Annotated in this window: 87 protein-coding genes and 1 tRNA gene (1 of these 88 running past the window's edge); 66 read left to right on the top strand and 22 right to left on the bottom strand. The window is 63.5% G+C overall.

Translation table 11 applies throughout. The annotated features are described in order from the left end of the window. Positions 1-1,387, top strand: the 3' portion of a protein-coding gene (locus tag KHO33_RS23380; RefSeq protein WP_200565504.1) for a lactate utilization protein B. 29 nt of this gene lie to the left of the window's left edge; 1,387 of the gene's 1,416 nt are visible here — the last part of the coding sequence; the start codon falls outside the window, past its left edge; the stop codon is at positions 1,385-1,387. Positions 1,388-1,444: 57 nt separating this feature from the next. Here KHO33_RS23380 and KHO33_RS23375 read toward each other — a convergent pair whose 3' ends face one another. After that, positions 1,445-2,008 carry a hypothetical protein gene (locus KHO33_RS23375; protein WP_200565505.1) on the bottom strand — a complete coding sequence of 188 codons (564 nt, stop codon included), beginning with the start codon at positions 2,006-2,008 and terminating at the stop codon, positions 1,445-1,447. Positions 2,009-2,277: 269 nt separating this feature from the next. Here KHO33_RS23375 and KHO33_RS23370 point away from each other — a divergent pair, with 269 nt between their 5' ends. From KHO33_RS23370 to iscX, 10 genes are all read left to right on the top strand, one after another. Next, positions 2,278-2,517 (top strand): hypothetical protein, encoded by a 240-nt coding sequence (locus KHO33_RS23370; RefSeq protein WP_093633558.1) that lies wholly within the window; start codon positions 2,278-2,280, stop codon positions 2,515-2,517. A gap of 112 nt (positions 2,518-2,629) precedes the next feature. Beyond that, positions 2,630-3,127, top strand: a complete 498-nt coding sequence (locus KHO33_RS23365; protein WP_200565506.1) for a low molecular weight protein-tyrosine-phosphatase — start codon at positions 2,630-2,632, stop codon at positions 3,125-3,127. Positions 3,128-3,268: 141 nt separating this feature from the next. Then, entirely contained in the window at positions 3,269-3,799 is a 531-nt protein-coding gene (gene iscR / locus KHO33_RS23360) for a Fe-S cluster assembly transcriptional regulator IscR (protein ID WP_028199491.1), read from the top strand. Between the two features lie 74 nt (positions 3,800-3,873). Beyond that, the gene (locus KHO33_RS23355; RefSeq protein ID WP_200565507.1) at positions 3,874-5,097 is read left to right on the top strand and encodes an IscS subfamily cysteine desulfurase; all 1,224 of its coding nucleotides are present in this window, start codon (positions 3,874-3,876) and stop codon (positions 5,095-5,097) included. A gap of 72 nt (positions 5,098-5,169) precedes the next feature. Beyond that, positions 5,170-5,583: a Fe-S cluster assembly scaffold IscU gene (gene iscU, locus KHO33_RS23350; RefSeq protein ID WP_028199493.1), complete on the top strand. Its 414-nt coding sequence runs from the start codon at positions 5,170-5,172 to the stop codon at positions 5,581-5,583. A 161-nt stretch (positions 5,584-5,744) separates the two neighbouring features. Further along, complete coding sequence (gene iscA / locus KHO33_RS23345; protein ID WP_028199494.1) at positions 5,745-6,068, top strand: iron-sulfur cluster assembly protein IscA; 324 nt, start codon at positions 5,745-5,747, stop codon at positions 6,066-6,068. Between the two features lie 189 nt (positions 6,069-6,257). Beyond that, positions 6,258-6,785 carry a Fe-S protein assembly co-chaperone HscB gene (gene hscB, locus KHO33_RS23340; RefSeq protein ID WP_200565508.1) on the top strand — a complete coding sequence of 176 codons (528 nt, stop codon included), beginning with the start codon at positions 6,258-6,260 and terminating at the stop codon, positions 6,783-6,785. Positions 6,786-6,897: 112 nt separating this feature from the next. After that, complete coding sequence (gene hscA, locus KHO33_RS23335) at positions 6,898-8,769, top strand: Fe-S protein assembly chaperone HscA (protein ID WP_200565509.1); 1,872 nt, start codon at positions 6,898-6,900, stop codon at positions 8,767-8,769. A 140-nt stretch (positions 8,770-8,909) separates the two neighbouring features. Next, positions 8,910-9,251 (top strand): ISC system 2Fe-2S type ferredoxin, encoded by a 342-nt coding sequence (gene fdx / locus KHO33_RS23330; RefSeq protein ID WP_012433562.1) that lies wholly within the window; start codon positions 8,910-8,912, stop codon positions 9,249-9,251. A gap of 15 nt (positions 9,252-9,266) precedes the next feature. Next, positions 9,267-9,464, top strand: a complete 198-nt coding sequence (iscX, locus tag KHO33_RS23325) for a Fe-S cluster assembly protein IscX (protein ID WP_007181290.1) — start codon at positions 9,267-9,269, stop codon at positions 9,462-9,464. Between the two features lie 123 nt (positions 9,465-9,587). Here the strand turns inward: iscX and KHO33_RS23320 are convergent, their stop codons facing one another. The 5 genes from KHO33_RS23320 to KHO33_RS23300 form a co-directional block, all read right to left on the bottom strand. After that, the gene (locus KHO33_RS23320; RefSeq protein WP_200565510.1) at positions 9,588-10,310 is read right to left on the bottom strand and encodes a glycine zipper 2TM domain-containing protein; all 723 of its coding nucleotides are present in this window, start codon (positions 10,308-10,310) and stop codon (positions 9,588-9,590) included. A 318-nt stretch (positions 10,311-10,628) separates the two neighbouring features. Next, a complete protein-coding gene (gene lysS / locus KHO33_RS23315) occupies positions 10,629-12,155 on the bottom strand; it encodes a lysine--tRNA ligase (protein ID WP_200565550.1) in 1,527 nt (508 codons plus the stop codon). Between the two features lie 132 nt (positions 12,156-12,287). Continuing rightward, positions 12,288-13,392 (bottom strand): peptide chain release factor 2 gene (prfB, locus tag KHO33_RS23310; protein ID WP_200565511.1). Its coding sequence is split into 2 segments (ribosomal slippage): positions 12,288-13,310 and positions 13,312-13,392, totalling 1,104 coding nucleotides; the frame shifts between segments, so codons are not numbered across the junction. A gap of 151 nt (positions 13,393-13,543) precedes the next feature. Continuing rightward, positions 13,544-15,250 carry a single-stranded-DNA-specific exonuclease RecJ gene (gene recJ / locus KHO33_RS23305; RefSeq protein WP_054038030.1) on the bottom strand — a complete coding sequence of 569 codons (1,707 nt, stop codon included), beginning with the start codon at positions 15,248-15,250 and terminating at the stop codon, positions 13,544-13,546. 28 nt (positions 15,251-15,278) lie between these two features. Continuing rightward, entirely contained in the window at positions 15,279-16,436 is a 1,158-nt protein-coding gene (locus KHO33_RS23300) for a regulator (RefSeq protein ID WP_200565512.1), read from the bottom strand. Positions 16,437-16,555: 119 nt separating this feature from the next. Between KHO33_RS23300 and KHO33_RS23295 the strand changes: the two genes are divergently transcribed. The 10 genes from KHO33_RS23295 (at position 16,556) to ftsB (ending at position 28,619) form a co-directional block, all read left to right on the top strand. After that, entirely contained in the window at positions 16,556-16,801 is a 246-nt protein-coding gene (locus KHO33_RS23295; protein ID WP_093633549.1) for a hypothetical protein, read from the top strand. 371 nt (positions 16,802-17,172) lie between these two features. Next, positions 17,173-18,426: a lipoprotein-releasing ABC transporter permease subunit gene (locus KHO33_RS23290; protein ID WP_200565513.1), complete on the top strand. Its 1,254-nt coding sequence runs from the start codon at positions 17,173-17,175 to the stop codon at positions 18,424-18,426. Further along, the gene (lolD, locus tag KHO33_RS23285) at positions 18,419-19,162 is read left to right on the top strand and encodes a lipoprotein-releasing ABC transporter ATP-binding protein LolD (RefSeq protein ID WP_054038188.1); all 744 of its coding nucleotides are present in this window, start codon (positions 18,419-18,421) and stop codon (positions 19,160-19,162) included. Before KHO33_RS23290 ends, lolD begins: the two co-directional genes overlap by 8 nt. A gap of 55 nt (positions 19,163-19,217) precedes the next feature. Continuing rightward, positions 19,218-20,006, top strand: coding sequence for a TatD family hydrolase (locus tag KHO33_RS23280; RefSeq protein WP_200565514.1), 789 nt, complete (start codon positions 19,218-19,220; stop codon positions 20,004-20,006). Between the two features lie 121 nt (positions 20,007-20,127). Continuing rightward, positions 20,128-23,028 (top strand): DNA internalization-related competence protein ComEC/Rec2, encoded by a 2,901-nt coding sequence (locus tag KHO33_RS23275; protein ID WP_200565515.1) that lies wholly within the window; start codon positions 20,128-20,130, stop codon positions 23,026-23,028. Positions 23,029-23,144: 116 nt separating this feature from the next. Further along, on the top strand, positions 23,145-23,948 hold the full coding sequence (locus KHO33_RS23270) for an alpha/beta fold hydrolase (RefSeq protein WP_200565516.1): 804 nt from the start codon (positions 23,145-23,147) through the stop codon (positions 23,946-23,948). Between the two features lie 151 nt (positions 23,949-24,099). After that, entirely contained in the window at positions 24,100-25,773 is a 1,674-nt protein-coding gene (locus KHO33_RS23265) for a CTP synthase (RefSeq protein WP_200565517.1), read from the top strand. After that, the gene (gene kdsA / locus KHO33_RS23260) at positions 25,770-26,624 is read left to right on the top strand and encodes a 3-deoxy-8-phosphooctulonate synthase (RefSeq protein WP_054038194.1); all 855 of its coding nucleotides are present in this window, start codon (positions 25,770-25,772) and stop codon (positions 26,622-26,624) included. The genes KHO33_RS23265 and kdsA overlap by 4 nt, the downstream gene beginning before the upstream one ends. A 171-nt stretch (positions 26,625-26,795) precedes the next feature. Next, a complete protein-coding gene (gene eno, locus KHO33_RS23255; RefSeq protein WP_054038196.1) occupies positions 26,796-28,079 on the top strand; it encodes a phosphopyruvate hydratase in 1,284 nt (427 codons plus the stop codon). A gap of 108 nt (positions 28,080-28,187) precedes the next feature. Beyond that, on the top strand, positions 28,188-28,619 hold the full coding sequence (gene ftsB, locus KHO33_RS23250; protein WP_200565518.1) for a cell division protein FtsB: 432 nt from the start codon (positions 28,188-28,190) through the stop codon (positions 28,617-28,619). A 157-nt stretch (positions 28,620-28,776) separates the two neighbouring features. Here ftsB and KHO33_RS23245 read toward each other — a convergent pair whose 3' ends face one another. From KHO33_RS23245 to KHO33_RS23235, 3 genes are all read right to left on the bottom strand, one after another. Then, on the bottom strand, positions 28,777-29,157 hold the full coding sequence (locus tag KHO33_RS23245) for a hypothetical protein (protein WP_054038200.1): 381 nt from the start codon (positions 29,155-29,157) through the stop codon (positions 28,777-28,779). 168 nt (positions 29,158-29,325) lie between these two features. Further along, the gene (hslO, locus tag KHO33_RS23240) at positions 29,326-30,276 is read right to left on the bottom strand and encodes an Hsp33 family molecular chaperone HslO (protein WP_200565519.1); all 951 of its coding nucleotides are present in this window, start codon (positions 30,274-30,276) and stop codon (positions 29,326-29,328) included. A 63-nt stretch (positions 30,277-30,339) separates the two neighbouring features. Beyond that, positions 30,340-30,864 (bottom strand): gamma carbonic anhydrase family protein, encoded by a 525-nt coding sequence (locus KHO33_RS23235; RefSeq protein ID WP_200565520.1) that lies wholly within the window; start codon positions 30,862-30,864, stop codon positions 30,340-30,342. Positions 30,865-31,179: 315 nt separating this feature from the next. Between KHO33_RS23235 and KHO33_RS23230 the strand changes: the two genes are divergently transcribed. From KHO33_RS23230 to KHO33_RS23185, 10 genes are all read left to right on the top strand, one after another. Next, positions 31,180-32,103 carry a ferritin-like domain-containing protein gene (locus KHO33_RS23230; protein ID WP_200565521.1) on the top strand — a complete coding sequence of 308 codons (924 nt, stop codon included), beginning with the start codon at positions 31,180-31,182 and terminating at the stop codon, positions 32,101-32,103. Positions 32,104-32,188: 85 nt separating this feature from the next. Continuing rightward, on the top strand, positions 32,189-33,073 hold the full coding sequence (locus KHO33_RS23225; RefSeq protein WP_093633537.1) for an alpha/beta fold hydrolase: 885 nt from the start codon (positions 32,189-32,191) through the stop codon (positions 33,071-33,073). 103 nt (positions 33,074-33,176) lie between these two features. Next, positions 33,177-34,007: a 3',5'-nucleoside bisphosphate phosphatase gene (locus tag KHO33_RS23220; RefSeq protein ID WP_054038246.1), complete on the top strand. Its 831-nt coding sequence runs from the start codon at positions 33,177-33,179 to the stop codon at positions 34,005-34,007. Positions 34,008-34,146: 139 nt separating this feature from the next. Further along, complete coding sequence (locus KHO33_RS23215) at positions 34,147-34,782, top strand: L-threonylcarbamoyladenylate synthase (protein ID WP_054038207.1); 636 nt, start codon at positions 34,147-34,149, stop codon at positions 34,780-34,782. 47 nt (positions 34,783-34,829) lie between these two features. Continuing rightward, positions 34,830-35,492, top strand: coding sequence for a site-2 protease family protein (locus KHO33_RS23210; RefSeq protein WP_093633535.1), 663 nt, complete (start codon positions 34,830-34,832; stop codon positions 35,490-35,492). Positions 35,493-35,498: 6 nt separating this feature from the next. Next, positions 35,499-36,701, top strand: a complete 1,203-nt coding sequence (locus tag KHO33_RS23205) for a tryptophan--tRNA ligase (RefSeq protein ID WP_093633534.1) — start codon at positions 35,499-35,501, stop codon at positions 36,699-36,701. Between the two features lie 16 nt (positions 36,702-36,717). Further along, on the top strand, positions 36,718-37,329 hold the full coding sequence (locus KHO33_RS23200; protein ID WP_200565522.1) for a class I SAM-dependent methyltransferase: 612 nt from the start codon (positions 36,718-36,720) through the stop codon (positions 37,327-37,329). 43 nt (positions 37,330-37,372) lie between these two features. Then, positions 37,373-38,287 (top strand): 4-hydroxy-tetrahydrodipicolinate synthase, encoded by a 915-nt coding sequence (dapA, locus tag KHO33_RS23195; protein ID WP_054038211.1) that lies wholly within the window; start codon positions 37,373-37,375, stop codon positions 38,285-38,287. Between the two features lie 129 nt (positions 38,288-38,416). Continuing rightward, positions 38,417-39,556, top strand: coding sequence for an outer membrane protein assembly factor BamC (gene bamC / locus KHO33_RS23190; RefSeq protein ID WP_200565523.1), 1,140 nt, complete (start codon positions 38,417-38,419; stop codon positions 39,554-39,556). 9 nt (positions 39,557-39,565) lie between these two features. Beyond that, entirely contained in the window at positions 39,566-40,339 is a 774-nt protein-coding gene (locus KHO33_RS23185; RefSeq protein WP_054038213.1) for an MBL fold metallo-hydrolase, read from the top strand. A 150-nt stretch (positions 40,340-40,489) separates the two neighbouring features. On the opposite strand, the gene KHO33_RS23180 is transcribed toward KHO33_RS23185, so the two are convergent. Further along, positions 40,490-41,188 (bottom strand): Bax inhibitor-1/YccA family protein, encoded by a 699-nt coding sequence (locus KHO33_RS23180; protein WP_054038214.1) that lies wholly within the window; start codon positions 41,186-41,188, stop codon positions 40,490-40,492. Between the two features lie 308 nt (positions 41,189-41,496). Here KHO33_RS23180 and ndk point away from each other — a divergent pair, with 308 nt between their 5' ends. The 17 genes from ndk (at position 41,497) to KHO33_RS23095 (ending at position 61,021) form a co-directional block, all read left to right on the top strand. After that, complete coding sequence (gene ndk, locus KHO33_RS23175) at positions 41,497-41,922, top strand: nucleoside-diphosphate kinase (protein ID WP_012433533.1); 426 nt, start codon at positions 41,497-41,499, stop codon at positions 41,920-41,922. Positions 41,923-42,136: 214 nt separating this feature from the next. Beyond that, positions 42,137-43,288: a 23S rRNA (adenine(2503)-C(2))-methyltransferase RlmN gene (gene rlmN / locus KHO33_RS23170; RefSeq protein ID WP_054038219.1), complete on the top strand. Its 1,152-nt coding sequence runs from the start codon at positions 42,137-42,139 to the stop codon at positions 43,286-43,288. A gap of 217 nt (positions 43,289-43,505) precedes the next feature. Further along, positions 43,506-44,636 (top strand): helix-turn-helix domain-containing protein, encoded by a 1,131-nt coding sequence (locus tag KHO33_RS23165; RefSeq protein ID WP_200565524.1) that lies wholly within the window; start codon positions 43,506-43,508, stop codon positions 44,634-44,636. Positions 44,637-44,722: 86 nt separating this feature from the next. Beyond that, complete coding sequence (gene ispG / locus KHO33_RS23160) at positions 44,723-46,039, top strand: flavodoxin-dependent (E)-4-hydroxy-3-methylbut-2-enyl-diphosphate synthase (protein WP_200565525.1); 1,317 nt, start codon at positions 44,723-44,725, stop codon at positions 46,037-46,039. Positions 46,040-46,059: 20 nt separating this feature from the next. After that, entirely contained in the window at positions 46,060-47,400 is a 1,341-nt protein-coding gene (hisS, locus tag KHO33_RS23155; RefSeq protein ID WP_054038224.1) for a histidine--tRNA ligase, read from the top strand. Between the two features lie 66 nt (positions 47,401-47,466). Next, entirely contained in the window at positions 47,467-48,096 is a 630-nt protein-coding gene (locus tag KHO33_RS23150) for a YfgM family protein (RefSeq protein ID WP_054038226.1), read from the top strand. Between the two features lie 75 nt (positions 48,097-48,171). Continuing rightward, on the top strand, positions 48,172-49,317 hold the full coding sequence (bamB, locus tag KHO33_RS23145; protein WP_054038228.1) for an outer membrane protein assembly factor BamB: 1,146 nt from the start codon (positions 48,172-48,174) through the stop codon (positions 49,315-49,317). Between the two features lie 434 nt (positions 49,318-49,751). Beyond that, entirely contained in the window at positions 49,752-51,089 is a 1,338-nt protein-coding gene (gene der / locus KHO33_RS23140; RefSeq protein WP_200565526.1) for a ribosome biogenesis GTPase Der, read from the top strand. A gap of 153 nt (positions 51,090-51,242) precedes the next feature. Further along, entirely contained in the window at positions 51,243-51,479 is a 237-nt protein-coding gene (gene hfq, locus KHO33_RS23135) for an RNA chaperone Hfq (RefSeq protein ID WP_006051315.1), read from the top strand. Between the two features lie 58 nt (positions 51,480-51,537). After that, positions 51,538-52,725 (top strand): GTPase HflX, encoded by a 1,188-nt coding sequence (gene hflX, locus KHO33_RS23130; RefSeq protein WP_128576780.1) that lies wholly within the window; start codon positions 51,538-51,540, stop codon positions 52,723-52,725. Positions 52,726-52,774: 49 nt separating this feature from the next. Further along, entirely contained in the window at positions 52,775-54,154 is a 1,380-nt protein-coding gene (gene hflK, locus KHO33_RS23125; RefSeq protein WP_200565527.1) for an FtsH protease activity modulator HflK, read from the top strand. A 12-nt stretch (positions 54,155-54,166) separates the two neighbouring features. Continuing rightward, entirely contained in the window at positions 54,167-55,069 is a 903-nt protein-coding gene (gene hflC / locus KHO33_RS23120; RefSeq protein ID WP_200565528.1) for a protease modulator HflC, read from the top strand. 44 nt (positions 55,070-55,113) lie between these two features. Then, the gene (locus tag KHO33_RS23115) at positions 55,114-55,305 is read left to right on the top strand and encodes a DUF2065 domain-containing protein (protein WP_054041860.1); all 192 of its coding nucleotides are present in this window, start codon (positions 55,114-55,116) and stop codon (positions 55,303-55,305) included. 232 nt (positions 55,306-55,537) lie between these two features. Beyond that, positions 55,538-56,689 (top strand): ATP phosphoribosyltransferase regulatory subunit, encoded by a 1,152-nt coding sequence (locus tag KHO33_RS23110; RefSeq protein WP_097389667.1) that lies wholly within the window; start codon positions 55,538-55,540, stop codon positions 56,687-56,689. Positions 56,690-56,893: 204 nt separating this feature from the next. Continuing rightward, entirely contained in the window at positions 56,894-58,240 is a 1,347-nt protein-coding gene (locus tag KHO33_RS23105) for an adenylosuccinate synthase (protein WP_054041858.1), read from the top strand. A gap of 3 nt (positions 58,241-58,243) precedes the next feature. After that, complete coding sequence (locus tag KHO33_RS23100; protein ID WP_054041857.1) at positions 58,244-58,834, top strand: phosphoribosyltransferase; 591 nt, start codon at positions 58,244-58,246, stop codon at positions 58,832-58,834. A gap of 300 nt (positions 58,835-59,134) precedes the next feature. After that, positions 59,135-61,021, top strand: a complete 1,887-nt coding sequence (locus tag KHO33_RS23095; RefSeq protein ID WP_054041854.1) for a potassium transporter Kup — start codon at positions 59,135-59,137, stop codon at positions 61,019-61,021. A gap of 150 nt (positions 61,022-61,171) precedes the next feature. Here the strand turns inward: KHO33_RS23095 and KHO33_RS23090 are convergent, their stop codons facing one another. Then, positions 61,172-63,523 (bottom strand): Tex family protein, encoded by a 2,352-nt coding sequence (locus KHO33_RS23090; RefSeq protein ID WP_175053702.1) that lies wholly within the window; start codon positions 63,521-63,523, stop codon positions 61,172-61,174. A gap of 168 nt (positions 63,524-63,691) precedes the next feature. Next, positions 63,692-63,952 carry a hypothetical protein gene (locus tag KHO33_RS23085; RefSeq protein WP_200565551.1) on the bottom strand — a complete coding sequence of 87 codons (261 nt, stop codon included), beginning with the start codon at positions 63,950-63,952 and terminating at the stop codon, positions 63,692-63,694. Between KHO33_RS23085 and KHO33_RS23080 the strand changes: the two genes are divergently transcribed. The 3 genes from KHO33_RS23080 (at position 63,903) to KHO33_RS23070 (ending at position 67,490) form a co-directional block, all read left to right on the top strand. After that, positions 63,903-64,805: a hypothetical protein gene (locus KHO33_RS23080; RefSeq protein ID WP_200565529.1), complete on the top strand. Its 903-nt coding sequence runs from the start codon at positions 63,903-63,905 to the stop codon at positions 64,803-64,805. The genes KHO33_RS23085 and KHO33_RS23080 overlap by 50 nt on opposite strands. A gap of 132 nt (positions 64,806-64,937) precedes the next feature. Next, positions 64,938-65,156 (top strand): DUF465 domain-containing protein, encoded by a 219-nt coding sequence (locus tag KHO33_RS23075; protein WP_093633515.1) that lies wholly within the window; start codon positions 64,938-64,940, stop codon positions 65,154-65,156. A gap of 63 nt (positions 65,157-65,219) precedes the next feature. Then, a complete protein-coding gene (locus KHO33_RS23070) occupies positions 65,220-67,490 on the top strand; it encodes an ATP-dependent DNA helicase (protein ID WP_200565530.1) in 2,271 nt (756 codons plus the stop codon). A gap of 150 nt (positions 67,491-67,640) precedes the next feature. Here the strand turns inward: KHO33_RS23070 and KHO33_RS23065 are convergent, their stop codons facing one another. Together KHO33_RS23065 and KHO33_RS23060 are read right to left on the bottom strand one after the other, a co-directional pair. Continuing rightward, the gene (locus KHO33_RS23065; RefSeq protein ID WP_054041874.1) at positions 67,641-67,904 is read right to left on the bottom strand and encodes a hypothetical protein; all 264 of its coding nucleotides are present in this window, start codon (positions 67,902-67,904) and stop codon (positions 67,641-67,643) included. 231 nt (positions 67,905-68,135) lie between these two features. Continuing rightward, positions 68,136-69,386: a cupin domain-containing protein gene (locus tag KHO33_RS23060; RefSeq protein WP_054041849.1), complete on the bottom strand. Its 1,251-nt coding sequence runs from the start codon at positions 69,384-69,386 to the stop codon at positions 68,136-68,138. A gap of 32 nt (positions 69,387-69,418) precedes the next feature. Here KHO33_RS23060 and KHO33_RS23055 point away from each other — a divergent pair, with 32 nt between their 5' ends. Continuing rightward, positions 69,419-69,961, top strand: coding sequence for an FKBP-type peptidyl-prolyl cis-trans isomerase (locus tag KHO33_RS23055; protein WP_093633511.1), 543 nt, complete (start codon positions 69,419-69,421; stop codon positions 69,959-69,961). On the opposite strand, the gene KHO33_RS23050 is transcribed toward KHO33_RS23055, so the two are convergent. The 4 genes from KHO33_RS23050 to KHO33_RS23035 all read right to left on the bottom strand — a co-directional run bounded on the left by KHO33_RS23050 (position 69,941) and on the right by KHO33_RS23035 (position 76,438). Beyond that, positions 69,941-71,296, bottom strand: coding sequence for a hypothetical protein (locus KHO33_RS23050; RefSeq protein WP_200565531.1), 1,356 nt, complete (start codon positions 71,294-71,296; stop codon positions 69,941-69,943). The two genes, KHO33_RS23055 and KHO33_RS23050, sit on opposite strands and share 21 nt — an antisense overlap. Further along, positions 71,283-73,970, bottom strand: a complete 2,688-nt coding sequence (mutS, locus tag KHO33_RS23045; RefSeq protein WP_200565532.1) for a DNA mismatch repair protein MutS — start codon at positions 73,968-73,970, stop codon at positions 71,283-71,285. Before mutS ends, KHO33_RS23050 begins: the two co-directional genes overlap by 14 nt. Positions 73,971-74,117: 147 nt before the next feature. After that, on the bottom strand, positions 74,118-75,416 hold the full coding sequence (gene lplT, locus KHO33_RS23040) for a lysophospholipid transporter LplT (protein ID WP_200565533.1): 1,299 nt from the start codon (positions 75,414-75,416) through the stop codon (positions 74,118-74,120). A gap of 218 nt (positions 75,417-75,634) precedes the next feature. After that, positions 75,635-76,438 carry an inositol monophosphatase family protein gene (locus KHO33_RS23035; protein WP_200565534.1) on the bottom strand — a complete coding sequence of 268 codons (804 nt, stop codon included), beginning with the start codon at positions 76,436-76,438 and terminating at the stop codon, positions 75,635-75,637. Positions 76,439-76,803: 365 nt separating this feature from the next. On the opposite strand from KHO33_RS23035, the gene KHO33_RS23030 reads away from it, so the two are divergent. Both KHO33_RS23030 and cysE read left to right on the top strand, forming a co-directional pair. Then, positions 76,804-77,640 carry an RNA methyltransferase gene (locus KHO33_RS23030; protein WP_200565535.1) on the top strand — a complete coding sequence of 279 codons (837 nt, stop codon included), beginning with the start codon at positions 76,804-76,806 and terminating at the stop codon, positions 77,638-77,640. Between the two features lie 182 nt (positions 77,641-77,822). Beyond that, positions 77,823-78,656, top strand: a complete 834-nt coding sequence (gene cysE / locus KHO33_RS23025; RefSeq protein WP_200565536.1) for a serine O-acetyltransferase — start codon at positions 77,823-77,825, stop codon at positions 78,654-78,656. On the opposite strand, the gene KHO33_RS23020 is transcribed toward cysE, so the two are convergent. The 4 genes from KHO33_RS23020 to KHO33_RS23005 form a co-directional block, all read right to left on the bottom strand. Beyond that, on the bottom strand, positions 78,657-79,454 hold the full coding sequence (locus KHO33_RS23020) for a UDP-2,3-diacylglucosamine diphosphatase (RefSeq protein WP_200565537.1): 798 nt from the start codon (positions 79,452-79,454) through the stop codon (positions 78,657-78,659). A gap of 47 nt (positions 79,455-79,501) precedes the next feature. Next, positions 79,502-79,996, bottom strand: coding sequence for a peptidylprolyl isomerase (locus KHO33_RS23015; RefSeq protein WP_054041841.1), 495 nt, complete (start codon positions 79,994-79,996; stop codon positions 79,502-79,504). A gap of 142 nt (positions 79,997-80,138) precedes the next feature. Beyond that, complete coding sequence (locus tag KHO33_RS23010) at positions 80,139-80,720, bottom strand: peptidylprolyl isomerase (RefSeq protein ID WP_097389655.1); 582 nt, start codon at positions 80,718-80,720, stop codon at positions 80,139-80,141. 49 nt (positions 80,721-80,769) lie between these two features. Further along, positions 80,770-81,501 carry a tetratricopeptide repeat protein gene (locus KHO33_RS23005; protein ID WP_200565538.1) on the bottom strand — a complete coding sequence of 244 codons (732 nt, stop codon included), beginning with the start codon at positions 81,499-81,501 and terminating at the stop codon, positions 80,770-80,772. A gap of 291 nt (positions 81,502-81,792) precedes the next feature. Here KHO33_RS23005 and cysS point away from each other — a divergent pair, with 291 nt between their 5' ends. The 12 genes from cysS to KHO33_RS22945 all read left to right on the top strand — a co-directional run. Then, on the top strand, positions 81,793-83,190 hold the full coding sequence (cysS, locus tag KHO33_RS23000) for a cysteine--tRNA ligase (protein WP_200565539.1): 1,398 nt from the start codon (positions 81,793-81,795) through the stop codon (positions 83,188-83,190). 47 nt (positions 83,191-83,237) lie between these two features. Next, positions 83,238-84,305 (top strand): DNA-3-methyladenine glycosylase family protein, encoded by a 1,068-nt coding sequence (locus tag KHO33_RS22995; protein WP_200565540.1) that lies wholly within the window; start codon positions 83,238-83,240, stop codon positions 84,303-84,305. A gap of 125 nt (positions 84,306-84,430) precedes the next feature. Then, the gene (locus KHO33_RS22990) at positions 84,431-85,402 is read left to right on the top strand and encodes an acetyl-CoA carboxylase carboxyltransferase subunit alpha (protein ID WP_007181378.1); all 972 of its coding nucleotides are present in this window, start codon (positions 84,431-84,433) and stop codon (positions 85,400-85,402) included. Between the two features lie 48 nt (positions 85,403-85,450). After that, entirely contained in the window at positions 85,451-86,947 is a 1,497-nt protein-coding gene (tilS, locus tag KHO33_RS22985) for a tRNA lysidine(34) synthetase TilS (RefSeq protein ID WP_200565541.1), read from the top strand. A 388-nt stretch (positions 86,948-87,335) separates the two neighbouring features. Continuing rightward, entirely contained in the window at positions 87,336-88,586 is a 1,251-nt protein-coding gene (locus KHO33_RS22980) for an aspartate kinase (protein WP_200565542.1), read from the top strand. Positions 88,587-88,800: 214 nt separating this feature from the next. After that, positions 88,801-88,894, top strand: a tRNA-Ser gene (locus KHO33_RS22975). Positions 88,895-89,367: 473 nt separating this feature from the next. Then, complete coding sequence (locus KHO33_RS22970) at positions 89,368-89,610, top strand: MbtH family protein (protein ID WP_054041867.1); 243 nt, start codon at positions 89,368-89,370, stop codon at positions 89,608-89,610. 21 nt (positions 89,611-89,631) lie between these two features. Then, positions 89,632-90,390: a thioesterase II family protein gene (locus KHO33_RS22965; protein WP_200565543.1), complete on the top strand. Its 759-nt coding sequence runs from the start codon at positions 89,632-89,634 to the stop codon at positions 90,388-90,390. Then, positions 90,390-91,340 carry a TauD/TfdA family dioxygenase gene (locus KHO33_RS22960; protein WP_234480602.1) on the top strand — a complete coding sequence of 317 codons (951 nt, stop codon included), beginning with the start codon at positions 90,390-90,392 and terminating at the stop codon, positions 91,338-91,340. The genes KHO33_RS22965 and KHO33_RS22960 overlap by 1 nt, the downstream gene beginning before the upstream one ends. Positions 91,341-91,438: 98 nt before the next feature. Next, the gene (locus KHO33_RS22955) at positions 91,439-92,869 is read left to right on the top strand and encodes a cupin domain-containing protein (protein ID WP_200565545.1); all 1,431 of its coding nucleotides are present in this window, start codon (positions 91,439-91,441) and stop codon (positions 92,867-92,869) included. Between the two features lie 272 nt (positions 92,870-93,141). Further along, positions 93,142-103,995, top strand: a complete 10,854-nt coding sequence (locus KHO33_RS22950; RefSeq protein ID WP_200565546.1) for a non-ribosomal peptide synthetase — start codon at positions 93,142-93,144, stop codon at positions 103,993-103,995. Further along, positions 103,992-115,343 (top strand): non-ribosomal peptide synthetase (locus tag KHO33_RS22945; protein WP_211629228.1); only part of this gene is annotated, 11,352 nt, incomplete at its 3' end. The genes KHO33_RS22950 and KHO33_RS22945, both read left to right, overlap by 4 nt.

Below are 115,343 nucleotides of genomic sequence, written 5' to 3'. Positions count from 1 at the left end.
CCGTGCGGGCCAGAAACTCGCCGACCAGCGTCTGCAGCAGAACCTGACCAAGCTGTCGACCAAGTTCGTGTCGGCCCGCGCCGCGGCCATGACCGCGATCGATTTCCCCGCCACCCGCGCCGCGCTGAAGGAGCGCCGCAATCGCGCGCTGGAAAATCTCGACGTGTGGCTCGAAACCTTCGAACGTGAAGCGAGCCGGCGCGGCGTCACGGTCCTGTTCGCCGAGACGACGCAGGAGGCCGCGCGCCTCGTCGGCAATATTGCGCGCCGGCACGAGGTGAAGAAGGTGATCAAGACCAAGTCGATGGTCACCGAGGAAATGCGTCTGAACGAAGTGCTCGGGCAGATGGGCGTGCAATCGATCGAAACTGATCTGGGCGAATACATTCTCCAGATCAACGACAACGAGCCGCCCAGCCACATCATCGCGCCGGTCGTCCATAAGGATAAGGACGAGATCGCCGACCTGTTCGCGAAAACGCACGGCCGGCCGCGTCTGACCGAGATCACCGACATGACCCGAGAAGCGCGCGAAATGCTGCGTCCGCACTTCATGACTGCGGACATGGGCGTGACCGGCGGCAACTTCGTGGTGGCGGAGACGGGCTCGGTCGTGCTGGTCACGAACGAGGGCAACGAGGGCATGTGCACGGTGATGCCACGCGTGCATGTGGCGGTGACCGGCATCGAAAAGGTGTTGCCCACGCTGGAAGATCTCGCGACGGCTATGCGTCTGCTGCCGCGCTCGGCGACTGGTCAGGCGACGTCCAACTATTTTTCGGTGCTGACCGGGCCGCGCGGCGCGGGCGACCAGGATGGTCCCGAGCATATGTACGTGGTGTTGGTCGACGGCGGGCGCACGGGGCTGATCGGCGGCGACTTCCAGGACATGCTGCGCTGTATCCGTTGCGGCGCGTGCATGAATCACTGCCCGGTGTATCAGAAGGTGGGCGGTCACGCTTACGGTTGGGTTTATCCGGGGCCGATGGGGTCGGTGCTGACGCCAAGCTACGTCGGGATAGACAAAGCGCTGGATCTGCCTCAGGCGGCGACTTTGTGCGGCGAGTGCAACAGCGTGTGTCCGGTCGGCATTCCGTTGTCCGATCTGCTGCGCAAGTTGCGCGAGAAGCAGGTCGAGCGGCATCTGCGGCCGTGGCGCGAGCGGGCAGGGCTCGCCGTGTGGGGTTTCCTCGCGCTGCACCCGGATGCTTATGCGCTCTTCACCAAGCTGGCAGTTCGCGTGCTGGAAAGAATGGGCGGGCGAAATCGTTCGATTGCCAGGTTGCCGCTGGGTGGAGCGGGCTGGACCAATACGCGCGATATGCCGGCGCCGGTCGGCCGCACCTTCAGAGAGTTGTATGCCGCTCAACGCAGCCATATTGGCTGAGTGAGCGGCACTGTTGTTGTAGTTCGCGGGGCTGGTCCTGCCCCCGTCGTTGCCGGATCAATGGTTTGTCATGTCTGGCTGGCGGGTGTAACCGCCTCTGGGCTGTGGATTCCCTCCATTGCCGCGTCCCCCGTTATTGCCTGCCTGCTGTGGCGGAGGGGGCGGCGGGCTGGCGGCGCCCGGCCGTGGCGCACTAGACCCACTCGGGCCTCTCGGTCCACCAACCGCACCTTGAGGCGGCGGCCCCCCATGTTGGCCGCCTCCGTTCGGCTGACCGCGCCAGCCGCCGTTGTCGCCCCGGTTTCCGTTGTTTCCATCGTTGCCGTTATTCGGCCGCCCCCGGTCCGGATAACCTGGGTAGCCCCGATACCCGGGCCCCGGCCCGTAATAGCGGCTCGGCCCGTCGTAGTAGCCGGGCCCCCAGTAATTGCTGTAGCCCATGTACACGTTGGTTTGCGGCACAACCGGCACGCCGGTGGCATAGCCGTCGTAACCGTCATAGCCGCTGTAACCGCCGCCGTAGCCGTTGCCGGCCATCGGCGTGCCGTCCGGGTAGACCGCGCAGCCGCCAAGCAATGCAGCAGCGAGCGTGAGGCCGGCGAGTGGAGCAATACGTTTCATTGGAAGGACCAGTGCGAAGATTTCATGTTTGTAAGACAGCTATTATCGCCAACCGTCGCGCCAGCTTTGTATGTGTTTGTAAGGATTTCTTTTTCATGCCATGACACAGGTCAGCGTCGCGCGTGGCAGACCAGTTAATGGACTGTTCCATCCAGCGCAACGCTGTATCTCGCGCCAGTAGGTTTTTCTCGATTGTAAATTCCTATAGCATTTCGACTGGGCATAGTGCGTCACGAGCTCACGAGCCCCTAATCGGAAGAAACCACATCATGAAAAAGACAATATCGGTGTACTGGCCCCTCGCCATCGTTGTGCCGCTTGCTGCGGCAGCCTATCTGCACATTTGTGGCGACGCGGCTTCGCGCGCCTCGCAGGCCCCGCTCGCCGCTGACCAACTGACCGCGGAACTGGCGCGCGCCGTGTCGTACGGCATGGTCGATAACACGACGACGTTGCCGGCCAAACCGATGCACGCCGTCACGGCAATGCCGGCGGCCGAAGCGTCTTAAGCGGCGTCCTAAGCGCGCGTAGCCTCCGGCGCGATCTGGTCGACCTTTGTATAATCGCGCCACCGTTTCCTAACTGCCGATCCGCGGGCGTTTAAGCGTCCGAAAGCCTCTGATGAAAACCGTGTCCGTCTGCTTTGTCTGCCTGGGGAACATCTGCCGTTCGCCGACTGCGGAAGGTGTGATGCGTCGTCTGGTCGACGAGGCGAAACTGGCGGAGCGCATTCTGATCGATTCAGCGGGCACGGGCGACTGGCACATCGGCCAACCGCCTGACGACCGCGCACAGCATGCGGCCGGGCGGCGGGGTTATGAGTTGGCCGCCTTGCGCGGCCGCCAGATCGCGATAGCCGACTTCGAGCGTTTCGATCTGCTGATCGCAATGGACGACAAAAACGTCGCCGCGCTGCGCCAGATCTGTCCGGCGGAGCAGCGCGACAAAATCCGTCTGCTGATGGAGTTCGTGCCTGAGACGGACGGCCGCTGGGGCGGCGCCCGCGAAGTCGTCGACCCTTATTTCGGCGGCGCCGAAGGGTTCGAACAGGTATTGGATCAATGCGAAGCAGCCTGCCGCGGACTGATCGCAGCGTTGCGCCCCCAATTGATCACGTAAGACTGGCGGGTCATCGCCGAGGTCTGGACCGGCTTATCCAGCAATTAAGCAAATGACCCAAATCACGATAGGGATACTTGACTAATTCAGTCATGTATTTATACTTGACCAAACTTGTCGAGAATTGCGGTTCCCACACATATGAGACTCACCACGAAAGGCCGTTTCGCCGTCACGGCGATGATTGACCTGGCACTGCGCCAGGAGCAGGGCCCGGTGACGCTTGCGGGTATCAGCCAGCGCCAACATATCTCCCTGTCCTATCTCGAGCAGCTGTTTGGCAAGCTGCGTCGTCACGAAATCGTCGAGTCCGTGCGCGGACCGGGCGGCGGCTACAATCTGGCCCGCCGCGCTGAAGATGTGACCGTCGCCGACATCATCATCGCGGTCGACGAACCGCTCGACGCCACCCAATGCGGCGGCAAGGGCTCGTGCGAGGGCACCAAACAGCACGACGGCCACTGCATGACGCACGAATTGTGGTCCACGCTGAACCAGAAAATGGTCGAGTACCTCGATTCGGTGTCCCTGAAAGATCTGGTCGATCAGCAGCGTTCGCGCGAAGGCGCGCCGGCGGTGTTGCGCGACCGGCGCAACGAGGCGCCGGCGGTCGAACCCGCGCGCGTCGTGCCGAAAGGGCCTAATTCAGTTTTCAACATGGCCGGTTCCTAGGCGCGGCAATCTGAACGCACCGCAGCCTGATCAGGAAACCAGAAGCCAGAGCAATGACGTCCCCGGAGCAATTGATGAACAACGACACTCTCCACCTGCCCATTTACATGGACTACAGCGCGACGACGCCGATCGATCCGCGCGTGGTGGACAAGATGATTCCGTACCTGCGCGAGCAGTTCGGCAACCCCGCATCGCGCAGCCACTCGTATGGCTGGGCCGCGGAGCGTGCGGTCGAAGAAGCGCGCGAGAACGTCGCCGCGCTGGTGAATGCCGATCCGCGCGAGATCATCTGGACCTCGGGCGCCACGGAGTCGGACAACCTCGCGATCAAGGGTGCGGCGCACTTCTACAAGAGCAAGGGCAAGCACATCATCACGGTGAAGACCGAGCACAAGGCTGTGCTCGACACCTGCCGGGAACTCGAGCGCGAAGGCTTCGAAGTTACGTATCTGGACGTGAAGGACGACGGCCTGATCGACCTCGAAAAGTTCAAGGCAGCGCTGCGCCCGGACACGATTCTGGTGTCGGTCATGTCGGTGAACAATGAGATCGGCGTGGTCCAGGACATCGAGGCGATCGGCGAGATCACCCGTGAAAAGGGCATCATTTTCCACGTCGACGCGGCGCAAGCCACCGGCAAGATCGCGATCGATCTGCAGAAGCTGAAGGTCGACCTGATGTCGTTCTCGGCGCACAAGACGTATGGTCCGAAGGGCATCGGCGCGCTGTACGTGCGTCGCAAGCCGCGTATCCGCATCGAAGCGCAGATGCACGGCGGCGGTCACGAGCGCGGCATGCGCTCGGGCACGCTGGCTACGCACCAGATCGCCGGTATGGGCGAAGCGTTCCGTATCGCGCGTGAAGAAATGGCGACGGAGAACGAACGCATCCGCATGCTGCGCGACCGTCTGCTGGCTGGCCTGTCGGAGATGGAAGAAACGTATGTGAACGGCGACATGGAAAAGCGTGTGCCGCACAACCTGAACATCAGCTTCAATTTCGTCGAAGGCGAATCGCTGATCATGGCGGTGAAGGACGTGGCGGTGTCGTCGGGCTCGGCGTGCACGTCGGCTTCGCTGGAACCGTCGTATGTGCTGCGCGCACTGGGTCGTAACGACGAACTGGCGCATAGCTCGATCCGCTTCACGGTGGGCCGTTTCACGACGGAGCAGGATGTCGATTACGTGATCAACCTGCTGAAGACCAAGATTTCGAAGCTGCGCGACTTGTCGCCGCTGTGGGAAATGCACAAGGACGGGATCGATATTTCGACGATCCAGTGGGCAGCGCACTGACGCGCCAGTTTGGACGACGTCGAATTTATCGAATTGCAAATTGCAGGTTGAAACGGATCAAGGAGTGTCATCATGGCTTATAGCGACAAGGTTCTGGACCACTACGAAAACCCGCGCAACGTTGGTTCCTTCGCGAAGGACGACGATGCAGTCGGCACCGGCATGGTCGGCGCGCCGGCATGCGGCGACGTGATGAAGCTGCAGATCCGCGTGGGCGCGGACGGCATCATTGAAGACGCAAAGTTCAAGACGTACGGCTGCGGTTCGGCGATTGCGTCGAGCTCGCTGGTCACCGAATGGGTGAAGGGCAAGACGCTCGATCAGGCCATGTCGATCAAGAACACGCAGATCGCCGAAGAACTGGCGCTGCCGCCGGTGAAGATCCACTGCTCGATCCTCGCGGAAGACGCGATCAAGGCAGCGGTCGCCGACTACAAGCAACGCCACGGTGAAGCAGTCGTCGAAGGCGACAAGCAACACGCGTAAGCGGCTGGTTGGGCGCTCGTTTGAGTGCGCATTGGGGTGAATCGAAGCGGGCGGTGCGAGAAAAAACACCGTCCGGCATGAGCGATATTTGAAGCAGGCAGGGTAGCAGCGCGTCAGTAGGCACAGGAGTGACGAACACGCGCGGCGCAATGAGAAACGCTATGGCAATTACGTTGACCGAAAAGGCAGCACAGCACGTCCAGAAGTATCTGACTCGCCGCGGCAAGGGCGTCGGGCTGCGCGTAGGCGTGCGCACGACCGGTTGCTCGGGTTTGGCGTACAAGCTCGAGTACGTGGATGAACTCGCGCCCGAAGACGAAGTGTTCGACTGCAACGGCGTGAAGATCATTGTCGACCCGAAGAGTCTCGCCTATATCGACGGCACCGAACTCGACTTCGCACGCGAAGGGTTGAACGAAGGCTTCAAGTTCAACAACCCGAACGTGAAGGATGAGTGCGGTTGCGGCGAATCGTTCCGCGTGTAAATCGGCTCACTCCGCGTGCAGCGGATCAAAGGCGGCGCGTGCCGCCTTTTTAGTTTCATCCGCGCATCCGGGTCGGCGCTTTTCGGCTGGCTTTGCCGCTGAATACGCCGGTGAGTCTTCACAGCGCTTTCGATCCGCGTTTTTAGCCTGCACTCCGGTGCGCTTTCCTGAACGGACTCCTTTTATCCGATGGCCTCGCTGAACGACAGCCACTTCGACCTGTTCGATCTGCCGGCGCAATTCGCGCTCGACGCAGCGGCGCTCGATCACGCCTACCGCACGGTGCAGGCACAAGTGCATCCGGACCGCTTCGCGGCCGCCGGCGACGCGCAAAAGCGCATCGCGATGCAATGGGCGACGCGTACCAACGAGGCGTATCAGACGCTGCGCGATCCGTTGAAGCGCGCGACCTATCTGTTGCACCTGCGCGGCATCGACGTTGGCGCGCATAACAACACGGCGATGGAGCCGGCGTTCCTGATGCAGCAGATGGAGTGGCGCGAAGGCATTGAAGACGCGGCCGCGGCGAAGAACGTCGACGCGCTCGACGCCTTGCTGATCGAACTGCGCGACGAAGAGCGCATGCGTTTCGACAAGCTCGGCGCGCTGCTCGACAGCGGCGCGAATCAGGCGGCGGGCGAGGCAGTGCGGCAGTTGATGTTCATCGAGCGGGTGGCGTCGGAAATCGGCACGCAGATCGAGCGGCTCGAGAACTAGCGTCCCGGTGTGCGCCGCCGCCGTGCATGAATACGCAGCGATAGCAGCCGTAGCAATACATCCAGCAACGCAAAAATTCAGGACGGGGCCCAGCGGCTCCGAGAAGATCCAGATGGCCTTACTGCAAATCTCCGAACCCGGCATGGCGCCGGCGCCCCATCAGCGGCGTCTGGCGGTCGGTATCGATCTCGGCACCACCAATTCCCTCGTTGCCGCCGTGCGCAGCGGCGTGCCGGACGTGCTGCCCGACGAAGACGGCTATGCGCTGCTGCCGTCGGTGGTGCGTTACCTGGAAAAGGGCGGCCGCCGCATCGGCCGCACGGCCAAGGCCGAAGCCGCGACCGATCCGCGCAACACGATCGTGTCCGTCAAGCGCTTCATGGGCCGCGGCAAGGCGGAAGTAGAAGGCGCCGAGAACGCGCCGTATGACTTCATCGACGCGCCCGGCATGGTGCAGATCCGCACCATCGACGGCGTGAAAAGCCCGGTCGAGGTGTCGGCGGAAATTCTCGCGACGCTGCGCCAGCGTGCCGAAGATACGCTTGGTGACGAACTGGTCGGCGCAGTGATTACCGTGCCCGCCTATTTCGACGAAGCGCAGCGCCAGGCGACCAAAGACGCCGCGCGCCTCGCTGGCCTGAACGTGCTGCGTCTCTTGAACGAGCCGACTGCGGCCGCGATCGCCTACGGCCTCGATAACGGTTCCGAAGGTCTCTACGCGGTCTACGACCTTGGCGGCGGCACCTTCGATCTGTCGATTCTGAAGCTCACCAAAGGTGTGTTCGAAGTGCTCGCAGCGGGCGGCGATTCTGCGCTCGGCGGCGACGATTTCGACCATGCCCTGTATCGCCATGTGCTGGAGCAGGCGGGTATCGCACCGCAGACGCTCGCACCGGAAGACGTCCGCCTGCTGCTCGACAGCGTACGCGTGACCAAGGAGGCGTTGTCCGACGCGCCGAATGCGAAGGTACAGGCAACGCTCTCGAACGGCACAGAGATCGATCTGACGGTCGACGAGGCCACTTTCGAGGCCATCACTCAGGCGCTGGTTCAGCGCACGCTTGGGCCGACGAAGAAAGCACTGCGCGACGCCAAAGTGGCGACCAAGGACATTAAGGGCGTGGTGCTGGTCGGCGGCGCGACGCGCATGCCGGTGATTCGCCGCGCGGTCGAGTCGTTCTTCGGCCAGCCGCCTTTGATCAACCTCGACCCGGATCAGGTTGTTGCGCTCGGCGCGGCGATCCAGGCCGATCTGCTCGCGGGCAACCGTGGCGCCGACGGCGACGACTGGCTGCTGCTCGACGTGATTCCGCTGTCGCTGGGCGTCGAAACGATGGGCGGTTTGACCGAGAAGATCATCCCGCGTAATTCGACGATTCCGGTCGCTCGCGCGCAGGATTTCACGACCTTCAAGGACGGCCAGACGGCCATGGCGATCCACGTCGTGCAAGGCGAGCGCGAGCTCGTCAGCGATTGCCGTTCGCTCGCGCGTTTCGAGCTGCGTGGCATTCCGCCGATGGCGGCCGGTGCGGCGCGGATTCGCGTCACGTATCAGGTCGACGCGGACGGCCTGCTGTCCGTGTTCGCACGTGAACAGGGCTCGGGCGTGGAAGCGTCGGTGGTGGTCAAGCCGTCCTACGGCCTCGCCGACGACGACATCGCACGGATGCTCGAAGAGAGCTTCTCGACTGCCGAAGTCGACATGCGTGCTCGCGCGCTGCGCGAAGCGCAAGTCGAAGCGCGCCGTCTCGTCGAAGCCACCGACGCGGCCCTCGCTGCCGACGCCGAATTGCTCGACGACAGCGAACGCGCCGAACTCGACGCGCTGCTCACGGCATTGCGCAAAATCGCCGGAAGCGACGACGCCGACGCAATCGAAGCCGCGACCAAAACGCTCGCCGAAGGCACCGACGAATTCGCCGCCCGCCGCATGAACAAGGGCATTCGCCGCGCGCTGGCCGGCCGCAAGCTCGACGAGATCTGAGCGTCTTGCGGCGTGGCCGCGCGATGCGCGCCAGCCGGCAATGAACCGCGCCGCACGGACTTAAAAAGTCCGCGCAGCGCCAGTAAAATGGTACGGAGCCTGTTTGCGGCCGCCGTGCCGCAGACCCAAACGGAAAATGTATGCCTCAAATCGTTGTGCTGCCCCACGTCGAGCTGTGCCCGGAAGGCGCGGTGATCGATGCCGTGCCCGGCAAGAGCATCTGCGACAATCTGCTCGAACACGGCATCGAAATCGAGCACGCGTGCGAGAAGTCCTGCGCGTGCACGACTTGTCACGTGATCGTGCGTGAGGGTTTCGCCGCCTTGACGCCGTCCGAGGAAGACGAGGACGATCTGCTGGACAAGGCGTGGGGGCTCGAACCGGCCTCGCGTCTGTCGTGCCAGGCGATGGTGCCGGCCGAGCAGGATCTGGTTGTCGAGATCCCGCGCTACTCGATCAATCACGCGAAGGAAAATCACTAACTGGAGGATGCAGCCATGAAGTGGACCGATACGCAAGACATCGCGATGGCCCTGACTGACAAGCACCAGGACATCGATCCGCAGCAGGTGCGCTTCACTGATTTGCACCGTTGGGTCACCGAGCTGGAAGGTTTCGACGACGATCCTAACCGGTCGAACGAAAAGATCCTCGAAGCGATTCAGGCTGCATGGATCGAAGACGCGGATTACTGAGCGGGCAGTCTGCTCGGTGGTTCGGTGGTGGCGGGGCGCGATTGATTCCGCTCCGGCTGCGGCAAAGAAAAAGGCGATTCCATTGGAATCGCCTTTTTTAACGCCTGGAGAATCTTCAGGTGGTCAGCTTGCCACGAGCGTGCCGTTTTCGACCCGCACGCGCTGGCCTTGCTGGAACGGCGGCGCTTCGTGATACGTGAAGTAGCGCGTCTTGCCGCTTTCCATCCGCACCCGCACCGAATAGGACGTCGTGCTGCGGATGTGCTTTTCGACCGAGTTACCGGCCAGGCCGCCACCGAGGGCGCCCAGCACCGTCATCGCGGTGCGGCCGTTACCGCTGCCGAACTGGTTGCCGACTACGCCGCCGGCCACTGCGCCGCCGACCGCACCGATACCCGTGCCATGGCCTTCCTGATGGACCGCCGAGATGCCTTCGACCGTGCCGCAGGTCGAGCAGTAGGCCGGTTGCGACGGCTGTTGCTGGGCGTACTGCGGTGCCGGCTGCGCCTGTTGCTGTTGAGCGTACTGTTGTTGCTGCTGCTGCGTCGGCGCCGGGGCACGTTGAGGCGCTTGCTGCTGCGCTGCCTGCTGTTGCGCTTCGGCCTGCGCGGCTGCCTGCTGAGCGGCCGGGTTTGCCTGCGCCGCCGAATCGACCACGCCCGGTTGGGTGCTGACTTGCGCAGCCTGGGTCTGATCGGTTTGTGAGCCGCTGCTTGACGCCTTCGGGAACAGGCCCGTGACGGCCGCTGTCGCGGCAAGACTTGCGATGATCACTGCACCCGCGGCAGTAGCGACGAGCGGGTGAAGACGACGTTGTTGCGTGGGTTTGGTATCTGGATTATCCATATTGGCCTCCGTCTGGAGCAGAGTCGACTGTTATTGAGACTGAGTGTCGGGCAAATCGATCCCGCAAGGGTTTCAATTTGTAACCATTTCCGGGCAATCATCTCGGCGCTTTCGCGTCAAAGCGCGCGCAGCGCAGCGGGGCGCCTGATTCCTTGCGGGTCCGCAGCAACTTAAGAAAACCCCGGCCCAGCGGGGAATACGCGCTTTTTACCGATGGTTACAAACTGTCAGCTTTCGGCTGCCAGTGTTTTTCACGCACCGCAAGAAAAAACGCCCGACATCAAGCCGGGCGTTTTTCTTTTACGAACCACGCAACGATCAGTCTTCGCGGCGCAGATGCGGGAACAGAATCACGTCGCGAATGCTCGGGCTGTCGGTCAGCATCATGACCAGACGGTCGATGCCGATGCCGCAACCGCCAGCCGGCGGCATGCCGTACTCCAGCGCGCGGATGTAGTCGGCGTCGTAGAACATCGCTTCTTCGTCGCCGGCGTCTTTCTGGTCGACCTGCTTTTTGAAGCGGGCGGCCTGGTCTTCCGGATCGTTCAGCTCCGAGAAACCGTTGGCGATTTCACGGCCCGTGATGAACAGCTCGAAACGCTCGGTGATGCCATCGAACTTATCCGACGCGCGTGCCAGCGGCGACACTTCGATCGGGTAGTCGATGATGAAAGTCGGCTCCCACAATTGCGATTCGGCGGTCTCTTCGAACAGCGCCAGTTGCAACGCGCCGACGCCGGCGTTCAGGAACTGCGGCTGCGATGCGTCCACGCCGAACTTCTTCAGTTCCGTGCGCAGGAAGGCGTCGTCGCCGAGTTGCGCGTCCGTGTACTGCGGCGCGTACTTCTGGATCGCCTGGCTGATCGTCAAGCGATGGAAGGGCTTGGCCAGATCCAGCTCACGCCCCTGATAGGTGATCGTCGCGTTGCCGAGCGCATCAACCGCCGCCTGGCGGATCAGCTGCTCGGTGAAGTCCATGATCCACTTGTAATCGGTGTACGCCGCGTAGAACTCGATCATCGTGAATTCCGGATTGTGGCGGACCGACACGCCCTCATTGCGGAAGTTACGGTTGATCTCGAACACACGCTCGAAGCCACCGACCACGAGGCGCTTCAGATACAGTTCCGGCGCGATGCGCAGGAACATCTGCATATCGAGCGCGTTGTGGTGCGTGGTGAACGGCTTGGCCGCCGCACCGCCCGGAATCGGGTGCAGCATCGGCGTTTCGACTTCCATGAAGTCGGCGTCCGCCATGAACTTGCGGATCGACGACATCGCCTTGGTGCGTGCGACGAAGGTCTTGCGCGTTTCCGGCGTGACGATCAGGTCGACGTAGCGCTGGCGGTACTTCATTTCCTGGTCGGCGAGACCATGGAACTTGTCCGGCAGTGGACGCAGCGACTTCGACAGCAAACGCAGTTCGGTGCAACGCACCGAGAGTTCGCCCTTGTTGGTGCGGAACAGCACGCCGCGCGCCGCGACGATGTCGCCCATGTCCCACTTCTTGAAGGCGTCGTACGTTTCCTGGCCGACGTCGGCGGGCGTGATGAAGAACTGGATCTGACCCGAACCGTCACGCACGGTTGCGAAGCTCGCCTTGCCCATCACGCGCTTGAGCATCATGCGGCCGGCGATCGCGACTTCGAGGGGATTCGCTTCGAGCGCTTCCTTGTCGATCTCGGCGTATTTCGCTTGCAGATCTTCGGCGTGATGCGTGGGGCGGAAATCGTTCGGGTAGGCGACGCCTTGCTCACGCAGTTCGCGCAGCTTTTCGCGGCGCTCGGCCATGATCTTGTTGTCGTCTACCTCGGGCGCGACATTAGGCTGGGTCGGTTCGGTCATGATGGTTTGGTATTCGGTGGCCCGCACCAGGATGGTCCGCATGCGGGTGGCCAGTCAGTAAAAACCTCAGGCGCTATAACAAAGATGCAAGGATACGGCGCGGCGATGTCAGGCATGCCGCGCCGGTTGCGCTTAGACGCCCTGTTTCAGGCTGGCGCTGATGAACGGATCGAGGTCGCCGTCGAGCACGCTCTTGGTATTGCTGATTTCGACGTTGGTGCGCAGATCCTTGATACGGCTGTTGTCCAGCACGTACGAACGGATCTGGTGACCCCAGCCCACATCGGTCTTGCCGGCTTCGAGCTTGTCCTGCTCGGCCTGACGCTTGCGGATTTCCGCTTCGTACAGGCGCGATTTCAGCATGGCCATGGCTTCGGCGCGGTTGCGGTGCTGCGAGCGGTCGTTCTGGCACTGCACGACGATGCCCGACGGCATGTGCGTAATCCGCACGGCCGAATCGGTCTTGTTGATGTGCTGACCGCCCGCGCCGGACGCGCGGTACGTGTCGATGCGCAGATCGGCCGGGTTGATGTCGACTTCGATCGAATCGTCGATTTCCGGGTACACGAACACCGACGAGAACGAAGTATGGCGGCCACCGGACGAATCGAACGGCGACTTGCGCACGAGGCGGTGCACGCCGGTTTCGGTGCGCAGAAAGCCGTACGCGTACTCGCCTTCGATCTTGATCGTGGCGTTCTTGATGCCCGCGACGTCGCCTTCGGTCTGTTCCAGCACTTCGGTCTTGAAGCCCTTGCGCTCGCAGTAGCGCAGGTACTGGCGCAGCAGCATGGACGCCCAGTCGCACGCTTCGGTGCCGCCGGCGCCGGCTTGGATGTCGAGGAAGGCGTTGTTCGGGTCGGCCGGATTCGCGAACATCCGGCGGAATTCCATGTCGGCGACACGTTGTTCGATGCCCTGCGCGTCTGATTCGCAGGCGAGGAGGGTTTCCTCGTCGTCTTCTTCGCGGGCCATATCGAACAGGTCCTGCGCGTCGCGCAAGTCGTTATCGAGTGACGTGAGCTTGCCGACGGTGTCGTCGAGCAGCTTTTTTTCCCGGCCGAGGGCCTGGGCGTGCTTCGAGTCGTTCCAGACGTCCGGGTCTTCGAGTTCCCGGTTGACTTCGATCAGACGTAATGCCTTGTCGTCGTAGTCAAAGATACCCCCGTAGCGAGTCCGCGCGCGTGCGCAGGTCCGCCAGTGAGGCTTCGATCGCGTTGAGACGTTCCGCTTCCATGTCGATCTTTTATAGCTTCGTAAAAAGGGGAAATTATAGCCGATCGGCGCCCCGCGCCGGAGGCTCTTGAGCGATCCGGCGCGGGTTTGGGGTTGATTTTGCGGTGATTTTCGACGCCGTTGCGCATCCTGCGGGCGTCTCGGGCAACATGCTAACTCGCCGCGTGCTCGACGATCAATTGCACTCGCGACACGCCATTCCACGTGTCGCTGGCCAACCGGTAAGCAACGGTGGTGCGCGCAGGCAGCGTATCGGTGTGATTGAACCAGATCGCGTTGAAGCGCTGGCGGCCGCGCACGAGTTGCAGCTTCAGATGCTTGTCCTTCACCAGCGCCTGCGACGCAATGTCGAATTCGCCGGAAAACACCGGCGCCGGGAAGCCCTGGCCCCATACGGCGGCGTCGAGCATTTCGACGAATTGCGGCGTGAAGTAGGCGTCTTCGAGTTCGCCATCGGTTTCGACCGTGCGCGAGAGCGCTTCTTCAGAGAGCCATTCGCGGCCCACGGCCTCGAACGCGGCGGTGAAGCGCGGCACGTCGGCGGCGGCCATCGTCAGACCCGCGGCCATTGCGTGGCCGCCAAATTTGACGATCAGGCCCGGCTCGCGCTTCGAGATCAGATCGAGCGCGTCACGCAGATGGAAGCCCGAGATCGAACGGCCCGAGCCTTTAACGAGCTGGCCGCTATCGTCGGCGAGCGCGAATGTGAACGACGGCCGGTGGAATTTCTCCTTCAACCGTCCGGCGACGATGCCGATCACGCCCTGGTGCCAACTCGGATTGAACAGCGTGATGGTGGTCGCGCCCTCAGGATTGATCGCCGAGAGGTCTTCGAGCGCCTGCTGCTGCATACCGGCTTCGATTTCGCGGCGCTCGCGGTTCATGGTGTCGAGCTGCTGTGCGAGATCCCATGCGCGGCCGATGTCGTCGGTAGTCAGGCATTCGATGCCGAGCGACATGTCGGACAGGCGGCCGGCGGCATTCAGACGTGGCCCGAGCGCGAAACCGAGGTCGAAGCCCGACGCGCTGCGGGCGTCGCGCGCGGCCGCGCGGAAGAGGGCAGCGATGCCCGGCTGCATCTTGCCTTTGCGGATCCGCTGCAGACCTTGCGCGACCAGCACGCGGTTATTGCCGTCGAGCTTGACCACGTCGGCCACCGTGCCGAGCGCGACCAGATCGAGCAGGCCGTCCAGACGCGGCTCGGGGAAGTCGTCGTTGAAGGCGCCGCGGCGACGCAATTCCGCGCGCAATGCCAGCAGCACATAAAACATCACGCCGACACCGGCGATGCACTTGCTCGGGAACGTGCAGCCCGGTTGGTTCGGATTGACGATCGCGCGGGCTGCCGGCAGTTCGTCGCCGGGGAGGTGATGGTCGGTGACTAGCACGTCGATGCCGAGCGCGTTCGCCGCTTCCACGCCGTCGACGCTGGCGATGCCGTTATCGACCGTAATCAGCAGTTCCGGCTTGCCCGATGCACTGCGAGCGGCAAGCGCGACGATCTCAGGCGTGAGGCCATAGCCGTATTCGAAGCGGTTCGGCACCAGATATTCGATCTGGCCGCCGAACATGCGCAAGCCGCGCACCGCGACCGCGCAGGCGGTGGCGCCGTCGCAGTCGTAATCGGCGACCACCAGCATGCGGCGCTTGTTCTGGATCGCATCGGCGAGCAGCGCGGCGGCGTCTTCGCACCCTTTGAGCCCGGCGGGCGGCACGAGCCGCGCGAGACCGGTTTCGATTTCATCGGGCATGCACACGCCGCGCGCGGCGTACAGGCGCGCCAGCACAGGATGCAGGCCGTGGCGGGTGAGGACTTCGGCGTCGACGGGTGACGAGGCGCGCGTAACGATTCGAGTCATTCGGAGAGGCCGTGGATCATTCGATAAGTCATTCGATAAACAGCGACGCGAATACGCGCCGTCGCCAGAATTTGCGCAGGTCGCCGCGCGTGATCGTGAGCGTCACGGAACCGGTGTCGCCGCACAGCGTCAGGGCGAGTTCGTTTAGCTGGCCGGATTGCAGCGCCTGGAGCGCTGGCTCGAACCAGTCGGCTTGCAATGCGGCGAAAGCGTCGTTCCAGCGCGCCCAGTCCTGCTCGATGTAGGGCGCGGAGAAAGGATCGAGTTCGACCAGCGTGGCGCCGTTGGCATGTGTGTCGGCGGACGCGCCAACCGGCGTGCCAACCGACGCGTTGCCTGAGGCGCCGTTCGCCGCAGTAGCAGCCTGGAACGCCGCAAACGACGCCGGCGGCGCCGCGGTCTGGATACCCGACGTCATGGCGAGGCCACGCGTCGCCGCCGCGTCGGAAAACACCCGCGCGAACGGGCTCCTGACCGGCTGCGCGGCGCCTTGCGCGTGAAACCAGATCGAGTTGACAGCAGGCAGGCCACGCGCCTCGCGCGCTTCATTGACGGGATGCTCGAACCACGCCATCTGGACTTCGTTCTGCAGCTTCATCCAGGCGCGTGAACGGTCGCCGGAATGCGCTTCGTGCGGCAGCCAGATTTCGATGTTGCGGCCGCTTGCGCGCAACGGTGACGCTCCTGCCAGCGTGCCGAAGCCGTCGCCCGACAGGTACCAGCGTGCGGGCTTCGGCGCTTCGATGCGCACGCCGAGTTCCTCGATCAACGGCCGGGCGATCGCCAGCAGCACGCTGGCTTCGTCGTCGGACAGTTCGAGCGAGGCCGGATCGATCAGCACCAGATGGTCGTGTGCAATGCGCACGTGCACCGGCTGCACGCAGGCCCACGTCGCCGTGCCGGGGTCGCCGCCATCGGCGCGCAGCATGTACGGCGCTAGGGGTGCTTCGTCCGCTGCCGCCGCACCGCTCGGCAGCGCGCCGAATTGACGCGCCACCCAGCGCTCGTGCGGCAGCGTGCGCTGAAAATCTTCACCGACCACCCGTTCAACCAGCGTCGCGCGGGCGATCAGCCGGTCAAGGGCCGGACTCTGGATGTCGTGCAGGGCGGTGGAGGCGTCCGCTGCGGCGGGCAGCGCGAAGGGCAGGAGAAGATGAAGACGGTTGGCGTGCATGATGCTGCGCATTGTAGGGCAAAGAGTGCGAGTATTCAGACCATATCGGCGGATTCGGGCGCCCCATCCGGGCCTCGCCGATGGCAGCAGCCGCGCGCGGCGGCACCGCGCCCATGACGAGGGAGACCGACATGTCGCGTGAACTGAAAACCGAGCAGGAACTGCTTGGATTGGTCGTGCAGGCGCTCGACGCCAATCCGGCCACGGCCGGCTGGATCCCGACCGGTTTCCACGAGACCGTCGAGGATGAGGACGGCTGCAACTGGGATATCACCCATCTGCATCGCGACCGTAAGGATGCGGAAGTGCGCGACGTGGCGGCCAGCGAGGCGGCCGGGATCATCAATGGTCTGAGGAGTCGCTACAACCTGCGCTAGGGTGTGGGCGGCTCGAGGCGGCGGGCGGGCAGGTTGTCGCCGCGAGCGTTGTGCTCGATGCCGCCGGCAGGCCTCTGCGTTCGCCGTGAACCCCGCGTGCAAGGCCTTTGCGTGTGTTCGCGGCATTGTATGGCAAACTTCGCGCTTGATTGACGGCAGTGGCGGCAGGGACGGGGCGATGGCTCCGGTGGCGCGGGGGTTGCTTGGGGCACAGGAGCGCACCGGAACGTCATACCGGAACCATCCGGGTTGCCGCGACACCAATGATCACGACGCTCGGGGCCGCATGACAGGCGTGACAGCCGCAAGCTGCCGCCGCCATGCGCGGCAAAAGGCCCGCGAGCAGACGAAGAACGCAGAAAAGGATTCGCTTGAAATTTCCCTACGAATGGCAGATTGGCTGGCGCTACACCCGCGCCGGCAAACGCACGACCGGTAACGGCTTCATTTCCTTCATCGCGCTCGTGTCGATGTCGGGCATTGCGCTCGGCGTCGCGGCGCTGATCGTCGTGTTGTCCGTGATGAACGGCTTCCAGAAAGAGGTGCGCGACCGGATGCTGTCGGTGCTGGCGCACGTCGAAATCTTTTCGCCGACCGGCTCGATGCCCAACTGGCAATTGACCGCCCAGGAAGCGCGCCAGAACAAGGAAGTGATCGGCGCGGCGCCGTATGTCGAAGCGCAGGCGCTGCTCACGCGCCAGGACGCCGTGAGCGGCGTGGCGCTGCGCGGCGTCGAGCCGACGCTCGAACCCGAAGTATCCGACATCGGCAAGGAAATGAAGGGCGGCAAGCTGACCGACCTCGTACCGGGCGACTTCGGCATCGTGCTGGGCGCCGACCTCGCCACCAATCTTGGTGTGACGGTCAATGACAAGATCACGCTGGTCGCGCCCGAAGGCACCATCACGCCCGCTGGCATGCTGCCTCGGCTGAAACAGTTCACCGTGGTGGGCATCTTCGAGTCGGGGCATTACGAATACGACAGTACGCTCGCGCTGATCAACATCAAGGACGCGCAGGCGCTGTTCCGGCTATCCGCGCCAACCGGCGTGCGGTTGCGCCTGACCGATATGCAGCGGGCGCCGGAGGTCGCGCATCAATTGGCGCGCAGCCTGTCGGGCGATTTGTATATTCGCGACTGGACCCAGCAGAACAAGACCTGGTTCTCGGCGGTGCAGATCGAAAAACGCATGATGTTCATCATCCTCACGCTGATCATTGCGGTCGCGGCGTTCAATCTGGTGTCGTCGCTGGTGATGACGGTGACCAACAAGCAGGCTGATATCGCGATTCTGCGCACGCTCGGCGCGCAGCCGGGCTCGATCATGAAGATTTTCGTGGTGCAGGGCGTGACGATCGGCTTTATCGGCACGGCGACCGGCGTCGCGCTCGGCTGCCTGATTGCTTGGAGCATTCCGTGGCTCGTGCCGATGATCGAGCATCTGCTCGGCGTGCAGTTCCTGCCGCCCTCCGTGTATTTCATCAGCGAACTGCCGTCTGAACTGGTTCCCGCCGACGTGGCGCGGATCGGCATCATCGCGTTCGTGATGTCGGCGCTGGCGACGCTTTATCCGAGCTGGCGTGGTGCGAAAGTCCGTCCTGCGGAGGCACTGCGCTATGAATGACCGTTCCACTAGCCTATCTATGGTCTCTGAAGACACCGCGCTGCATCCCTATGTGCTGGAAGCGACCGGCATTTCGAAGTCGTTTGTGCAGGGCGGCCTCAATGTGCAGGTGCTCAACAACGCGCAACTGAACGTGCGGCGCGGCGAAAAACTGGCGATCGTCGGCGCGTCGGGATCCGGCAAGAGCACGTTGCTGCATGTGCTCGGCGGCCTTGACGATCCGAGCGCCGGTCATGTTTCGGTGATGGGCAAGCCTTTCACGAAGCTCTCCGAGCGCGAACGTAACGACCTGCGCAATCGCGCGCTCGGTTTCGTGTATCAGTTCCACCATCTGCTGCCCGAATTCACCGCGCTCGACAACGTCGCCATGCCGCTGCGGATCCGCCGGATGACGACCGAGGCCGCGCGGCGCGAAGCGCTCGCGGTGCTGGAGCGCGTCGGTATGGGACATCGAGCGAAGCATCGTCCGGGTGAGCTGTCGGGCGGCGAGCGTCAACGTGTGGCAATCGCGCGCGCGTTGGTGACGAAGCCCGCTTGCGTACTCGCCGACGAACCCACCGGCAATCTGGACGGCGGCACCGCCGACACGGTGTTCAACCTGATGCTCGAACTGTCGCAAACGCTCGACACCAGCTTTGTGATCGTCACGCACGATCCGGAACTGGCCGGACGTTGCGATCGGATCATGCGCTTGCGCGACGGCGTATTGCACGAAGAGCCGCCGGTGCCGGTTTAAGCACGCGCGGATCGTGAGCGATGCTCCGCCACGTCTGTCACTAACGAGGCGCGCCATGTGGATCGATACGCACTGCCATCTCGACGCTTCGGAATTCAACGCCGACCGCGCTGAAGTCGCCGATGCGGCGCGTCGAGCGGGCGTAGGGCGTATCGTGATTCCCGCGATCGGTCGCGAGAACTTCACGACGGTGCGTGAACTCGCACATCGCGTCGACGGCGGCGCGTATGCGCTGGGCATCCATCCGCTCTTCACGCCGGGTGCTGAGGAGAGCGATCTCGACCTGCTGCGCATGGAAATCGAGGCGAGTCTCGACGATCCGCTGTTCGTCGGCATCGGCGAGATCGGCCTCGATTATTTCGTCGAAGGTCTCGACGATGCGCGTCAGCAGTTCTTCTACAACGGTCAACTTCAACTGGCGCGCGAATTCGATCTGCCGGTGATTTGCCACGTGCGCAAATCGCAGGATCAGGTGATCAAAGGGCTGCGGCGGCATCAGATTCATCGCGGCATCGCGCACGCTTTCAACGGTAGTTTCCAGCAGGCTCAGGCGTATATCGACCAGGGCATGCATCTCGGTTTCGGTGGCAATCTGACCTTCGAACGGGCGCGGCAAATCCGCCGCCTTGCCGAGCAATTGCCGTTCGACGCGCTGGTCGTCGAGACCGATGCGCCGGACATCGCGCCTTCCTGGATGTACAAACAGCGCAACTCGCCGGATCAGATTCCGGCCATCGGCGCGGGTCTCGCGCAACTGCGCGGCATGACCGCTGACGAAGCCGCCCTAGGCACAACGGCTAACGCGCTTGCCGCGCTGCCGCGGCTCGCCCTTTCCTCTGCATAATTGAACGCGATGGTTTGAGTGATTCGCGCCGGGCGGAACACATGCCTGGCGGGATTGCTGACGCCTGCTCGCTGTGCGTTGCGCCGTCCGGCGATGGCTGGGTGGAAGGGGCGGAGGGTGGATGCGGGCATGGTGGTGCGGGTTTGCGTTGGGGGTGTTCTGGCTGCAGCGGCAGGCGGCGTTGCCGGATGGGGGTGGATGGTGCGTGCTGGTGCTGCTTGGGTGCGTTGCGATTCTTATAGCGGCGTGGGGATTGCGCCGTGGCTCTTATGGCGAAGTGAGTTGCGGTTCTTCGGAGAAAGCGTGCGTCGATTCTCCCGACAGGGTGTGCGGCAACGCGCCGGACGGGGTGTGCTGCGACTCCTCGGGCGAGGTGTGTCGCGATGTGTCGGGCGGATTGCGCTCGGGTGCTTCTGTGATCGCGGACACGCGTGCGGCAGTCGCGAATTCTCGCGTGAGACGCGTCTTGTTCAGCGCGCGCTTGCGTTCGGGCGTCGGCTGGGGCGCGGTGTGGATTGCGGCCTTATGTGTGGGCTTTGGCTATGCCGCCTGGCGAGCAGAAACTCGGCTCGAAGTGAGCTTGCCGAGCGCTTGGGAGGGGCGCGATATCGACGTCGTCGGCAGTATCAAGGGGCTGCCGTCACGCAATGAAAAGGGCGCGCGTTTCCTCTTCGAGGTCGAGTCGGCAGATGCGCCGATCGCCGCGTTTCCACGCGTGATCCAACTGTCGTGGATTGCGGAAGATGCGCCTGCGCCGTTGCTCGAACCAGGCGAACGCTGGCGGCTGACAGTGCGTCTCAAACGCCCGCACGGCAATGCGAACTTCGGCGTGCGTGATGCCGAAGCCACTTTGCTGGCGCGCAATGTACGCGCTACCGGCTACGTGAGCGCCCCGGCCCACGCCGTGCGTTTGCCGGGTAACGCGCGCGGCGTAGGCGTGACTGTTGATCGCTGGCGCGCCGCGCTGCGTGCGCGCATCGGCACGGTGCTCGCCGATGCACCACATCGTGGGATCGTGGTGGCGCTCGCCATCGGCGCGCAGGACGAAGTCAGCGCGGCCGACTGGCTGTTGATGCGCGGCACGGGCACCAGTCATCTGGTGGCGATTTCTGGCTTGCATATTGGTTTTGTAGCGGGACTGGCGGCGTGGCTCGCTGGAGCGGTGTGGCGGCGCTCGGGGTTCATCGGTCGCAACTGGCCGTTGCTGCTGCCAGCGCAGGTCGTCGCGGTGACGGGCGGCGCGTTGTTCGCGGGGCTGCATGCGGCGTTGGCCGGGTTCAACGTGCCGGCGCAGCGTGCGTTGTGGATGGCGGGTGTCGTTGCGCTCGCGTTTATCAGTGGGCGCAACGTCGCGCGCTCGGTGGTGTTGGCGTGGGCCTTGGGGTTGGTGCTGTTGATCGATCCATGGGCGGTCGTGGCGGCGGGATTCTGGCTGTCGTTCTGCGCGGTGGCAGCGATTCTGTTCGCGATGTCGGGACGGCCCCGTGTGCAGGATCATGAGCAGCGCCGTGATGAAGAGGTTGAAGGCACCGAGACGCCGACAAGGCTCTCGCGCCTGTGGTCCGGCGTGTGCCGCCGCGTTCGCGCTTTCTATGAGCGCCTGCGCAGCGCCGCGCATGTGCAGTTCGCGGTGACGGTCGCGCTTGCGCCGCTCACCGTTTACTGGTTCGCGCAGATTCCGCTGATCGGCCCGCTTGCGAATGCCTTTGCGATTCCGTGGGTGAGTCTGCTGGTGACGCCGGCGGTATTGGCGGGCGTCGCGTTGCCCGCCCCATTCGATGCGTACGCCTTTCGAGCCGCGCACACCTTGCTCGACCTGCTCGCCGCGGGCTTGCAGATGCTGTCCGGCCCGGCATGGACGCTCTGGCGGCTGCCGCAGCCGGACGCGTGGACCCTTGCCGCGGCGGCGGTCGGCGTTGCCTGGTGTCTGGCGCCGCGCGGCTGGCCGTTGCGCTGGGCCGCACCGCTCACCTGGCTGCCGTTGCTGATGCCTGCGCCGTCCGGCCCGCCGCATGGCAGCTTCCGTCTGACGGCGCTCGACGTCGGTCAAGGCACCTCGGTGCTGGTCGAAACGGCGCACCATGCGCTGCTGTTCGACGCCGGACCGGGACCGGAATCGACGCATGCGGGAGAACGGGTTGTCGTGCCGTATTTGCAGGCGCATGGCGTCACAACGCTCGATACGCTGCTCATCAGCCACGCCGATTCCGACCACTCGGGCGGCGCGCCGGCTGTGCTGGATGCGATCGAGGTGCGCCAAATGGTGGCGGCATTGGCGCCGGCGAATCCGTTGCGGTCGAACGCAAGGCAGCGCGGCGCGGATACGCTGCCCTGTGCGGCGGGGCAGCGCTGGCGGTGGGACGGCGTCGAGTTCGCGATGCTCTGGCCGGATGCCGGACCGCTGCAAGGTAAGCCGAATGCGCATTGCTGCGTGTTGCGGGTGAGCACGGTGCCTGCTGAGGAGAGCCAGCCTGCCACGGCGAACCCGCCGGTCGCGGTGAGCATGACGCGCGCGGAGGACAGGGTGGCTACAGAGAGCATGCCGGCCGCAAATGTTAAACCGACGCCATTCCGCATAACAGCCTTGCTGACGGCCGACATCGAAGCGCCGGTCGAACGCATCCTGCTCGCGCGCGATCGCGACGCGTTGCGCGCCCAGGTGCTGGTCGTGCCGCATCACGGGAGCAAGACCTCGTCGACCGAGCCGTTCCTCGACTCTATCGACCCGCTCGTCGCGCTATTTCAGGTAGGCTATCGCAACCGATTTCATCATCCGAACGCGGGTGTGTTCGAGCGTTACAAGGCACGGCACATCGAGCTTGCGCGCAGCGATGCGGACGGCGCGGTGCGGGTCGACGTTAGCCCGGATTTCAAAACGGATCTCGGCCCAGGTCCTGGTCCGAACGTCGGGCCCGTGGGAAGCCCGGCAGTCAGCACCGGAACCAACGCGGACCTGACCGACGCCGCACTGACGCTCGAACGCTATCGCGACACACAGCGCCGCTACTGGATGGATCGCTGATGGATCACTGACCGTACAGATAGAACAAGCAGAACAAACGCGCCGCTGGGCCTGGAACCTGGATGAAAAGCCAGGAGCCAATCCGGCGAGCCAGAACAGAACGGAGATAGCCGCAGTTGAAAAACATCATCCACTTCTCGCACGCGAACGGTTTTCCGGCGTCGACCTACCGGACGATCTTCGCCGAACTCGCCGACGACTATGAACTGCGCTCGATCGAGCGCATCGGTCACGACGCGCGTTATCCCGTCACGCAGGACTGGCCGCATCTGGTCGAGCAACTGCTCGACGACATCGGCCGGTCGTACGAGCAGCCGGTGTGGCTGGTCGGCCATTCGCTCGGCGGCTATCTGTCGCTAATGGCCGCGCTGAAAAAGCCGCAGTGGGTGAGGGGCGTGGTGATGCTCGATTCGCCGGTAATCGCGGGCTGGCGCAGCAGCATGCTGCGCGTATCGCAATGGACCGGACTCGACGAGCGCCTGTCGCCCGCGGCCGCGACCCGCACGCGTCGCACGCAGTGGGCGAGCCGTGACGAAGCATGGCGGCATTTCCACTCAAAGCCGGCGTTCGCGCGCTGGGACGAGCGCATGCTGTCCGACTACATCGACTTCGGCATCCCGCAGAGTTCGCTCGATGGCGGCCGTTCGCTCGCTTTCGACCGGCGCACCGAGTATCAGATCTACAAGACCTTGCCGCATACGCTCGGCCCACGCCTTGCGCGTGGCGCGCCGGTGCCGGTGGGCTTCATCGCCGGCACGCGTTCAAAGGAGGTGCGCCAGGCGGGTCTGGACGCCACGCGCCGCGCGACCGGCGGTCATGTGGAATGGATCGAAGGCAGCCATCTGTATCCGATGGAAAAACCGCTCGAAACCGCGCGCGCAGTGCAGCGAATGCTGCGCGAACTGCAGCGGGGCGCCTGACTACACAACTCGCCGGGGCAAAAAACGGTGCATGATCGGCGCACGGCAATTGCCGCCGCCGTAGCATCGGCGCGTACAGATGTCGCTCGGATTTTGCTGGGTTGAGACCCTGCTTTACGGTATAATCCGTTTTTCCCGCGAGCATCCAGCGATGACCAAATATGTTTTCGTCACCGGCGGCGTAGTATCTTCCCTCGGCAAGGGTATTGCCGCCGCTTCCCTCGCCGCGATCCTCGAATCGCGCGGTCTTAAAGTCACCCTCCTCAAGCTCGATCCCTACATCAACGTCGACCCCGGCACGATGAGTCCGTTTCAACACGGCGAAGTGTTCGTGACGGAAGACGGAGCGGAGACTGACCTCGACCTTGGCCACTATGAGCGCTTCATCAGCACGAAGATGCGCAAGGCCAACAACTTCACCACAGGCCAGATTTACGAATCGGTGATCCGCAAGGAACGCCGCGGCGACTATCTTGGCAAGACGGTGCAGGTCATTCCGCACATCACGAACGAAATCCAGGCGTTCATCGAACGGGGCGCGGCTTCCGCGACGTGCGGTGAGCCGGACGTCGCCATCGTCGAAGTGGGCGGCACCGTGGGCGACATCGAATCGCTGCCGTTCCTCGAGGCCGCACGCCAGATGAGCCTGCGCATGGGCCGCAACAGCGCGTGCTTCGTGCACCTCACGCTGGTGCCCTGGGTCGCCACCGCCGGCGAGCTGAAAACCAAGCCTACCCAACACAGCGTGCAGAAGCTGCGTGAAATCGGTATTTCGCCGCACGTGCTGCTGTGCCGTGCCGACCGTCGCATTCCGGACGACGAGCGCGCGAAGATCTCGATGTTCTCGAACGTGCCCGAAGACGCGGTGATTTCCGTGTGGGACGCCGACAGCATCTACAAGATTCCGCAAATGCTGCACGACCAGGGTCTGGACGCGATCATCTGCGAAGAGCTCAAGCTCACGCCGAAGCCGGCCGATCTGACGATGTGGTCCGATCTCGTCGAAAAGCTCGAGAATCCGAAGCACGAAGTCACGATCGGCATGGTCGGCAAGTACGTCGATCTGACCGAGTCGTACAAGTCGCTGATCGAAGCGCTGCGCCATGCGTCGATGCATACGTCGACCAAGGTCAACATCGAGTACATCGATTCGGAAGAGATCGAGACGCAAGGCGTCGAGAGCCTCAAGCATCTGGATGCGGTGCTCGTGCCGGGTGGCTTCGGCCGTCGCGGCACCGAAGGCAAGATCGCCGCGATCCGCTATGCACGCGAAGCGAAGGTGCCGTATCTCGGCATCTGCCTCGGCATGCAACTCGCTGTGATCGAATTCGCCCGCGACGTGGTCGGCCTGAAAGATGCGAACAGCACCGAGTTCGATCAGGAAACCGAAAACCGCGTGGTCGCATTGATCACCGAGTGGTACGACCGCGAAGGCAAGGTCGAGAAGCGCACCGAAGAATCGGATCTGGGCGGCACGATGCGCCTCGGTTCGCAACGTTGCCCGATCAAACCCGGCACGATGGCCGAAGAGATCTATGGCAAGGATGTGAACGAACGCCATCGTCACCGTTATGAAGTCAATAACCGCTTCGTGCCCCAGCTCGAAGCCGGTGGCCTTATCATCAGCGCCCGTACCCCGAGTGAAGATCTGCCGGAAATGATGGAATTGCCGCGCAGCATGCACCCGTGGTTCGTCGGCGTGCAGTTCCACCCGGAATTCACGTCCACGCCGCGTGACGGCCATCCGCTGTTCAAGTCGTTCGTCGAAGCGGCGCTCGCGCATCAGCAGCCGCGCGTGGCGACGGAAGTTGGGGAGAAAGCATGAAACTGGGCGATTTCGAAATCGGGCTCGACAAGCCGTTTTTCCTGATCGCGGGCACCTGTGTCGTCGAATCCGAACAGATGACGATCGACACGGCGGGCCGGCTGAAGGAAATCTGCGCGAAGCTGAACATTCCGTTCATCTACAAATCGTCGTACGACAAGGCCAACCGCAGCAGCGGCAAGTCGTTTCGCGGTCTGGGCATGGACGAAGGTTTGCGCATTCTGTCGGAAGTGAAGCGTCAGCTCGGTTTGCCGGTGCTGACCGACGTGCACGCCGAGCACGAGATCGAGCAGGTTGCGTCGGTGGTCGACGTCCTGCAAACGCCTGCTTTCCTGTGCCGTCAAACGGACTTCATCCACGCTTGCGCGCGTTCGGGCAAACCGGTCAACATCAAGAAAGGCCAGTTTCTCGCACCGCACGACATGAAGAACGTGATCGACAAGGCGCGTGACGCGGCGCGTGAAGCCGGTCTCTCGGAAGACCGCTTCATGGCGTGCGAACGCGGCGTGTCGTTCGGCTATAACAACCTCGTGTCGGACATGCGATCGCTTGCGATCATGCGCGAAACCAACGCGCCGGTCGTGTTCGACGCCACCCACTCGGTGCAGTTGCCGGGCGGGCAGGGCACGAGCTCGGGCGGTCAGCGCGAATTCGTGCCGGTGCTGGCGCGTGCCGCGGTTGCCGTCGGCGTCTCGGGTCTCTTCATGGAAACCCATCCGAAGCCTTCGGAAGCCAAGTCGGACGGCCCGAACGCGGTGCCGTTGCATCGCATGGCCGATCTGCTCGAAACGCTGGTTACGCTCGATCAGGCCGTCAAGCGTGCGCCGTTCCTCGAAAGCGATTTCAACTGATTCAGGCGTTCGCGGGGTGTCACGATTGGTCGGCATAATCGGCTCAGTCGGCACGCGGCGAATGCACGCAATGGTCGTCGAAAGCATCGGGGCGCGTAGTGTGCTGGGGAGACCAGCTGGGCCCGGTGCAGTTTCACAGTAAAGAATTCAACGTCATTTCTTGAGGAAACCATGAGTGCTATCGTAGATATCATCGGTCGAGAGATTCTCGATTCGCGAGGCAACCCCACCGTCGAATGCGACGTGCTGCTCGAGTCGGGCACGATGGGCCGCGCAGCGGTGCCGTCGGGTGCGTCGACGGGCTCGCGCGAAGCGATCGAACTGCGCGACGGCGAAGCCGGCCGTTACGGCGGCAAGGGCGTGCTGAAGGCTGTCGAGCACATCAACACCGAAATCTCCGAAGCGATCATGGGCCTCGACGCTTCCGAGCAGGCTTTCCTCGACAAGACCCTGCTGGAACTCGACGGCACGGACAACAAGTCGCGCCTCGGCGCGAACGCGATGCTGGCTGTGTCGATGGCCGTCGCGAAGGCCGCTGCTGAAGAAGCCGGCCTGCCGCTTTACCGCTATTTCGGCGGCTCGGGCGCGATGCAACTGCCGGTGCCGATGATGAACATCGTCAACGGCGGCGCGCACGCGAACAACAGCCTGGACATCCAGGAATTCATGATCGTCCCGGTCAGCCAGCCGACCTTCCGCGAAGCACTGCGCTGCGGCGCTGAAGTGTTCCACGCGCTGAAGAAGATCCTGAGCGACCGCGGCATGAGCACCGCCGTGGGCGACGAAGGCGGTTTCGCACCGAACTTCGGCAGCAACGACGAATGCCTGTCGACCATCCTGCAAGCCATTGAAAAGGCGGGCTACCGCGCCGGTGAAGACGTGCTGCTCGCACTCGACTGCGCAGCGAGCGAGTTCTACCACGACGGCAAGTACCAGCTGGCGGGCGAAGGCCTGCAACTGTCGTCGACGGAATTTGCTGACTACCTTGCGAACCTGGCCGACAAGTTCCCGATCGTTTCGATCGAAGACGGCATGCACGAAAGCGACTGGGCCGGCTGGAAGATCCTGACCGACAAGCTCGGCAAGAAGGTGCAACTGGTGGGCGACGACCTGTTCGTCACCAACACGCGCATCCTGAAGGAAGGCATCGAGAAGGGCATCGCCAACTCGATCCTGATCAAGATCAACCAGATCGGTACGCTGACGGAAACCTTCGCGGCTATCGAAATGGCGAAGCGCGCCGGCTACACGGCCGTGATCTCGCACCGCTCGGGTGAAACCGAAGATTCGACGATTGCGGACATCGCGGTCGGCCTGAACGCAGGTCAGATCAAGACGGGTTCGCTGTCGCGTTCGGACCGCATCTCGAAGTACAACCAGTTGCTGCGTATCGAAGAAGACCTCGGTGATATCGCCAGCTACCCGGGCAAGTCGGCGTTCTACAATCTGCGCTAAATGGATTGTTCACTAGCGCTGACCGATGAACCGGTTATCTTTCGTTTCTGATTGACCCCGCCGCCCTGCGTATAGCGCAGGGCGGCGTGTATTTATTGTGCTTACTTCATGCGGCTTGTCACTGCTGTCCTGATCGTTCTGCTGGCGCTCATCCAGTATCCGCTCTGGTGGGGGCATGGCGGCTGGTTGCGCGTGCACGAGTTGCAGCAGCAACTGGCGCAGCAACTGCAGAAGAACGCCGACTCGAAGCTGCGCAACGAGCGTATCGAAGGCGAAGTCCAGGATTTACAGAACGGCACCGCGGCGGTGGAAGAGCGGGCGCGTTACGAAATGGGCATGGCGAAGGACAGCGAAGTGTTCGTGCAGTTCGTTGCGCCGAACGCGCCATTGCCGGCTGCGAACACGCCTTCGGTTACCACGTCTACGCGTGGCGTGGTGTCGGCGGCGCCGCTGCATATGGTGCCGAACCCGGAGTCGCGTGCGAAGCCGGATCGCAAGCATGGCGGCAAAGCGGTGACAGAGAAGAAGCCCGCGCACTGAGCGCACAAACGAACGAAAACGCGAGCGTAAAAGCGCGTAGAAAGATAAAAAAAGCCGCCCATAGGGCGGCTTTTTTTTTATCGGCGCTGCAATGAGAACGGCATCCCTCTCAATCGCCGCATCGTTGATGCCTCTCCTTAGGCGCGCCCGTTACGGCTTACCAGCCCCAATACGGCGAGTAGCCTACGCCGACACCCGTACCCCAGCCGTGCCCCCAACCCCCGCCGTAATAGCTGCCGTACACGCTGACAGGCGGCGAGTAGTAACGCGAGTACGCCTGAGCCGCGTTCTCGGCGGCAATGGCCTGATTCTGATCGGAGAGCACCTGACGGTCGATCGCATCGTAGCGCGCACGTTCTTCCGGCGTGAGCGGCTGGGCGGTGCTGGCCACGCCCGACTGGTCGGCCGGCAGGCGGCTATAAATCGGCGATGGCCCCGGAGGGTCCATTACGCAACCCGTAAGTGCAGCGCTGCCGGCGATGACTGCCAGCATGGTCAACGAGCGCATGCAATGCTTGAGCGAAGTAGGAATGTTCATTTTTGATCTCCATCGGTCGGATGCCTAAGCAAAACATGCGCAACGCGCACCGCTCGGGATCCGACTCAACGATCGACGATAACGCGCCGCCCAAGCCCCAGAAAAGCAGCAGGCGACGCGTCATTTTACTGCCGTAAAGCACGTTTAAGGCGCCGCCGCCTGGCTGCTTCAGTGCCGCTGGTCGGCCGCCGGTGTCACGCCTTGTGAGAGCGCATTCGCGACGAAAAGTTGCGCAACGTCCACCGGATCGAATTCGTACCGTTGATTACAGAATTCGCAATGAATCTCGACGTGACCGCGTTCTTCGATCACGCCGTCCACTTCCTCGCGGCCGAGCATCTTCAGCATGGCGCCGACTTTTTCGCGCGAACAGCTGCATTCGAAGCGCGTTGTAGCCGGTTCGAAATGCTGCACGTTCTCCTGCCAGAACAGACGGCGGAAAATCGTGGCCGGTTCTTCTTTCAGCAGTTCGTCTTGCGACATGGTTCCGCCGAGCGTGCAGACGCGCTCCCACGTGTCCGCGTCCAGATCGCCCGGATGCGGAACGATGCCGCCGTCGCCCGGCAGCTTTTGCAGCAGCATGCCAACTGCGCGCTCGGTGTTTGCCGCGAGCCACAGGCGCGTGTCGAGCTGCTCCGAGTGATGCATGTAGTGCTCGAGCACTTCGGACATCGACTTGAGCGGGCCGTCCACACCCGAGAGCGGCACGATACTTTGATACGGCTGCTGGCCGGGCTGCTTGTCGCGCGGGTCGAGCGTGATCACGCAACGGCCATGGCCGCTCGCGTTGACCAGGTCGATCATCGAGGTGCTGTCGTCGATCGTATTGCCTGCTTCGCCGGAGAGCTTGGCGGTGGCGCGCATCGACAGGTCGGAGCTGCACTGCACCACCAGCATCTTGGCCGGGCCGTCGCCGAAAATCTGCATGACGAGCGTGCCGTCGAACTTGAGGTTCGCCGAAAGCAGCGCGCACGCGGCCATCATCTCGCCAAGAATCGTCCGGACGGGCGCCGGATAGTCCCGGCGCGTCAGCACTTCCTGCCACGTATTGCGCAGCGAAACGATCTCGCCGCGCACCGGCGCCGCGCTGAACATGAATTTTTGCAACTGGTCGCTCACAACTTTTCCTCGGTCGAATGACGCAGCCTGATGCTGCGCCGTGCGCGCCGCGCGCCCGGCTGACTAGCCGATGCGCACGAGCTGCGCCTTGAAATATTCGCGGCGTTCGGCATAGCTTGCCGTGCCGCGCTGCATATTGGCGATATCCGTCTCGGTCAGTTCGCGCACCACTTTGGCGGGCGCGCCGAGAATCAGCGAATTGTCGGGAAACACTTTGCCTTCGGTGACGATGGCGCCCGCTCCGACCAGACAGTTGCGGCCGATTACCGCTCCATTCAAGACCACGGCCTGAATTCCGATCAGCGAGCCCTCCTTGATCGTGCAGCCGTGCAGCATGACCTGGTGGCCGATCGTCACATTCGGCTCGATCGTCAGCGGGAAGCCCGGGTCGGTGTGCAGTACCGCGTTTTCCTGGACGTTGCTGCCGGCACCGAGGGTGATCGGCTCGTTGTCGCCGCGAAGCGTCGCGCCGAACCAGACGCTCGAATTTTCCCCGAGCGTCACATTGCCGATAATGTTCGCCGAATCCGCGACGAACACGCTTTCATGGATGGTCGGGGCTGCTTCGCCAAGCTTGTAAATTGTCACGCTGTCTCCTCTTGATCGGTCGCTACACGCTGTGCGGGCGGGGCGAGGCTGCGAAACCGGTTGCGAAATGGGGCAGCTAAAGCCGAAATGGGGCAGCTAAAGCCAAAGGCCAGAAAAGCGCCCGAAAGAGCCCTGATGAACCGGGTTGTCCTGCCGGCCTCGCGCCATAGGCGCGCGGGATGGTCGAATCGAGTATTGTAAACGGTTGTGTGCTTGGGCCGCTCGGCGGTGCCGCAAGGCGTCCGGCGGCCAGCTTCGCCGCCCGCCGCGCTTTCCGTCCCGCCTGCTGCCGTTCTCTTTGCTAACCTGGTTGCCATGATTTCCGCTGCCCCGTCTGTGCCGCCCGCTCTGCCGATGTCGACGAATCCTGAGCATTGCCCAAATCGTGCGAACTGCGCGCGCACCGCGGCGCTGGCCGCATTGCGCGAAATCGATCCGGCAACCAAGGCTGCCGCGGCACGCGCGCTATATGCAGCGGTGCTCGAAGGCAGCCTCGCATGCTCCGCAGACCTCGAACTCGCCGAGCCGACCGGCCTGCCGGGCCGTCCCGCCCATCCTGAACTGGTCGATCCGCGCAAACTGAAGCGCCGCAGCATGCAATCGCCCGAAGGGCGAGCCGTCTTGCTGCACGCGCTGGCACACATCGAATTCAACGCCATCAATCTCGCGCTCGACGCCGTCTGGCGTTTCGCCGGCATGCCCGCTGCGTTTTACACCGACTGGCTCAAAGTCGCCGCCGAAGAGTCGCATCACTTCTCGCTGCTGACCGCGCGGCTCGCGGAATTCGACCATGTCTACGGCGATTTTCCTGCACATGACGGCCTCTGGGACATGTGCGAGCGCACCCGTGCCGACGTGCTGGCGCGCATGGCGCTGGTGCCGCGTACCCTCGAAGCACGCGGCCTCGACGCCTCGCCGCCGATCCGCGCCCGCCTACAGCAGGCGGGGGACCATGCATCCGCAGCGATTCTCGATGTGATCCTGCGCGACGAAATCGGTCATGTGCTAATCGGCAACCGCTGGTTCCGCTACCTGTGCGACGCAGGCGGCCTCGATCCGCACGCCACCTACACGCGCCTTGCCGACCAGTATCACGCACCGAAATTACGCGGTCCGTTCAATTTCGAAGCGCGTCGCGACGCCGGTTTTGACGAAGCCGAACTGGCCGCGCTGGTCACCCTGGCCGGCCTCGAGGCTGAGCAGCCGGCCCCGCCGGCCACTCAAGCCGCGGGTAACTGAAGCCTTTTTCCATAGCCGAACGCCACGCATCCTCCGGCTATCTCGTTATAATCGAACGACCATTCTTTTTTCGGGCGCGCCGTTCATGAATACATCCAGGTCTGAATTCGTCGCCGTGCGCGGCATCCGTCTGCACGTGCGGCGTTGGGGCAATCCGGATGCGCCGATGCTCTTCATGCTGCACGGCTGGATGGACGTGGCGGCATCGTTCCAGTTCGTCGTCGACGCATTGGGTGGCGACTGGCAGGTGATTGCGCCCGATATGCGCGGCTTCGGCCTGTCGGACTGGCCGGTCGCCGAGCGCGGCGGCGGCAACTACTGGATCCAGGATTACCTCGGCGACCTGGACGCGTTGCTCGACCACTATGCGCCGACCGGCGAAGTCAATCTGGTCGGCCACAGCATGGGCGCGAACATCGTCTGCCTGTATGCGGGCGTGCGGCCGGAGCGGGTGCGGCGCGTGGTCGATCTGGAAGGCTTCGGTCTCGCGCCGTCGCACTCGGCGCAAGCGCCCAAGCGTCTGCGCAACTGGCTCGACGAGTTGCGCGATCCGCCCCAGTTGAAGCGCTATGCGTCGCTCGACGACGTCGCCGGCCGTCTGATCAAGACCAACCCGCGCCTTGCTCCCCAGCGCGCAGAGTTCCTCGCGCAGCATTGGTCCAAGCCGGACGGAGAAGGGCGCTTCATGCTGCTCGCCGATCCGGCGCACAAACTGCGCGGGCCGACGCTGTACCGCCTCGACGAAGTGATGGCCGTCTGGCGCAAGGTCACGGCGAAAGTGCTGCACGTCGAGGCCGCCAACTCGCCCACGCTCGCACAGATTGCCGGTGAGATTCCGCTCGACGAATTCAAGGCTCGCTTCCAGGCTTTTCCGAACTGGCGCGAGAAGATCATCGACGAGGCGGGGCATATGGTGCATCACGACCAGCCCGAGCAGGTAGCCGCGCTGATCGAGGGCTTCTGCGCCTGAACCTTGCAAAAGGGTTTCGACGCGCAGGCCATTATCGCGAGATAGCGCTGCGGCCATTTACTGCGTTGCAGTAAAATGAGTGCAGAACCTTCTCAAGACAAAGATGAACGCCGACCTCCACTGTCACTCCACCGTTTCCGACGGCCAGTTCGCGCCGGCCGATGTTGCGCGCCGCGCGCACGCGGGCGGCGTGACGCTGTGGGCGCTGACCGACCACGACGAACTGGGTGGCCAGCACGAAGCGCGCAGCACGGCTGAAGCGCTCGGCATGGGCTATCTGAGCGGCGTGGAGATTTCGGTCACGTGGGCGTCGCGCACCGTGCACATCGTCGGCCTCGGTGTTGACCCGACCAGCTCGATCCTGATCGACGGCCTCGCACGAACCCGCAACGGCCGCGCCGCGCGCGCGGAAGCGATTGGCGAGCAGTTGGCCACGCTCGGCATCCCCGACGCCTATCAAGGTGCGCTCAAATACGTCTCGAACCCGGACATGATTTCGCGCACGCACTTCGCGCGCTTCATGGTCGAAAACGGCTACGCCAGCTCGACGCAGGACGTGTTCACCCGCTATCTCGGCGACGGCAAGCCCGGCTACGTGTCGCATCGCTGGGCGAAACTGGCGGACGCGGTCGGCTGGATTCAGGCGGCCGGCGGCGAGGCGATCATCGCGCACCCGGGGCGCTATGCGTACTCGCCAGTCGAATTCGACGCGTTCTTCGCCGAATTCATCGACCTCGGCGGTAAAGCGATCGAAGTGGTGACGGGCAGCCACACGCCGGATCAGTACCGCGAATATGCGGACGTCGCGCGCCGCTTCGGCTTCGAAGCGTCGCGCGGTTCCGATTTCCATGCACCCGGCGAAGGCCGTGTCGATCTCGGCACGCTGCCGCCGCTGCCTTCCGATCTCAAGCCCGTCTGGGAACGCTGGCTGTGATCGCGCGCCGTGCCGCGGCGGCACGATATGCGCGACTGTCCCCGTCCGAGGGGCGGGCTTTCGCCCGATCTTCCGTCTGCATTCACGCCTGCTTTCTCGCCCGTAGCCACGCCGTCACCCGCAGCCACCGTTAGTCAAAATGTCCCAATACTTTCGGCTTCATCCGGATAACCCGCAGCCGCGCCTCGTCAAACAGGCCGTGCAGATCATCAACGACGGCGGCGTCGTCGCGTTGCCGACGGACTCGAGCTACGCGCTCGCCTGCCACCTCGACGACAAGGACGCGGTCGAGCGCCTGCGGCGCATTCGCGGACTCGACGAGAAGGCCTTGTTGTCGCTGCTGGTGCGCGATCTCTCGGAGCTGTCGAACTTCGCAATGGTCGACAACCGCCAGTACCGCCTGATCAAATCGGTCACGCCGGGCCCTTACGTGTTTGTGTTGCAGGCCACCAAAGAGGTGCCGCGCCGCCTGTCGCACCCGTCGCGCAAGACCATCGGCCTGCGGGTGCCGGAACACGCGATCACGCTGGCCATCCTCGAAGAACTCGGCCAGCCGCTGCTCGGCTCCACACTGATCATGCCGGGCGAAACCCAGCCGCTGAACGACCCGGAAGAAATCCGCGAACGGCTCGAGAAACAGTTGGACCTGGTGATCGACGGCGGCCCGTGTGTGTGCGAACCGTCCACCGTGATCGATCTGACCGGCGCCGAACCGGTGCTGGTGCGGGCAGGGCGCGGTTCTCTCGCACCCTTCGGGCTCGAAGAGACGGCATGAGTGAAAGCGGACAGACGCACGCAATCGCGTTGTTACAATAGCGAGTTATGGATTCTTCCCTGATACAGACCATTGCGGTTTACGCGTTGCCGGTGATTTTCGCGATCACGCTGCATGAAGCCGCGCATGGCTACGTCGCGCGCTGGCTCGGCGACAACACTGCTTACGTGCTCGGCCGCGTGTCCGTCAATCCGATGCGGCACATCGATCCGCTCGGCACGATCGCGATTCCCTTGCTGTTGTACTTCGCGACCAGCGGCGCGTTCATGTTTGGTTACGCGAAGCCCGTGCCGGTCGCCTTCGGCAATCTGCGCAATCCGCGTTGGGGCAGCCTGTGGGTCGCGGCCGCCGGCCCGGGCTGCAATTTCGTGCAGGCGCTGGTGTGGGGCCTGATCGGCGTCGCACTTGCGGTGGGTGGGGTTGACGAGCCTTTCTTCACGCGCATGGCGGCAGCCGGCGTCGGCGTGAACCTCGTGCTCGGCGTGCTCAACCTGTTTCCGCTGCCTCCGCTCGACGGCGGCCGCGTGCTGATGGCGCTGTTGCCGCCACGGCAATCGATCGCGTTGTCGCGCCTCGAACCGTACGGCTTTTTCATCGTGATGGCGCTCGTCATGACGGGCACGCTCACGCGCTATTGGCTCAGCCCGCTCGTCACGCTCGGCTACGGTGCGATTACCGCAATTCTGACTCCACTTGTTTCGCTTTTCTAAATAACCATGTTCCCAGACCGTATCTTCTCCGGCATGCGGCCCACCGGGTCGCTGCACCTCGGCCACTATCACGGCGTGCTGAAAAACTGGGTGCGGCTGCAGTCCGAGTACCCGTGTTTCTTCTGTGTGGTCGACTGGCACGCGCTGACGACGCACTACGAAACGCCCGAAGTGATCGAAAAGAACGTGTGGGACGTGCTGATCGACTGGCTCGCGTCGGGCATCGATCCGGCGCAGGCTACGCTCTTCATTCAGAGCAAGGTGCCCGAACATGCGGAACTGGCGCTGCTGCTCGGCATGAGCACGCCGCTCGGCTGGCTCGAACGCGTGCCGACCTACAAGGAGCAGCAGGAAAAGCTGAAGGACAAGGACCTGTCCACTTACGGCTTCCTCGGTTATCCGGTGCTGATGGCGGCGGACATTCTGCTGTACCGCGGCTCGCTCGTGCCGGTTGGCGAAGATCAGGTGCCGCACGTCGAAATGACGCGTGAAATCGCGCGCCGCTTCAACTACCTGTACGGCCGCGAACCGGGCTTCGAAGAGAAGGCGAATGAAGCGGCCAAGAAGCTGGGCGGCAAGCGCGCCAAGCTTTATCACGAGCTGCGCAACGCCTATCAGCAGGAAGGCGACGACGAAGCGCTCGAGCAGGCGCGGGCGATGCTGCAGGAATCGCAGAGCCTGTCGATGAGCGATCGCGAGCGTCTGTTCGGCTACCTCGAAGGCTCGCGCAAGATCATTCTGGTCGAACCGCAGGCCATGCTGACCGAAGCGTCGCGCATGCCGGGTCTGGACGGCCAGAAGATGTCGAAGTCGTACGGCAACACGATCGGCCTGCGCGAAGACGCGGAAACGATCACGAAGAAGGTCCGCACCATGCCGACCGATCCCGCCCGCGTGCGCCGCACCGATCCGGGTGATCCGGACAAGTGCCCGGTGTGGCAGCTGCATCAGGTCTACACGGACGAAGCCACGCACGAGTGGGTGCAGAAGGGCTGCCGAAGCGCGGGTATTGGTTGCCTCGAGTGCAAGCAGCCGGTGATCGAAGGCATTCTGCGCGAGCAGCAGCCGATGCTCGAGCGCGCGCAGAAGTACATGGACGATCCGTCGCTGTTGCGTGCGATCGTCGCCGATGGCTGCGACAAGGCCCGCAAGTTCGCAACGGAAACGATGCGCGACGTGCGTGAGGCGATGGGCCTGTCGTACAACTGAGCGCGGCGCTGAAGCGATGAGCACTCCGGTTGCCACGTCGGACGGTCCCTCGCACGGAAACGGCGAACCGTCGCGCTGGGTGCGCCACTGGGCGCATCTGGTCGCGCCGGGTGGCGCGGTGCTCGACGTGGCGTCGGGGGCCGGGCGGCATGCGCGGTTCTTTGCATCGCTGGGCCATCCGGTGACCGCGCTCGACCGCGATGCGGCTGCGCTGGACCTGATGCGCGACGATCCGCGCATTACCGCGCTAGCGGCCGACATCGAAGGCGCTGCATGGCCCTTGCCTGCAGACACGAAATTCGCCGCGATCGTGGTCACGAACTACCTGCACCGGCCGCTGTTTCCGCAGCTTTTGCGTTCGCTCGCGCCCGGCGGCGTACTGGTTTACGAGACCTTCGCGCAAGGCAACGAACGGGTCGGCAAACCGTCTAACCCGGCGTTTTTGCTTGCACCCGGCGAGCTGCTCGAGGTGGTGCGCGGGCATCTCCGCGTGGTCGCATTTCAAGACGGATTTCTCGCGCAGCCGCGCCCGGCTTACGTCCAGCGGATATGCGCAATTATGGAGGCGGATCGCTCAGCCGAGCGTGCAGATGCGGCACCCCCGCGTTGTTACGAGCTGGCTGGCTAATCCGCTACAATCGCGGTTTACCTGATCAAATTCATGGCGTTTCATGACTAACGGCAATCAAAGCAGCACTGGCGGCGTTCAGATTCGCGGCAGCATCCCTGCCATCATTACTCCGATGCTCGAAGACGGCGGCCTCGATCTGCCGGCGTTTCGCAAACTGATCGACTGGCATATCGCAGAGGGCACGAACGCACTGGTTGTGGTCGGCACGAGTGGCGAGTCGGCCACGCTGTCGGTCGAAGAGCACGTGCTGATGGTCAAAACCGCAGTCGAGCACACGGCGGGCCGGATTCCGGTGATCGCGGGCTCGGGCGGCAATTCCACCACTGAAGCCATCGAGCTCACGCAGCAGGCGAAAGACGTCGGCGCGGACGCCACGCTGCAGGTCGTGCCGTACTACAACAAGCCGACCCAGGAAGGCATCTATCGCCACTTCGCGAAGATTGCCGAAACCGTCGATCTGCCGGTGATCCTGTACAACGTGCCGGGCCGTACGGTCGCGGACATGAGCAACGAAACGATTCTGCGTTGCGCGCAGGTGCCGGGCATCATCGGTGTGAAGGAAGCGACCGGCAATATCGACCGCGCCGCGCACCTGATCAAGTCGGCGCCCGCCCATTTCGGCATCTATAGCGGTGACGATCCCACGGCGATCGCGCTGATGCTGCTTGGCGGCCACGGCAATATTTCGGTCACCGCGAACGTCGCGCCGCGCGCCATGAGCGATCTGTGCAAGGCTGCGCTTGCCGCGGACGCGAAGACTGCCCGCGAGATTCATCTGAAACTCCTGTCGCTGCATAAGAACCTGTTCATCGAGTCGAATCCGATTCCGGCGAAATGGGCGTTGCAGCAACTGGGTCGTGTGCAGGGCGGAATCCGCCTGCCGCTCACGCCGCTCGACGCGCAATACCACGACGTGGTGCGCGGCGCGCTGCGCGAAGCGGGTCTGCTGGGCTAAGCGGGCTCAAACCCGCGCCCCCAGCGCTCAAGAAAGCCTGCCACCGGCATTCCCTTAACCGACGTCGATCCAGCCCACGTTCCCGGCACACAGAACCAGGCACCGCGTTCCAGCATCACGAAGGACCTCATGAAACGTTCCGCACTTTCCCTCCACGCAACCCGCATGGCGGCGCTGGCGCTTGCCCTGGTAACGCTCGCCGGCTGTGACACGCTGAACGACTGGTTCGCCTCCGACCGCGTCAACTATAAGGGCGCGGGCAGCGCACCGCCGCTCGCCGTTCCTGGCGACCTGAGCACCGCGCCGACCGACGGGCGCTATGTTGCGCCGCCGGCCAACCTGGCGCTGGGCGGCGCGCAGCAACGCGCGGTCACGGCAGCGGGTAATTCCACCGAAGGCCAGCCGAATGCGCAAGACCCGCTGGGCATGCACATCGAGCGTGACGGCGACCGTCGCTGGCTGGTCGTCGACGGCCGCACGCCTGAACAACTGTGGCCGCAGTTGCAGGAGTTCTGGCAGGAAAACGGCTTCGCGCTGAAAACCGATGCGCCGGCCACGGGCATCATGACCACCGACTGGGCTGAAAACCGCGCCAATATTCCGGACGACTGGTTCCGTCGCACGGTCGGCAAGGTGATCGACTTCGCTTACTCGTCGGGCACCCGTGACAGCTTCCGCACGCTCGTGTCGCGCGGGCCGGCTGACACGACGGACATCTCGATCACGCATAGCGCGATGGAAGAAATGCTGACGGGCCAGGACAAGACGTCGTCGCGCTGGGAAGAGCGTCCGCGCGATCCGGCGCTGGAAGCGCTGTTCCTGACCAAGCTGATGCAGAAGTTCGGCCTGACCGAAGCGCAATCGAAGCAACTCCTGACCGATGCCCGTTCGGCCACTGCGCCGGCCACGATCGACCAGAGCGCGGGCGCATCGACGCTCGACCTGCAGGAATCGTTCGACCGCGCATGGTTGCGCGTGGGTCTTGCGCTTGACCGCACCAACTTCACTGTCGACAACCGCGACCGCGCGAAAGGCATCTACTACGTGCGCTACGCGGACTCGATGCAGGAGCTGAAGAAGGAAGGGCTCTTCGGCAAGCTGTTCTACAGCGGCAATTCGTCGAAGAAGCCGGGTCAGGAATTCCTCGTCAATGTGCGCTCGAAGGGCGACACCGTGACGCAGGTGGCGGTGCTGGACGCAAACGGGCAGGTGGATAACTCGTCCGACGCGCAGCGCATCGTGACGTTGCTGCACGCGCAACTGAACTAAGCGCGAGCTGTGCGCTTCGCCAGTCTCGGCAGCGGCAGTGAAGGCAATGCCTTGCTGGTGGAAGCGCAATGCGGCGCGACCACCACGCGCGTTCTGCTCGATTGCGGCTTTTCGGCCAAGGAAGTCGAGCGGCGTCTGACGCGGCTCGGCGCGAGCGTCGAGGGTCTCGACGCCATTCTGATTACCCATGAACACAGCGACCACATTGGCAGCGCGCTGACGCTGGCGCGCAAGTGGTCGATCCCGTTGTACATGAGCTGGGGCACCGCCCGCGCGGTGGGTGCCGACGAAGCCGACGTCGATCTGCAGGTGCTGTGGGGCGACGAAGCGGTGGCGATCGGCGACCTGAGCATTCTCCCTTACACCGTTCCTCACGACGCCCGCGAGCCGCTGCAGTACGTGCTCTCCAACGGCGCGAGCCGGCTTGGCGTGCTGACCGACGTCGGCACTTCCACGCCGCACATCAGCGCGGTGCTGAGCGGCTGTGACGCGCTGGTGCTCGAATGCAATCATGACGTGCGGATGCTGGCGGGTAGCCGGTATCCTCAATCGCTGAAGGCGCGGATCGGCGGCAATCACGGGCATCTGAACAACGAAGCGGCGGCCGAAATCCTGGCCTCGCTCGACCGTTCGCGCTTGCGCCATCTGGTGGCTGCCCATCTGAGCCAGCAGAACAACACGCCGGAACTCGCGCAGGCCGCCATGGCGGGTGTGCTGGGCGCCGCGCCGACCGAAGTGGTGGTCGCCTCTCAGGATGAAGGTTTCGCCTGGCTGAGCGTCTGATCCGTCTCTGATTGACTGGTATCTGACATCACCATGCCCGGCGATTCACCGCTGACATGCCGGCAGCGCAATGAAAAAAGCCCATGACGATTGCTCGCCATGGGCTTTTTTTCAAGGCCGGCGTTTCGGGCGCCGCGCCTTGCGTCAGACTTAGTTGCGGTTGCCGCCGAAGATGCCGAGCAGCGCGAGCAGGTTGACGAACACGTTGTACAGATCCAAGTAGATCGCGAGGGTAGCGGTGATGTAGTTCGTTTCACCGCCGTTCACGACGCGCTGGACGTCGAACAGCATGTAGGCCGAGAAGATCACGATGGCCAGCACCGACACCGTCAGCATCAACGCCGGCAGGTGCAGGAACACGTTAGCGACCGAAGCCAGCAGCAGCACGATGACGCCCATGAACAGCCACTTGCCGAGACCCGAGAAGTCACGCTTGCTGACCGTGGCGATCGTTGCCATGGAGGCGAAGATCACACCAGTGCCACCGAAGGCGAGCATGATCAGCGACGGGCCGTTCGAAAAACCGAGCACGAAGCTCAGGATGCGCGACAGCATCAGGCCCATGAAGAACGTGAAGCCGAGCAGCACGAACACGCCGATGGCGCTGTCTTTGGTTTTCTGGATGGCGAACATGAAACCGAAGGCGATCGCGAAGAACGCCAGCATGCTCATGCCAGGGCTGGTGGCGGCGAACAGCGAGAAACCGGTTGCCACGCCCACCCATGCGCCGAGCACGGTCGGAATCATGGACAGCGCTAGCAGCCAGTAGGTGTTCCGTAGTACGCGGTTGCGCGTTTCGACCGTGCTGACTGCGCCATTGCGGCCAAAGCTATACGGATGATCGTTCATGGTCTCTCCTTACCTCAGAAGCATGTTGCGTAATGGTTGTGCCGCGGGTTGCGCAGCAGGTGCGTCAGGTAGTGCGGCGCCGGCCGGAATGCTTGCCGCCAGTCGCAGGGTGTTCATCCCTAAGATTGGCGCGGTGGCAGGGAGTTTCAATACCCAGAAAATGTCCACACGACCTACGCTACCAGTATTCAGAAACTCCTGCTTGGAGTCTTTCAATGTTGTAAGGGTTCAATCGCAATCATACACGGGAACATGCTACAATAGCGGATTCATTTGAATCTGTAACCTCTTAATTTTTTGGAGTTTTTATGGCGATCGAACGCACCCTGTCGATTATCAAGCCGGACGCAGTGGCCAAGAACGTGATCGGTCAGATCTACAGCCGTTTCGAAAACGCTGGCCTGAAGATCGTGGCTTCGCGCATGGTCCACCTGTCGCGCGCTGACGCAGAGAAGTTCTACGCTGTGCACGCTGCACGCCCGTTCTTCAAGGATCTGGTCGATTTCATGATCTCGGGCCCGGTGGTCGTGCAAGCGCTGGAAGGCGAAAACGCGATCCTGAAGCACCGCGATCTGATGGGCGCAACGGACCCGAAGAAGGCAGAAAAGGGCACGATCCGCGCTGACTTCGCTGACAGCATCGACGCTAACGCGGTGCACGGTTCGGACGCCGCTGAAACGGCTGCAGTTGAAATCGCGTTCTTCTTCCCGCAAGTGAACGTCTACTCGCGTTAAGCGGGTTTGGGCAGGTTTGAGCGCCTCTGAGCGCGCTTGGCCTGCAAGGCGCTATCCGCGCGATTCGTGCGCTGCCGTTGGATTTGTCGCACGAATCCGCACGAACAGCCCGGCAAAGTAGTAAGGTAAAGCAGCAGGAATGGGCGCGAACGGCATTGCGTTCATGCAGCTTGTTGCATGAACGTAGTCTCGCACTGAAATGGCAGGATTCGATATGACGAGCAGTCCCACCGTCAACCTTCTCGACCTCGACGCCCAAGGGCTTGTCGCCTACTGCGGCAGCCTGGGCGAGAAGCCGTTTCGCGCCAAGCAATTGCAGCGCTGGATCCACCAGTACAACGCTGCCGACTTCGATGGCATGACCGATCTGGCGAAGTCCTTGCGCGAAAAGCTAAAAGGGCGCGCAACGATCACGATGCCCGGCATCGTCAGCGACAATATTTCGACCGACGGCACACGCAAGTGGCTGATCGACGTCGGCAACAGCAACGCGGTTGAAACCGTCTACATTCCCGAAGAAACGCGTGGCACGCTGTGCGTGTCGTCGCAGGCCGGGTGCGCGGTCAACTGCCGTTTCTGTTCGACCGGCAAACAGGGTTTCTCCCGCAATCTCACCACCGGCGAAATCATTGGCCAGCTGCGTATGGCCGAGTTCGCGCTGCGCGCGACGCGCGGCACCGACGGCGGGCGCGCCACGGGCGGTGACGGCAAAGGCGAGCGCGTCGTCACGAACGTGGTGATGATGGGTATGGGCGAGCCGCTGCTCAATTACGACGCGGTGGTGCCCGCCATGCGCCTGATGCTGGACGATAACGCGTACGGCCTGTCGCGCCGCCGCGTCACGTTGTCCACCTCGGGCGTCGTGCCCATGATGGACCGACTTGGCGCCGATCTGCCGGTGGCGCTCGCGGTCTCGCTGCATGCGCCGAGCGACCCGCTGCGCGACATGCTGGTGCCGCTGAACAAGAAGTATCCGCTGCGCGAATTGATGGCTGCTTGCCAGCGCTATCTGAAAGTCGCGCCGCGCGATTTCATTACGTTCGAATATTGCATGCTCGATGGCGTGAACGACAGCGAAGCGCAAGCGCGCGAATTGCTGGCGGTTACGCGTGATGTACCGTGCAAGTTCAACCTGATTCCGTTCAATCCGTTCCCTGAATCGGGCCTCATCCGCTCGAAGCCGGAACAGATCAAGCGGTTTGCACAAGTGTTGATGGACGCGGGCGTCGTCACCACAGTGCGTAAGACACGCGGCGATGATATCGACGCTGCCTGCGGTCAGTTGGCCGGTGCGGTGAAAGACCGCACGCGCCTCGCTGAGCGCACCGGGAAGGCAGCGAAGATTATCGAGGTGCGCGCCGTGTAATCGCGCGAGATAGTGGGGCGCGAGCGTTCGGCGGAAAGCGATCCGGGCGCGTGAAAACGCTCCACACCATCCGCGGTTGAAAAGAAAGTTTGCAGAAGCGATCGGAAGCGGCACACAAGGCCGCGCATTTTGTTATAAACGGTCTGCGATTCGGGCGTGAGGCTTTGGCCCGTCCGGTTTGCACAAGTGAAAAAGAATCGACGCGAAAGGATTTGGGATGAGTGAGCCGCAGCACCCGCAGCCGCAACCGCAGGACACAGACACAAACGAAGGCCATCCGGCGCCAGTCGCCCGGGCGGTGGTGCAGCCTGTTGTGCAGCCGGGCCCGGCGAGTTTTGATTCCCTGGCGGCCGTTGGCGCGCGCTTGACTCAATTGCGTGAATTGAAGGGCTGGACGATCGAAGACGTGTCGGCGCGCCTGAAGGTCTCCGTCACCAAGCTGCGTGCGCTCGAATCGGGCGACATCAGCCATCTGCCGGACACGACCTTCGCGCTCGGTGTGGTACGCAGCTACGCGAAGATGCTCGGCGCGGATCCCACGCCGTTCACACAGGCTTTGCGCCGCGAGAAGGGTGTGCCCGCGCCGGATCTGTCGATGCCGGCGTCGTCGGGCAAGGATTTGCCGCGCGGCCGCGTATCGCTGTCGCTCGGCGGCAGTGGGCAAAAGAGCCGCTCGTGGCTGTGGGGCATTGCAGCGATAATCGTCGCGGTGATCGCGCTCGGTATGTGGCATACCAATGGCGGTGATTCGTCGGCGTGGCTTGCACGATTGAAGGCGAGCGCCAACGGCGCGGCGGGTGGCTCGACCGGTGCATCGGGCGCGGTGGCGCAGGGTCAGTCGGCAGGTTCCGAGGCAAGCGCGGAAGACGCGGCTTCGGTCCCGGAAGCGCAGGCTGCGGTGGATAACGCAGCGTCGGGTACGCCGATGCCCGCGCCGCTGGCGACCGGTGAAGCGCCGTCTTCCGCTCCGGCGGTCACGGCAGCAGCAATCCCGCCGAAGGCCGGTTCGCAAGTCCAGGCGGCGGCACAAGGCGCGAGCGCGCCGGTGGTCGCCGCGATAGGCGCATCGGCCGCAGCGGATACGGCGGCTCCGGCCGCGGGTGAGGCGATCATCGCGTTGCGCGTGACGCAGGACAGCTGGTTCAGCGTGCGTGGCAAGGACGGCAAGGAAGTGTTCTCCGGCCTCGTGCACGCAGGCGATACGAAGGAAGTAACGGGCGCGGGCCCTTTCAAGGTCACGGTCGGCAACAAGGCGGGTCTCGAGTCGCTTACGCTCGATGGTCAGCCAGTCGATCCGTCCAAATATTCGGCAGCCAAGGGTAACGTGGCGCGCTTCGCGTTGCCTTGATAGATACGGTATGCGTCGCGGCCAACCGGTTCGCGGCGCTTTTTCAATTCAGGCGCTACGTCTTTTGTGTGGCGCATGCGGCGTAAATGGGTTTTTCGATGCAATCCGAAGCTCAATCCCAATCCAGTAGCAAGATCGTTTCAAACGAGCCGGTGTTCGGCGGCCACGCTGCGCGGCGCAAGTCGCACGCAGTCGATGTCCGCTGGGGCGGCCAGCTCGTCACCGTCGGCGGCGATGCCCCCGTGCGCGTCCAGTCGATGACCAACACCGACACCGCGGACGCGATCGGCACGGCGATCCAGATCAAGGAACTGGCGCAAGCCGGTTCGGAACTGGTGCGTATCACGGTCAACACGCCGGAAGCGGCGGCGGCCGTGCCGGCGGTTCGCGAGCAGCTCGACCGCATGGGCGTGTCGGTGCCGCTGGTCGGCGATTTTCATTACAACGGCCATTTGCTGCTGCGCGATTACCCCGCGTGCGCGGAGTCGTTGTCGAAGTACCGGATCAATCCGGGCAATGTCGGCCACGGCGCGAAGCGCGACACGCAGTTCGCGCAAATGATCGAAGCGGCGGTGAAGTACGACAAGCCGGTGCGGATCGGCGTCAACTGGGGCAGCCTCGACCAGGACCTGCTCGCGAAGATGATGGACGAAAACGCCGCGCGTTCCACGCCGTGGGAAGCGCAGAGCGTGATGTACGAAGCGTTGATCCAGTCGGCGATCGGCTCGGCGGAGCGCGCGGTCGAAATCGGCCTGCCGCGCAACAAGATCATTCTGTCGTGCAAGGTCAGCGGCGTGCAGGATCTAATCGCGGTGTATCGTGAACTCGCTCGTCGTTGCGACTTCGCGCTGCATCTGGGTCTGACCGAAGCGGGCATGGGGTCGAAGGGCATTGTGGCGTCGACCGCTGCGTTGTCGGTGTTGCTGCAGCAAGGTATCGGCGACACGATCCGTATCTCGCTGACGCCGGAACCAGGCGGCCCGCGCACGGGTGAAGTGATCGTCGGCCAGGAAATTCTGCAGACCATGGGCTTGCGTTCGTTCACGCCGATGGTGATCGCGTGCCCGGGTTGCGGCCGTACCACCAGCACGCTGTTCCAGGAGCTGGCGTCGCAAATCCAGACCTATCTGCGCACGCAGATGCCGGTGTGGCGCGATCAATATCCTGGCGTCGAAAAGATGCACGTCGCGGTGATGGGCTGCATCGTCAACGGTCCGGGCGAGTCGAAGCAGGCGAATATCGGCATCAGCTTGCCGGGTTCGGGCGAAAATCCGGCCGCGCCGGTGTTCATCGACGGCGAGAAGGTCAAGACGCTGCGCGGCGAGAACATCGCGCAAGAATTCCAGCAAATCGTGAGTGACTACGTCGAGCGCCGCTATGGCCGCGCCGAAGCACTCAACTAAATACCGCCAATCGAAGACAGATGACTGAACAGAAGAAAAAGCTCGAAAAGTTGTCCGGTGTGAAGGGCATGAATGACATCCTTCCGCAGGACGCCGGGCTGTGGGAATTTTTTGAAGCGACCGTCAAGTCGATGCTGCGCTCGTACGGATACCAGAATATTCGTACGCCGATCATCGAGCATACGCAGTTGTTCAAGCGCGGTATCGGTGAGGTGACCGACATCGTCGAGAAAGAGATGTACAGCTTTACCGACGCATTGAACGGCGAAAATCTGACGATGCGCCCGGAAAATACGGCGGCTGTGGTGCGCGCGACGATCGAGCACAACATGCTGTACGACGGTCCGAAACGCCTGTGGTACATCGGCCCGATGTTCCGTCACGAGCGTCCGCAGCGCGGCCGCTATCGCCAGTTCCATCAGGTCGGTGTGGAAGCGCTGGGCTTTGCCGGTCCGGACGCCGACGCTGAAATCATCATGATGTGCCAGCGTCTGTGGGACGACCTCGGCTTGATGGGCATCAAGCTCGAGCTCAATTCGCTGGGTCTCGTGGAAGAGCGCGCGGCGCATCGCGTCGAGTTGATTGCGTACCTCGAAAAGCACATGGACGTGCTCGACGAAGAAGCGAAGCGTCGCCTGTATACGAACCCGCTGCGCGTGCTCGACACGAAAAATCCGGCCATGCAGGAAGTCGCGCAGAACGCACCCAAGCTGATCGATTTTCTCGGCGAAGAATCACGCGCGCACTTCGAAGGCCTGCAGCGCATTCTGAAGGCGAACAACATTCCGTTCACGATCAATCCGCGTCTCGTGCGCGGTCTCGATTATTACAATCTGACCGTGTTCGAGTGGGTGACCGACAAGCTCGGCGCGCAAGGCACGGTCGCGGCCGGCGGCCGTTACGATCCGCTGATCGAACAGCTCGGCGGTAAGCCGACGGGCGCATGCGGCTGGGCCATGGGCGTCGAGCGTATCCTCGAGTTGCTGAAAGAAGATCAGCTCGTGCCGGAAGACGAAGGCTGCGACGTATACGTAGTCCATCAGGGTGAAGCTGCGCGCGAGCAGGCCTTTATCATCGCCGAGCGGTTGCGCGACACGGGTCTCGACGTGATTCTGCATTGCAGCGCGGACGGTCAGACAGCGAGCTTCAAGTCGCAAATGAAGCGTGCCGACGCGAGCGGCGCGGCATTCGCGGTGGTCCTCGGCGAAGACGAGATTGCGAACGGCACGGTCGGCGTCAAACCGCTCCGTGATACAAGTTCTAACGGCGGTAAAAACGAGCAACATAACGTGCCCGCCGAAGACTTGACCGAATTTCTAATCAATGCGATGGTTGCAACCGCCGAAGACGGCGACGACTGATCGCGATGTCGTCGAGCCCCTTGGCTCGACACGCACACGTATCAAGAAAGAGGAAATCGCCGGGCGATGAGTTACCACGACGAACAAGAATCGATTGAAAGTCTGAAGGCATGGTGGACGCAGTGGGGCAATGCAACCACGTGGATCGTGCTGGTGGCCCTGGTTGCCGCCGCCGGCTGGAACGGCTGGAATTTCTGGCAACGGCGCCAGGCCGCGGAAGCCGCGGTGCTGTATGACCAGGTGCAGCAGGCCGTGGCATCGGGGGACAAGGCGAAGATCACGCGCGTTGCCACCGATATGGAAGACAAGTTCAGCCGCACCGCATATGCGCAAATGACCGCGCTGGGCGCCGCCAAGGCGCTGTACGCCGCGGGTGACGAAGCTGCCGCGAAGGCCCAGTTGCAATGGACCATCGATCACGCAAAAGACGACGAGTTCAAGCAGATCGCCAAGCTCCGTCTGGCTTCGCTGCTGCTCGACGACAAGGCTTACGACCAGGGCCTCGCACTGCTCGCCGAACCGCAGTCCGATGCGTTCAAGGGCATTGTGGCGGACGGCCGCGGTGATCTGCTCGCCGCCCAAGGCAAGCGTGACGATGCGCGCGCGGCCTACAAGCTTGCCCTCGACTCGCTGTCGAAAAACGATAGCTCGGCTCGCCAGTTGATTCAGTTCAAGCTGGACGCGCTGGGCGGCTAATCGCCGCATGCAGCGCGCCGCATGATACGACCAACCGGTCTCCTTTAACTCATTTCCTGAATGCTTCGTCCACCGATGAATCTGCTGAAACGTTACGCTGTGCCCGTTGCCTGTGCGATGACCGTGCTCACCATGGCGGCTTGCTCATCCACGAAAGACGAGCGCCGCGAGCCCACGCCGCTCACCGAGTTCAAACCCGTGCTCGACGTGCAGCAGGCGTGGAAGACGAGCGTCGGCAAGGCGGGTCGTTACCTGTTCTCGCCGGTCGCGGTCGGCAACGCGGTGTATGCGGCGGGCGCGAACGGCTCGGTTGCGAAGATCGACGCGCAAACCGGCAAGGACATCTGGCGCGTCAAGCTGCATGACGATCTGTCGGCAGGTGTTGGCAGCGACGGCACGCTCACGGCGGTTGGCGGCCTGAAGGGCGATGTCTACGTGCTCGGCGCGGACGGCAAACAATTGTGGACCGCCAAGGCGCCTGGCGAAATCATCTCGCCGCCGCTGGTCGGCAACGGCCTCGTGGTGGTGCGCACGGTCGATGGTCAGATCGTCGCGTTCAATGCGCAAACTGGCGAGCAGAAGTGGAATTATCGCAACCGCGCGGTGCCGCTCAACCTGCGCGTTTCCTCGGGCATGACGTTCGCGGGCGACGCGGCGGTGCTGGCCGGCTTCCCGGGCGGCGCATTTGCCGCGATCAACCTGCAGACCGGCGACAACTACTGGCAGACCCCGGTGTCGTATCCGAAGGGCGTGACGGAAGTGGAGCGCATCAACGACGTGACGGGCCCGCCCACGCTGCTTGGCTCGGAAACCTGCGCGGTGACGTTCCAGGGTCAGATTGGCTGCTTCGACGCGAACTCCGGCCGCGCGGTGTGGGAAAAGGCGTTTTCGAGCACGAGCGGTCTCGCGCAGGATGACCGTGCTGTGGTGGCGGCCGACGACTGGTCGGTGGTGTCGGCATTCGACGTCAGCAACGGCGCGACGCTCTGGAAGAACGACAAGCTGAAGAATCGCGAACTCAGCGTCCCGTTCATTCTGGGTCATGCCGCCGTGCTGGGTGACTACCAGGGTTTCGTGCACTTCCTGTCGCGCGACGACGGCACGCTCGTGGCCCGTGTGAAGACCGACGGCAGCCCGATTACCGCGGCGCCGGTGCTGGCCGGCGAAACGCTGGTCGTGCTGACGCACGACGGCGACCTGTACGGCTACCGCCCGCGCTAATCGCGCAGGCTATAGGCAGTCAAGCGTCGTCAAGCGTGCAGGCCGGCTTCGCCGGCCGCACGCGTTTTTGTTGTGTAGCTGGGCAACTAGAAATACTCCGCCGGACTGGCTGGTCCGGCAAGTCGGATCAGAAACGGCCCATGTGGCCATCGGTGGCTGCTTGCGGCGCCACCTTCGACGGCATCATGGTCGATACCGCAGAGAATCGTATCGAACCGGTCTGAGCCGTTGAGCAAGAAAGACTGAAGCTGGCGGCCCATTGGCGCCGCCCCATACAGCCAAACCCCCGTCCGCCCGGGTGCGCATATTGACAGCACATCCGGGGCTGGCCGAATTCGTGATAATTTTCGTCAAAGGCTGCCGTGTAGCGGCCGCATGGCGTCGCTACGCGGGCCGTCGATTTCGATCCCGCGTTTCACCGTGAACAACATCTGATGAAACCCGTTATTGCCCTGGTTGGGCGCCCCAATGTGGGGAAGTCCACGCTATTCAACCGCCTCACGCGCACGCGTGATGCGCTGGTTGCCGACCTGCCCGGTCTCACCCGCGATCGCCATTACGGCGAGGGGCGTGCTGGCGACCGGCCGTATCTGGTCGTCGATACCGGCGGCTTCGAGCCGGTCGCGAAAGACGGCATCCTCCACGAGATGGCGCGTCAAACCCGCCAGGCGGTCGAGGAATCGGACGTCGTCGTGTTCATCGTCGACGGTCGCAACGGCCTCGCGCCGCAGGACAAGACGATTGCCGACTACCTGCGCAAGACCGGCCGGCCGATCTTCCTCGTCGTCAACAAGGCGGAGGGGATGAAGTACACCACGGTGGCCGCCGACTTCTACGAACTCGGTCTCGGCGACCCGCGCGCAATTTCCGCCGCGCACGGTGACGGCGTCACCGAAATGATCAATGAGGCGCTGGGTGTCGCGTACGCCGGGCAGCCGGAAGAAAGCGACGACGAAAAGCAGGCGCACGGCGTGAAGATCGCGATCGTCGGCCGGCCGAACGTCGGCAAGTCGACCTTGATCAATGCGCTGGTGGGCGAAGAACGCGTGATCGCGTTCGACATGCCGGGCACCACGCGCGATTCGATCTACGTCGACTTCGAGCGTCAGGGCAAGCCCTACACGCTGATCGACACGGCTGGTTTGCGCCGCCGCGGCAAGGTGTTCGAAGCGATCGAGAAGTTCTCGGTGGTGAAAACGCTCCAGTCGATTTCGGACGCGAACGTCGTGATCCTGCTGCTTGACGCACAACAGGATATTTCCGAACAGGACGCGCACATTGCCGGTTTCGTGGTGGAGCAGGGCCGTGCGCTGGTGGTGGGCGTGAACAAATGGGACGGGCTCGATTCGCATGTGCGCGAGCGCACTAAGGCCGACATCGAGCGCAAACTAAAATTTCTCGACTTCGCCAAATTCCACTTCATTTCCGCCGCGGAAAAAACCGGAATCGGCCCGCTGATGCGCTCGGTCGACGACGCCTACGCCGCCGCCATGGCCAAGCTGCCGACGCCGAAGTTGACGCGTGCGCTGATCGAGGCAGTGGAATTCCAGCAGCCGCGCCGACGCGGTCCGGTGCGCCCGAAATTGCGTTACGCGCACCAGGGCGGACAGAACCCGCCGATCATCGTGATTCACGGCAATGCGCTCGATGCGATCACCGAAACGTACAAACGCTACCTCGAAAACCGCTTCCGGGAAACTTTCAAGCTGACTGGGACTCCATTGCGCATAGAGTTCAGATCGTCGACGAACCCTTACGCGGATAAAGGCTAAATCCAGGCTGAAACCCGCGTGTGTGTTGGGTTTGGCCGCAAGGCCGGCCCGCTCGCGCAAAAATGAAAATCGGCTATAGTGTAGCGGTTGACGGCGGATCTCTTTTTCTTCGTCGTCAATTCAGTCAACCTGCAAAAAAATACGGAGTTTGCTATGAGCAACAAAGGGCAATTGTTACAAGACCCGTTTTTGAACGCACTGCGTAAAGAGCACGTGCCGGTGTCGATCTACTTGGTCAACGGCATCAAGCTTCAAGGGAACATCGAATCGTTCGACCAGTACGTCGTGTTGCTCCGGAATACGGTCACCCAGATGGTTTACAAGCACGCAATTTCTACGGTCGTGCCTGCCCGTCCGGTGAATTTCCACCCGGATTCCGAACAGTCCTAACCCCCGTCCGCGGCCGGCGTAGCGTCGCCCGTTGGCGATTACTCCCGGCCGCCTTATTTTGATACCCTCCAATTTGATCAATGCAGCGCTTGTCGGCATCGACTTCGGTAAGATCGATTTCGAAGCCAGTCTGGAAGAACTCAGCCTGCTCGCGCAAAGCGCGGGCGCCAATCCCTTAGTCACCCTCACGGGGCGCCGGTCCAGTCCTGATGCCAAGATGTTTGTAGGCAGCGGCAAGGCCGAAGAATTGCGTCTTGCCTGTGAGGCGAACGACATCGAACTCGTCATTTTCAATCACGCTCTGGCGCCTGCGCAGCAGCGCAATCTGGAGCAGGCGCTTAACCGCCGCGTGATCGATCGCACCAGTCTCATCCTCGATATTTTTGCGCAACGCGCCCGCAGCCATGAAGGCAAGCTGCAGGTGGAGCTCGCGCAGTTGCAGTATCTATCGACGCGGCTAATCCGCGCATGGACCCACCTCGAGCGCCAGAAAGGCGGTATCGGTTTGCGCGGCCCCGGCGAAACGCAGCTCGAAACCGACCGCCGTTTGATCGGCGAGCGCATCAAGGCGCTCAAAACCCGCCTCGAAAAACTGCGCCGCCAGCACGGCACGCAGCGCCGCGCGCGCAGCCGCAATCAGACGATGTCCGTGTCGCTCGTCGGCTACACGAACGCGGGCAAATCCACGCTCTTCAATGCGCTGACGAAGGCGCAGGCGTACGCCGCCGACCAACTGTTCGCCACGCTGGACACCACGTCCCGCCGTGTCTATCTGGGCGACGAAGCCGGCCAGGTGGTGGTATCCGACACGGTCGGTTTCATCCGCGAATTGCCTCACCAACTGGTGGCGGCTTTCCGCGCCACGCTCGAGGAAACCATCCACGCCGACCTACTGCTGCATGTGGTCGACGCGTCGAGCGCCGTGCGCCTCGATCAGATCGATCAGGTGAACGAGGTGTTGCACGCAATTGGTGCGGACACGATCCGTCAGGTGCTGGTGTTCAACAAGATCGACGCCGTGCCGGAGTTGGCGGCCCGTGGCGACGCGGTCGAGCGGGATGAGTATGGTAATATTTCGCGCGTCTTTTTGAGCGCGCGCACGGGGCAAGGGCTGGATACATTGCGCGCTGCCATCGCTGAAATCGCTACTGCCGAACCTCTCTCCGAAACGCTGGTCGATCTGTCGGAAGAAGACCGGTCGGCAGCACCACGCGAGGACCGTAAGGTCTCAGAACTCGGGCACTGACCCGCTCCAATTGCACTGACCCGCTGTCTACTCTGGTGAACGAACACAGGTGAACGATTACAACGAGCGGAGTATCTGGCTGCGCATGCGCGCCATGCTTTCACTGAACGATCCGCGTTGGGGCCGGGGCGACGGCAATGGCGAACGCCAACGACCTAACGAACCCAAGCGGCCGCCGGCCAAGGACGGTGAAGGCCCGCCCGATCTCGACGAGATGTGGCGCGATTTCAACCGCCGTTTGAGCCGGGTGTTCGGCCGCAAGGGCGGCGGTGCGGGTGGTGGCCGTCCGGATAACGGTCGCGGCGCGCGCATTGGCGTGGGCATCGTGATCGGCGTGTTGATCGCGATCTATCTCGGCAGCGGCGTGTTCGTCGTGCAGGACGGCCAGGCCGGCGTCGTGATGCAGTTCGGCAAGTATCGCTACACCGCGGGGCAGGGCGTGCATTGGCGCCTGCCGTATCCGTTCGAGGCGCACGAGCTCGTCAACGTCGGCCAGATCCGCCAGGTGGAGATCGGCCGTAACAACGTGGTCCGCCTCGCCAATGTGAAGGACGCGTCGATGCTCACGCACGACGCCGATATCGTCGACGTGCGCTTTGCCGTGCAGTACCAGGTGAGCAAGCCGACCGACTATCTCTTCCGCAGCGTCGATCCCGATCAGAGCGTGATGCAGGCCGCGCAGGCGGCGGTGCGCAGCATCGTCGGTGCGCGCAGCACCAGCGACATCCTCTATCAGGATCGCGAAACAATTCGCCAGCAACTGATGGCGTCGATTCAGCAATCTTTGGATGAATACCAGTCCGGCCTCGCCGTGACCGGTGTGACGATCCAGGGTGTTCAGGTGCCCGATCAGGTGCAGGCCGCTTTCGACGATGCCGCCAAAGTGCGGCAGGACAACGAACGCGCCAAACGCGACGCGCAGGCCTATGCCGCCGAGCTGCTGCCGCGCGCGCAAGCGGATGTGGCGCATCAGGTCGACGAAGCGAAAACGTATAGCGACAAGACGGTGGCCCAGGCGCAAGGCGATGCCGAGCGCTTCAAGCAGGTCTACGCGCAGTACTCGAAAGCGCCCGCTGTGATTCGCGAGCGCATGTACCTGGAAACCATGCAGCAGATCTATTCGAATACGACCAAGGTGTTTGTGGACAGCAAGAGCGGCAACAACGTGTTGTATCTGCCGCTCGACAAGCTGGTCGAGCAGACTCGCCAGCGCGTAGCCGACGCTGCTGCAGCCGCTTCCGGTGCTGCCGTTACGTCGGGCGCCGCCGCGCCGCAAGCCGCGAGCAGCGCTGCCGCACCGGCTGCCGCCGCCGCTGCTTCCGCGCCTGCCGCGGTTGCGACGCCTGCCAGCCAAGCCGCCGCCAGCAGCGACGCACTGCGTTCACGCGACTCCTTCCGCAGCCGCATGCGCGAAGACGACGTTCAATAAGGAGCGCACATCATGAACAAGATCATTGCGCTCGTCGTAGCCGTCGTCATCGTGCTGTTTGCCGCATCGTCGATGGTATTCGTGGTCGACCAGCGGCATATGGCTGTGCTGTCCTCGCATGGCGACACCCCGCCCGAATTGCTCGGCCCGGGCTTGCATGTGAAGCTGCCGCCGCCGTTGCAAACGGTCACGCTGGTCGATAACCGCATCCAGTCGCTCGACGCGCCGGATGAAGACCGCTATGTCACGTCGGACAAAACCGACCTGCTGGCCAACCCGGTCATCAAATACCGCGTGACCGATCCGCTGAAGCTGCTCGCCGAAACCCGCGGCGACGTGCAAAGTCTGGCGGATCGCCTCGCGCTGCTGTCGCGCAGCGCGCTTGGCGACGCGTTCGGCAAGGTCACGTTGACCGATGCGCTGGCGAAGCAACAAGCCGTTGCCGACGAAGCGCGCGGCACGATGAGCAAAGCCGCGGCATCGCTGGGCGTTTCGGTGCTCGACGTGCAACTGACGCGCGTCGATTTTCCTGCAGCGATGGCCGACTCGGTCTACAAACGGATGATCGCCGCACGCGAGCAGGCCGCGGCCGACGAACGTGCGAAGGGCACGGCCGAGGCCGACCAGATCAAGGCGGATGCCGTCAGCCAGCAACAGGCGATTCTCGCGGACGGCTATAAGCAGGCGCAGACCATCAAGGGCGAGGGCGATGCCAAGGCAGCGGAAATCGCGGCGGAAGCATATGGCAGCGACCCGCAGTTCTACCAGTTTTATCAAAGCATGCAGGCGTACAAGAACACCTTCAAGCCGGGCGACGTGATCGTGGTCGACCCGAGCAGCGAGTTCTTCCGCTTCATGCGTAGCCCGACCGGTGGCGCCGCCCCGGACGCTCCCGCGGTACCGCGCAAACACTGATAACCGGAAGGCCGCGGCATCCGCATCGCGGCCCCTTCATTCGCATGGACATAGCCGGCTCGTTACTGCTCGCGATCGCATTGATGCTGATTATCGAAGGGATGTTTCCCTTCGTTTTTCCGAGCGCCTGGCGCGACACGTTCCGTAAAATAGCGGAACGGCCCCCGCATCAGATTCGCGTCGGCGGGCTGGTCGTGATGGTGCTCGGGTTGATCCTGCTGTTTATCGTGACCTGAAGGCGCCGCATAGCGCCGCCGCTGCGCGCCGTTGCGTTGGCGCTCCATTTGCGCGGCATCAGCGGCTTGGCAACAGCGAGCGTTCAGCGGCGCGGGCCAGGAAGGGTTATGAAGCGCCGTAAAGGCCCGCCCCGATACCCGCGACAGCCGCCAGAATAGAGCCGTCGCCCGCCATTCACACACATTTACCGGCGCACCCAGCCGCCGTGTTCAACGTCGTAGGACTGTATCGATGTCGACCTGGTTACTTCCCGAGAATATCGCCGACGTGCTGCCGTCGGAAGCCCGCAAGATTGAAGAGTTGCGGCGCCATTTGCTGGACCGTTTCCGCTCGTACGGCTACGAGATGGTGATGCCGCCGCTGCTCGAGTACATCGAGTCGCTGCTCACCGGCGGCGGGCACGATCTGAACCTGCGCACGTTCAAGCTCGTCGATCAGATGTCCGGGCGCACGCTCGGTCTGCGCGCCGACATTACGCCGCAGGTCGCGCGCATCGACGCGCACTTGCTGAATCGCCAGGGCGTGACGCGTCTTTGCTATGCCGGCAATGTGGCGCATACGCGTCCGCGTGGCCTGCACGCCACGCGTGAGCAGATCCAGATCGGCGCGGAAATCTACGGTCACGCCGGTCTCGAAGCGGATCTGGAAATCCAGCAGTTGATGCTCGACGCGCTGCGTCTGGCCGGCCTCGCGAAAGTGCGGCTCGATTTGTGTCATGCCGGCGTGCTCGCCGCGCTGATCGAAGCGGAGCCTGCTGCTGCGGAGTTGGGCCAATCGCTCTACGACGCGCTGGCCGGCAAGGATGTGCCGCGCCTCGTCGAGCTGACGGCCAATCTCACGCCGGTCACGCGCGACGCACTGCGCTCGCTCCCCACGCTCTACGGCGACGCCTCGGTACTGGACGAAGCCCGGGCACGCTTGCCGAACGCACCGGCTATCGCCCGCGCGCTCGACGACCTCGCATTCCTCGCGAGCCAGGTGGACGGCGCCGAAGTGATGATCGACCTCGCCGATTTGCGCGGCTACGCGTACCACAGCGGCGTGATGTTCTCGGCGTATGTGGACGGCGTGCCGAACGCGGTTGCGCGCGGCGGCCGTTACGACCACGTCGGCCAGGCCTACGGCCGTGCGCGTGCGGCAACCGGCTTCTCGCTCGATCTGCGTGAAGTTGCTCGAATTTCGCCCGTTGAAGCCCGCAGCAGCGCGATTCTTGCGCCGTGGCAGCATGACGACGCGCTGCGTGTGAGCGTCGCCGCATTGCGCGATGCGGGTGAAGTCGTGATCCAGGCGCTGCCTGGCCACGAGCACGATCTGGACGAGTTCGCCTGCGACCGCGTGTTGGTCGAGCGCAACGGCGCGTGGGTCGTCGAACCCCGTTCCTGAGCACGAATCGATAGACCGCCCGAGGGGGGCATCCCAAGGGCATTTCAGAAGGCGTCCAAAGCGTCGCCGAACCCGGCGCGGCCCCTCGCCGCGCTATTTTCGATATACCCACCATAACGTGCATACCGTTGAGCGGAAACGGAAAAATTCGGAAGGTTCCGCGAACATAGGTAGAATACGTTTTTAACCAGCTTACGAAACAACATGTCTGCCAGCGCAGTGAATGTGAACCCCGGGCGCAACGTCGTCGTCGTGGGAACCCAGTGGGGTGATGAAGGCAAGGGCAAGATCGTCGACTGGCTGACGGACCACGCCCAAGGCGTCGTTCGCTTCCAGGGCGGTCACAATGCCGGTCACACGCTTATCATCGGCGGCAAGAAAACCATCTTGCGTCTGATTCCGTCGGGCATCATGCATCCCGGCGTCGCGTGCTACATCGGCAATGGCGTCGTGTTGTCGCCGGAAGCGCTGTTCAAGGAAATTGGCGAGCTCGAAGCCGCCGGGGTCGATGTTCAGAATCGCCTCTTCATTTCCGAAGCCACCACCCTGATCCTGCCGTATCACATTGCCATCGACCAGGGCCGCGAAGCGCGCCGTGGCGCGAGCAAGATCGGCACCACCGGCCGCGGCATCGGCCCGGCCTACGAAGACAAGGTGGCGCGCCGCGGTTTGCGCGTGCAGGACCTGTTCGAGCCGGAAAGCTTCGCCGAACGTCTGCGTGAAAATCTCGATTACCACAACTTCGTGTTGACGCAATACCTGGGCGTCGCCGCAGTCGACTTCCAGCAAACGCTCGACACGATGCTGAGCTATGCGGACCGTCTGAAGCCGATGGTGACCGACGTGTCGCGCCGTCTGTACGACGAAAACGCCGCCGGCAACAACCTGCTGTTCGAAGGCGCGCAAGGCACACTGCTCGACATCGACCACGGCACCTATCCGTACGTCACATCGAGCAACTGCGTGGCCGGTGCGGCTACCGCGGGCGCAGGTGTGGGTCCGCAAAAGCTGAACTACATTCTCGGCATCACCAAGGCGTATTGCACGCGTGTCGGTTCGGGTCCGTTCCCGAGCGAACTGTACGACGCGGATAACGCCGCGCGTCAGGAACCGATCGGCCTCGAACTCGCCAAGGTCGGCAAGGAATTCGGCTCGGTCACCGGCCGTCCGCGCCGCACCGGCTGGCTCGATGCTGCCGCGCTGCGCCGCTCGATCCAGATCAACGGCGTGTCGGGCCTGTGCATGACCAAGCTCGACGTGCTCGACGGCCTCGACGAAGTGAAGCTTTGCGTTGGCTACACGGTCGACGGCAAGAACGTGGACCTGCTGCCGCGTGGCGCATCGGAAGTCGCGCGTTGCGTGCCGGTGTACGAAACCTTCGCGGGCTGGAAGGAAAGCACCGTCGGCATCACGGAATGGGACAAGCTGCCGGCCACCGCGCGTGCGTATCTGACGCGTGTGCAGGAAGTCGCGGGCATTCCGATCGACATGGTGTCGACCGGTCCGGATCGCGACGAAACGATTCTGCTTCGTCATCCGTTCAAGGTTTAAGCCATGGTGCAAGGTGTACCCATGATTGCGATGAAAGATCCGCGCAACGACGACAAGAACCTGTGGGTCGGCTGGGACGAATATCACCGGCTGATCGAACTGCTGGCGTTGCAGGTGCATGAATCGGGCTGGAAGTTCGACAAGATTCTGTGTCTCGCGCGCGGCGGTCTGCGCGTCGGCGACCAGCTCTCGCGTATTTACGATCTGCCGCTGGCGATTCTCGCTACCAGTTCGTATCGTGAGGCGGCAGGCACGGAGCAGGGCGAACTCGACATCGCGCAATACATCACGATGACGCGCGGCGAGTTGCACGGCAACGTGCTGCTGGTCGACGATCTGGTCGATTCGGGTGTGACGCTGGCACGCGTGCAGCAGCATCTGAAAGAACGCTATCCGGCGATCACCGCAGTGCGCTCGGCGGTGCTCTGGTACAAGGGTTGCTCGAAAGTGAAGCCTGATTACCATGTGCAGTATCTGCCGACCAATCCGTGGATTCACCAGCCGTTCGAGGAATGGGACACGGTTCGTCCGCATAACCTCGGCGCGTGGATCAAACGCGGCATGCAGCAGGACCAGGAGTCGTCGGGCACGTGATGCGCGCTACGACGTCGTGTGTATCGCGTCGTATCCCGTGCAGTGCCTGCAAGACGGAGCCCGATTGGGCTCCGTTTTTTTATGTGCGTTATATGTCCACCATATGTCCCGCGAAGGGCGCCTCGCAAAACGCGCATGCCGCGCCGGCGAAACGCCTGACGCAGCAGACGCGCCTAAATCGCAGTGCTACACTGCGCGGACCATCCACGTGGTGTATCCACAACAAGCCGGGCGGCGCTAGGCAGGCAGTTTAGAATAGCGGTCGTTTTTTCCGCTCAGGGAACGGATTTCCTCGCGTCTATGACAGATAACAATCACGTGCACAAACAGCCTCTGCCTTCCCTCGCGATTGCCGCGATCGGAGTGGTGTTCGGCGATATCGGCACGAGCCCGCTGTACTCGCTGAAAGAAGCCTTCAGCCCGGCACATGGTATTCCGCTGACCAACCAATCGATTCTGGGCGTGATCTCGCTGCTGTTCTGGGCGATCGTGATCGTGGTCAGCATCAAGTACGTCCTGTTCGTGATGCGCGCCGACAACAATGGCGAAGGCGGCGTCCTCGCGCTGATGGCGCTGGCGCTGCGCTCTCTCGACCAGAAATCGAAAATGGCCGGGCTGTTGATGATGCTCGGCATTTTCGGCGCCTGCATGTTCTATGGCGACGCGGTGATTACGCCTGCCATTTCGGTGATCTCGGCGGTCGAAGGTCTTGAGATCGCTGCGCCCAATCTGTCTCATCTGGTGCTGCCGCTCACGATGGTGATCCTCGTGCTGCTGTTCTGGATTCAGCGGCACGGAACGGCCACCGTCGGCCGCCTGTTCGGCCCGATCATGGTGCTGTGGTTCGTGGTGCTCGCCGCGCTCGGCCTGTGGCACATCATGCAATCGCCGAATGTGATCCGCGCACTGAACCCGTACTACGCGTACACCTTCATGGCGGCGCACGTGTTGCAGGCTTACGTGGTGCTTGGCTCGGTCGTGCTGGTGCTGACGGGCGCCGAAGCGCTGTACGCCGACATGGGCCACTTCGGCGCGAAGCCGATCCGCATGGCCTGGTACTTCCTCGTCATGCCTTCGCTGGTGCTGAACTATTTCGGCCAGGGCGCGCTGCTGATGCACGACCCGAAGGCGATCGAAAACCCGTTCTTCCTGCTTGCACCGGATTGGGCGCTGCTGCCGCTCGTGGTGCTGTCGACGGTGGCGACCGTGATCGCGTCGCAGGCGGTGATTTCCGGCGCCTATTCGTTGACGAGCCAGGCGATCCAGCTTGGCTACGTGCCGCGTATGAAGATCCTGCACACGTCGGAACTGGCGATCGGCCAGATCTATGTGCCGGTGGTGAACTGGATGTTGCTGTTCATCATTCTGTGCATCGTGATTGCGTTCAAGAGCTCGGATAATCTTGCCGCCGCGTACGGCATCGCGGTGACGGCCACCATGGTGATCACCACGATTCTTGCCTGCGTCGTTATGGTGAAGGTATGGAACTGGAACAAGTTCCTCGTGGCGCTGATCATCGGCGTGTTCATGGCGGTCGACTTAGGCTTTTTCGGCGCCAATCTGCTCAAGGTGGCCGAAGGCGGCTGGTTGCCGCTCGGCATCGGCGCGCTCCTGTTCTTCCTGCTGATGACCTGGTTCAAGGGCAGGATGATCGTCAAGGAGCGTACGGCGGCTGACGGCATTCCGCTTATGCCGTTCCTGCAAGGCCTGCTCGCACATCCTCCGCATCGTGTGTCGGGTACCGCGATCTATCTGACGGGTAGCGATTCGCTCGTGCCGGTGAGCCTGCTGCACAATCTGAAGCACAACAAGGTGCTGCATGAGCGCACGATTTTCCTGACTTTCGTGACGCTGGACATTCCGTACGTGAATGATGCGGAACGCGTGACGGTAAAGGATCTGAACGGCGGCTTGTTCCTCGTCAAGGCAGCGTACGGTTTCAACGAAACGCCTGACGTGAAGGCGGTGCTGCACGAAGTCGGCCGCACGCACGACATGACCTTCGAGTTGATGGACACGTCGTTCTTCCTCGCTCGCGAAACGGTCGTGCCGACGCAGTTGCCGGGCATGTCGGTGTGGCGCGAACGTGTGTTCGCGTGGATGCATCAGAACGCCGCCAAGCCGACCGACTTCTTCAGCATTCCGGCCAACCGGGTGGTGGAGTTGGGGACGAAGATCGAGATCTGACGCGATGGATCGAGGTTCGGATGCACGTTGCATGTGAAGGCGCGGCAAGCGGAAAGAGATAAAAAAAGCCCACGCAATTGCGTGGGCTTTTTTTCTGCTTAGTCATCGTGGATGACAGTGCGTGAGCGAATCACACACTGACGGACCCACTTACTTCTGCTTGAGCTTGGCGAATGCCGCGGCCATTGCGCCGCCTGCTTCAGGCTCACGCGAGCGCTGTTGCTGCGCGCCGCGACCAGCACCGCCCGAACGGCTCGAGCCGCCACGATCCTGCTGGGCGCCGCCACCGCTGCGCGGTGCGGCTGCCGCGCCGAACTCGTCGTCCAGACGCATGGTCAGCGCGATACGCTGGCGCTTCACGTCGACTTCCAGCACCTTCACCTTGACGATCTGACCGGCCTTGACCACTTCGTGCGGGTCCTTGATGAACTTCGTCGACATGGCCGACACGTGCACCAGACCGTCCTGATGCACGCCGATGTCGACGAATGCACCGAAGGCCGCCACGTTCGTCACGACGCCTTCCAGCACCATGCCCGGCGTCAGATCGCTGACCTTCTCGACGCCTTCACGGAAGGTCGCGGTCTTGAACTCGGGGCGCGGGTCGCGGCCCGGCTTTTCGAGTTCCAGCAGAATGTCGCGCACGGTCGGCAGGCCGAAACGTTCGTCGACGAATTCGGCCGGCGAGAGGCCGCGCAGCGCGTCACGATTGCCGAGCACTTCGCCGACATGCTTGCTGATCTTCGCGAGCATGCGTTCCACGACCGGATAGGCTTCCGGGTGAACCGAGGAGCGGTCGAGCGGGTTCTCGCCGTTGTTGATGCGCAGAAAACCGGCGGCCTGTTCGAAGGTCTTGTCGCCCAGACGCGGCACCTTGCGCAGATGTTCGCGCGACGGGAACGGGCCGTTTGCATCGCGATAGTCGACGATGTTGCGAGCCAGCGTCGCGTTCAAACCCGACACGCGCGCGAGCAACGCGACCGACGCCGTATTGGCGTCCACGCCGACCGCGTTCACGCAATCCTCGACCACTGCGTCGAGCGAGCGGGCCAGTTCGCGCTGATTCACGTCGTGCTGATACTGGCCGACGCCGATTGCCTTCGGTTCGATCTTCACCAGTTCCGCGAGCGGATCCTGCAGACGGCGCGCAATCGACACCGCGCCGCGCAGCGACACGTCCATGTCCGGGAATTCCTTCGCCGCGAGTTCGGAGGCCGAGTACACGGAGGCGCCGGCTTCCGAGACGACGATCTTCTGCAGCTTGAACTCCGGATGACGCGCGATCAGTTCGCTCGCAAGCTTGTCCGTTTCGCGCGAGGCCGTGCCGTTGCCAATACTGATCAACTCAGCCTGGGTCTGTGCGCAGATGCGCGCCAGTTTCGCAATCGAGCCATCCCAGTCGCGGCGCGGCTCGTGGGGGTAAATCACGTCGGTGGCGAGCACCTTGCCGGTCCGGTCGACCACCGCGACTTTCACGCCGGTGCGCATGCCCGGATCGAGGCCGATCACGGCCTTCGGTCCTGCGGGCGCTGCCAGCAGCAAGTCCTTCAGGTTGCGCGCGAACACGCGAATCGCTTCATGTTCGGCTTCGTCGCGCAGATTGGTCAGCAGTTCGTTTTCGATATGCGGCTGCACCTTCACGCGCCAGCACCAGCGGCACACGTCGGCGAGCCACTTGTCGCCCGGGCGGTTCTGATTGGCGATGCCGAAGTGGCGGGCGATCAACGCTTCGCCCGGATGCGGCACCTGCGCGTCGAGTTCTTCGCCGAGACCCAGCTTGACCATCAGCACGCCTGCATTGCGGCCGCGGAACAGGGCCAGCGCGCGATGCGAGGGCACGGTCCGGATGGTTTCCGCGTAATCGTAGTAATCGCGGAATTTTTCTTCTTCCGCGTTTTCCTTGCCCTCGACCACTTTCGACGACACCACGCCCTGGTTGAACAGGTAATCGCGCAGCTTGCCGAGCAGATCCGCGGTTTCGCCGAACTGTTCGGAGAGGATGTCGCGCGCGCCGTCGAGCGCGGCCTTGATGTCGGCGACGCCTTTCTCGGCGTCCACGTAGGCAGCAGCTTCGGTTTGCGGGTCGAGCAGGGGATTGGCCAGCAGTGCGTCGGCGAGCGGCTGCAGGCCGGCTTCGCGGGCGATCTGCGCGCGCGTGCGGCGCTTCGGTTTGTACGGGAGATACAGGTCTTCCAGCACCTGCTTGCTGTCGGCGCCTTCGATCGCGGCACGCAGCTCGTCGGTGAGCTTGCCCTGTTCGTCGATGCTCGCGATGATCGTGGCGCGCCGGTCTTCCAGCTCGCGCAGGTACAGCAGGCGCTCCTCGAGATTACGCAGTTGCGTGTCGTCGAGATTGTCGGTCACTTCCTTCCGGTAGCGGGCGATGAACGGAACAGTCGCTCCTTCGTCGAGAAGTTGCACCGCGGCCGCGACCTGGCGCGGCTGGACGGACAGTTCGGCGGCGATGCGCTGTACGATCTTGAGTGCTACGGTTTCCGTCATAAGGTCTTGGTGTTCCTGCTGCTCAATCAAAGGTCGCGCGGTAGCGGCACACGCCAAGTACGTGCCAGACACGCGCCGGGCCCACGTCGGGCAAGCCGGCGCACGCTGGGCGTGCGCGCTGCGACCAGGTTGCTGGAGCGGGGCATTTTGCCATAAATGCAAAAGGGCTCAACCGCAGGGTGATAGAATTTCGGGCATGTTCCGTTGACCAATTACGACGTTGCCAACCTCCTTGTCCCTCAACCGCCTGGACTCCCGCTTGGTCTCTCGCTTGTCACAATTACCGCTTTTTCTGACGCCGCGTGTGTCGCGCTCGCCGCTTACATCGCTCACGTCGGCGTTGCGGTCCCTGTTCAGGTCAACGCTTTCGTCCAATGGGATGTTTTTCGCTTCGTGCGCGTCGTGCGTCGTGGCAGCTTCGCTGGCCATGTCCGCACCGGCCGTAGCGCAATCCGCAGCACCGCTCGTGGCCGCCAGCAGCCTCGCGCCGGCAGCCGCTTCGGGCACAACCAGCACCATGAACGCCACGGGCGCGGACAATGCCGACACCGCGGCATCGCCCGACAGCGCATTCGAAGCGCGGCAGAAAGTCCTCGATCAGCGTACTGAGGAAAACAACTACCGGTACGGGGTCGCCGAACACGATTGCTACAGTAAGTTCTTTGTCAACCACTGTCTGAACAAGGCGCGCGACAGCATGCGCTCGGTGCAGGCCGATATTCGCAAGGAACAGCTCGCGCTCGACGGCGAACAGCGCGTCCAGCGCGCCCGCCAGCGTGACGAGCAGGCAGCGCTCAAACGCGCACAAGACGAAGCCAGCGCACCGCAGCGCGCCGCTGACGACGCGCGTAACGCCCAGGCCTACGAAGACAAGCAGCGCCAACACCAGCTCGACCAGGCGCAGCGCGCGGCCGAGGCGCCGCAACGCAGCGCCAACGAGCAAGCCTATCAGCAGAAGCAACAACAGCACGCGCTGGATCAGGCGCAGCGCGGCATCAGTCCGTCGCAAGCCGCAGCCAATAGCCAGGCATACGATCAGAAGCAGGGCGACTTCCAGCGCAAGCTCGACCAGGCGCGTCAGCAGGGCGCGCAAAAGGCGCAGGAGCGGGTGGAGAAGCAGCAGACCTTCGAGAAGAAGCAGGCCGACGCGGCGCAGCACAAAGCCGACGTCGAGGCTCGTCAGAAGCAGGCGGCCGAGAAAGCCGAGCAGAAACGTCAGGACCAGTTGAAAGAGCAACAGCAGCTTGAAGAACAGCAAAAGCAGCAAAAGGAACAACAGTAGGTGTGCTGTAGCGGGTTCTGGTAGGGTAGTAGCCAGGCAGTAGTCAGTCGCCGTAACGCGTTTTAAGCCGGACAGCAACCTCAGGCATCGGGCTGCATACGCCGCCCGTGCCGCTTACGAGCGGAGGCGAGCATGCGCGATCAACATCACGTCATCACCGCGGACACATTGCGCGACCGTATTCTGCAACTGGAATCGGAGCATAGTGGGCTCGATCGCTTGATCGACCGAATGTCGGAAGAGCCCGGCATCGACGACTTCGAGTTGCAGCGCCTGAAAAAGCGCAAACTCAAAGTCAAGGACACCATCATCTTGCTGCAATTGCAGCTCGAACCGGACGCACGCGCCTGAGTTCGCGCCCTGGCAGGTGCCGGGTCGCGCCGCGCGCGCCGGACTTTGCAGGAAACGCTTGCCTTGAATTCACCGCTTGAAACTTCACCACGCGCCACGCCGGGCGACGACGCACCGGCGGCCGGCGCTCCGGCGGCCGGCACGCCAGCGCCGCGTCCTGCCGCGTCGGCGCTCTCCGCGTCGTTGAATCCACGCCGCGTCGCCGAACTGGACGATATCTTCGCCGACAACGGCCTGCTCGCCCGTCAGATCGACGGTTATCGTTCGCGCGCGTCGCAGATCGAGATGTCGCGCGCCGTCGCGGCGGCCATGGAAGCGTCGGGCCGCGCGATGCCCGAGCCCGCAATGTTCGAGGCGCAAAAGCGTCCGGCCCGGCGTCTGCAATCGCCGGGCGCGGATGCCGCAGCTGTTGCCCCTGAAAACGACGAATCGAACGGTCTCGACGGCAGCGAAAACACGCTGATCGTGGAGGCGGGCACCGGCACCGGCAAGACCTATGCGTATCTCGTGCCGGCCATGTTGTGGGGCGGCAAGGTGATCGTCTCCACCGGCACCAAGCATTTGCAGGATCAGCTCTTTCAGCGCGATATTCCGACCGTGCGCGACGCGCTCGCTGTGCCGGTATCGGTGGCGATGCTCAAGGGCCGCGCGAACTACCTGTGCCATTACTACTTGCAGCGCACAGCGGACAACGGCCGTCTGCCGTCGCGCCAGGAAACCTCGTATCTGCAGGACATCATTCGCTTCGCCAAGATCACGCGCACCGGCGACAAGGCCGAACTCGCGAGCGTGCCGGAAACGGCGGCCGTGTGGTCGATGGTCACGTCCACGCGTGAGAACTGTCTTGGTCAGGAGTGCCCGCAATACAAGGAGTGCTTCGTGATGCAGGCGCGTCGCGAGGCGCAGCAGGCCGACATCGTAGTGGTGAATCACCATCTGTTTTTCGCCGACATCATGTTGCGCGATACCGGCATGGCTGAATTGCTGCCCACGGCGAACACCATCATCTTCGACGAAGCGCATCAACTGCCGGAAACGGCGACGCTGTTTTTCGGCGAGACGCTTTCCACCACGCAATTTCTCGAACTCGCGCGCGATTCCGTGGCGGAGGGCTTGGGTCATGCGCGTGAATCGGTCGACTGGGTGAAGCTCGGCTCGACTCTCGAACGCGCGGCGCGTGACGTGCGGCTTGCTTTCAAGGAAGACACGGTACGCTTGTCGATCGGTCAGTTGCCCGACGATCATCCGCTATTCCCTGCACTCGAAACACTTGAGACCGAGCTCGACACATTGACGGCCGCGTTGGCGGGTCAGGCCGAGCGGGCCGAATCGATCGGGGCGTGTCTGCGCCGCGCACGGGAACTGCAAGGCGTGCTCGCGGGCTGGACCACACCGCCCACCGAGACCGAACGCGCAGCCGCTGACGCCGCCTCAGCGGACGCCAAGGCCGAACGTACCGATCCGAATGAAAAGGTGCGCTGGATCGAAGTGTTCGCGCATACGGTGCAACTGCACGAAACGCCGCTGTCGGTCGCGCCGATCTTCGCGAAGCAGCGCGCCGGCGTACCGCGCGCGTGGATCTTCACCTCGGCGACATTGTCGGTGCGCGGCGACTTCACGCACTACGCGGCACAGATGGGCCTGAACGCAAAACGCTCGATGACGCTGCCGAGCCCCTTCGACTATCCGACGCAAGGGCTTCTGTACGTGCCGCGCAATTTGCCGCAGCCTTCGTCGCCGATGTTCACCGACGCCGTGTTCGACGCGGCATTGCCCGCGATCGAAGCGTCGGGCGGCGGCGTATTCATGTTGTGCACGACGTTGCGTGCAGTGGACCGCATCTCGGCCAAACTGCGCGACACCATCGAAGCGCGCGGCTGGGACTACCCGTTGCTCGTGCAGGGTGACGCGAGCCGCACCGAGTTGCTCGATCGCTTCCGTGCGTACGGCAATGCGATTCTGGTGGGCAGTCAGAGCTTCTGGGAGGGCGTGGACGTGCGGGGCGATGCACTCTCGCTGGTCGTGATCGACAAATTGCCGTTTGCGCCGCCTGATGACCCAGTGCTCTCGGCGCGTCTCGACGCGCTAACGAAGAAGGGATTGAGCCCGTTCGCGGTCCACCAGTTGCCGCAGGCTGTGATTACCCTCAAGCAGGGCGCAGGCCGTCTGATTCGCGCTGAGACCGATCGCGGCGTGCTGATGATCTGCGACACCCGTCTCGTCGACAAACCGTACGGGCGCCGTATATGGCAGAGCCTGCCGCCATTCAAACGCACACGTGAGATCGAAGTCGTGCGCGAATTTTTCGAAGAGAACGCAACGCCGGCTGAATAGCAGATGATTAAGTGAATGCCGTTGTAAAAAACGGCGCTTAAATGACAAAACGCCACGGATTTGAATCCGTGGCGTTTTGCTTTACTGCCCAGGAAATCGAGGTGATTTCCTGAAGCAGTTTTCGCCCAGAGGCGAACCCTATGCGACAGCTTACTGGCTTGCGCCCGAAGCCGGAGCAGCAGCCGAAGCAGCAGCGCCTGCGTCCGAAGCAGCGGCCGTAGCCGAAGCAGCAGCATCGCTCGCAGCAGCAGCCGCACCCGAAGCAGCAGCAGCCGAATCCGAAGCTGCAGCAGCCGGTGCCGAAGCGGCAGCAGCGTCGCTAGCAGCCGGTGCAGCGGCTTGATCGTTGCTCTTGTTGCATGCAGCCAGTGCCACAGCTGCCAACAGGGATGCTACGAGGAGGGATTTCTTCATGATCACGTCCTTTTATGGTTAAAGGTAAGCAACAGCGCAAAATAATACCGGTAATGTGCTCCAACATCGACCTGGGCCGTTGGTGGAGACGCTCTTTTGACGAGCTAGAATCTTCCCTACGGCTTGGGCGGAAATTATATGCACTTTCGTACTGACAATCCATAAATCCGGGGTCAATACGTTGTCTTTCTCATACAAAATTTCACAGTACGGTATAACAGGCGGGCAGAGTTACGCAAGCTCGCCCACTTGTATCCAGCCCGCACAATACCACTCGTGAAGCAGTGCTGTCACCGACGAATCGTCTGAGAGTGTTACAAAGCGTTTCGCACTCAAACACCGGTGGTCAGCGAGGTCAATCAACCACTTTTTGGCCCCATTAAATGGCGTTTCCTCTCCATTTACGAAGAAAAAACGGCGGTTGTACAACAAATTGGTCTTGCGGTCCAGTCGAATGCCAGACTTGGATGCCTGACTGATGAAACGGGCTTCATTGAGCGGCCGTTGCGGCGGATCAAAGACGACGCTCGGCTTCGGTTCGCTGAGGTACGTGCCAAGGAACGACGCAATGTCCTGCTCACTCCACTTAACGTCAGCAAGGATCGAACCAACCCGTTCAATCAACGCAGCGGGCAGCTCTGCCGGACGGTCGACGGCGGCTTGCTGCGGGTCGCGATAAAGCGCATTGGGCCGCATAGCCGCGTCGCCGCGTTCGGCCAGATGATAGAGGAACTGCGCGGTCAACTCGCCCGCGGACGGGGCGCGAAAACCGATCGAGCAGGTCATGCATTCGCCTTCGGCGACACCGTCATGCGCAATATGCGGCGGCAGGTACAACATGTCGCCCGGCTCGAGCAGCCATTCTTCTTCCGCCTCGAAATGCTGTAAAACTTTCAACGGCAAACCCGGTTGGAGTGTCAGATCTTTCTGCGCACTGATTCGCCAGCGGCGCTTGCCTTTTACTTGCAAAAGAAACACATCGTAGGAATCGAAGTGGGGGCCGACGCCGCCGCCATCGCTCGCATACGAAATCATCAGGTCGTCCAGACGCGCATCCGGCACGAAGCGGAAACGGTCGAGCAAGGCACGCGCGCGATCGTCGTAAAGATCCACGCCTTGCACGAGCAAGGTCCAGGCGCGCTGCTTGAGCGAGGGCAGTTCTTCAGGCGCGAACGGGCCGTGCTCCAGTTGCCATTTGCTGCGAAAGTGCGTGATCAGACGCGCTTCGACTTCGTCCTGATCGGCCAGCTCGAAAAACTCCTCGCGCGACAGCGGCGCCTCGACGTTCGGGATCGCCTGGCGGATCAGCAGCGGCTTCTTCTGCCAGTACCGGCGCATGAATTGCGACGGTGTCAGATTGCCGAGCAAGGGCGTGGGCGTGTCGGGCGAGGGCGGGAGAATAGGGCGAGCCGGCTTTGAAGCCGGCGAAGAATTCCGTGCCGAAGCTGCATCGGCCGGGTGGTCAGTGGGCCGCTTGGGCATCGTATAATGTGAGTTGTATTCTGGAGAATCGAATGAAAATCGCAAAGAACACCGTCGTGTCGGTCGCTTACAAGCTATCGGATGCGCAGGGCAATCTGATTGAAGAAAGCGACGAGCCGATGGTCTATCTGCACGGCGGCTATGATGGCACGTTCCCCAAGATCGAGGAAGAGCTCGACGGCCACGAGGCCGGCTTCGAGACCCAGATCCAGCTCGAGCCGCAAGACGCGTTCGGCGAGTACGATCCCGATCTCGTGAAGATCGAGCCGCGCGATCGCTTCCCGGAACCGCTCGAAGTCGGCATGCAATTCGAAGGCACGCCGGAAGAAGGCGATGAGGATCTCGATTCGCTCGTCTACGTGGTGACCGACGTGGCGGAAGACAAAGTCGTGCTCGACGGCAACCATCCGCTCGCCGGCATGGCGCTGCGTTTCGCGCTGACCGTCAAGGACGTGCGTCCGGCTACGGAAGACGAAATCCAGCACGAACACGCGCATGGCGCCGACGGCCTCGAAGTCCTCGATGACGATGACGACGAAGCCGAAGACGACAAGTCAGGGCCCACGCTGCACTGAGCTTGCGGGCGTGCCGGGCGCGCCTGAAGGCGCACTCGGCGCGTGCGGTAAAACGGTCGAGGCGGGCGGGCCGGACATGGCAGGCCCATACTCGCCGTTGCCGTCGTCCGTCGATTTATGTTGCTGTTGGTCCGGTTGCTGCTGCCCGGGCGTTTGCAACAACGGCGGCAACTCGGAAGCGGGACCTAAGGCCGGCACGGCCGGCATCGAAGCGGCCGGCTCTTCGCGCTGCGGCGCCGGCGCCGCTGTCGGCATTGGCATTTGCTTTGGCACGTCGCGCACACTCACGCGGAACGGCGGTTTCTTGCCGAGATCCGCTTCAATCTGAATCCACTGGTTAAGACGATCATGCGGCGCAAGCGCGACACGCGTGAGGTTCGTCACCAGCATCCCCTTGTCATTGCGTAGCGGCTGATCGATCACGAAGCCGGCGCTCGCGCGTTCGTCGTCGCAATGAATCACCAGCACCGGTCCGCGAAAAATCTGCGCGAGTTTGACGAGGCTGCGTTTGAATTCCAGAAAGCCGTCGCGTCGCGTGTTCCGCGCAAAGCGCAGCCATGCAAAACGGTCGGGCCGTTCGTAGCGTTCCGGATCGGGGTCGCCCTGGATGAACACGACAATTGCGCGCGCGTCGCGGCGTTTCGCGTATTCGCCGGCATGTTCGAGCCAGAACGCATTGGCGATCACGCGATCTTCGAACTCGCCATTGCGGCCGCCCGCGGTCAGATAGTGATTGTTCGGGCTCGGTGCGTTCAGACCGACAAACACGGTATCGCCGACTTGCCAGCGCACGTTTTCCCGGAACGGACGGAAACGCGACACTTCGCTCTCGCGTGTCAATGCGATCGGGTTCTGACCCATCGAGGTGGAGTCGGTGAAGAGGGTCTGGCGGAGTTGATCGAGGCGCTCGACCGGGTCGAAGCCGCCGGCCTCAGCCGTGCCGCAGTCGGCCCAGTCGTGCTGGCCCGGAATGAAGAAGAGGGCGGGCCGCGATGTTTCGAGCAGCGCGTGGCGTCGTTCGTATAACGCATCGCGGCAGGCTTCTTTCGCTCCCTTCAGATTGCCGTCATAGACGACGAACGAGACGTCGCGGTCGCGGCCGATTGCGTCAATCAGACGTTGCGTGGGCGCTTCGTCGGCGGGGTTTTGCATCGTGCTGGCGATGACCGCGAACGCAAAGCGCGGCGCTTCGGCGTGCGCGAGCGGGGCACTCACCACGAGCACCACAAACGACGCTAGAGACGCAAGGCCGCCCGTAAGCGTGAGAGCATTGGTCAGCGCCGCGCAAAGTTTGCGCGGACGCTGCGAGGGCCTGTGTGCGTCAATGATCTGCATCCGGCGCGGCGGCCAGGTCGTGCAGTTCGTACAGCAGATCGAGCGCTTCGCGTGGCCGCAGATCGTTCGGATCGATTGCACGTAGACGTTCGACGAGCGCCTGCATGGCCGGCGACGCTGCCGTTGCTGTCTGCTTGTCACTGGGGTTGTCGTCGGCGTCTTCGAGCAGCATGGGCATAGGCGCGGCGAACAGATCGAGTTGCGGTGCGGGTTGCGCCGCCGATTGCTGTTCGAGATGCGCAAGATGCTTGCGGGCGGCACGAATCACCGCGTTCGGCACACCGGCCAGTTGCGCGACCTGCAAACCATAGCTCTGATTCGCTGGCCCTTCGCTGACCGCGTGCAGGAACACGATGCCGAGCCCATGCTCGACTGCCGAAAGGTGCACATTGGCCGCGTGTGGAAACTCAGCGGGCAACTGCGTCAATTCGAAGTAGTGGGTGGCGAACAGCGTATGGCAGCCGTTGTGCGAGAGCAGGTGCCGCGCGATGGCCCACGCCAGCGCGAGGCCGTCGAACGTCGACGTGCCGCGCCCGATTTCGTCCATCAGCACGAGACTTTGCGGCGTTGCGTCGTTCAGGATCGCCGCGGCTTCCGTCATTTCCACCATGAAGGTCGAGCGGCCGCCGGCCAGATCGTCCGCCGCGCCGATCCGCGTGAAGATGCGATCGATCGGACCGAATGCCGCGCGGCGCGCGGGCACATAGCTGCCGACGTAGGCCAGCAACGCGATCAGCGCGGTCTGCCGCATGAAGGTCGATTTACCGCCCATGTTCGGGCCGGTGATCAGCAGCAGCTTGCGCTCGGGTGTGAGCGTGCAGTCGTTGGCGATGAATTGCTCGACCTGCGCCTCGACGACCGGATGCCGGCCCTGTTCGATTTCGATGCCGGTATCCGGCGAAAACGTCGGCGCGACCCAATCGAGTGCGCGAGCGCGTTCGGCGAAGGCCGCGAGCAGATCGAGTTCGGCGAGTGCCGCCGCGACCCGCTGGCAGTCCGGGATAAAAGGCAGCAGTGCTTGCAGCAACGCGTCATAAAGCGAGCGTTCGCGGGCCAGCGCGCGTTCCTGCGCGGACAGCGCCTTGTCTTCGAACGTCTTCAGCTCCGGCGTGATGTACCGCTCGGCGTTTTTCAGCGTCTGACGGCGGCGGTAGTCGTCCGGCACCTTGTCAGTCTGGCCGCGCGTGACTTCGATATAGAAGCCATGCACCTTGTTGTACTCGACGCGCAGATTGCCGATGCCGGTGCGCGCGCGTTCGCGCGTTTCGAGGTCGATCAGGAACTGCCCGCAGTTCTCCGAAATATCTCGCAACTCGTCGAGTTCCGCATCGTAGCCGCGAGCGATCACGCCGCCGTCGCGCACCATTGCGGCTGGCTCCTGCGCGACCGCGCGCTTGAGCAGTTCGACGCAGGCTTGCGGCGGTTCCAGCGACGCATCGATACGCGCCAGCGAATCCGCATTGGACGAAACGGCCGCGAGTTGCGTGCGCAACTCGGGCAAGGCGATGAACGTATCGCGCAGACTCGACAGATCGCGGGGCCGCGCCGACAGTAGCGCGAGACGCCCGGTAATCCGCTCGATGTCGGAGACTTGCCGCAACGCGCCGCGCAGCGTGTCGACGCCTGCGCCGAGCGGTGCGTCGAGCAATGCGCCGATGGCTTGCTGACGTGCTTGCGCCACGGCGGCTTCACGCGGCGGATGATGCAGCCAGTGACGCAACAGTCGGCTGCCCATCGTCGTGCAGCAGGTGTCGAGCAGTGAACACAGCGTGGGCGATTCGGTGCCGCGCAGCGTTTCTGTGAGTTCAAGATTGCGGCGCGTGGCGGGGTCGAGCCCGATATATTCCGATTCGTACTCGACCTTCAGGCTGCGCACGTGACGCAATTGCTGGCCTTGCGTGGCCGCCGCATACAGCAGCAGCGCGCCGGCCGCGCCGCATGCGGCTGTCAGCGAGTGCGCGCCGAAGCCGTCGAGGCCGGCCACTTCCAGCTGGTCGCACAGACGCTGCGTGCCCGAGGCAATATCGAAGTGCCACACCGGCACGCGGGTAAGGGCGCCGGCGTTGACCGGCGGCGTCCAGCTCGCGGAATCGGCGGGCGCATCGGCCACCAGAATTTCCGCAGGACGAATCCGTTCGAGCGCGGCGGCCACCTGGTCGGGCGCCACTTCGGCGAGGCGCAGTGCGCCGCTCGCCAGATTCAGCCACGCGAGCCCGACGCTCGTGGCGACGCCGCGGCGGTTATGCGCGACGCACAGCGCCATCAGGTAGACGTCGTTCTTGTCGGACAGGAGCGCTGCATCCGTCAGCGTGCCCGGCGTGACCACGCGCATCACTTTGCGCTCGACGGGTCCTTTCGACGTAGCCGGGTCGCCGATCTGTTCGCAAATCGCGACGGATTCGCCGAGCTTCACCAGCTTAGCCAGATACTGTTCGACGGCGTGATGCGGCACGCCCGCCATCTTGATCGGATTGCCCGCCGACGCGCCGCGCTGCGTAAGTGTTAAATCGAGCAGACGCGCGGCCTTTTCCGCGTCTTCGAAAAAGAGCTCGTAGAAATCGCCCATCCGGTAGAACACCAGCGTGCCCGGATGATCCGCCTTGATGCGGAGGTACTGCTGCATCATTGGCGTGTGTTGTGCGACGTCATTGGCCGCTGCGGTTTGAATGCCCATCCGTGGTGTCTTTTTGCGTTAGCTGTTCAGGGCGTGAGTTTAACCCGCCAGCGCAGTGAGCGGACCCTGGCCGGATGGCCAGGCGCCACGCAACTTACCTGTCGCAAGACAGATTCTCGCGCCAGCCCTGGGATTCTCGCCATGCCGTCACTCTTCGACGAGCGCCCGCATATCCACCGTCCGCTCATTCACCGCGCTGCGCCGCTTGGCGAGCCACATCATGAACGTGATGAAACTGCCGAACACAACAATGATCCACTGCGCCGGCATCTTCGCGGTGAGCAGTATCGCGTAGGCCCCGAGCATCAGCAGCACGGCCAGATTCTGGTTGAAATTCTGCACCGCGATCGAATGCCCCGCGGAGAGCAAGGTCGCGCCACGATGCTGCAGGATCGCGTTCATCGGCACGATAAAAAAGCCGGACAGGGCGCCGAGCAGGATCATCAGCGGATAGGCGAGCAGGATGTAGATCGGCAGCACGTACGAACCGATCCGAATGCCGGCGCCCGCCGGAAACAGGTCCCGGTTGTAGAACGCCACGGCGATCGCGACCGCCCCGGTGAGGATGCCGATCGGCAGCACGCGCAGCGAGTTGCGCAATGGAATCAGCGCCGCCGCGGCAGCCGCGCCAACGGCGATGCCGAGCCCCGTCACGCCTTGCATCACCGCCGCCTTCGAGAGCGACAGGCCAAGGTTCACGTTCGCCCATTTGAGCACCAGCAATTGCAGCGTGACAGCGCCACCCCACATCAGCGTCGTGACCCACAGCGCGATCTGTGCGAGCTTGTCGGCCCACAGCACGTTGAAGCAATGATAGAAATCGCCGACCAGTTTCTTCGGCTCGTTCAAACGGTTCGGATAGCGCGCGCCGGTATCGGGAATGAAGATGTTGATCGCCGCCGCGATGGCATACGTGACCATCACCGCGAACATCGCCAGATCGGCGGAAGAGCGGATCAGCGGCAGATGTGCACGCGCGACGAACCGGTCGGCGAGGGTGCTGATCAATGCGCCGCCGACCATCGTGCCGACAATGGTCGACAGGACGGTGGCCGATTCGAGCCACGCGTTCGCCTTGACGAGTTTTTCCGCGGGCAGGAGCTCGGTGAGAATGCCGTATTTAGCCGGCGAATACGCGGCCGCGCCAAAGCCGACCACGCCATACGCAATCATCGGATGGACGCCGGCGATCATCATCAGGCAACCGCTCGCCTTGAGCGCGTTGGAGACGAACATGACGTGGCGCTTTTGCATCGCGTCGGCGAATGCGCCGACTAAGGGGGCGAGCAGCACGTAGGAGACGGTGAAGAAAATCTGCAGCAGCGGCGTGACCCAGGCGGCCGAACGGATCACCGATAGCAGGGCGATGGCGGCGATCAGCAGGGCATTGTCCGCGAGCGACGAAATGAACTGCGCCGCGATGATTGTGTAGAAGCCTTTTTTCATGAAGCGGATCGGAAGCTGCGCGGAAATCTGACGCGAAGCAGGGCGCTGCAAGAAGCGCGCAAAACGCAGCCGGTGATCGAGCGTGCCGGCGCGGCCTTCCGCTTTGTAGCACGAACGCCCGCCGGATGCTGGCGGCCCAACGAAAAAGCGGCCGAAGCCGCTTTATGTATTACCGATGCCGGCGCCAAGCCGGCCAGTCCAGAACTAAGACCTGAACCTTAAGCCGTTTGCTGACGCGTGCGGCTGTAGCGCGACAGGATTGGGATCATCTGCGCGTAGACCTTCGGATTGCCCGCGACGATTTCGCCGACGTGCAGGAAGTCCGAGTCGCCCGTGTAATTGCCGACCAGACCGCCGGCTTCCGTGATCAGCAGGCTGCCCGCGGCGACGTCCCACGGATTCAGGCCTTGCTCGAAGAAGCCGTCCATACGGCCCGCGGCAACATTCGCCAGATCGAGCGCGGCGGCGCCCGGACGGCGCAGGCCGGCACAGGCTTCGGTCATTTCAGCGAACTGGCGGCCGTATGCTTCGAGGCCGTCTTTTTCGCGGAACGGGAAGCCGGTGCCGATCAGGCCGTCAGCCAGGCGGTCACGCTTGGCAACGCGGATGCGGCGGTCGTTCAGGAACGCGCCGCGGCCGCGCGAGGCGGTGAAGAGGTCGTTGCGGGTCGGATCGTAAACCACGGCCTGCGTCACGATGCCCTTGTGGGCAAGCGCGATCGACACGCAGTAGTACGGGAAGCCGTGGATGAAATTGGTGGTGCCGTCGAGCGGATCGATGATCCACTGATATTCGGACTCGTTGTCCGACTTGCCGGATTCTTCGGCGAGGATGGCGTGATCGGGGTAGGCTGTCTTGAGCGTATCGATGATCGCTGCTTCAGACGCTTTGTCGACCTCCGTGACGAAATCGTTGTGCTGTTTCTTGCTGACCTGGAGCAGATCGAGGTCGAGCGACGCGCGGTTGATGATCTGGGCTGCGCGGCGCGCGGCCTTCACAGCGATATTGAGCATGGGATGCATGAGACTGGATCCTTGTGCCGGGGCAGCACGGCTGCTTACCGGTAAATGAGCGCGGGATGGGCGCCAATTGAGCGCCATCAAAGGGCGCGGAAACAGCACGGAACGCACGTCCGGCAAAGGACCGGGTGCGCATTCCGCCGACGGAGACGAATTGGATAAGAACGAGGCGCCGGAGCTCTCACAGGAGAAAGCCGGGCGCGAATATTGGTATTTTACCTGAGTCCGGGCCGCCGCGGCAGCGCTTGCTGCCCGGTATGGCGTGCAACGGTCCAACGGCGTGATTCTGGCGCAGCGCACACGCGCATTTCTCAGCCGATGCGGCGTTGGCGCTACCATACGCGTTCTTTAGCTTGCCGAGTTTCATCGTGGACCACACCCACCATTCTTCCGATCCCGCCGTGGCGGACCTGCGCGGCGGTTTTACGTCGACGCGCTTCGTGCTCGTCGAGCCCAGCCATCCCGGCAACGTCGGCGCCGCAGCGCGCGCGCTGAAAACCATGGGGTTTTCGCGCCTCGTGCTGGTGTCGCCACGTGTGCCGCACGTGCAAAGCGATCCGGAGGCCATCGCCATGGCGAGCGGCGCTGACGACGTGCTGGCGTCCGCGCACGTCGTCCCGACGCTTGCCGATGCGTTGAATGGCGTGCATTGGTCGATTGCGCTGACCGCCCGGCTGCGCGAATACGGGCCCCCGCAATGGACGCCGCGTGCCGCGGCCGGCGCCGCGCGCGAGCAGGCTCTACATGGCGAGATTGCGCTGGTGTTCGGCAACGAGCGCACGGGGTTGTCGAACGAAGACGTAGAACGTTGCAGCGCGCTCGCGCATATTCCGGCCAATCCCGCCTACAGTTCGCTCAATCTTGCGCAGGCCGTGCAGGTGTTGGCGTATGAATTGCGCACGGCGTATCTGTCCGCGGGCGAAGTAACGGCTGCGGCATCCGCGGTGGCTCAGGCGGCCGCCGGGCAGGGCGAGCCGGTCGGCGCGCGGGCGGCGAGCGACGAAATCGAAAGCATGTACGCGCATCTGGAGAGCGCGCTCGTCGCGCTCGAGTTTCTCGATCCGGCCAACCCGAAGAAATTGATGTCCCGATTGCGGCGCCTGTTCGCACGTTCCGGTCTGGAGCGCGAGGAAGTGAATATCGTGCGCGGCATCGCCAAACATATTCTGCTGAAGACCAAGCCGCCCGGCGGCGACGCGTCTTAAGGGCTGCTTGCCCATCAATCTCCGACCTTGCCGGCAGCGTGGGCTTCCGGCAGGTTCCGCGCAATCGCCCTACAATCGCTCGAAACGTTCTAAGCAAAGCTGCCGATCTGCTATGCGGCGAGCATCCGCCGTGCGTGGTGTTTCACGCAGGCGGTCTTTTCCCCCACAACCTAGTCCCTGCCATGTTCACGAGACTCCGCGAAGACATCGCCACGATCCGCGAGCGCGACCCCGCCGCCCGCAGCGCCTGGGAAGTCATCACGTGTTATCCGGGGCTGCACGCGCTCGTGCTGCACCGGCTCGCGCACGCCTGCTGGCAGGCCAAACGCCGCTGGCTCGCGCGTTTCATTTCGCAGATGGCGCGTTTCATGACCGGCATCGAAATCCATCCAGGCGCCACGCTGGGCCGGCGTGTGTTCATCGATCACGGCATGGGCGTCGTGATTGGCGAGACGGCGCAAGTCGGCGACGACTGCACGATCTACCAGGGCGTGACTCTTGGCGGCACGTCGCTTACGCGGGGTGCGAAACGGCATCCCACGCTTGAACGCGGCGTGATCGTCGGTGCGGGAGCGAAGGTGTTGGGCGGCTTTACGATTGGCGCGGACGCGAAGATCGGCTCGAATGCAGTGGTCACGAAGCCGGTGCCGGCACGTGGCACGGCGGTGGGGAATCCCGCGCGGATCATCGTCCCGGCAGCGGCCGCCGTGGTAGCCACGGCGAGCGCATCATCGGCAAATAGCGCAGCGCGTGAGTCGAAAGTCACGTCGGAAAAGAGTGCATTCTGCGCCTACGGCATCACGCCGAATGCGGACGATCCGGTATCGCTGGCGATTCACGGTCTGATCGACCACGCCGCCACGCAGTCGAAGCGTATCGACGAAATCGTCGACGCGCTGGAGCGGCTGGGAACCAGTCTGGAAGGCTTGCAAGGCGCCGACGCGGCGCTGCTCGATCTGCGGCGCCTGTCGGCCGCGATTGCAGGAAAGATGGAAGGGGCGGTGGCGGAGCGCTAGTTAATTCAGCGGCAACGCCCGAATCCCTTCCGCATCGATGCGCAGATAACCGCCGCGGCGCTCGCCGTGGTCGAGATCCCAATCCGGCAACACCCAGCGCGTGCCGCCCGGCTCGCGATGCCGCGCCGGACGATGCGTGTGCCCATGAATGATCGTGGCCGTTTTCGACGTTTTGAATAACGCAGCGACGGCCTTCGGCGTCACGTCATACTTCGATGAAACCGGACGCGAACGGCCTTGCTCACTTTTCGAGCGCATGTTTTCCGCTAGCGCCTGACGCCAGCGAAACGGCCACGCGAGAAACAGCATCTGCGAGAAACGGCTGCGTGCAAAGCGCCGGAAAAATTGATAGCCGCGATCCGCCGTGCAGAGGCCATCACCATGCGCGAGCACGATCCGCGTGCCGAATGCGGTGATCACAAACGGATCGGGCAGCCAGATCGCGCCGGCCGCTTTCATGAAGCGCTTGCCGAGCAGAAAATCGCGATTGCCGTGCATGATGTAGAGCGCGATACCGCGTTCCGACAAGGTATGCAGCAATGCCGCCATGCGCGCGACGAACGGCTCGACGAGCATGTCGTCGCCGATCCAGTACTCGAACAGATCGCCGAGAATGAAAACCGAATCCGCCTGCTCGGCCGTGACGCGCACGAAGTGTTCGAACGCGGCGACCGTGTGCGGAATCGCCTCGCTCAGATGAATATCGGAGAGGAAAAAAAACGGGCGTGCGGCGTGCGGGCGTTTGCCCTCGCCAGGCACGCCCGCGGCGACGCTTCGCAGCGGCGTTTCTTGCAGCATTGAAGGTGCCTGATATCAGTTCAAACGGGTTGGCCCTGATCGGACGCTTAGTCGACGATCACTGCTTTTTCGATCACGACGTCGTCAGCCGGCACGTCCTGATGGAAGCCCTTCGAACCCGTCTTGACCTTCTTGATCTTCTCGACGATGTCCATACCGTCGACCACCTTGCCGAACACGGCGTAGCCCCAGCCCTGCGGCGTCGGCGACGAGTGGTTCAGGAAGTCGTTGTCGTTCACGTTGATGAAGAATTGCGCGGTTGCCGAGTGCGGGTCGTTCGTGCGAGCCATCGCGATCGAGCCGTTGACATTCTTCAGGCCGTTGTTCGCTTCGTTGGTGATCGGCTCAGCCGTCGGCTTCTGCTTCATGCCAGGTTCGAAACCGCCGCCCTGGATCATGAAGCCGTCGATCACGCGGTGGAACACCGTGTTGTCGTAGTGACCGGCCTTCACGTAATTGAGGAAGTTCTCAACCGACTTCGGCGCCTTTTCAGCGTCCAGTTCGAGTTTGATGACGCCGTGGTTTGTATGCAGTTCAACCATGATGGAATCCTTTGATGAACGGGGTGGGTAAAAGGCGCGGCCGTTCGTCACGAAGTGAGATGACGACGGGCCGCGCCGGGGGCGTAGATTTAGTTGGCTGCCTGTGCAGCGTACCTGTGCTGCTTCCTGCTCTATTACCTGCTTACTTGCCGACCACCGTGGCCGATTCGATCACGATCGGTTTTTGCGGCACGTCGCTCATCGGGCCGCGTGTGGTGGTGGCCGTGCCTTCGATCTTCTTCACGACGTCCATGCCGCTCGTGACCTTGCCGAACACCGCGTAGCCGTTGCCGTCCGGATTCGGATAGTCGAGGCCGGCGTTATCCACCGTATTGATGAAGAACTGCGCAGTGGCCGAATTCGGGTCGCTGGTGCGTGCCATGGCGAGCGTGCCGGCCGCGTTCTTCAGACCGTTGCGGCTTTCGAGCGGAATCGGCGCGCGCGTGGGCTTCTCAGCGAAGCTCTGCGTATAACCGCCGCCCTGGATCATGAAGCCGCGAATCACGCGATGGAAAATCGTGCCGCTGTACTGGCCGGACTTCACGTAGTCGAGGAAGTTGGCAACCGTTTTCGGCGCCTTCTCAGGATACAACTCGACGCGGATGTCGCCTTCCGTGGTCTTGAAGAGGACGGACGGATGCGCGGCCTGCGAACCGGACTGGGCAAAGGCGGGAGCGTTTGCGATCAGGGCGGCGCTGCCGAGCGCCAACATCAACCATTTCATGAAGATCCTCAGGGTTGGAAAAAACGTGTTGCGGAAAACGGTGACGGTGTTACTGCGACGGCGCCATGTAGGGCGGCATGGCGAGCGAGCCGTTTGCGCCTCCAAACTGGAAGCTCGGCGTTTGTGTCATGTCCGCGGTGGAGCGCGCGGCGCTGGCCTCGGCAGGTGCCGCGGCTTTTTTCGCCGGCGCGGTGCTCTTGGGCGGCGAAACGATCTTCTGGATGTCGGCTAGGCGCTGTGCGGTGGTGGCGCTCGCTTTGCCGAGGCCCTGCGCGCGACGGTAGGCCGCGTCGGCCATGCGCAGATACAGATCGCCGAGATTCTCGTACGCGAGACCGTAGCTCGGATTCACCTTGGTCGCGGTTTCGAGCGCGGCGCGTGCCTCGGCATAACGGCCGTGCTTCGCGTAGAGCGCGGCCAAGTTGTTATACGGTTCGGGCAGTTCCGGATACAACTGCGTGAGTTCGGTGAACGCGGTGATGGCTTCGTCGTCGCGATTCAGGTGGGCCAGCACCGTGGCGCGCTTGAACTTGGCTTGCGCGTCGTGCGGATTCGAGGCGATGCGCGCGTCGAGCTGGGTGAGTGAGGCTTCCCAGTTCTTCTGCGCAATCGACGCGTCGATCTCCGGCGTGTTGTCACGCACGGCGGGGCCCTGCGGCAGGGTCGCGGCGCCTTTCTGCGCGTACGCGGCAGCACCCGGCAAGACCGTGAGGGCGATGGCGCAGAATGCCGTCGCGGCGAGGGTCGCAGCGCTGCGCGCGCGGCCGCTGGAAGGTTTCATAGGCTCGGGTCTGGATGTTATACTCCGACCCATTCTAACAAAAGGTCTGCGCGTTCCGTCGAACCGCAAACTGTCTTTTCGCCACTCGTGGTCGTCTCCGCCTTGAACGCAGCCTGACCGCCGCACCAGGTGCACCGGTTTGCTGCTGTGCGTGTTGTTGTGCAAGCGGTTGTGCAAGCGGTAGTGCAAAGCGGCAGTACAGAACGCGCCCGCCGCCTTTTCGCGGGGCGCCTCATGCACGAAACAGCACGAACACATTGCGGATTTCTTTCGGCCCACGCACCGTTCTCTATGGAATCACTGCGCATCTACAACACGCTCGCGCGTGACAAGCAAACTTTCGTGCCGCTGCAAGATGGCGTCGTGCGGATGTACGTCTGCGGGATGACCGTGTACGACTATTGTCACGTCGGTCATGCGCGGGTGATGGTCGTGTTCGACATCGTGCAGCGGTGGTTGCGCACGCTCGGTTACGACGTCACCTACGTGCGCAACATCACGGATATCGACGACAAGATCATCCGGCGCGCAGTGGAGAACGGCGAAACGATCAAATCCTTGACCGATCGCTTCATCAACGCTTTGCATGAAGATGCGGACGCGCTCGGCATCGAGCGGCCCGATCTGGAACCGCGCGCCACCGATTTCATCCCGCAGATGCTCGGCATGATCGAGAAGCTCGAGGCGAACGGTTACGCCTATCAGGCGGGCGACGGCGACGTGAACTATGCGGTGCGCAAGTTCGTGGGCTACGGCAAGCTGTCGGGCAAGTCGCTCGAAGATCTGCGCGCCGGCGAACGCGTCGCCGCGAACGACGCGAAGCAGGACCCGCTCGACTTCGTGCTGTGGAAGCAGGCGAAGCCGGACGAACCGGCCGATACCGGCTGGGAGTCGAAGTACGGGCGCGGCCGCCCCGGCTGGCATATCGAATGCTCGGCGATGGGCTGCACGTTGCTCGGCGAGCATTTCGACATTCACGGCGGCGGTCAGGACCTGCAGTTTCCGCACCACGAGAACGAGATTGCGCAGAGCGAAGCTGCGACCGGACAAACCTTCGTCAATTACTGGATGCACAACGGCTACGTACAGATCGACAATGAGAAGATGTCGAAGTCGTTGAATAACTTCTTTACGATTCGCGAAGTATTGGCGCAGTACGATGCCGAAGTCGTGCGCTTTTTTATCGCGCGCGCGCATTACCGTTCGCCGTTAAATTACAGCGACGTGCACATCGACGACGCCCGCAGTGCGCTGACGCGTTTGTACACCGCGCTGAAAGACGTCACGCCGGACGGCGCGGAGCTCGACTGGAATGAAGCGCATGCGGAACGTTTCCAGGCAGCAATGAACGACGACTTCAACACGCCGGTTGCAGTGTCGGTGTTGTTCGAGTTGGCAACTGAAGTGAACCGCACGCGCGACCCCGCGCTGGCCCGTCAATTGCGCTCGCTGGGCGCCGTGATCGGCTTGCTCGGCCGGGAGCCGCGTGCATACCTGCAGCAGGCTGCGGGCGCCGCCGCGGAAAGCGCGCTCGACGCCGCCGCGATCGAAGCGAAGATCGCCGCGCGCGTGGCCGCCAAGCAGGCGAAAGACTATGCAGCAGCAGACCGGATCCGGGCCGAATTGCTCGAGGCCGGCGTTGCACTTGAAGACAAACCCGGCGGGTTGACCGAGTGGCGGCGCGTGTGAGCGCACCTCGTACTTCGCTCTGATCGACTCGCCAGGCAGGAGGCAGGATGGCAACGGCCACGAAGACGCCGGCTAAACGAGCCACGTCTCAAACAAACGCAGCAACCGCGGTAAAGTCGACACGAACGTCGGCTCGTGCGGGCGGCAGCGCGGTAAAGAATGCATCATCGAAAGCCGCCGGGGCGGCGCCGAAGGCTGGCGTGCGTGCAGCGGCAACGACCGGAGCGGCGAAGAAGGCCACCGTCAAGCGCGCGCTGAACGGTTCGTCGGCGCACGCGCCTGTTTCGACACGCGCCAAAACTTCGCGTGCAAAAAGCAATGGCGCGTTGCCTGCCGAACTCGCCGGCGACGTGCAGGAACTCGCGCGCGTTACGAACGACGGACACGAAGGCGAAGTCGTTCGCAAGACGCGTGCGTCATCGAGTGCGGGTGGCGAAGCAGCCGATGTTGCTGAACTCGCGGTGCCGGTGCAGATCGGCGGCCTCACGCCTGAAGTCACCCGTCCGGCGTATTGGGACAAGGCGTGCGCGGACCTCGTCAAGCGCGACCGCATCCTGAAGAAACTGATTCCGAAGTTCGGCCCGGTGCATCTGCTAAGCCGTGGCGATCCGTTCGTCACGCTCGCGCGTTCGGTGGTCGGGCAGCAGATTTCGGTAGCGTCCGCGCAGGCGGTCTGGGCGAAAGTCGAGGCAGCGTGCCCGAAGCTCGTGCCGCAGCAGTTCATCAAACTCGGTCAGGACAAGCTGACTGCGTGCGGCTTGTCCAAGCGCAAGGCCGAATACGTGCTCGATCTCGCTCAGCACTTCGTGTCGGGCGCGTTGCATGTCGGCAAGTGGACCTCGATGGACGACGAGGCGGTGATCGCCGAACTCACGCAGATCCGCGGCATTGGCCGCTGGACCGCGGAAATGTTCCTGATCTTCAATCTGTCGCGCCCGGACGTCCTGCCGCTCGACGATCTCGGCCTGATCCGCGCGATCAGCGTCAATTACTTCAGCGGCGAACCGGTTACGCGCAGTGAAGCGCGTGAGGTTGCGGCAAACTGGGAGCCGTGGCGCACTGTCGCCACCTGGTATATGTGGCGTAGTCTCGATCCGTTGCCGGTCGACTACTGAAGAAAAAGAAGCGATGCCGTTTCAAAAAACTATCGATTGTTAAAAATTGATAGTTGCGAGATGGTTTTGACATCGGCGAGCGCGGTTAGAATACGCGCTGCCGGTAAGTCCAAGGATTACAACCAATGAAGACCACCTTTCTGGATTTCGAACAGCCGATCGCTGAACTCGAAGCGAAGATCGAAGAATTGCGCTTCGTGCAGGACGATTCGGCCGTCGATATTTCGGAAGAGATCGAGCGGCTGTCCAAGAAGAGTCAACAGCTCACCAAAGATCTGTACGCGAACCTCACCCCATGGCAGGTTTCGCAAATTGCTCGACATCCCCAACGCCCGTACACGTTCGATTACGTGAACGAGCTGTTCACCGATTTCCACGAGCTGCACGGCGACCGCAACTACGCGGACGACCTGTCGATCGTCGGCGGCCTCGCGCGTTTCAACGGCCAGGCTTGCATGGTGATCGGCCATCAGAAGGGGCGTGACACGAAGGAGCGCGCGCTGCGCAACTTCGGCATGCCGCGTCCGGAAGGCTATCGCAAGGCCGAGCGCCTGATGCGTCTCGCTGAGAAGTTCGGCTTGCCGATTTTCACGTTCATCGATACGCCGGGTGCTTACCCGGGTATCGGCGCGGAAGAGCGTGGCCAGTCCGAAGCGATCGGCCGCAATCTGTACGTGATGGCTGAACTCAAGACGCCGCTGATCGCTACGATCATCGGTGAAGGCGGTTCGGGCGGCGCGCTCGCGATTGCCGTCGGTGACAGCGTGCTGATGCTGCAGTTCTCGACCTATTCGGTGATTTCGCCGGAAGGGTGCGCGTCGATCCTGTGGAAGAGCGCCGCGAAAGCGCCGGAAGCCGCGGAAGCGCTCGGCCTGACCGCGCATCGTCTTAAGGCGCTCGGCCTGATCGACAAGATCGTCAATGAGCCGCTCGGCGGCGCGCATCGTGATCCGAAGGGCATGGCCGCCATGCTGCGCCGTGCGCTCGCCGACTCGCTGCGCCAGTTCCAGGGCATGAGCATCAACGACCTGCGTCAACGCCGTTTCGAACGGTTGATGTCGTACGGCAAGTTCAAGGAAACGACGCCGGGTGCGTAAGCCCGCGCGCGTTTTCTTTCGTCCTTCAGCGCGTAACGCGCTAGCGACGTGACTCCCACCGCAGATTCGCACGCCGACCGCCTCGTTCTCGAGGCGGTCGGCGTTGCGCTTTCCGCGTTGCCCGCGGATGCGCGCATTGCGGTGGCTTTCAGCGGCGGCGTCGATTCGAGTGTGCTGCTCGATGCGGTGGTGCGTGTCGCGGGGGCGTCGCGTTGTGTTGCACTGCATGTGCATCATGGCCTCAGTGCGCATGCCGACGAGTGGCTCGCGCATTGCGACGCTTTTGCGCAGGAACGTGGCGTTGAATTCGCGGCACAGCGTGTCGAGGTGCCGCGTGACGCAGGTGTGAGCGTCGAGGCCGCGGCGCGCGATGCGCGTTACCGCGCGCTGGACGCCATGTGCGCAACGCGCGCCGTTCACACGCTATGGCTCGCGCAACATGCGGACGACCAGGCGGAGACGGTGCTGCTGCAACTGCTGCGCGGCGCAGGCCTCGCGGGACTTGCGGCGATGGCGCCCGAGTACTTGCCGGCAGGCGCTTCCGCAGTGCGCGTGAGGCCTTTGCTGCATCTGCTGCGAGCGCAACTCGAGCAGTATGCGAGCGCTCGGGATCTGCGCTGGATCGACGATGAATCGAACGCGGACACACGTTACGCGCGCAACGCATTGCGTCGCGAGGTGACACCGGCGCTGGCCGTCCACTTTCCTGGTTTTCGCGACGCGCTCGCGCGCACGGCCGCGCATGCGGCATCGGCACAGCGTCTGCTCGACAATCTCGCGCGCATCGATCTAAACGAAGCCGCGCGCGATGACGGCCGTGCGCTATCGCATGACGCACTGCTCGCCCTCGACGACGATCGCGCGCTCAACCTGCTGCGCTACTGGATGCGCACGCTGGGTCTCGTTGCGGCATCGACCGCGCGTCTCACCGACGCTTTGCGGCAGTTGCGCGAAGTGGGGCAAGCAGGCGAGGGCCATAGCCTGCGTATCGATCATGCAGGGCAGGCGTTGCGTAGTTATCGCGGGTTGATCTACTGGGAAGCGGGCGAAAGCAGCGAACCTGCCGACGAAACCGCGCTCGCTGAGCGCGCAGTCAGCGAACTCGCATGGCAGGGTGAAGCGATCTGGCGTTTGCCGCAATGGCGGGGCACTTTTGTGTTTGTCGCCGTTGCTGGCGCGGTTGCTTCTGATGTCGATTCCGCTGCCGATGGCGATGCCGCCGGCAATGCCGATGCAGCGTCAGACGATCCCGATACGCTTCCCGTCAGCGTCCTACGTCGGGCCTTGCTAAGCGCACGTTCGCGCAGTGGCGGCGAACGGATGCGCATGAGCGCCGCACCGGGCAGCCCGAGCCGCACGCTGAAAAACCTCTTCCAGGAGCGCGGCATTCCGGCATGGAAGCGCGACGTGCCGCTGCTTTATGTAGGCGGCGATTTGCTGTTCGTGCCCTTGCTCGGCCTGAACCGCGCAGCCTTGCCCGAACAGGTCGATGCGGCCGGTCAGCGCGTCCGGATCATCTGGCGCGACGATCTGCTGATCGCCTGACCGTCCGGTCGGACACTCGGCTTATCCATTCAGCAAATCCCCGGAATAGGGCATGAAAGCAGGGCGCAAAACCGCACCAGACAAGCTTTTTCAGTCACGAATAGGGGCCATTCAACGGCCATTTCGGCTTGTCTTTTTGCGCTCGATCGGGTAATTTAGCTTGTTTGCCCGACCCGATTTCGCCGTCGCTTTTGCGGTTTCCGTGCGTGATCCGTCGTTTCCGGTAAGCCACTAGCGATCATTCCCGGGCAAATCCGCGCGTGTTACACGCGCGCTGCATCTACGCCGCCACACACTTTGCCGTCGTTCACAAGACGTTGCGCTCCTGTGCTTTTGTGCGGTCGTCTCCAGCGCGCCAGCGCGTTTTCTCCTTCAGTTCAGAACGACAATGGCACTCATCGTACATAAATACGGCGGCACCTCGATGGGCTCGGTCGAGCGCATCAAGAACGTCGCCAAGCGCGTCGCGAAATGGCACAAGGCGGGCCACAAGATGGTCGTCGTGCCGTCGGCAATGTCCGGCGAAACCAACCGCTTGCTCGGCCTCGCGAAAGAAATCACGAGCCAGCCGAGCCCGCGCGAACTCGACATGATTGCCGCTACCGGCGAGCAGGTCAGCTCGGGGCTGCTCGCCATCGCGCTGCAGGAAGCCGGCGTCGACGCGGTCAGCTATGCCGGCTGGCAAGTGCCGGTCAAAACGGATAGCGCATTCACGAAAGCGCGCATCAGCGAAATCGACGGCGAGCGCGTGCTGCGCGATCTCGAAGCGGGCAAAGTGGTGGTGATCACGGGCTTCCAGGGTATCGATCCTGACGGCCACGTCACCACGCTCGGCCGCGGCGGTTCGGATACGTCGGCTGTTGCAGTCGCTGCCGCATTGAAGGCTGACGAGTGCCTGATTTACACGGACGTCGACGGCGTCTACACGACGGACCCGCGCGTGGTGGATGGTGCACGCCGCCTCGATCGTGTGACGTTCGAAGAAATGCTGGAAATGGCAAGCCTGGGTTCCAAGGTGCTGCAGATCCGCTCGGTGGAATTCGCCGGCAAATATCAGGTGAAGACGCGCGTGCTGTCGAGCCTGACCGATCCGCTGATCCCGCTCGACACTGAAATGAAGTCGGGCACCCTGATTACTTTTGAAGAAGACGAGACCATGGAAAAAGCAGTCATCTCGGGTATCGCGTTCCAGCGCGATGAAGCTCGTATCGCCGTGATGGGTGTACCCGACAAGCCGGGCATCGCATATCAGATTCTCGGCCCGGTGGCGGACGCGAATATCGACGTCGACATGATCATCCAGAACCAGAGCGTCGAGGGCAAAACGGCCTTCACGTTCACGGTCGGCCGCGGCGATTATCAGCGCGCCATGGACATCCTCACCGGCCAGGTGAAGGGCCATGTGCAGGCCGAACAGGTGCTGGGCGATCCGAAGGTGTCGAAGGTCTCGGTGGTCGGCGTCGGCATGCGTTCGCACGTGGGTATCGCGAGCACGATGTTCCGCACGCTGTCGGAAGAGGGCATCAACATCCAGATGATCTCGACCTCCGAAATCAAGATTTCGGTGCTGATCGACGAGAAGTACATGGAGCTCGCCGTGCGCGCGCTGCATAAGGCGTTCGAACTGGATCAGGCGTAATTGCTGCACGGGGGGGCGCCGAGCTGGACGAACAGAGCGCCTCGTCTTTTTTGCATGGCCGTGTGCGCGGCTCATGTGACGCAGGTCAGTCCATTAATTGCGTCGTCGATGACAAAACTGGCACAAAAAATGTGCGGTAGACATTGACCTTCGCGGTTCGGCCCGCTATTATCTTGGCTTCGTTGCGCTGACTCCCTGCGCAACCGAAAGTTTGGGAGACGTGGCCGAGAGGTCGAAGGCACTCCCCTGCTAAGGGAGCATCTGGGCCAAAACCTGGATCGAGGGTTCGAATCCCTCCGTCTCCGCCAGGAGTTTGAGTAAAGAAAGCCCCGTAAGTCTAGCGACTTACGGGGCTTTTCTCATTCCGGTCCTTCCCCTTTCTTTCCTCTCTTGCCGCACCTCATTTCTCTCCCTTCGACTGCGCTCCCGCAGTACGAATGCGTTTGCGCAATAGGCTTTGCGCAGGGCGGGGTCGGAGGCCATGCGGGTACGTATCGCCTTCCGTCGCGCCGCAGCCCGATCGAACACAAGCAACCACCACTATCTTCGCCCTGTAAGTACGCTCGATCCTGCGCGGCACGTCATCTACGTTAAGGATGCCGAATCGCCTTGGCACCTTATCTGTCGGGCGATTGATGCGGATTGCATGTCAAACCATTCTGCATTGCTCACGGTTTTCCCACGCATTCTCTTGCTGAAGATAAGGAAATGAAAAATTCATTTGCACCTCGTATCAAAAATGTTGAATAATAATGATTCGCATTTGCAAAAGGAGCGCGAGATGAGCTGGGGCGATGAGAACACCACCTTCAACGTTGTAATCAACCACGAAGAGCAGTATTCGATCTGGCCGGATTACAAGGACGTGCCCGCAGGCTGGCGGCTCGCCGGCAAACAGGGAAAGAAGGAGGAGTGCCTCGCCTGGATCGATCAGGTGTGGACCGATATGCGTCCGCTGAGCTTGCGCCAGGCAATGGACGCCGACGTCGCCGGCGCCGCAGGTGCAACAACGGCTCAGTCCTGACGCGAGAGGCGTGAGCGACCCATGTCCACACCGATCACGCTGGTCTGTTTGCCGTATGCCGGCGGCAGTTGCGCGATTTACCGCAATTGGGCGGCGCGGATGCCGTCATGGATCACGCTATGCCCGATCGATCCGCCCGGGCACGGCAATCGACGTTCGACGCCCGCAGCCAGATCGTGGCCGGCGCTTGTCGATGCACTCGTCGAGGCGTTGCCGCGCACGGCCGCATCCACCGATATCGCGATCTTTGGCCACAGCATGGGCGCGCTGGCCGGTTACGAGCTGGCGCATCGGTTGCGCGAGAGAGGCGGGCGTTCGCCCGTGTGGCTCGGCGTGTCGGCCTGCAAGGCGCCGTCGCAGCGGGAAATCGATACGCGCTGGCGTGACTGCGCCGCCGATGCAATGGTCGACGAGTTGCGCCGGCTGGGCGGCACGCCCGCTGAACTGCTCGAAGACCGCGATTTCATGGAGTTCGCGCTGCCCACGCTGCGTACCGATTTCGACCTCTGCGGCACCTATGTTGCGGACCCGCATCGCGCGCCGCTCGATTGCAGCGTGAGCGCGTTTGGCGGCGTCGACGATCTGGTGTCGCAAAACCCGAATGCGCTCGACGCATGGGCCGACGTTACGCGCGCGGCCTTCAGCCGCCGGATGTTTCCGGGCGGCCATTTCTACCTTGAGCAATCTGCCCATGCGGTGATCGACGCCGTGCTCGGCGAGCTGTCCGCCGCACGCGAGCGATTGCGCGCACCCGTCGAAGGTGAGTCATGGACGCTTTGATGAATCGTGACGTACTGCATGTAAGCGGCGACCTGATCGAGCAGAACGGTTCACGCCTGCGCGTGATTCACGCGCGGGCAGGCGAGTCGATCGATGCGCTGATTCCTTCGCTGACGCCTGCGCTGCTGGACACGGGCGGCGTGTTGCTGCGCGGCTTCGATGCGTTGGGCGCGGACGGGCTGCAGCGGGTCGCAGCGTTGCTTGGCGAGCCGCTCGAGGCCTACGAATTCGGCTCCTCGCCGCGTACTCATGTCGACAAGGCCGTGTTTTCGTCGACCGAGTATCCGGCGAGCCAGTGGATCGAGCAGCACAACGAACAGTCGTACACGACACAGTGGCCGTCGCGCATTCTGTTCTACTGCGAGACCCCTGCCACGCGTCGCGGCCAGACGCCGGTTGCGGATAGCCGCGAAGTTTACCGGCGGCTCGATGCGTCGCTGCGGCGGCGCTTCGACGACCGGAAAATCATGTATGTGCGCAACTTCGGCAATGGTCTCGACGTGCCCTGGCAGCAGGTATTCGGCACCGACGATCACGCCGCTGTCGAACGTTTCTGCCGCGCGCGTGACATCGGCTTCGAATGGCTCGACGACGGCGAAGCGCTGCGCACGCGCCAGATCTGTCAGTCGGAGTGGCGTCATCCCGTGACGGGTGAGACCGTCTGGTTCAACCAGGCGCATCTTTTCCACGTGACGAATCTGCCCGAAGACACCCGCGAGGCGCTGCTCGAACTCGTCGACGAGGCCTCGCTGCCGCGCAATACCTATTTCGGCGATGGCACGCCGATCGACCCACTCATGCTCGACGAGATTCGCGCCGTGTATCGCAACACTACTTTGTCATTCGACTGGCATGCCGCCGACCTGCTGATTCTCGACAACGTATTGATGTCGCACGGACGTGCACCGTTCGAAGGCAAGCGCCGCGTGCTGGTCGCGATGGCCGCATGACGGGCGCCAACACTTCATCTTGCAAACGCCAACGTTTGCCCCTTGCCGTTGCCGTTTTCTTCAAACCCGGTTCCAGCAACTGACAGGATTTTCCGATCATGACGCAAGCTTTGCCACCCCTGTTTGACTTCACTCCATTCGCCGGTCAGAGCGCGCACTATGTCTCGCTGATCAAGCAGTTCGCGCAGGCCCACGCGTTCCGCAGCGCGAGCGTCGAAGAACTTGTGCTGAACGACGACTTCCATCGGCGGCCGTTGCGGCCGGAAGATTTCGAATTCCTCAAATTCATGAAGCCGGTGCGCGCCGATAACGTGAGCCGTCTGCCGGCGCTCGCGTCGAACCGCACGCTGCTGTCGATCTACGAGCTCGACGTGCTGCGCGCGCCGCAAGGCTGCGAGCCCGAAGACTGGCAGCGTTTCGCGGATTTTTATCGCGACGACGTTCGAACCCTCGGCGCGCAGATTGCGCCGTTTCTCGAGGCGTATGCGTTTTCTTATCTGAGCACCGACGCCGATCCGTCGCGCGGTCTCACGGCGGCCGGTGAGCAGTTGGGCCGCATTGTCGATGCAGAACTGTCGTTCTGGAGCGGGGTGTTCGAGCGGCTGATGCGCAACGACTACCTCGAAGAGGGCCTGCGCTTCATTATGGTTCAGCGCTGGGCACTGGCGCCGACCAAGCGCCGCACGCTTGCACAAGCGAACGCGAGCGGCTTCTTCGCCACGCTGCCGCACGACGCGCAACCCGTTCTGCATGGCGGGTTTCCGGACGACGGCTTGCTCGAGCGCGTCGCGGCGGCCTGCGGCGTGACCGGCCAGCAGCATGCGTACTGGCAGTTCTATCTGCCGACCAGCATCGCGAAATGCAATCTGCTGAGCGCGCTGGGCCGCCGTCCGTCCAGCGCGTTTGCGTTCTCCGGCGCGGCCTTCGCCGCGCAGGCGGAATGGCTTGCGTTCGGGCTCGCGCTCGAACGTGCGTGCGTGCATCTGCAGCCCGCCGGCAAACGTCCGGCCGACGCCGGTGCGCTCAAGGCAGAACTGGTGTCGCGTGCCGAGCGCGCGCTTGCCCATGTCGCCGAGCATCACGGACCGCTGGCCTACGCGCAGGCCTTGCAGGGACTCGACGCCGGCGACAAACTCGCCGAGCGTGGCCGCTGGGATCTTGGCGAACAATTGCGCTGGCTGTCCGCGATCGAGCGCTATTGCGGTTTTGCACGGCAGATCAGTACGCGCATCGACGCCGAATGTCCCAACATCGACCGTGAGACGTTCGTCGAGCCGCACGAAATGTGTTCGACGACGCACGTGCATAACGACCACCGTCTCGTCACGATCGAAGAAGGCGAGATGCTGTTCTGGGGCAACGTCGGCATGCAGCTCAAGATGAATCGCGGCGACATGGTGCTGATTCCCGATGGGCGTCTGCATGGTTCGACCGTCGTATCGGGCGAGTGCACGTATCACCAGCCCATCATTCCCGACGACTGGGTTCAGGCCCTGACCGCCGAACTCGATTCGGCGCCTGCGCGCTGATACATCGCGCAGTTCACGACGCTGCGGCTCGCAACGCCATAGCGACACCACCGCGTGACAACACGCAGTGACGACGCAGTAAGTAGCGCAGTTCACGCATTTCAGGCGTCCCACAGAAGGACGCCGAGTCTCCCCACTCGAATATTCCCGCCGTACGCATGCGGACAGCAGTCGTTCGTCTGCACAGCGGCATCGGTACGTCCTGACGCACTCCTTGTACGGCCCTTGGGGCCGTGCGGGCGCGTCGGCGTTTTCGGAACACGAGGAAGGAAATGCAAGTAGACAAATCGGTAGCAGGTGACAACGCCGAACGCGGTATCGACGCGGGCTTCGTCGCCGGCGACTGGACAAGCCGCGTGATCGAAGGCAGGAAGACGGGCGCAAGCGTGACATTGCCTGCGTGGCTCGATGCGTCGTACGAGACGATGCGCACGCAGGTGATGGACCCCGGTTATCCGTGCTTTTTCGGCACCATGGCCGAACGGCGCGGCGAGATGTTCTATGCGTTCGTCAACGGCAAGGACATCTCGGAGCTGCCGGCGACGATGCAGACCTTCGCCGAGCTGGCCTCGCGCCCCGAGTATCGCAAGAACAACATCGCGGTGTTCTTCGAGCCGGACGCCGAGCCGCTTTCGCACGACGCCTACCACGCGCTGTTCTGGAACGCTCTGCAAACGCTGCATAACGTCGACCCCGATCCGAACGCCGACGCGCAGCCCGAACCCTCGCATGAAGACTGGGAGTTCTCGTTCGCGGGCGTGGAAATGTTCGTCGTCTGTGCGTGCCCGTCGTTCCATACGCGTCACAGCCGCAATCTCGGCCCCGGGATGGTCTTGCTGTTCCAGCCGCGCAGCGTGTTCGTCGATACGATCACGAACAAGGTGATCGGCCGTGAGGCGCGCAATCAGGTGCGCAAGCGGCTCGAAACCTGGGACGGCGTGTCGGCACATCCGGACCTCGGCTTTTACGGCGACCCGGGCAATCTCGAGTGGAAGCAGTATTTCCTCACCGACGAGAACACGCCCGCCGGTGACCGCTGCCCATTCCTCAAGCGCAGCAGGCGCGTTCTGGCCGATGCTGCGCACGCTTCCGCAAGCATGTCCGAACCCATACCGGCATCCGTGTCCGCACCTGCCGAGGCCGCGCAGGATCTCGTCAGCACGATGCTGCGCCACGTCGCCACGCAACCGGACCGCATCGCCGTGCGTTTTCTCGCGGACGGCGAGCGCGACGAACAGGTTCTCACTTACGGGCAGTTGCATCGCCGCGCGCTGACCTGCGCCGAGCGTCTGTCGCGCGACGCGCAGCGCGGCGACCGCGCCATCCTGCTTCTGCCCACCGGTCTCGATTACGTCGCTGGCTTTCTCGGCTGTCTGTACGCCGGCGTGATCGCGGTGCCCGCCTATCCGCCCGAGTCGTCGAATCCGCAGCATCTGCAGCGGGTGCGCGCGATGTTCGACGACTGCGAGCCACGCGTGATCCTCACCGATCGCGCGCACGAGGCGCTGCTGTCGAATCTCGCCGATAGCGCGGATTCGTTGGCGACGCGTTGCACGACGCTGCTGGTGGACACGGTGCAGCAGGGCGCCGCCGGTGGTTTTACCGTCCAGCCGCCCGCCGCCGACGATCTCGCGTTCCTGCAGTACACCTCGGGTTCGACGGCCGCGCCGAAGGGCGTGATGGTGAGCCACGGCAACGTGAGCGCCAATGAAATCGCCATCCGCGAGGCAATGGCCTTCAGCGCGGACGACATCATGGTGAGCTGGCTGCCGCTGTATCACGACATGGGTCTGATCGGCGGGCTGCTGGCGCCGCTCTTCGTCGGCTTTCCGGTAGTGCTGATGTCGCCCGCTCATTTTCTCGAGCGGCCGGCGCGCTGGCTGCAGGCCGTGTCGCGTTATCGCGCAACCGTGAGCGGTGGTCCGAACTTCGCGTATCAACTGTGCGCCGAGCGCGTCCGCGCCGACCAGTTGAACGGCGTGGACCTGTCGTCGTGGCGCGTCGCATTCTGCGGCGCGGAACCGATTCGTGCCGCGACGCTGGAGGCGTTTGCACACATTGGCGCTGAAGCGAAGCTCGCCGCGACCGCGCTGTATCCCTGCTATGGGCTCGCGGAAGCGACGCTGCTGGTGAGCGGCGTCGATGCCGGGCAGGGCTATGTGGTGTTCGACGCTGAACGCGATGCGCTGGCAGCGGGACACGCCGCGCGGGCCAATGCCAGCAATGCAGCGTCGCTGGCCGACGCCACGCGCCTTGTCGAAGGCGGGCGAGTACAGGCGCATCACACGGTGCGTATCGTCGATCCGCAAACGGGCGGGGATCTCGAGAGCGGCCGCATCGGCGAAATCTGGTTTGGCGGCCCGAGCGTCGCGCAAGGCTATTGGAACAATCCGCAGGCGAGCGCCGAGACGTTCGTCAACGATGCGAACGGCGAGCAGCGCTGGCTGCGTACAGGCGACCTCGGCTTCATGTCGGACGAGCGCCTGTATGTGAACGGTCGCGTGAAAGATCTGATCATCGTGCGCGGGCAGAATCTTTACCCGCAGGATATCGAGGCGACGCTGGCCGCCCGCGTCGCGGCGCTGCGTCCCGGGCGTATTGCGGCGTTCGCGGTTGCGCAGGGCAAGGACGGTGAGGGTATCGGCATCGCCGCGGAGATTTCACGCGTCACCGCGCGCGATCTCGACGAAACCGCGCTGTTTGCGCAGATCGAAGCGGCCATCGTCGACGCGCATCGCGAATCCGTCGCCGCCATCGCGATCCTGAAACCGGGCACGCTGCCGCGCACCTCGAGTGGCAAGCTGAGACGCAGCGCCTGCGTACAAGGCTGGCGCGAGCAGACGCTCGAGCTCTTCGCACGCTACTCGCGCGGCGAGACCGGTGCGCTTGTGCAGAGCGATGTGCGCCGGGAGGCTGCGACGCCGACTGAAGCGGCATTGCTGTCGATCTGGCAAACCGTGTTCGACGACGCCACCTTGTCCTGCGACGCCGACTTCTTCGCGCTCGGCGGCCAGTCGATCACGGCGACCGCGCTGGTCGCGCGCATCCGTGCCGCGTTTGAACGCGACATGCCGCTCGATTTCGTTTTCATGCAGCGCTCGATCGTTTCGCAGGCTGCCTGGCTCGACCAGACCTCGCATGAAGTGGCTACCGCTGAACGCACGTCGCCGGTCGGCCGCGCGGCTGCCGTCGATGCCTCGGCGCTGTCCGCCGGACAGCGTGCGCTGTGGTACCTGTGGCGCGAGGCGCCCAGCAGTTCGGCGTACAACGTGTCGGGTGCGTTCCGGATCGACGGCGCGCTCGACGTGGCGAGATTGAGCGATGCTGTCTCGGCACTGGTACAGCGTCATCCGCAACTGACGATGCGCGTGCGGCTGGACGGCGCAAACCCGCGGGCCGCATTCGACGCACACGCGGCACAACTCGAGATCATCGATACGGATGCCCGCGACGATACGACCGACCGTATCCAGACCCTGATCGATGCGCCGTTCGATCTGGAGCATGGCCCGCTGTTCCGCGCGCATCTTGTACGCGGCGTAAAGGGCTCGCATGCCCTCGTGCTATCGCTTCATCACATCATCGCGGATGCGCATTCTTGCGCGGTGATCATGCGCGACCTGATGCGTCTGTACACGTCAGACGGCGAGCTTGAAACGCTGACGGCGACCTATGCCGACTACTGTGCGCAGCAAAATGCATTCGCCGCATCGGACGCCGAACGTCGGCAACTTGACTTCTGGCGCGAAGCGCTAGGCGATGCGGGTCCCGCCGCGCGCTTGGCCGCCGATCGCTCGCAGCACGCATTGCCGCGCCAGGGCCATGCACAGGGCAACCGTTTGCGTATTGATTTGCCGGCGCAACTGGGCGTAGCGCTGCGCGAGTTTGCCAACGACGAAGGCACGACGCTGTTCACCGTGCTGCTCAGCGCGTTCGCGGTTGCAATCGAGCGTTATTCGAACCAGTCCGATATCCGGATTGGCGTGCCCGTATCGAACCGCCGCGAACTCGCGTTCGAGAACGTGGTCGGTTACTTCGTCAATACAACGGTGGTGCGTGCGCAAGTCGAGCGTGCCAAGCCGTTTGCGTCGCTGGTCGATGCGGTGCAGGACAGCCTGCTCGCGGCGCGCCGGCACGCCGATGTGCCGTTCCCGCGAGTCAGCGATGCATTGCGCGACCGTGGGCCGCTGTTCGAGATCATGTTCAACCTCGAGGAAGCGGTGCTGCAGGATGCCGTTGCGCCGATTGGTCTCGCCTTGAGTGATCTCGATCTGCGTGCGCGTGACGTGCCGTTCGAACTGTCGCTTGACGTGACGGCGGCGCGCGACGGTGTGTCGTTGTCTTTCAGCTATCTCGCGTGCCGCTTCGATGCGGCCACGATCGATGCCTTTGCGCGCCGTTATGTCGGGCTGCTCGAACAGATCACGGCGAACCCGTCGATGGAGATCGCGCAGTGGCGGGTCGACCGCGCGACTGCATTGCTGGACGAACAGCCTGAACGCGCGACGGCCTTTCTGTCGCTGACCGCGCGCATCGAACGTCAGGTGCGCGAAACGCCGCACGCAACCGCACTGCGCTGCGACGGCGAGTCGGTCAGCTATGCGCAACTGGCGGTGCGCGCCGGGCAACTCGCGGGTGCGCTGCGCGCAGCCGGTGCCCACGCCGACGAATCGGTCGCCATTCTGTTGGGCCGCACACCGGCGCTGGTCGCCGCGATGCTCGGCACGATGCAAAGCGGTGCGTGCTACGTGCCGCTCGACGCCGCGTATCCTGCCGAACGGATCGCACACATGCTCGACGATGCCCGCGTGCGTATCGTGATTACCGATCAAGCTCATGCACAACGGCATGCTGCCGCGCTGGCCGGTCGCATGCTGATTCTGGTGAGCGACGCCGCAACCGCCTCGGCTGTGAACGTTGACGCCAACGCTGGCGCACGTGTGCATCCGGATCAACTTGCCTACATCGTGTTCACGTCGGGTTCGACGGGCCGGCCCAAGGGCGTCGCGATTTCGCATCGCGCGCTCGCAAGCCATATCGACGACTTCATCGCGATGCATGAAATCGGCCGCGACGATGTCGTGTTGCAGTTCTCGACACTGAGCTTCGACGCGTCGATCGAACAGTTGTGGCCGGCGCTCGCAGTCGGCGCCGCCGTGGCGATGCGCGGCGATGCATCGTGGGATCCCGAGACACTCGAAGCGTATCTGCGCGACGAGTGCGTCACGCTCGCCGATCTGCCGACGTCGTACTGGCGTGAGTGGACGGCGTCGCTGGCGGGCCGAACGCACGTTGACGGCCTTGCGTTGCTGCGCACGATCACGGTGGGCGGTGAGGCGGTGTCGGCGGATCTGCTGGGACGCTGGCAGGGCGGCCCGCTCGGACACGTGCGTTTCGTGAACACCTATGGGCCGACCGAGACGACTGTCGTCGCTTTGGCGCATATCACCACCGCGGTCGATACGGCATCCGGCGTGGTGCCGGTTGGCCGCGCGCTTGCGCATCGCAAGGCGGTGTTGCTGGATCGTCATGGCGAGGCGGTTCCCGTTGGTGGTGTCGGCGAACTATGTATCGGTGGGCCGACGCTCGCACGCGGCTATATCGGCCGGCCTGGTATTAGCGCGGCCGTCTTTGTGCCCGATCGTGCAGGCGCACCGGGCGCCCGTCTCTATCGAACCGGCGACCTGTGTCGGCAACGCGCCGACGGTACTTTCGACTTCCTTGGACGCGTCGATCAGCAGTTGAAGATTCGCGGCGTGCGCGTCGAGCCGGGCGAAATCGAGGCTGCTCTGCGCGAGTCTCCTGGCATCGCCGATGCATGGGTCGTCGCGCATCGGCCGGCCAGCCATCCCGATGCCGAAGCCGCTACGCAACTGGTCGCTTACGTGGTCGCGGCCCATGCTGCGCCGTTCGATGCGGCAGCTTTGCGGCGCGTGCTGGCCGAGGTGCTGCCGCCCGTGATGATCCCCAGTGTTTTCATTCCGCTCGACGCGTTGCCGCTAACGGCCAACGGTAAGCTCAATCGCCGCGCGTTGCCGAAGCCGTCGGAAGCTGCGGCTACTGACGCATCGATCGCTGACGCGATGAGCCCGCGCGAGGCGCGACTGCTGACGCTTTATCGCGAGGTGCTGCATCGACCAGACTGTGCCCTCGACGACGACTTCTTCGCACTGGGCGGCGATTCGATCCTGTCGCTGCAACTCGTGGCGCGCGCGAAAGACGCGGGCCTGACCCTGACTCCGCGGCAAGTCTTCGCCGCACCCGATGTGCGCAGCCTCGCGCAACTCCTGGCGAACGAAAGTGCCGACGCGACGCCGCGCGGCGATGCGCTCTTTAATGAAACGCGTGCCGCGTCGGTGCCATTGACGCCGATTCAGGCGTGGTTCTTCGAGCACTATCCGGACGCACCTGCGCGTTGGAACCAGGCGGCCATGCTGCAACTGTCCGAGCCGCTCGATACCGCACGCCTTGAAGCTGCGCTGCATGCGCTTGTTGTTCGCCACGACGCGTTGCGGTTGCGCTTCACGCAGACACCTGGGGGCGAATGGCAGCAGCGCATCGAATCCACCGAGGCGTGGCAAACGCGCACCGCACAGCTGCTGCTAGACAGCGGCGCGGACGACCCGCCGCAGACGATCGACCAGGTGCATGGCAGTCTTTCGCTGCAGGACGGTCCGCTACTGCGCGCCGCGGTACTGCGCGGCGAGGGCCACGACCGTCTGCTGATCGCGATTCATCACCTCGCCGTCGATGCGGTCTCGTGGCACGTTCTGCTTCGCGATCTTGAACAGCTTTATCGAAACGGTGAACCGCCGTCGCGGGCGACATCGTTTGGCGCCTGGGCGCTGATGCAGGCGCGTGCCGCACAGCAACCAACGGCCGCAGCGGTTCTTGCAGACGAACTCGATGTCTGGCGTCGTCAGTTAGCGCAAGCAGCCAGATCGTCAGCACGTTTTGCCGTCGAGTCCGCAGCCGTTGCGACCATTGGAACGGACACGGCGCGCACCGAACTGGATCATCGTCGTCAACGGATAGCCGTCGCCCGGATTGTCAGCCCGGCATGGCACGAAGCGCGCCGTCGACCTGACGTGCTGCTGGCCGCGCTGGTTAACACGCTATGCGAAGGCAACGACAACGACACGCACAGCAAAGCGCATTGCGAAGGGATCGTTGTCGAGATCGAAGGACATGGCCGGCAGGTCGAATTGCCAGGTGCCGCGTCGGTCGATCTGTCGACAACAGTGGGTTGGTTCACCAGCCGCTTCCCGCTCTGGATCGCGCGCGGCGCGCGTGCCGCGGATATTGCGGCGACGCTTGCCACCGTACCGGCGAGCGGTGCGCGCTGGGGCATGCTCGAATACAGCGCCGACGCGACACTGCGCAATGCTGCACGCGCGCTGCCGCGTCCCGAAGTGGTATTCAACTATCTCGGCGACGTATCGGCTGCCGGCATGGCATCGCAGCGTCCGCTCTGGTCGGTCACCGCGGACCCGGTCGGCATGACGGGCCAGGCGCGCCGGCCGGACGCCGCAACGATTCGGTTGACGCTTGACGCGATGCTCGTCGATGGCGATCTGGTGTTCGACTGGCACGCCGATCCGGCCTGTATCGATGCCGCCGAACTGGACGCATTGACGCAACGCTTCGCCACGTACCTGCAGGGTGAGGAGCGCGAGCCCGCTGCGAACGATGATGCATCGTCGGCTGCAGCGGCACTCGCGTTACGCAGCCCGCTGGCCGCATTGAACGCGGCACACATTGAAGCCTGCTTCAGCAATCCCGACGCGATAGAAAGCCTGCATCCGCTCTCGCCGATGCAGCGCGGCATGCTCTCTCATGCGCTGCATGCAGAGGCCGATCCGTACTACGTGCAGCACGTGTTCACGCTCGACGGAATCCGCGATCCCCAACTGTTTGAAAAGGCATGGCAGAACGCCGTTGAACGGCATCCGATGCTGCGTACGGATTTTCACTGGGACGGTTTGCCCGTGCCCGTGCAGGCCGTGCGAAAGTCAGCCGCGCTCGCCGTCGATCATCGCGACTGGCGCAGGCTGGATGGACAGACGCTGCGCGATACGCTCGTGGCGCAATGGCGTACCGAACACGCACAGGGATTCGACTTTGCGAAGGCTGCCGATTTGCGGATCGCGCTGATCCGCACCGATGCCGAGCGCTACCTGCTCGCGTGGCGCTTCCATCACATTCAGTTGGACGGCTGGAGTCTGGCCGCCTTGTTCAACGAAGTCGCAGCGGATTACGCACGACTCGCCGCACCAGACGATGCGAAACCCGAGGTGACGCAGCAGCATGCTGCGACGGCGCCAGGATTCGGCCGCTACGCCGACTGGCTGGCGGAACAGTCGTTCGAAGCATCGAAGCAGTGGTGGCGTGATGCGCTGGCCGGCTTCGACGAACGCACGCCCGTGCCTTATGCAAGCCGCGCGCAAGTGCAGGCTGAACGCGCAAGCGAGACGTCGGACGCGAGCCGGAGCCGCTATGCCGAACAGCACGCCGACCTCGACGACACACTGACGCAAGCGCTGCGCGACTTCACCCGGGCACACGGCGTCACGCTGAATACGCTGATGCAGGGCGCGTGGGCATGGCTGCTGTCGCGCCACAGCGGCAAGCGCGACGTCGTGTTCGGCATGACGACGGCCGGCCGCACCGCACCGCTCGATGGCATCGAACAGTCGATCGGGCTGTTCATCAATACCGTGCCGCTGCGTGTCGAGCTTCGTCCAGAGAATACGGTGGCCGATTGGCTGCGCGCGCTGCAGCGTCACAGCGGCAGCCTGCGCGAGCACGAACTGCTGCCGCTCGATGCGATCCAGGCCGTGAGCGAAGCCGGCGCCGAGCAGGCGCTATTCGATACGGTCGTGGTATTCGAAAACTATCCGATCGATCCGCGGATGACGCAGTACCCGCATGGCCTGCGCGGGGCCGCACATCTCGAGTTGCCGCTCGCGCAGAACGCGCAGGGCGCGGAGACGTTCGGCCGCAATCATTTTGCGTTGAGCCTTGTGGTGTCGCCGGGCCCGCAGCCGCGGGTGGTGTTGGCCTACGACTGTCACGTGATTGGTGACGATCGGGTCTTCGCGCTGTTGCAGCAGTTCCAGTCCGTACTCGCGCAACTGGCCGGCTCGCCCGCGACTCGGCTTGGCGCGCTCGGCTGGCATGAACGGGCAGACACGTCGACGTTAGCGGCCGCTCGACCGCTCGCGCTTTCCGTACCTTCAGTGTCTTCTGTACCCGAGCCCACGCTGCTGCAAACGATCGCCGCGCGTGCGCTGAATGATCGCACGCGAGATACGGACGCGCTGGTGTTCAACGGCGAGCGCATCAGCTGGTCGTCGCTGTGGGCGTGGTCCGGGCAGATCGCACGACGGCTCGCGGCTGCGCAGGACGCGCAGACATCGGCGTCCGGCCAGCGCGATATCGCGGAGCCTCACGTCGCGATCCTGCTGCCGCGCGGGCCGGCGCTCGTGGCCGGCATTCTCGCAGCATGGCGTCTCGGCGCTGCTTATGTGCCGCTGGATCCGGGCCACCCTGCGAAGCGTCTTGCCTGGCAGATCGAAGATTGCGGTGCGTCGCTTTGCGTGTGCGACGAGCGTCCATCGTGGATGCCGGCACACGTCGAGACTGTGCCGCCGTCGCGTTATTTTGCGGACGGCGCCGGTTTCGCCGATCGGGTCGAACCCGGCCGCGCGGTTCATCCCACTCAGACAGCGTACGTGATCTACACGTCCGGTTCTACGGGGCGGCCGAAGGGCGTCACGGTCAGCCACGGCGCGTTGCTCAATTACACGCGTTCGCTGGTGGCGCGCGTTCCGGCTGCTGTCAGAAGCGCAGCCTACGTCTCGACGCCCGCCGCCGATCTGGGGCACACGGTGCTGTTCGGCGCGTTATGGGCAGGCTGGACGCTTCATCCGCTCGACGAAGACTGCGCCTTCGATCCGGACCGGTTCGCTGCTTACATTGGCCAGTACGAAATCGATTTGCTGAAGATCGTGCCGAGTCATCTCGCGTCGCTGCTGCAGGCGCAGCATGCAGCACGCGTTTTACCGCGGCGGTGTTTGATTGTCGGCGGCGAAGCGACAGCGGTTTCGCTGGCCAGTCGCATTCAGGATCTGGCGCCGCGCTGCCTGCTGCTGAATCACTATGGGCCGAGCGAGACGACTGTCGGCGCCATCACGGGTGTCGCGTCCAACGAGGTGCAAGCCGCTTCGCTGACGCTCGATGAGCCGATCGACGCGATGCGTCTCGTCATCGTCGATCACGACGGCCACGCGGTAGCACATGGCGTGGCGGGCGAGCTATGCATCGGCGGAGCGGGGCTGGCGCGCGGCTATCTGAACCAGCCCGGCCGCACGGCCGAGCGGTTCGTGCCGGACCCGATGACAGCGGGCGAACGTGTGTACCGCACCGGCGACCGGGCGCGCCGTCTGGCGTCGGGGCGCATCGAATGGCTGGGACGTATCGACGATCAGGTGAAGATTCGCGGCTTTCGCATCGAACCCGGCGAAATCGCGGCGGTGCTGCGCGGCTTGCCCGGCGTGCGCGATGCGGCGGTGCTGGCGCGCAGCGAAGACAGCGCCGGAGAAAACGCGCGTATCCGTCTGACCGGCTACGTATGCGGCGATGCGCTGGATGGTGCAACGCTGCGTCAGACCCTCGCGACCTTGCTGCCCGATGCGCTCGTGCCCGCGCGCATCGTCATGCTGGCGCACTTGCCGCTGACGAAGAACGGCAAGCTGGACCGCACCGCGCTCGAAGCGCTGGCGGATGAAGCGCCGCAGCAGCGGACCATCGAGGCACCGTCGAACGCCGTCGAAGCGCAGTTGCTTGCGATCTGGCACGACGTGCTGGGGCGCGACGACATCGGCGTGCTCGACAACTTTTTCGAAACCGGCGGTGATTCGATCCTGAGCCTGAAGCTGATCGCGAAAGCGCGCCGCGCGGGTCTGTCGCTCTCGCCGAAGCTCGTCCTGACCCATCCGACGGTGCGCTCGCTGGCCTCGCAACTGGCGGGCGCAAGCGCTTCGCCCGAGCGCCAGGGCGTGGCGGCAACGAGCGGTGTGGTCGGCAAACAAACCTTGAAGTCGTGGTTGGAAGAACTCGAATGAATGCGTTGATCAAGTCTTTGGCAGTGGATGAAACGGTGCCTTCCGGCGCGGAAACTTCGGCTGCGGCCGCTCCCGCACATGATGCAAGCGAGCTTCTCGACATCTCGTGCCGTTATGCGAGCTTGCCGCCCGAGCGCCGCCGAGCGTTTCGCGAGCGTCTGCGAGCACATGGTTTCGACGTCGCGCAGTTGCCGGTGGTGGCGTTGCCGGATGAAGACGATGCATCAGCCGACGCACCGCTTTCGCCGGCGCAGGAGCGTTTGTGGTTTCTGTGGCGTTTGAATCCGGCCAGCGCGGCGTACAACATGTCGGGCGTGCTGCGGCTGAAAGGCGCGATCGACGTGTCGGCATTGCGCGCCACGTTTGCCGCATTGGTGACGCGTCATGCGTCGCTGCGCACGCGTTTCGTCGAGGTCGACGGCGAGCCGCGTCAGCGCGTCGACGGCGAGCCCACATTCGGTTGGGCGGAGCGGCGACTCGTGGATCAGAGCGACTCAGCGATTGAAGCCGTGCTGGACCAGCTCGCATGGCGGCCCTTCGATCTCGAACACGGACCGTTGCTGCGTGTCGATCTGGTGCGAACGGAAAGCGACGAACAGCGTCTGCTGATTTCGATGCATCACATCGTGTCCGATGGCTGGTCGATTGGTGTGCTGTTTGCTGAGTTCCTGGCGCTCTACGAAGCTGCGGTGACGTCGGCTGATCGCGAGCCGCGTGCGCTCGAAGCGCGTGCGGAACTGGAGCCGTTGCGCGTTCAGTACGCCGATTACGCGCGTTGGCAGCGCGAATGGTTCGACGATGAGGCGCTGGCTGAGCAGTTCGATTACTGGCGCACGCAACTCGCACCTGTCGACGTGGAACCGCTTGCGTTGCCGTTCGACCGTAGCCGGTCTGGCGCGCGCGATACAACGGCCGGCACGCGAGCCGGTACGGTGTCGGCTAGCGTGCCGGCCGCGACGGCGAATGCGCTGAAACATTTCGCGGGCACACGCGGCACCACGCTGTTCGCCGCGTTGCTGGCCGCCTTCGACGTGCTGCTGCATCGCTACACCGGCTCGCGCGACGTGCGCGTGGGTGTGCCGGTCGCGGGCCGGCATGGCGCCGACACGACCGGCCTGATCGGTTTCTTCGTCAACACGATTGTGATGCGCGCATCGCTGCGCGCGAGCGATACCTACGCCGGGCTGCTCGACCAGGTGTCGGCACGGCTTGCCAAAGGGCAGTGCAATCAGGACCTTCCATTCGCCAGACTGGTCGAGGCGTTGCAACCGGTGCGCGAACCCGGCCGTACGCCGCTTTTCGACGTGATGTTCAATTTGCGGCAACATCCGTCGCATCGTGCAGCGTTGCCCGGACTCGAGGTCGAAAGCGTGGCGCTGAATGTCGATGCCGCGCAGTTCGATTTCAGTCTGAATGCGGCGGAGAGCGCGCGCGGTATTGATCTGTCGTTCGATTTTGCGAGCGATGTGTTTGATGCGTCGACGGTGGAGCGTCTGCTTGCGCACTATGCGTCGATTCTCGATGAGGCGGCGCGTGCGCCGGATACGCGGATCGGTGCGTTTGCGCTTGTGCCTGACGATGGCGTGGCGTTGCGTGAGGAGACGGCACGGCATGTTGCACTGCCGTTCGAACCTGTAACGGTATCGATCGAATCACAGGCGCGCGTGCGTCCAGATGCGATTGCCGTGTGCTGCGATGGCGAGTCGCTGACCTACGCGCAACTCGATGCCTGGTCGAACCGCATTGCACATCGACTGGTTGCTCTCGGCGTGCAGCGGGACGAACGTGTCGGTGTGAGCCTCGACCGGTCATGCGCACTGGTAGCCGCACTGCTCGGTGTGCTGAAGGCCGGCGGCGCTTACGTGCCGCTTGATCCGTCCTATCCGGCAGAACGTCTGTCGGCCATGATCGCGGATGCCGGCGTGCAGCGCGTCGTGCGGCAGGAACGGAATCCGGTGCTCGACGGCTGCGAACTGGTGCAGGTCGATGAAGTAGGCAATGAGTCTTCAGGGGCCTGCAACGTCGCCATCGATCCACAGCAACTCGCTTATGTGATCTTTACTTCCGGTTCGACTGGCCGTCCGAAGGGCGTCGGCATCACGCACGCGAACGTGTCGCGCCTGCTGTCGGCCACACGCGCGCAGTTCGCCTTCGACCAGCATGACGTATGGACGCTGTTCCATTCGTATGCGTTCGACTTTTCGGTGTGGGAGCTGTTTGGCGCACTCGTACACGGTGCACGGCTGGTGGTCGTGCCGTACTGGAGTGCCCGCGATACGCGCGCCTTTCATGCGCTGCTGCGCGAAGAGCGGGTGACGGTGCTGAACCAGACGCCGTCGGCCTTCGTGCCGCTGATGCAGCACGATCTGGAATGCCGGCGTGCGGGTGACGCGTCGATCGAATCACTGCGTGTAGTGGTGTTCGGCGGCGAGAAGCTCGAACCGTCGCTGCTGGGCGCATGGATCGATGCATGTGGTGCGCAGTCGCCTGCGATGGTGAACATGTACGGCATCACGGAAACGACGGTGCACGTGACGTACCGTCTGCTGCAAAGACAGGAGATGGGAGCGGGTGCGCGCAGCGTGATCGGCGAGGCGCTTGCCGATCTGCAACTGCACGTGCTGGACGACGACATGAACCCGGTGCCGCGCGGGGCGGTGGGCGAACTGTACGTGGGCGGAGCGGGTCTTGCGCGTGGGTATCTTGGGCGTGCAGGGCTGAGCGCGGAGCGGTTCGTGCCGAACCCGTGGGGAACAGACGGTGCGCGACTGTACCGTTCGGGCGATGTGGCACGGCGCGAGGCGGATGGCGGGATCGTCTATATCGGTCGTAACGATGCGCAGGTGAAGATCCGTGGATTCCGGATCGAACTCGGGGAAATCGAGGCGGCGCTTGCTGCACTGCCGGCGGTGCGTGAGGCACGGGTGCTGGCGCATGAAGGGCGGCGCCTCGTCGCCTACGTGGTGCCGCACGGGCAGCCCCCGTGCGATGCCGCGCAGCTGGAGCAGGCGCTAACGCAGGCGCTGCCGGCACATATGGTGCCGGGCGCGTATGTGCTGCTCGACGCATTGCCGCTGACGCACAACGGCAAGCTCGATCGTGCCGCGTTGCCGGCGCCGGATGCAACCACTGCCGACGAACACGTGGAACCAAGCACGCCGACCGAAGCGTTACTCGCGCAGATCTGGTGTGATGTGCTGGGCGTCGAACGTGTCGGCACACATGATGATTTCTTCAGGCTCGGTGGCCATTCGCTGCTCGCTGTGCGCGTGCTGTCGCGCGTGCGTCGCGAGGTAGGCCGCGACGTGCCGCTGCAGGCCGTCTTCGATCATCCCGGGCTGCAGCGCTTTGCTCGCTATCTCGACGAACTGGCGGAACTGACGCGCTCCGGCGAGTCGCCTGTCGCGACGCAGGATGTGTCGATTCCTCGTGTCACGAAACCCGGCGAGCGTGTGCCGCTGTCGCATGCACAGGAACGTCTGTGGGTGCTGTGGCGGCTCGAACCTGACAGCGCCGCCTACAACGTGGCCGGCGCGCTGCGTCTGGAAGGCGAATTGTCCTTGCCCGCATTGCGCAGCGCGCTCGATGCATTGGCCGGGCGCCACGACGCATTGCGTTTGCGCTTCATGGAAGCGGGTGGTGTCGTGAGTCAGCAGGTTGCCGCTGCGGCTGCCGGCCGGCAGTTCGAGTGGCGCGAATACGATTTGCAGGACCGCTCGAGCGAACTCGATAGCCAGCTTCGCGCCTTCGCACAGGAGCCTTTCGATCTGTTGCGCGGGCCGTCGTCGCGCTTCGGTTTGTTCAGGCTCGATGCCACGACCCATGTGCTGGCGGTGTCGATGCATCACATCATCGCTGATGGCTGGTCGATTCGGCTATTGATCGAAGATTTCAGCGCGCTCTATGTCGCAGCGCTGGATGCATCGAAAACCACTGCGTTGCCTTCGCTGCCGATCCAGTACACCGACTTCGCTGCCTGGCAACGTCGGCGTATTGACGAAGCCGCGCTGGATGCACAACTCGATTTCTGGCGCACGACACTGGGTACCTCACATCCGGTGCTGGAGTTGCCGACCGATCGTGAACGGCGTCTCGCACGTTCAGGCGCCGGGGGGCATGTGTCGCGCACCGTGCCGCGCGGCGTCGCGCAACGTCTGCGTGCCGGTCATACCGGCGAGGGCGTGACGCTCTTCATGGCCTTGCTCGCCGCCTTCGACGTGCTGCTGTATCGATACACCGGCGCGCCGGATATTCGTGTCGGCATTCCGGCCGCGGGGCGTGAGCAGATCGAGACGGAGGGCGTTGTCGGATTCTTCGTCAACACGCTGGTGATCCGCAGCGATCTGCGCGCGCGCGAGACTTTTGCGCAGCTTGCGGAGCAGGTGCGGGATCGGGTGCTGGCCGCGCATGCGCATCAGGACGTGCCGTTTGGCCACATCGTCGATGCATTGCAGCCGGAGCGCAATCTGCTGCAAACGCCGTTGTTTCAGGTGATGTTCGATCTGCGTGTCGACGACGGCATCGATGCGCTGCGACTGCCGGGTCTGTCCGCGACACGCATCGACGCCGGTACTGACAGCACGCAATATGATCTGATGTTGCACGCCGAGGCACGTGACGGTGCACTCGATCTGTCGTTCAGCTTTGCTAGCGACGTGTTTGATGCGTCGACGGTGGAGCGTCTGCTTGCGCACTATGCGTCGATTCTCGATGAGGCGGCGCGTGCGCCGGATACGCGGATTGGTGCGTTTGCGCTTGTGCCTGACGATGGCGTGGCGTTGCCTGTTGAGACGGCACGGCACGCTGCACTGCCGTTCGAACCTGTAACGGTGTCGATCGAATCACAGGCACGCGTGCATCCGGATGCGATTGCGGTGTGCTGCGACGGTGAATCGCTGACCTACGCGCAGCTTGATGCCTGGTCGAACCGTATTGCACATCGACTGGTTGCGCTCGGTGTGCAGCGTGACGAACGTGTCGGCGTGAGCCTCGACCGGTCATGCGCGCTGGTGGCCGCACTACTCGGTGTACTGAAGGCCGGCGGCGCTTACGTGCCGCTTGATCCGTCCTATCCGGCAGGGCGTCTGTCCGCCATGATCGCCGATGCCGGCGTGCAGCGCGTCGTGCTGCAGGAACGGAATCCGGTGTTCGACGGCTGCGAACTGGTGCAGGTCGATGAAGTAGGCAACGAGTCTTCAGAGGCCTGCAACGTCGCCATCGACGCACAGCAACTCGCCTACGTGATCTTCACTTCCGGTTCGACGGGCCGTCCGAAGGGCGTGGGTATCACACACGCGAACGTATCGCGCCTGCTGTCGGCCACGCGTGCACAGTTCGCCTTCGACGAGCATGACGTATGGACGCTGTTCCATTCGTATGCGTTCGACTTTTCGGTGTGGGAGCTGTTCGGCGCACTCGTACACGGTGCACGGCTGGTGGTCGTGCCGTACTGGAGTGCCCGCGATACGCGCGCCTTTCATGCGCTGCTGCGCGAAGAGCGTGTGACGGTGCTGAACCAGACGCCGTCGGCGTTCGTGCCGCTGATGCAGCACGATCTGGAATGCCGGCGTGCGGGCGACGCGTCGATCGAATCACTGCGTGTAGTGGTGTTCGGCGGCGAGAAGCTCGAACCGTCGCTGCTGGGCGCATGGATCGACGCGTGCGGTGCGCAGGCGCCGGCGATGGTGAACATGTACGGCATCACGGAAACGACGGTGCACGTGACGTACCGTCTGCTGCAAAGGCAGGAGATGGGAGCGGGTGCACGCAGCGTGATCGGCGAGGCGCTTGCCGATCTGCAACTGCACGTGCTGGACGACGACATGAACCCGGTGCCGCGCGGAGCGGTGGGCGAACTGTACGTGGGCGGAGCGGGTCTTGCGCGTGGGTATCTGGGGCGGGCTGGGCTGAGCGCGGAGCGGTTCGTGCCGAACCCGTGGGGAACAGACGGTGCGCGGCTGTACCGTTCAGGCGACGTGGCACGGCGCGAAGCCGATGGCGGCATCGTCTATATCGGCCGTAACGATGCGCAGGTGAAGATACGCGGGTTCCGGATCGAGCTCGGGGAAATCGAGGCGGCGCTTGCTGCGCTGCCGGCGGTGCGTGAGGCACGGGTGCTGGCGCATGAAGGGCGGCGCCTCGTCGCCTACGTGGTGCCGCAAGGGAAGGCCGCGTGTGACGCTGTGCAACTGGAGCAGGCGCTCACGCAGGCGCTGCCGGCACACATGGTGCCGGGCGCGTATGTGCTGCTCGACGCATTGCCGCTGACACACAACGGCAAGCTCGACCGTGCCGCGCTGCCGGCACCGGATGAAATCACTGCCGACGAACACGTGGAACCCAGCACGCCGACCGAAGCGCTACTCGCGCAGATCTGGCGTGACGTGCTGGGCGTTGAGCGTGTCGGCGCACATGATGATTTCTTCAGGCTCGGTGGCGACTCGATCCTCAGCTTGCAGGTCGTCGCACGCGCGCAGGAAGCGCATCTGGATATCACGCCGCGTCAGCTATTCGAACATCCGACTGTCGCGGGACTCGCAGCCGTCGCCGAAGCGCAGCGCAATCAACCGCGCTCGCGCACGGCAATCGAGCGTCACGACGCGATGCCCTTGACGCCGATCCAGTCGTGGTTTTTCGAGCTTCATCCGCGCGGGGAGTCGCACTGGAATCAATCGGTGCTGCTGAATTCCGGCGTGGCGCTCGACGCGCGTGCGCTGCAACTTGCATGGCGTCACCTGCAGAAGCGGCATGACGCATTGCGCCTGCGGTTTGCACGCCATGCCGTCAACCGCATCGATTCACCCGACGCACACAGCAGCGAGGAGACGGTCGAATGGCAACAACGTGTGCTGCCATTCGACGGTGGCACACCAATCGAGAGCCTCGATCTGCGCTCGTTGCCGGACGCGGTCGCCCGTCTCGACGACGCGTGCGACGCAGCACAACGCAGTCTCGACATCGAGCACGGTCCGGTGTGCCGCCTGCTGCACGCGAAAATGGACGATGGCGAACGTGTACTGATCGTCGTGCATCACCTGTGCGTCGATGGTGTGTCGTGGCGCATCCTGTTGCGCGAACTGGAACGCGACTACGCGGCAGCCGTTGCCGATGAAATTCAAGCAGACGACACCATCGCCGCTGCATCGACTCCGTGGAGCGCATGGGTTGCGGCGCAACGCGAGCACGCCGCATCGGATGCGGTCATATCGGATGCGTCTAACTGGCGCGCGGCGCTTGCGAACGCAGACGCATGGTTGCCCGTGTCCAGCGATGCTTGCGCCACCGCCACGTTTGGTGCGAGCCGCACCCGTGAAGTGGGCTTCGACGCCGGCGTCACGCGCAGGCTGTCGAACCACGCCACGCGCGTTTATCGCCTGCGGGTGGACGAACTTCTGCTGACGGCGCTGGCGCAGACGCTGGGCGCCTGGCGTGCGCGGCCCGGCGTGCTGATCGACGTCGAGAGTCATGGCCGCACCCATCCGGTCGGCGAACTCGATCTGAGCGGAACGATCGGATGGTTCACGACGCGCTATCCGTTGTGGATCGATACACCGGACAACCCTGCCGATGCGTTGCTGCATGTGAAGGACCGCGTGCGCGATGTGCGTTTCGACGGCATTCACTGGATGTGGCTCACGCAGGCCGACGCCACACGCGCGCCGCATGGCGCGGGGACGCTTGTTGACCTGCCGCGCGCACAGGTGAGCTTCAACTACCTGGGCCGCTTCGATACGTCGCTTGAGCAGGGCGGGCAGTTCCGCTTTGCGGCCGAAGCAGGGGGCGCGCCGCTTGCGGCCCGCTCGCCGCTGCCGTATGTGATCGACGTCAACGGCTTGATTGCGAATGAAGGGCTGTCGCTCACATGGCGTTACAGCCCTGACGTGGTCGACGATGAGACTATTGCGCACCTCGCGAGCGATTTCGAGGCGCGCGTGCTGCGCCTGATCGAGCATTGCGAGGCGATGCAGTCGGTGCCTACCCGTCACGATTTCGACCTTGCGCCGCTCACGCGCGCGCAGTTCGATACAGTGGCTGCGCATCTGCCCGAAGACGTGGTCGATCTTTATCCGGCCACGCCGCTGCAACAGGGCATCCTGTATCACAGCCTCATCGACGAGACGCAGCAGAGCTATACGAACCAGCTGCATCTGACGCTGAGCGGCACGCTCGACATCGCCGCGCTGCAGAACGCGTGGCAGCAGGCCGTCGCGCGTCATGACATTCTGCGCACGCAGTTTTTCTGGCAATACGAGGGCGCGCCGTTGCAGGTCGTCAGACGCGCATTGCGGTTGCCGTTCGAGCGTGTCGCCTTGCGTGCGCAGGATCTCGATACGCATGCGTTGCGACTGTCGCAGTGGCGGGCCGCCGATCTGCAGAAGGGTTTCAGCTTCGAGGTCGCGCCGTTGATGCGCGTGACGTTGTTCGAGCGGCCGGATGGCGCGCACGATCTGATCTGGACGCATCATCACCTGTTGATGGACGGCTGGAGTAGCGCGCAATTGCTCTCCGAAATCGCGCAGACGTATCGCGCATTGACGCATGTCGAAGGCGAGGCAGGCACGCTGCCGGCAAACGCACCGCGCTTTCGCGATTATGTGCGCTGGTTGCAGGTGCAATCGGGCGGCGAAGTCTGGTGGCGCGAGCAGCTCGCGCGCCGTGACGAGCCCGCGACGCTGCAATCCGGCCTCGGGCGCACGGCGACGCCGCAACCTGGTGTCGCACAACGGCGCATCGCACTCGACGCACGACAGTCGGCGCTGCTGCAGCAGGCCAGCCGTGCGCTCGGCGTGACTCTGAACACGATTACGCAGGGCGCCTGGGCGTTGCTGCTCGCACGCTACGGCAACCGGCAACAGGCCGCGTTCGGCGTGACCGTGTCGGGGCGGCCGGCCGCCTTGCGTGGCGCGCAGCAGATGCTTGGACTCTTCATCCACAGCCTGCCGCTTTGCATCGACGCGCGGCCGGACGAACAGGTGTCTAGCTGGCTGCGTTCGATCCAGGCGCATAACGTTGCGTTGCGTCAGCACGAACACACGCCGCTTGCGCACATCCAGCAATGGGCCGGACAAGGTGGCGAATCGCTATTCGACTCGCTGCTCGTGTTTGAAAACTATCCGATCGACGAGGCCGCGCGCGACCAGCGTGGCGCGCTGGAGATCGTCGCGACGGAGTCGGTGGATCCGACGCATTACCCGCTGACGCTGTCGATCCTGCCTCGTGAGGGTATCGAGATCGAGTGGTCGTGGAATACGGGGCTGTTCGATGCGTCGACGATAGAACGGGTGAGTGGTCACTACGTGGAGCTGCTGGAGCAGATGTGTGCTTCGGGCGAGCGTCGTCTGTGTGAACTGTCGATGGGAGCGGGTGCGGGTGCTGAGAGTGCGGCGCAACGTGCGGCGTATGCGTATATGCCGACGGTCGCGCGTTTCGAGTCGCGTGCGCAGATGTGCGGCGACCGGCAGGCCGTGATCTGCGGCGATGAACGGCTCAGCTATGCCCAGCTCGACGCGTGGGCGGACCGACTGGGTGTGGCGCTGATGCGCGCGGGGGTGGCGCACGAGGACCGGGTGGGGGTGTGTCTTGAGCGCTCGGCGGGACTGGCCGCGGCGCTGCTGGGAATCTGGAAGGCGGGCGCGGCGCAGGTGCCGCTGGACCCGTCGTATCCGGAAGCGCGGCTGCGCGACATGATTGAGGACGCGGGGGTGCGCTGCGTGATTGTCGATGCAGCGAGTGCGGCGCAGCTGTCGGCGGTGCTGGAGGGCTGCGTGCAGGTGCGAATTGGGGAGGAGGCTGGGCAGGTTGATGAGCACGCCGAGGAACAGGCTGATTGGCCGGCTGGTGAGCAGGCCGATGAACAGGCAAATGGGCAGGCCCGTGAGCATGGCGGTGAGCAACTGGATGAGCCGCCCGATGCGCAGCTTGATAAGCAGTTCGATGAACCTGCCACTCCGGTTGCCGGCGGACGTGCCCGGCCGGATGCATCGCGAGCCCTGCGCGCGCTGCGCAAACGCACCGCATCGATCCACCCGGAGCAGCTCGCCTACGTGATCTACACGTCAGGCTCGACCGGACGACCCAAGGGCGTAGCGGTAAGCCAGCGCGCGCTGTCGCTGCACCTGGACGACTTCATCGGCACCTACGGGATCTCGGCGCAGGACACGCTGCTGCAGTCGTCGACGATCAACTTCGACGTGGCGCTGCACGAACTGCTGCCGGCGCTGCTGATGGGCGGACGGGTGTGCATGCGCGGCGCTGCAGCATGGGACCTGCAGGCGCTCAGCAGCGCGCTGGCGACCCACCAGGTGACGTTCGCGCGGATCCCGACGGCACTGTGGCAGCAGTGGCTCGGTGAAGCGCCGTCACGCGACGCGCTGCCGGCATTGAGACAGATCACGGTGGGCGGCGAAGGTCTGCCGGGGGATGCACTGGCACGCTGGCAGCGCAGTGCGCTGGCGGGCGTGCGCCTCGACAACCTGTACGGGCCGACCGAAACGACGGTGGCGGCGCTGTACCGACGCACGCAGCCGGAGGACACGCAGCACGTAAGCGCGCCGATCGGCATTGCCTATCCGGGGCGCAGCGTATGCGTGCTGGACGGAGACGGCAACGAGGTGCCGGTGGGCGGGCTGGGCGAGCTGTGCATCGGCGGGGTGTCGCTCGCGCGCGGCTACCTGGGGCGGCCGGGGCTGACGGCGGAGCGCTTCGTGCCGTCGCCGTACAACGACGGAGAACGGCTTTACCGCAGCGGGGACCTGTGCCGGCTGCGCGCGGACGGCTGCATCGAGTACCTGGGACGGCTGGACCAGCAGGTGAAGCTGCGCGGTTACCGGATCGAGCTGGGGGAGATCGAGGTGCAGCTGCGCGGCTGCGCGGGGGTGGAGCAGGCGGTGGTGGCGTTGCGCGGAGAGGGCGAGCGCCGGCGGCTGGTGGCGTACTGGGTGGGCGAGGCGCAGGCGCCGCAGTTGCAGGCGGCGCTGCAGTCGAAGCTGCCGGGGTACATGGTGCCGGGCGGGTGGATGAAGCTCGCGCGGCTGCCGGTGATGGCCAACGGCAAGCTGGATCGCGGGGCGCTGCCGGCGCCGCAGGAAGACGAGGCGTGGCAGGCGGTGGCGCCGCGCACGGCGCGCGAGACGCAGATGCGGGAGATCTGGGCATCGGTGCTGGGGCGTGAGGCGCAGCAACTGGGGGTGACGCAGAACTTCTTCGAGGCGGGGGGCGATTCGATCGTGAGCCTGCAGCTGATCGCGAAGGCGCGTCAGGCGGGACTGAAGCTCACGCCGAAGCAGGTGTTCGATCATCCGACGATCGAGGCGCAGGCGCGTGTGGCGGTGGAGCTGGGCGGAGCGGAG

The sequence above is a fragment of the Paraburkholderia nemoris genome, assembly GCF_905221015.1.
In the GTDB taxonomy this organism is placed as follows: domain Bacteria; phylum Pseudomonadota; class Gammaproteobacteria; order Burkholderiales; family Burkholderiaceae; genus Paraburkholderia; species Paraburkholderia nemoris.
This window is presented reverse-complemented; position numbering and strand designations above follow the sequence as displayed.

Coding starts and splice junctions, on each gene's coding strand:
- KHO33_RS23375 (WP_200565505.1), bottom strand. CDS start 2,008: ATGAAACGTATTGCTCCACTCGCCGGCCTCACGCTCGCTGCTGCATTG.
- KHO33_RS23370 (WP_093633558.1), top strand. CDS start 2,278: ATGAAAAAGACAATATCGGTGTACTGGCCCCTCGCCATCGTTGTGCCG.
- KHO33_RS23365 (WP_200565506.1), top strand. CDS start 2,630: ATGAAAACCGTGTCCGTCTGCTTTGTCTGCCTGGGGAACATCTGCCGT.
- iscR (WP_028199491.1), top strand. CDS start 3,269: ATGAGACTCACCACGAAAGGCCGTTTCGCCGTCACGGCGATGATTGAC.
- KHO33_RS23355 (WP_200565507.1), top strand. CDS start 3,874: ATGAACAACGACACTCTCCACCTGCCCATTTACATGGACTACAGCGCG.
- iscU (WP_028199493.1), top strand. CDS start 5,170: ATGGCTTATAGCGACAAGGTTCTGGACCACTACGAAAACCCGCGCAAC.
- iscA (WP_028199494.1), top strand. CDS start 5,745: ATGGCAATTACGTTGACCGAAAAGGCAGCACAGCACGTCCAGAAGTAT.
- hscB (WP_200565508.1), top strand. CDS start 6,258: ATGGCCTCGCTGAACGACAGCCACTTCGACCTGTTCGATCTGCCGGCG.
- hscA (WP_200565509.1), top strand. CDS start 6,898: ATGGCCTTACTGCAAATCTCCGAACCCGGCATGGCGCCGGCGCCCCAT.
- fdx (WP_012433562.1), top strand. CDS start 8,910: ATGCCTCAAATCGTTGTGCTGCCCCACGTCGAGCTGTGCCCGGAAGGC.
- iscX (WP_007181290.1), top strand. CDS start 9,267: ATGAAGTGGACCGATACGCAAGACATCGCGATGGCCCTGACTGACAAG.
- KHO33_RS23320 (WP_200565510.1), bottom strand. CDS start 10,310: ATGGATAATCCAGATACCAAACCCACGCAACAACGTCGTCTTCACCCG.
- lysS (WP_200565550.1), bottom strand. CDS start 12,155: ATGACCGAACCGACCCAGCCTAATGTCGCGCCCGAGGTAGACGACAAC.
- recJ (WP_054038030.1), bottom strand. CDS start 15,250: ATGACTCGAATCGTTACGCGCGCCTCGTCACCCGTCGACGCCGAAGTC.
- KHO33_RS23300 (WP_200565512.1), bottom strand. CDS start 16,436: ATGCGCAGCATCATGCACGCCAACCGTCTTCATCTTCTCCTGCCCTTC.
- KHO33_RS23295 (WP_093633549.1), top strand. CDS start 16,556: ATGTCGCGTGAACTGAAAACCGAGCAGGAACTGCTTGGATTGGTCGTG.
- lolD (WP_054038188.1), top strand. CDS start 18,419: ATGAATGACCGTTCCACTAGCCTATCTATGGTCTCTGAAGACACCGCG.
- KHO33_RS23280 (WP_200565514.1), top strand. CDS start 19,218: ATGTGGATCGATACGCACTGCCATCTCGACGCTTCGGAATTCAACGCC.
- KHO33_RS23275 (WP_200565515.1), top strand. CDS start 20,128: ATGCGGGCATGGTGGTGCGGGTTTGCGTTGGGGGTGTTCTGGCTGCAG.
- KHO33_RS23265 (WP_200565517.1), top strand. CDS start 24,100: ATGACCAAATATGTTTTCGTCACCGGCGGCGTAGTATCTTCCCTCGGC.
- kdsA (WP_054038194.1), top strand. CDS start 25,770: ATGAAACTGGGCGATTTCGAAATCGGGCTCGACAAGCCGTTTTTCCTG.
- eno (WP_054038196.1), top strand. CDS start 26,796: ATGAGTGCTATCGTAGATATCATCGGTCGAGAGATTCTCGATTCGCGA.
- ftsB (WP_200565518.1), top strand. CDS start 28,188: ATGCGGCTTGTCACTGCTGTCCTGATCGTTCTGCTGGCGCTCATCCAG.
- KHO33_RS23245 (WP_054038200.1), bottom strand. CDS start 29,157: ATGAACATTCCTACTTCGCTCAAGCATTGCATGCGCTCGTTGACCATG.
- KHO33_RS23230 (WP_200565521.1), top strand. CDS start 31,180: ATGATTTCCGCTGCCCCGTCTGTGCCGCCCGCTCTGCCGATGTCGACG.
- KHO33_RS23225 (WP_093633537.1), top strand. CDS start 32,189: ATGAATACATCCAGGTCTGAATTCGTCGCCGTGCGCGGCATCCGTCTG.
- KHO33_RS23220 (WP_054038246.1), top strand. CDS start 33,177: ATGAACGCCGACCTCCACTGTCACTCCACCGTTTCCGACGGCCAGTTC.
- KHO33_RS23215 (WP_054038207.1), top strand. CDS start 34,147: ATGTCCCAATACTTTCGGCTTCATCCGGATAACCCGCAGCCGCGCCTC.
- KHO33_RS23210 (WP_093633535.1), top strand. CDS start 34,830: ATGGATTCTTCCCTGATACAGACCATTGCGGTTTACGCGTTGCCGGTG.
- KHO33_RS23205 (WP_093633534.1), top strand. CDS start 35,499: ATGTTCCCAGACCGTATCTTCTCCGGCATGCGGCCCACCGGGTCGCTG.
- KHO33_RS23200 (WP_200565522.1), top strand. CDS start 36,718: ATGAGCACTCCGGTTGCCACGTCGGACGGTCCCTCGCACGGAAACGGC.
- dapA (WP_054038211.1), top strand. CDS start 37,373: ATGACTAACGGCAATCAAAGCAGCACTGGCGGCGTTCAGATTCGCGGC.
- bamC (WP_200565523.1), top strand. CDS start 38,417: ATGAAACGTTCCGCACTTTCCCTCCACGCAACCCGCATGGCGGCGCTG.
- KHO33_RS23180 (WP_054038214.1), bottom strand. CDS start 41,188: ATGAACGATCATCCGTATAGCTTTGGCCGCAATGGCGCAGTCAGCACG.
- ndk (WP_012433533.1), top strand. CDS start 41,497: ATGGCGATCGAACGCACCCTGTCGATTATCAAGCCGGACGCAGTGGCC.
- rlmN (WP_054038219.1), top strand. CDS start 42,137: ATGACGAGCAGTCCCACCGTCAACCTTCTCGACCTCGACGCCCAAGGG.
- KHO33_RS23165 (WP_200565524.1), top strand. CDS start 43,506: ATGAGTGAGCCGCAGCACCCGCAGCCGCAACCGCAGGACACAGACACA.
- ispG (WP_200565525.1), top strand. CDS start 44,723: ATGGGTTTTTCGATGCAATCCGAAGCTCAATCCCAATCCAGTAGCAAG.
- hisS (WP_054038224.1), top strand. CDS start 46,060: ATGACTGAACAGAAGAAAAAGCTCGAAAAGTTGTCCGGTGTGAAGGGC.
- KHO33_RS23150 (WP_054038226.1), top strand. CDS start 47,467: ATGAGTTACCACGACGAACAAGAATCGATTGAAAGTCTGAAGGCATGG.
- bamB (WP_054038228.1), top strand. CDS start 48,172: ATGAATCTGCTGAAACGTTACGCTGTGCCCGTTGCCTGTGCGATGACC.
- der (WP_200565526.1), top strand. CDS start 49,752: ATGAAACCCGTTATTGCCCTGGTTGGGCGCCCCAATGTGGGGAAGTCC.
- hfq (WP_006051315.1), top strand. CDS start 51,243: ATGAGCAACAAAGGGCAATTGTTACAAGACCCGTTTTTGAACGCACTG.
- hflC (WP_200565528.1), top strand. CDS start 54,167: ATGAACAAGATCATTGCGCTCGTCGTAGCCGTCGTCATCGTGCTGTTT.
- KHO33_RS23115 (WP_054041860.1), top strand. CDS start 55,114: ATGGACATAGCCGGCTCGTTACTGCTCGCGATCGCATTGATGCTGATT.
- KHO33_RS23110 (WP_097389667.1), top strand. CDS start 55,538: ATGTCGACCTGGTTACTTCCCGAGAATATCGCCGACGTGCTGCCGTCG.
- KHO33_RS23105 (WP_054041858.1), top strand. CDS start 56,894: ATGTCTGCCAGCGCAGTGAATGTGAACCCCGGGCGCAACGTCGTCGTC.
- KHO33_RS23100 (WP_054041857.1), top strand. CDS start 58,244: ATGGTGCAAGGTGTACCCATGATTGCGATGAAAGATCCGCGCAACGAC.
- KHO33_RS23095 (WP_054041854.1), top strand. CDS start 59,135: ATGACAGATAACAATCACGTGCACAAACAGCCTCTGCCTTCCCTCGCG.
- KHO33_RS23090 (WP_175053702.1), bottom strand. CDS start 63,523: ATGACGGAAACCGTAGCACTCAAGATCGTACAGCGCATCGCCGCCGAA.
- KHO33_RS23080 (WP_200565529.1), top strand. CDS start 63,903: ATGTTTTTCGCTTCGTGCGCGTCGTGCGTCGTGGCAGCTTCGCTGGCC.
- KHO33_RS23085 (WP_200565551.1), bottom strand. CDS start 63,952: ATGGCCAGCGAAGCTGCCACGACGCACGACGCGCACGAAGCGAAAAAC.
- KHO33_RS23075 (WP_093633515.1), top strand. CDS start 64,938: ATGCGCGATCAACATCACGTCATCACCGCGGACACATTGCGCGACCGT.
- KHO33_RS23065 (WP_054041874.1), bottom strand. CDS start 67,904: ATGAAGAAATCCCTCCTCGTAGCATCCCTGTTGGCAGCTGTGGCACTG.
- KHO33_RS23060 (WP_054041849.1), bottom strand. CDS start 69,386: ATGCCCAAGCGGCCCACTGACCACCCGGCCGATGCAGCTTCGGCACGG.
- KHO33_RS23055 (WP_093633511.1), top strand. CDS start 69,419: ATGAAAATCGCAAAGAACACCGTCGTGTCGGTCGCTTACAAGCTATCG.
- KHO33_RS23050 (WP_200565531.1), bottom strand. CDS start 71,296: ATGCAGATCATTGACGCACACAGGCCCTCGCAGCGTCCGCGCAAACTT.
- mutS (WP_200565532.1), bottom strand. CDS start 73,970: ATGGGCATTCAAACCGCAGCGGCCAATGACGTCGCACAACACACGCCA.
- lplT (WP_200565533.1), bottom strand. CDS start 75,416: ATGAAAAAAGGCTTCTACACAATCATCGCGGCGCAGTTCATTTCGTCG.
- KHO33_RS23035 (WP_200565534.1), bottom strand. CDS start 76,438: ATGCATCCCATGCTCAATATCGCTGTGAAGGCCGCGCGCCGCGCAGCC.
- cysE (WP_200565536.1), top strand. CDS start 77,823: ATGTTCACGAGACTCCGCGAAGACATCGCCACGATCCGCGAGCGCGAC.
- KHO33_RS23020 (WP_200565537.1), bottom strand. CDS start 79,454: ATGCTGCAAGAAACGCCGCTGCGAAGCGTCGCCGCGGGCGTGCCTGGC.
- KHO33_RS23015 (WP_054041841.1), bottom strand. CDS start 79,996: ATGGTTGAACTGCATACAAACCACGGCGTCATCAAACTCGAACTGGAC.
- KHO33_RS23010 (WP_097389655.1), bottom strand. CDS start 80,720: ATGAAATGGTTGATGTTGGCGCTCGGCAGCGCCGCCCTGATCGCAAAC.
- KHO33_RS23005 (WP_200565538.1), bottom strand. CDS start 81,501: ATGAAACCTTCCAGCGGCCGCGCGCGCAGCGCTGCGACCCTCGCCGCG.
- cysS (WP_200565539.1), top strand. CDS start 81,793: ATGGAATCACTGCGCATCTACAACACGCTCGCGCGTGACAAGCAAACT.
- KHO33_RS22995 (WP_200565540.1), top strand. CDS start 83,238: ATGGCAACGGCCACGAAGACGCCGGCTAAACGAGCCACGTCTCAAACA.
- KHO33_RS22990 (WP_007181378.1), top strand. CDS start 84,431: ATGAAGACCACCTTTCTGGATTTCGAACAGCCGATCGCTGAACTCGAA.
- KHO33_RS22980 (WP_200565542.1), top strand. CDS start 87,336: ATGGCACTCATCGTACATAAATACGGCGGCACCTCGATGGGCTCGGTC.
- KHO33_RS22970 (WP_054041867.1), top strand. CDS start 89,368: ATGAGCTGGGGCGATGAGAACACCACCTTCAACGTTGTAATCAACCAC.
- KHO33_RS22965 (WP_200565543.1), top strand. CDS start 89,632: ATGTCCACACCGATCACGCTGGTCTGTTTGCCGTATGCCGGCGGCAGT.
- KHO33_RS22960 (WP_234480602.1), top strand. CDS start 90,390: ATGAATCGTGACGTACTGCATGTAAGCGGCGACCTGATCGAGCAGAAC.
- KHO33_RS22955 (WP_200565545.1), top strand. CDS start 91,439: ATGACGCAAGCTTTGCCACCCCTGTTTGACTTCACTCCATTCGCCGGT.
- KHO33_RS22950 (WP_200565546.1), top strand. CDS start 93,142: ATGCAAGTAGACAAATCGGTAGCAGGTGACAACGCCGAACGCGGTATC.